Source organism: Brachybacterium sp. sponge (assembly GCF_001613775.1).
Classification (GTDB): Bacteria; Actinomycetota; Actinomycetes; order Actinomycetales; family Dermabacteraceae; genus Brachybacterium; species Brachybacterium conglomeratum.
Map to the genome: position 1 here is coordinate 57335 of NZ_LRMP01000003.1, position 112861 is coordinate 170195.

Here is a 112861-nt window from a genome sequence, read left to right on the forward strand (position 1 = left end):
TCGAGAAGCGATCGCCGATCGTCGCGGCGATCTCGGCCGCCGACAGATTCCGGGTGCGCTCGTCGACCGCCTGGACGGCGTCGGCGTAGAGCGCAGGGTCCTGTCGTCCGACGAGCTCCCCGATCGCCTCGTGCACGTACTCCCCCTGGCCCCCGGTAGCTCCCAGCACCACCGGTCGGCCCGCCACGATGGCTTCCGCGGCGGAGACGAAGAAGTTGTCCGCCCGAGTGGGCCCGAAGAAGATATCGGCCGCATCGAGACCTGCGATCACGCCGTCGCCGTCGACCGAGCCGGGCATCGCGAAGCGCTCGGTGACCCCGAGACGGGACGCCTCGGCCGCCGCCTCCGCGCGCAGGGGACCCTCGCCCAGCCAGACGAGATGCGCGTCCACGTCGCGTCGTACCAGCTCGGCGACTGTGCGCACCGCGACCAGCGGGTCCTTACGAGGGATCAGGCCGCCCGTGGAGACCAGCCGGAGCGTCCCGTCGCCGCGATTCCTGCGGGACGCGACGGGGTGCGGGTCGACGATGCAGGGGACGATGTCCACGGGCGCGTTGCCGCGCAGGGCACGGATCGGCTCCGCGAGGAACTCGCAGACGGAGGTCACCCGATCCGGGCCCCGCAGCAATCTGCTCAGCAACGGAAGTGCCGGACGCACCGTCGCCGAGAGGCTGCTCGGCGTGGACAGCGCCGACCAGTGCTCGGTGTGGACCCAGGGGACACCGGACGGGAGCGGGGAGAACCCCGGGACGGAGAACGGCAGGAGAGAGGGGAAGGCCATCGTGTGCACGAGGTCCGAGCCCTTCAGTGCCGGGCCCAGAGCGCGTGCCGCCCGGGCGGCGGTCCAGGGAGCGGAGGGGGTCATCGGGATCCGCAGGACCTCGATCCCGTCGACCTCGAGCTGACGCGTCCCGTCGTCGTCCTGCTCCGGGACGAGATGTACGAGACGTACGTCGTGATGTCGTGCGATCGCCTGGACGTCCCGGAGGACGAACGATCCACGGCTGGGAGCCTCGGCGGTCGGGAACCAGGCACTGACAGCGGTGATCCTCAAGGGGGTCCTCTCTTCGCAAAGCTCCTCGGCGACCTGCGACGCCTCGAGTGGTCCAGCGTAGCGCGTCGACGCCGCAACCCTCGTCGTGGCCGATACAGTGGCGGGCGCACCGGCCGCGGATCGGACCTCTACGGTCCCGGCCCGTCCGTCCAGACCAAGTGGAGACACTATGAAGATTCTGTCCGTCGTGGGCGCGCGCCCGCAGTTCGTCAAGCTCGCCGCGATCGCCGATGCCGCCGCGCAGCGGGACGACGTGGAGCACGTCATCGTCCACACCGGCCAGCACTACGACGCCGCGATGAGCGATGTCTTCTTCGCCGACCTGAGGATCCCCGCACCTGACGTGAACCTGGCCGTCGGGTCCGGATCCCACGGACGCCAGACCGGTGCGATGCTCGCCGGGATGGACGAGGTCCTCGAGGAGCACAGGCCGGACTGGACCCTCGTCTACGGCGACACCAACTCCACTCTCGCCGGCACCCTCTCCGCGGTGAAGATGCATCTCAAGGTCGCGCACCTCGAGGCGGGGCTGCGCTCCTTCAACCGCCGCATGCCCGAGGAGCACAACCGCGTCCTCACCGATCACGCCGCCGACCTGCTGCTCGCGCCGACCGAGGTCGCCCGAGGGCACCTCGCCGCCGAAGGGCTCGCCGAGCGCACGCTCGTCACCGGTGACGTGATGACCGACGTGTGCCTGCGAGTGGCGGAGTCCGTGAAGGACACCCCGGTCGCGCTGCCCGAGGGGATCGACCCCGGGGGCGACTACGCCGTGGCGACCATCCACCGCGCGGACAACACCGATGACCCCGAGCGCCTCGCCGCCATCATCACCTCCCTGCAGGCGCTGGACATGCCGCTCGCCCTGTTCGCGCACCCGCGCCTCGTCGCCAAGGCGAAGGACGCAGGGATCGAGCTGGCGGGAGGCGCTGTCCACGTCGGAGAGCCCGTCGCCTATCCGGACCTCATCAATGCAGTGCAGAATGCTGCAGCGGTCGTCACCGATTCCGGCGGACTGCAGAAGGAGGCCTACCTCCTCGGCACTCCCACCTCGACTGTGCGCACCGAGACCGAGTGGGTCGAGACCCTGCAGAACGACTGGAACCGACTGGTCGTCGAGCCGAGCGAGCTCACCGCCGCGGTGACGCGCCCCCGTCCCACCGAGGACCGACATGCTCACTACGGCGACGGGCAGGCATCCTTGCGCAGCGTGGATGCCCTGCGGGAGCGCGCCTGATGACGGGTCGCACCGACCGCCGCGGAATCCCGGGTCGCCGGCCCCGGGTCGTGATCGCCACCCGGCTCTTCACGCCGGAGGCCAGTGCCGCCGCCTTCCGGCTCGAAGCGCTCGCGCGTGCGCTCGAGGCCGCTGGAGCGGACGTCCATGTCCTCACGACCGCACCGCCTCGCGGGGTCGAGGGCGCCGCGCGTGCGGGGCGGCCCTCCCGCTGGCCGGTGCTGCGGGATGCGCAGGGTCAGGTGCGCGGCTATGCCTCCTACCTGAGCTTCGACATCCCGCTCGCACTCCGCCTCCTGTGCGAGCGCGACATGGACGCGCTGGTGCTGGAACCGCCTCCCACCACTGGCATCGTCGGAATGGTCGCGGCCGCGCTGCGCCGAGTGCCGTACACCTTCTATGCCGCCGATGTCTGGTCCGATGCGACGGATTCCGTCGACGGGGTGCCCGGTCCTGTCCGCCGAGCGGTGCGCTGGGCGGAGACCACCGTCTGGAGGCGGGCGGCGCGGGTGCTGACGATCTCGCCCGGTGTCCACCAACGGGTCACCGAGCTCATCGGGCCACGGGGCCAGGTGATGATCGGCAACGGCATCGACACCGAGACCTTCAGCGCTCAGGGCACCGACGGCGGTGAACGGGGCCCGTACTTCGTCTACGCGGGGACCGTCTCCGAATGGCAGGGCGCCGAGGTGTTCGTGGACGCCTTCGCCCGGGTGAAGGCCGACCACCCCGAGGCCAGGCTCCTCTTCTTCTCCGAGGGGTCGGGCCGGGATGCGCTCGAGGCGCGCGTGACCGACGGCGGGACGGATGGCATCGAGTTCCGCGACAAGATCCCGCCGTCCCGGGTGGCCGCGCACCTGCGTGGTGCGGTGGCCGGGCTCTCCTCGATCACCCCAGGGCAGGGCTATGACTTCGCGCTGCCGACGAAGATCTACGCGGCCACAGCGACCGGCACACCCGTCATCCACGCGGGGGAGGGCGCAGCCCACGACCGCATCCGCGACAACCACCTCGGGTGGGCGTGCGCCTACGACGTCGACGAGGTCGCAGACGCTATGGCCGCCGCGTTGAGCGGGCAGGGCGCACCGGCGCCCTCGGACCTCCGAGCGTGGACCGAGGAGCATGCGTCGCTGGAGGGGTGCGCGTCCAAGGCGGCCGCGGAGGTCCTGGACAGCCTGACGCGGGACTGACCGCGGTTCGGGCAATGTGGCGAGGGACCGCCGCGTCGCGCCGCCGAGGCGCGTCCCGCAGGGCCGAGACCCGTCGGAGGCCGATTTCTCAGAGCACCAGGCGGATACCGGGGACCCTCCGCCCGACGAGCGCAATGCAGAAGGAGAGCACGGTGATGCTGACGATCATGGCGAGGGCGGAGAGCGGCGTCTCACCATGGATCCCCAACTGCTGGAGAGGCGTGAGGAACGCGAGGTGCATGAGGTAGACGCCGAAAGTCGCATCTCCGGCGGCCCGCATCCGGCTCGCGGTGCGCGGGCTGACCGTCCAGCCGCGGGTCACTCCGATCACACCACAGGTCAGCGAGACGGAGAGCAGGGATACCAAGGGGGACTGATAGGTCGGCAGGAGCATCTGTCCGGGCGGCTGCTGTGTCCAGCCCGAGCCGTACGACCAGGTGGTTGCGGCGATGAGCAGCGGGGTCGCCATGATGAGGAGCAGCCAGGACGCACGGGGGCTCGGCGGAGCTATCCACATGGCGCGTCCCAGCACGTAGTAGCCGATGAAAGGCAGGAAATAGGTCAGGGCGCTGAGATCGATCATCCTGACGGCCTCCCCGAGGACACCCTGTGTCGCGAACGGGATCGCCATCACCACAAGGGTCCAGAGCAGAGCGACGGCGCCGACCCACCATGCACGGCGGCCGGAATCGTCAATGTAGGCGGACAGGATCGGTGTGATCACGGTGAGACCGATGATCAGGGGCAGGAAGTACAGGTGGGCGTAGGAGTCGGCCGAGAGGAGGTCCACCACGACGTCGCTCGCTCCGTACTCATTCGGCAGGATCAGAATCTTGATCACGACGATGTAGAAGGCCGTCCAGAAGATCGCGGCCGGGAGCAGCCGGCGCAGCCGGTGGTCGAGGAACCTCGCCGTGCCGTGGCGCATGGCACGTGGTGCGAGGTTGAGGGCACCAGAGATCATGATGAACGCCGGGACCGCCGTTGCAAGGAGGGCGCGCAGGCTGAGCAGGGCCGAAGGGCTCTCCGGCGTGAAGAGCGGCGCCAGCACATGCACCGCGACCACCGCGATCGTGGCCGTGAATCGGACCGCGTCAAGCGCTGGCGAGTAGCCGCTGGCCAGTCCGGCCATGGGCTCACGGGGTGCTGTCGCTCGGTTCTCAGCCATTCAGGTCATCCACTGTCGTGCATCGGATCTCTATCAGGCGCGAGTGGTCGGTCTCGAAGAGAACCTTGCCGAGTTCCGGACCGGCCTCGTCCAAAGGGGAGAAGGTGCTGTCGTACGCGTAGGGCGTGCGGTCCTGGTAGACGTACCCGATGCCATGGTCGACGACGAGGCTCTGGCAGTACACAGGGTCCTCTGCCGCCAGCGGGACGCTCCAGATGAGATTCCTGTCCACGTCCGAAACGGTCACCCCGGCCACGGGGAAGTGCACCTGCTGTCCCGCGAGCGCGTACATGTGTGACGCTCCGGTGAACGGGCTCGAGATCACGCGGAGGGAGGGATCCATCTCAGGGGCGACGCGCTTCCACGCGGCGAGCTCGTCCTCCTGGAGGAACCGGGGACGTCCGGGGTACTCGGAGTCAAGGTTCTTCGCCGCGTTGTCGGAGCGCGCGGGCAGGGAGCTCACTGTGATTGCGATGCACACGATGGTGAGCACCACGGCCCCTGCCGTACCCGGTGCGGTGACCCGGGCACCGCCCTCGCGCGGTGACCGTCGCTCGCGCCAGCGCGCGGGGAGCCTCCTCCACCACCACTGCAGCCCCGGCACGACGAGGACGGTCGTGACCATCGTCAAGGGGAGGGAGACACGATCCTGGCCGCGGTAGTAGAGGATCGAGAGGTTCAAGGGGGAATCGAGCGCCGCATCGATATAGATGGCGGCGAACAGAACCCAGGACCACCCGATCCACCTGTACGGGGAACGGAACGACGTGAGTAGCCCCGGCCACCAGAGGAAGGCGAGGAAGGTCCCAAGGACCATCGGCCAGACCGTGAGCAGGCCGAGAGCGACCTCTCCGAGCGCCGACCACCACGGCACCTGCAGACCGCCGCTGAACTCGGTCACTTTGTCTCCGAGCGGGGTGTAGATCAGGAGCGCCACCGGAGCCAGCGCCAGCAGCGGCACCGCGAGCGACCAGGGGTGCTCATTCAGCCCGCGGATCACCGTACTCGCGCTGAGCACGGCCAGGAGCAGCATCGCGGTCACCGCCACGTTGGGATGCAGGAAGCCGAGTCCGAGGACGGCCATCCCGACCGCGAGCATGCTCGCGGTCACAGTGCGTGCCGAGAAGGACCGCTGGCTGCCGGTGCGCTCGGCGCGGGTCAATTCTCCCCACAGCGCCGCTGCGGCCGCAATAGTGCCGGGGAGGACGGCGAAGCCGCTGAGGTTGGGGAGCGGGGAGAGATGGACCCCCAGGTTCAAGGGACTCGCCGGGACAAGAGCCGCCACGGTTGCGGCGGCGAAAGGGGCCCATGGCACCCGGGGGAAGAGTGCTCGGGCGAGGAGTGCGGTTCCTCCGATCCACGGAACGACGGCGAGTGCGAGCACAGCACCGTTGAGCATTATGGGGATGTCCACTCCGGGCACGACGGAAGCAAGGGCATGAAAACCCGCGGGGTACACCGTCGGCGTCCCCGCCGAATTGGAGACGGAACCCAGATCGAAACTCGACGCGGTGCCGCTCTCTCGCACTCTGGCGAGTGCCGAGAGATGGTAGAGGGTGTCCCATCGTTCGAGGACCGCGTCGGGTCGACCGGCGTGCAAGGCGATCGGAGCCACGGCGATGGTGACCGCCCCGATCAGCCACAAGCGCGCGCCGGGCACCGATCCACGCGGCGACAGCAGGCCGTCGAGGACAGCAGTCCGAGGAAGCGACACCCCGCATCGTCGTAGGCAGTAGGCGGCAGCGATCACGAGGAGCGCGCCGACGGTGAAAGGCATGAGCGACCAGCGAACGCCGACCATCGCCGCGACGACCGCGAAGCCCCCGGCGATCATGGCGCCCAGGGCGGGAGCGAGCGCGGCAGCCAAGAGCCGGGAACCTCCGAGGATCCGCACCGCGACGAAACCCGGGGCATACGCCGCGGTGAGAACCAGCAGGATGGTCAGCAGGAGCTGGAAGACGTCACCCATCACTCGGGGCCGGGCATGGACCGTTCGCGGAACCTGACGGGCTGCTCGGCCTCGTCGAGTGCCAGTCGCCTGGCGAGATACGTGGTCCGCTTCTCCGCCGCCTTCGTCCGCGCCTCCTGCAGGGCCAGGAAGCCCAGCAGCACGAGCACCGTCGCATAGAGCAGGAGGTCCGCGCCTCGGCCGACCCCCACGATATTGGCGACCCGCGTGAGCATTCCCGGGAACAGCACCGTCAGCACGGCGAACACGGCGAAGGCGATGATCAGCAGACGGCGCACCGCCAGCTGCTTCGCACCGCGCTTCATGAACAGCCACGCCACGATCACCACGATGCCCAATACGAGAGCGAGCTGGATGATGAAGGTGCGGCTGCCCACCCCGAGGGCGGGGCCCAGGGAGATCAACTGATCGAGACCGTGCATAGGCTCAGGCCTCCTCCGCCTGCTGGTGAGTGGCGGCGGAGCCGTCGCCGAGGACGAGGCGGGGCGTGCCGGACCAGTTCTCGGCGGTGGTGATGTTGCGTCCGTCCACGACGAGCTTCACGCCGGGCACGTCGCTCGCCGCGAGCTCGCGGTACTCGGGGTGGTTGGTCTGGACGATCACGAGGTCCGCGGCGTCGCCGATCGTGTAGGGATCCCAGCCGAAGCCGCGGATCTCCTCGTCGTCGTAGTAGGTGTCGTGCACCGCGACCTCGGCGCCGTGCTCGCGCAGCGCGTCGACCACCGGGAACACGCCGGAGAACGCGGTCTCCTTCACCCCGGTGCGGTAGGAGGCGCCGAGCACCACGGCCTTCAGGCCCTTCAGGGAGCCGAGCAGGCTCGCCGCGCGCTCCACGAGGAAGGCGGGAACCGATGCGTTCAGCTGGCGTGCGGTGCGCACCGTGGTCGCGTTCGGATCCCCCGAGAGGTACAGGCGCGGGTAGACGGGGATGCAGTGCCCGCCCACGGCGATGCCCGGCTGGTGGATGTGCGAGTAGGGCTGCGAGTTCGAGGCCTCGATCACCTTGTACACGTCGATGCCGTGATCCTGCGCGAACAGCGCGAACTCGTTCGCCAGCGCGATGTTCACGTCGCGATAGGTCGTCTCGGCGAGCTTCGCGAGCTCCGAGGCCTCAGGGGAGCCGAGGTCCCACACGCCGTTGGGCTGGTTCAGCTCAGGGCGCTCGTCGAACTCGAGGGCGGATTCGTAGAACTCGCGGGCGCGGCGGGTGCCCTCCTCGGTCAGCGCGCCGATGAGCTTGGGGTACTTGCGCAGGTCCTCGAAGACGCGACCGGTGAGTACGCGCTCGGGGGAGAAGACGGCGAAGAAGTCGTCCGACTCCTTCAGCCCGGAGATCTCCTCGATCATCGGCACGAAACGGGTGCGCAGAGTGCCCACGGGCAGGGTGGTCTCGTAGGAGACGAGGGTGCCGGGGGTGATGTGCTCGGCCAGCGAACGGGTCGCCGCGTCCATCCACGCGAAGTCCGGCTCCCACGTGGCATCGTTCACGAACAGCGGGACGACGATCACGATCGCGTCCGCGCCGGGGATCGCCTCGGCGTAGTCGGTGGTCGCCCGCAGCTTGCCGGCGGGGACCAGCTCGGAGAGCTTCTCCTGCAGGTGCGCCTCGCCGGGGAAGGGCTCGGTCCCCTGGTTGATCAGCTCGACCTGGCGCGGGTTCACGTCCACACCGATGACCTCGTGACCTGCGTCGGCGAACTGCACCGCGAGCGGGAGCCCGATCTTCCCCAGGGCGACAACTGCAGTCTTCACATTTCCTCCTCGTGAGGCACCTCGCGGGTGCCGCATGCGCGTCGATGACCACCAGGAGCGGTCCACCGTGACAGGGTATCGTCATCCGCCGTCCGGGAACCGCCTCCCGCGCCGCCGCGCGAAAGGCGCCCGTCCACCGTCCGGCACCCCAGAAGGAGAGCCCGTGAGCACGACCGAGCCCATCCCCGGCGAGGAGGCCTCCCCGGCGTCCCCCGGCGCCGACTCCACGTGGTTCGTCGTGCCGCTGTTCAACGAGGGTGAGGTCGTAGGGGATGTCATCCGGGATCTGCGTCAGCGGTATCCCCTGGTCGTCTGCGTGGACGACGGCAGCATGGACGACTCCGCGCGGATCGCCGCGGAGGCCGGGGCCGCCGTGGTGCGTCACCCCTACAACATGGGCCAGGGCGCCGCGCTCAAGACCGGAATCGACTACGCCCTCCGGGACCCTGCGATGCGTCAGGTGGTGACCTTCGACTCGGACGGCCAGCACCAGGTCGATGATGCCGCCGCCATGATCGCCAAGCGCGACGCGGAAGGCGTGGACATCGTGCTCGGCTCCCGGTTCCTTGACACCCGCACCAAGCCCGGCCTCCTCAAGCGCATGGTCCTGCGCGGAGCGGTCTGGTACACGAATCTCACCTCGGGCGTGAGGCTCACCGACGCCCACAACGGGCTTCGGGTCCTGGGCCGTGAGGCCTGCGAGAAGATCGCCATCGAGCAGAACCGGATGGCGCACGCCTCCGAGATCGTCGAGGAGATCGGCCGTCACAAGCTCACCGTCGCCGAGCACCCGGTGCACATCCTCTACACCGACTACTCCCGCTCGAAGGGGCAGTCGGTGCTCAACTCCGTGAACATCGTCATCGACATGTTCTTCCGCTGAGTCGGGCGCCCCACGAGGCGCGGCTCCGGCCCGCACGGACCCGCGACAGAGGAGCGGCCGACGTCCCCCGGGACCGTCGACCGCTCCTCGTCGTAAAGGGCGCTCCTCGGCGCCCCGCGCTCATCCCTCCGTCGGCGCGGGCTCGGCCGTGCCGTCGGCCACCGACTCGAAGAACGCCCTGATGTCCTCGTCGTCGGTGAGGATCGCGACGCCGGAGTTGTTGGTCTGGTACTCGGGATCCTCGATCGGGATCGACAGCGAGCCCGAGCCCATCGCGGAGCGGGCGGTCAGCGCCATCCGGGCCACGTCCACGATGCCGGTGCCGTCGCTGGTGGTCAGCGCGCCGGAGCCGGCGCCCGCGAGCCGCACCTGCGTGATCGGGTTCAGCAGCACGGCGGGGGAGGTGGCGCGGTCCATCAGCGCGGAGACGAACTGCTGCTGGCGGGCCTGGCGGCCGATGTCCGCGGTCGGGTCGAAGTAGCGGGCGCGCACGAAGGCGAGGGCCTGCTCGCCGCCCACGTCATGGCAGCCCTCCGTCATCTTCAGCCCCGACTTCTCGTCGTCCACGTCCTGGTCGATGCACAGGTTCACGTGGCCGACCGCGTCGACCACCTGCGAGACGCCGTCGAAGCCGATCTCGACGTAGTGGTCGATGGTCAGCCCCGTGAACTCCTCGACGGTCTCGACCAGCAGGGGAGCGCCGCCGAGGGAGTAGGCGGCGTTGAGCTTGTACCCGCCGTACCCGGGGATGTCCACGAGCGTGTCGCGGGGCAGCGAGATCAGGTAGCTCTTCCCGCCCCGCGCCTTGTGCAGGAGCATGATCGTGTCGGTGCGGGCGCCCTCGGTGCCGTCGGCGTTCACGGCCTCGCCGTCGCGCTTGTCGGAGCCGGCGATGAGATAGGTGGTCCCGGGCGTGTTCTCCGCCTCGGACAGCGCGTCGACGTGCTCGATCCGGCTGTTCGACCAGAGGGTGAGACCCGCGCCCCAGCCCAGCACGATCACCAGCAGCAGCACCGCGAGGGTCGCGCCGAGCCGCATCGGGCGCGGGATCCGGGCACGGCGACGCCGGGTGCGCGGCGGACCGCCGGGCCCGGCAGGGCCGCCGTGTCCGCGGCCGTCGTGCCCGGGCTGCGGCTCCTCGCCCCACGCTCCGGCGCGAGCGTCCTCGGGATGCTCCCCGGGACCGCCCGCACCCGTGGACGCCTCGACGCGCGGCAGGGGACGGGTGGGCGCCGGACCTGCGGCACCGCCACTGCGGCCCGGGCCGCCGGCCCGGTCTGCGTGTCCGGAGGTGCGGTAGGGCACCTGGCCCTCGCCGCGGGGGCGCGGAGCGGGGGCGCCTTCGGCGCGGCGCGGCACCGCACGGGCGCTGCCTCCGGCACGGGCCCGGTGCCCGCTGGGACGGCGGGGCCCGCCCGGACGCGGGGAGCGGGGCGGCTGCTGGTCGCTCACAGCGGTCTCCTTCCCGGCCGGGATCCTGTTCCCGGCGGTCTGCGGCAGATCGGATCCGGGCATGGGGAGAGTGCTCGGTGGGGTGCTCCGGGCCTGCGGCGCTCGCCAGAGTAGCGGGCGCGGCGGCCGACTCGCCCGAGGGGCGCGGGGGAGCGGGCCAGGATTCGGAGAACCTCCCGAGAACCTTCACAGCTCCGTCCCCCGCCCCGTCGCGGAGGGGAGGCGGCGCCTCCGTACACTGGGGTCGCGCCGCGCAGGCGGCACGGAACCCCCAGCAGGAGGCGCAGTGAGCGACACCGCACCCGCGGACGAGACCCGTTCGACCGTCGGCCGGCCCGGCCACGTCGAGGCCGCCGCCCACCCCGAGGCGCTCAGCGAGCGCGTCGTCGCCGTGGTCGTCACCTACAACCGCGAGCAGCTGCTCGCCCAGTGCCTCGACGGCCTCGCTGCGCAGGACCGCCGGCCCGATGCGGTCGTCGTGATCGACAACGCCTCCACCGACGCCAGCGGCCGCGTGGCCGACGAGCACCCGCTCGGCGCCGACGTGGTCCACCTGCACCGCAACGTCGGCGGAGCGGGCGGCTTCGCCGCCGGGATCGCCCGCGCGCTCGTGCGCCACGACGCGGACTGGGTGTGGGTGATGGACGACGACACGGTGCCGCGGCCGGGCGCGCTCGCCGCGCTGCTGGAGGCCCTCGGCAGCTCGCCGGTGCGGCTGAGCGTGCTGAGCTCCCGCGCGGTGTGGACCGACGGCCGCGATCACCCGATGAACACCCAGCGCACCCGCCTCGGCGCGAGCTCCCGCGAGAAGCGCGACGCCGCCCGCGCCGGCGGCCGCCCCATCCGCACCGCCAGCTACGTCTCCGCGCTGCTGAACGGTCAAGACGTGCGCCGTCTCGGCCTGCCCCACGCGGACTACTTCATCTGGTCCGACGACTTCGAGCACACCGGGCGCCTGCTGCGCCACGGCCGCGGGCTGCAGGTGCCGTCCTCCGTCGTCGAGCACCGCACCGCCCGCTTCGGCAACGCGCAGACGAGCCCCGGCAGCCGCTTCTACTACGACGTGCGCAACCGCCTGTGGGCGCTGCTGCGCACCGACTCCTTCACCCCGCTCGAGCGGGTGCTGCACGGCGGGCGCACCGCGCTCGGCTGGCTCGGCGTGCTCGCCCGCCACCGCGGCGACGTGGCCGGGGTGGGCCTGCGCGGCGTGCTCGCGGCGCTGCGTCGCGGCCCCCGCCCCTCCGCGGCGGTGCTCGCCGCGGACGGCGAGGCCGCCGCGGACGTGCGCGCGATCGAACGGGCGGCCGGCCGGTGACCGATCCCGCACGGTCCGCCCCGCCCGTCGGCGGCGGAGGAGGAGAGCCGTCCGCCCGCCGCCCCGAGGCCGAGGCACCCGCCCGCCCCGCGGGAGGGGTCGAGGGCGCCGAGCCCTTCGCGGTGCTCATGCCGCTGTGGGCGAAGGACCGGCCGGACCGGGTCCGACAGGCGATCGTCTCCGCCACCGAGTCGCAGCAGCTCCGCCCCGACCTGCTGATCCTCACGGTCGACGGGCCGCTGCCCGCCCCGCTGGAGGCGCTGGTGGAGCGCGTGGAGGCCGGGGCCCACGGCCCGGCGACCGTGCTGCGCCACAGCGCCCATCGCGGGGTCGCGGCCGCGCTCCAGGACGGTCTCGAGGCCTCCCCGTACGAGCTCGTCGCCCGGGCCGACGCCGACGACCTGTGCCGCCCCGAGCGCTTCGCCCTCCAGATCCCGCGGATGCGGCGCGACCGCCTCGACCTCCTGGGCGGGGCGATGCGCGAGTTCAGCGATCGCGTCGCCCCCGGGCAGGGACCGCTGCGCACACGGCCCCTGACCCACGCCGAGATCACCGCCTATCTCCCGCGCCACAGCCCCTTCCACCACCCCACGATGGTGCTGCGCCGCTCCACGGTGCTCGCCGTCGGCGGCTACCGCGACCTGCCGCTGCTGGAGGACTACTGGCTCTGGGAGCGGATGATGCTGGGCGGGGCGCGGATGGCGAACCTCCCGGACGTGCTCGTGGACTACCGCGTGGACGAGCACCTCTTCGCCCGTCGCGGCGGCTGGCGGCTCTTCGCGAGCGACCTGCGCCTGCAGCGCCGCTTCGTGATGGACCGCGTGACCACCCCCACCGGCTTCCTGCGCAACCTGGGGGAGCGGGGCGTCTACCGCCTCGCCCCGGGATGGGCGCGCCGCCTGGCCTACCGGCGCTTCGTCGAGCACGACGGCCGCGCCGCATGACCACTGCCACACGCTCCGGCGCGCCGAGGCGGGGAGCCGTCCCCCGGTCGCGCCTCCGCTACTGTGATCGAGTCCCCGGCGGAGAACCCGCCAGCATCGAAAGGACCCCCTGTGTCGACTCCTGACCTCCTGATCGTCGGCTCCGGCCTGTTCGGCCTGACCATCGCGGAGCGCGCGGTGGCCGAGCACGGCGCGAAGGTGACCATCATCGACCGCCGCTCCCACATCGGCGGCAACGCCTACTCCGAGGCCGACCCGCAGACCGGCATCGAGGTCCACAAGTACGGGGCCCACCTCTTCCACACCTCGAACGACCGGGTGTGGGAGTACGTCAACCGCTTCACGAGCTTCACCGGCTACCAGCACAAGGTGTACACGACCCACCAGGGCGTGGTGTACCCGATGCCGATCAACCTCGGCACCGTCAACCAGTTCTTCCAGGCCGCCTACACGCCCGACGAGGCGCGCGCCCTGATCGCGGAGCAGGCCGGGGAGCTCGCCGGCAAGGACCCCGAGAACCTCAACGACAAGGGCATCTCCCTGATCGGCCGCCCCCTGTACGAGGCGTTCATCAAGAACTACACCGGCAAGCAGTGGCAGACCGATCCCAAGGACCTGCCCGCCTCGATCATCTCCCGCCTCCCGGTGCGGTACACCTACGACAACCGCTACTTCAACGACACCCACGAGGGCCTGCCCACCGACGGCTACACCGCGTGGCTCGAGCGGATGGCGGACCACCCGGACATCGACGTGCGCCTGGACACCGACTACTTCGACACCTCCCAGCCGCTGAACCGCGATGCGGTGCGCGGGAACCTGCCGGTGGTCTACACCGGCCCGGTGGACCGGTACTTCGACCACGACCTGGGCGAGCTCGGCTGGCGCACCATCGACCTGGAGACCGAGCACCTGGAGGTCGGCGACTTCCAGGGCACCTCCGTCATGAACTACGCCGATGCTGAGGTGCCCTACACCCGCATCATCGAGCCGCGCCACTTCCACCCCGAGCGCGACTACACCAAGGACGCGACCGTCATCCAGCGCGAGTACTCCCGCTTCGCCGAGTCCGGCGACGAGCCGTACTACCCGATCAACTCCGGCGCCGACCGCGAGCGGCTGCTCGAGTACCGCAAGCGGGCCGAGGTCGAGCCCCGCACCCTGTTCGGCGGGCGCCTGGGCACCTACCAGTACCTCGACATGCACATGGCCATCGGCTCCGCCCTGTCCATGGCCGACAACAAGCTGCCCGACCTGCTGCGGGGCTGACCCGACCGCCCCGCAGCGCGGGGCCCGAGACGACCGCCGACGAGGAGCACCATGAACGCCACCCCTGCCGCCACGGCAACCCCCGAGAACGCCGCGCCCGAGACGACCGCGCCGCAGCGCGTGCTGCAGCGCCTGATCCTGCCCACCGAGGCGTCCCCCGACATCGCCCCGCTGTACATCGAGGCCTCCGACGCGCGCTCCGGCGCGAGCGGCAGCGCCTTCGGCCTCGGCGGCGGCGACTCGTCCGACTCCGGGGCCTCCGGACAGCCCGCCGCGAGCGCGGCCTCCGTCGACGTCAGCGAGCTCAGCGACCGGCACTCCGTGCGGATCCCCGCGCAGTCCATGCGGTCCTTCGGCACCTACTTCAACGCCTTCCCCGCCAGCTACTGGCGGCGCTGGACCCCGGTGCGCGCGCTGCGGCTCGTGGTGCGCACCGCCGGCTCCGGCACCCTGGTCGTCATGCGCTCCACGGCGCGCGGCAGCCTGCAGCGCCACGACTCGGTGAGCGTCACCGGCACCGGCGAGACCGTCTTCGAGCTGCCGCTGACCGCCTTCGGCGACGGCGGCTGGTACTGGTTCGACGCCTACGCCGGCGCCGAGGACCTCACCATCATCGGCGCCGAGTGGACGGCCGATGCGGACCTCGCCCGCACCGACGGCACCTTCTCCATCGCCATGACGACGATGAACAAGGTCGACTACGTGCTCGACAACATCGCCACCGTCGCGGAGAACCCCGACCTGCGCGAGAAGCTCGACGTGATGTACATCGTGGACCAGGGCGCGGACCGCCTCGGCGACCACCCCGAGGACCTCGCCCCGCTCCAGGCGGAGCTCGGCGAGCAGCTGCGCATCATCGAGCAGGGCAACATCGGCGGCTCCGGCGGCTTCTCCCGCGGCATGTACGAGGCGTCCACCAACGGCACCTCCACCTACGTGATCAACTGCGACGACGACATCGTGCTCGAGCCCGAGACGCTCGTGCGCCTGGTGACCTTCGCGGACTTCGCCACCCGGCCCACCCTCGTCGGCGCCCACATGTTCGACCTCAACAACCGCAGCGTGCTGCACACCTTCGGCGAGGTCGTGAACCCCTGGCGGATCCAGCCGGCGCTGGCGAACACCGAGGGCCAGCTGGGCCACGACTTCTCCGCCGAGCCGCTGCGCTCCACCCCGTGGCTCCACCGCCGCGCCGACGTGGACTACAACGGCTGGTGGTCCTGCCTGATCCCCACCGAGACGGTGCGCGCCATCGGGCTGAGCCTGCCGGTGTTCATCAAGTGGGACGACGCCGAGTACGGTCTGCGCGCCAAGAAGGCGGGCTACCCGACCGTGTCCCTGCCCGGCGCGGGCGTGTGGCACATGAGCTGGGTGGACAAGGACGACCTGGTGGGCTGGCAGGCCTACTTCCACGAGCGCAACCGCATCATCACCGCGCTGCTGCACTCGCCCTACCCCCGCGGCGGCCGCGTGGTGCGCGAGTCGCAGTTCATGGACGTCAAGCACCTCATCTCGATGCAGTACTACACCGAGGCGGGGCGCCTGATGGCCCAGCGCGACGTGCTCGAGGGCCCCGACGCGCTCCACCCCTCGATCGGCACGAAGCTGCCCGAGATCCGCGCCATGGCCTCCGACTTCGCCGACGCGAGCGCGAAGAAGGACCAGGACTCCTACCCGCCCGTCCACATGGACAAGCCGCCGCGCAAGGGCCGCCCCTTCACCCAGCCGCACCGCTACATGCTCCCGGTGTGGACGGCGAAGACGCTGGCCAAGCAGCTGCTGAAGCCCACCTCGCCCCGCGCGGACGAGAACCCGCAGGCGGTCGTGCCGCACCTGGACGCGAAGTGGTGGCGCCTGTCGGCCTACGACAGCGCGCTGGTCTCGAACGCCGAGGGCACCCAGGTCGCCTGGTACAAGCGCGATCCCAAGCAGGTGCGGGACAAGCTCGCCCAGGCCGTGACCGCGCACCTGGACCTCCACCGCCGCTGGAACGAGCTGGCCGCGCAGTACCGCGAGTCCGCCGGCCGGATCACCTCCTTCGAGGCGTGGGAGCGGACCTTCGCGGAGAACCCCGCCCCGGTGCGCGAGAAGGACCGCGCCGCGGGCACGGGCACGGCCGGCAGCGGCGCGAGCGGCGGGAGCACCTCGGCGTGAGCGAGGCCCCCCGCACGCGGGCGGGCCAGCTCCCCACCCGGGCCGAGGAGGCCGAGGGCTGGCGCGCGCCCGGACAGGACGCCGGCTGGCTGAACCCGGTCACGGAGCGGTTCCTGCTGCGCCTGCTGGTGCGCAAGGAGCTGCGCGTCCGCTACCGCGGCAGCGCGCTGGGGATGCTGTGGAGCTACGTGAAGCCCGCGGTCCAGTTCATCACCTTCTACATCGCCCTCGGCGTCTTCCTGCAGCTCCAGCGGGACACCCCGGCCTATGCGGTGTACCTGTTCAGCGGCATCGTCGTGGTGAACCTCTTCGGCGAGGTGTTCGGCAACGCCACCCGCTCGATCACGGGCAACCAGGCGCTGGTCTCGAAGATCTACCTGCCCAGCCAGCTGTTCCCCTGGTCGAGCATGATCGTGGCGCTGGTGCACTTCCTGCCGCAGCTGCTGGTGCTGATCGTGGGCGCGCTGCTGTTCGGCTGGCTGCCCTCGCCGACGGCGGCGCTCGCCTTCGTGCTCGGCATGGCGATCCTGCTGGTCTTCACGATGGGGCTGGGGATGATCACCGCGGCGCTGAACGCGGCCTTCCGCGACGTGGAGAACTTCGTGGACCTCATCGTCATGGTCGCCACCTGGCTCTCCCCGGTGCTGTACCGCGTCTCGATGGTGGAGGAGTCGATCGGCGGCACGATCTGGTTCTGGCTGTACCAGCTGAACCCGCTGACGATCGTGGTGGAGCTGTTCCACGTCGCGTTCTGGCGCTACAGCCCCGACGTCGTCGAGCGCGCGACCGTCGACCCCTCGCTGCTGTCCCCGCAGGAGCCCTACGGCCTGTGGTGGGCGGGACTGCTCATCGCCGTGGCCACCTTCGTGATCGGCACCGTGGTCTTCGAGCGCTCCAAGCGGCGCTTCGCCCAGGAACTGTGAGGGGAGGACAAGGATGAGCCCGAACATCGACGCCGTGCCCGAGTCCGCCGCACGCCCCACCGACCGCGAGATGGTGCGGATCGAGCACGTGACCAAGCAGTTCTCCCTGCGCCACGACCACTCCCTGAAAGAGCTGGTGTTCTCCGCGCTGCAGCGCAAGAAGCTCGCCGACACCTTCCTGGCCCTCGACGACGTGGACCTCACCGTCCACGCGGGGGAGACCGTGGGCCTGATCGGCTTCAACGGCTCCGGGAAGTCGACCCTGCTGAAGACGATCTCCGGGGTGCTCTTCCCCGACCGGGGACGGGTGCTGCTGCGCGGCCGGGTCGCCGGCCTGATCGAGGTGGGCGCCGGCTTTCACCCCGACCTCTCCGGGCGGGAGAACGTCTACCTCAACGGCGCGATCCTCGGCATGACCCGCGAGCAGATCGATGCGAAGTTCGACGAGATCGTCGCGTTCAGCGAGATCGAGGAGTTCATCGACACCGACGTGAAGTACTACAGCTCGGGCATGTTCCTGCGGCTGGCCTTCTCCGTCGCGGTGCACACCGAGCCGGACATCTTCCTGGTCGACGAGATCCTCTCCGTCGGCGACGAGCCCTTCCAGAAGAAGTGCCTGGAGCGGATCCGGGAGCTGCAGAAGGCCGGGCGCACCATGGTCGTGGTCTCCCACGAGCTGGAGATGCTCGAGAAGCTCTGCACCCGCATCGTCGTGCTGCGCAAGGGCCGCACCGTCTTCGACGGCGACCCCACCGAGGCCATCGCGACGCTCCGCGCGAGCTGAGCCCCGCCCGCCGCCGTGTCCCGACCGGGGCGGCGGCTCAGCTCCGGTCGGTGACGCCCTCGACCTCGGCGCGCTCCGGGGTGACCGCCTCCGCGGGGCCGACGATCCCGCCGCCCGCGAGGAAGGCGCCGAGCACACGGGACGCGGCCTCGAGCCCGTCTCCGGCCACGAGCAGCCGGGGTGCGCCGTCACCCGTTCCCGGGGCGGGGACGGGGCCGCTCCAGGCGGGCAGCACCACGCCGAGCCGGTCCGAGCTGCCCCGCACCTCGACCAGCCAGTCCCGCACCAGCGGCGGCAGCTCCCCGTCGTAGCGGGGCGCGAGGGAGACCCCCTGCACGGCGAGCACCTCGTCGGCCGTGTCCGCGAGCGCGGAGTCCGGACGGTCGGTGACCACCACGCGCGGGTCCTCGACGCCGCCCGGCAGCGCGGCCGCGGCGTCGTCGGCCCATGGATCCTCCGCCCCGGTCCGCGGCAGCAGCACGACTTCGCCCCCGAGGGACCAGGTCGCGAGCGCGAGGACCAGCCGCTTCCAGTGCGGGGCGAGGTCCAGGACCACCGTGTCGCCGCCCTCGAGCGCGACCTCGTCATGCAGATGCCCGATCGCCTTGATGACCCAGTTGGCGAGCACGTGCCCGGACAGCTCGATCCGGGACGCCTCGCCGTACCAGGCGAGCGCCGGCGTGGGGCCGAGCGCCTCGAGCGCCGCGAGCAGTGCACGGCCCGTCGTCGCGGGGTCGGGCGTCGGGGACGAGGTCATCGGGGGTCCTCCTCGGGATCGGGGACGATCAGCACGGGCACCTCGGGCAGCTCCTCGCCGAGGGACTCGGCGCCGAGCGCGGTGCGCACCCGCTCGGCCAGTGTCGCGGCGTCCGCGAGCGCGGCGGCGGAGGCATCCGCCCGCTCGACCACGATATGCGTCGACCCTGTGCGGTCCCGGACCGCGGCGGCCCGGGAGCGGAACGGGGCGGCGCCGGGGCGGGGGAGCGCGGCGACCTCGAGCGCCCGGGCGATCCGCTCCTCGGCCGGCTCCGGGGACATCCGCGCGATCGGCTCCTGCTCCGGGGCGAGGCCGAGGGCCACCCACACCGACTCCAGGCTCGGCCGGCGGAACCAGTCGTCGGTCCCGGTGCGCGAGAGCTCCCGGGCCGGGACGTCGACGCCGGTCGCCCCGGGGACCCCGCGCACGAGCGCGGCCGGGATCCCGCTCACCTTGCCCTTGACGAGGTCCGCGGCGGCGGCGAGCTCATCGGCGAGGTTCCGCACGGTGACGCTCAGCGGCCGCCCGTCGGCATCGACCCCGCCGCGCAGGTCCTCGAGCGAGGTCACCCCGGCTGCCCCGAGCGCGATGTCGGAGACCCCCACCCGCCAGATCCGCGAGGAGGTGTCGGTGAGCACCACCCCGATCGAGACCCCGAGATGGGCGACGAGGCCCTCGCGCAGCTCCCGGGCGCAGGCGTCGGGGTCCTCCGGCAGCAGCAGCGGACCGTCCGGCGCGTTCGAGCCGTCCACCCCGGCGGCGGCCATCACCGGGCCCGAGGGGATCTGGACCACCGAGGTCACCACCCGGGTGTGGAGGCGGCGGGCGACGGTGCGCACGGCGACGCGATCGATCGCCGCGTCCCGCTCCTCGGGGCTCACCCGCAGGCCGAGGGCCTTGGAGACGATCTTCGTCGAGACGCACAGCACGTCCCCCTCGCGCGGGGCGAGCGGGGCGAGCGCCCCGGCGAGCAGGGCGGCGAGGTCGGCGCCCTGGCGCACCTCGCCGAGGACGGTCAGCGGCAGCACTTTGACCTGCGGCGGGGGAGCGCTCGGGGCGTACGCGGCAGAGGGAGCGTCGGCGGGATCGGGCGGGGACGGGGTGGTGGTCACGGTGCCTCCCGGGGGCGGGCTCCTGCGGCGGGCGGGGAGCCGGGTCGAGGGATCGGAGGGGCGGCGTCGCCCCGGAATGTGCAACGGCGGCGCGGGATGCGGAGGGTCGCAGCGGCGGGCGACGACCGCCGTGTCGTGCACGGCCGTGCGCGCAGTGATGTGCTCCGCGACGCGCCGACGCCGCTTGACGCACCATAACTACACCGGTGTACTTTAGGGGCCGGAAGAGGCCTTCGCTGGTCATGACAGGTCAACACAGCAGTGGAAGGAGTGGTGGCCATGGACGAGGAACGAGTCGACGACGACGCGCGTGCAGAGCTGTCCCTGCTCGACCTCGCCGGGCAGGACTCCGACGATGCAGAGCTGAGCTGGCAGGAGCGCGCCCTGTGCGCGCAGACGGACCCGGAGGCGTTCTTCCCCGAGAAGGGTGGCTCGACCCGCGAGGCGAAGAAGGTGTGCGTCTCCTGCGAGGTGCGCGCCGAGTGCCTCGAGTACGCGCTCGAGAACGACGAGCGGTTCGGCATCTGGGGCGGTCTCTCCGAGCGCGAGCGACGCAAGCTCAAGCGCCGGGTGGTCTGACATCCTGACCCGGTGAACGAGCGCCATGTCACCGCGGTCGTCCTGCTGAGCGGGGCGACGACCGCGGGAACCCACGATGCGCTCCACGCAGCACTGATCGCCCAGACCCGACTCCCGGACCGGGTGGTGGTCGCCGCACCCTCCGATCTCGACGAGGACGTGCGCGCCGCGCTCGAGAGCCTGACCGCCTCGGGCGAGGTGGACCGTCTCGTCGACGTCCCCGCCCGCCCCGATCCCTCGCTCCCCGGCCGCGCGGCCGCCGTCGCGGAGGCCCTCGACGCTCTCGCCGCGCAGCACGAGCGCACCCTCGCCCCCGTCGGCGCCCCGGAGCCCGCCGCGCAGCCCTCCACGCGTCGGGCCGGCCGTCGCGCCCGCGCCGTCGACGTCGACGCCCTCGAGCGCGAGCGCACCCAGCGCGCGGAGGCGCTCGCCCTCGTGCCCGAGCGGCTGCGCGAGGAGGAGCCCCGCAGCGGCCGCCGCGCCGGCCTCGCCGAGGGCGCCCCCGCCGAGAGCTGGCTGTGGTTCCTCGAGGACCCCGAGATCCCCTCCCTCGACGCGCTCGAGCGCGAGCTCGAGAGCGTCCGGCAGGCCCCGACCACCGCGGTCGTCGGGGCGAAGCGGGTGCGCCATGCCGAGCCGGGCCCCGACCTCCCGCAGACCGCCGAGTCCGCGGACGCCATGGTCGACGTCGGCATCACCCTGACCCACGGCGGGCGCATCATCACCGGCGTGGACCCCGGCGAGATCGACCAGGGACAGGCCGACTGGCGCCAGGACGTCCTCGCCGTGCCGCTGCCGGGCATGCTGATCCGCGAGCAGACGCTGCGCGAGCTCGGGGGCCTGGACCCCGACCTCCCCGCCCCCTGGGCGGAGATCGACCTGTGCCAGCGCGTGTGGCGCTCCGGGGAGCGGGTCGCGGTGCAGTCCGCCGCCCGGATCCTGCACCCCCATCCCACCCGGCCCGTCCTCGAGCGCCTCCAGGACCAGCGCACCGGACGCCTGCTCACGGTGCTCAAGCACCGCCCGCTCCTGCACGCGCTGCTCACCCTCCTGCTCCTCCCGCTCGAGACGCTCCTGCGGATGGCGGGGGCGCTCGCGGCAACCGCGCCGCGCACCGCGCTGATGGAGCTGCGCGCCGTCCTCGCCGCCCTGCCGCGGATGCGGCGCGTCCTCGGCCGCGGCGCCCGCGACCGCCGGCGCGCCCGCGTGCCGCGGCGACGCCTCGCCCCGCTCTACCTCCCGCGCGGTGCGAGCCTGCGGCGCTGGATCGACGACGTCGGCACCCGTCTCTTCGCCGACGACGACCGTCGCCGCCAGATCCGCCGCACCACCTGGGGCATCGCCGGGACCCGGCACGGGCTGGACGACGCCGACTACGGCCGCCACATCGTGTGGACCGCGGTGGTGGTGCTCGGCGCCTCGATCCTGGGCCTGTTCTCGCTGCGGAACCTGTTCGGCCGCGGCGAGCTCGCCGGCGCGGGTCTGCGCGCCGTGCCGGAGGCCGCCGCCGATCGCTGGGCCGCCGCCTGGTCGACCTGGGTGCCGGGCGGACTCGGGGACCGCGGTCCCGGCGACCCGCTCGTGCGCCTGCTCGGGCACCTGCCCGGCAGCGGCTCCCTGCTCGTCGAGGTGCTGGTCTTCGCCGCGGTGCCCGCCGCGGCGGTCGCCGCCTGGTGGGCCTCCGGCGCGATCACCCGCGCCGTCGGCGCCCGCCTCGTGCTCGCCTGCGTGTGGGCGCTCGCCCCCTCGCTCCTGACCGCCCTCGCCGCCGGCGCGTGGCCGCTGCTGGCCGTGCACGTGCTGCTGCCGCTGCTGGCCCTCGCCGTCGGGCGGGCGATCGGCCTGCCCCACAAGGTCTCCCAGGCCTCCGTCTCCGCGGCCGCCGCGGGCGGTCTGCTGCTGCTGGTGATCGGGGCGGTGCAGCCGGTGCTGGTGCTGCTCGTCGCCCTGGCCCTCGCACTGGTCGCGATCGCCGCGCCCGGGCGGCGCCTGCGCCTGCTGTGGGTGCTCCTGCCCTCGCTCGCGCTCCACGCGCCCTACCTGCCCACCTACCTCGGCCACCCCCGCACCCTCCTGGCCGTCGCCGGCGTGCCCGCCTCGGCGGGCGAGGCGAGCGCCCGGGACCTGCTGGGACTGTGGCCGGTCGCCCCCGACCTCGCCGCGCCGCTCGCCGGGATGCTTGGCGAGGACGCCGCCGGGCTCCTGGTGCTGCTGCCCGTCGCGCCGGTGGTGCTCGGCGCCCTGGTCTCCCCGCTGCTGGCCGGTGCGGCCGGCCGGGCTGGCCGGATGAGCCTGCTCGCCGCCGCCGCCTGCGCGCTCGCCGTGCTGGCGGCCCGCTCCACCGGGACCTCCGTCGGCCAGGGGCAGGTGCTGACCCCGCCGCTGCACGCCTTGCTCAGCGCGGTCCTGCTCTGCCTCGCCCTCGGCGCCTCGGCGACCTTCGACACCCTCGCCCGCCGTCAGGAGCTCGACTCGCGTCTCAGGCGCCTGCTCACCTCTGCGATCGGCGCCGTCACCGCTGCGGCCTGCCTCCTCACCGTCGTCGGCGGGATGGCGCTGCTTCCCCGCGCGCTGCAGATCGGGCGCGTGGAGGGCGGGGAGGTGCCCGCGGCCGCCGCGGACCAGGGCCGCACCGAGGCCCGCTCCCGGGTGCTTGTGCTGGACCAGGCCGAGGACGGCGCGGTCGCCGCCCGCCTCGTGGTCCACGGCGAGGACACCGTGATCCAGCACTCCGCCCTCGTCGACGCCCGCCATGTCGAGTCGGCGCTGGCCGGCGCGCCCGTCGACGACGATCCCGCCTCCGCCGCGCTGCGCGAGGAGGTGGCGGCGATGCTCTCCGGCGGTTCCGAGGACGGCACGAATCTCGCCCATCCCGCGATCGCCTACGTGGTGGTCCACGGGGACCGCGAGAGCCGGCCCGAGCTGATGAGCACCCTGGACAGCTCCCCGCTGCTCGAGAAGGTCACCGAAGGCTCCGAGGGCGGGACCTGGCGTGTGATCGACGCCCTGCCGCGCGCGGTCGTCGCCGGCGGCGAGGAGCCGATCGCCCTGGACAGCGGGGTCGTGGACGCGCAGGGCGAGATCGCCCCCGCCGAGGAGGAGCGCACCGTCGTGCTCTCGGAGCGGCACGACACGGACTGGCGCGCGAGCCTCGACGGCACCGAGCTCGCCGCGGTCGAGGTCGACGGCTGGGCGCAGGGCTTCACCGTCCCGGCCGGGGCCGGAGGAGAGCTCGAGATCCACCGTCACCAGCCCGCCCGACCGCTCTGGCAGCTGCTGCTGTACGGCGCGACCGCGGCCACCGCGCTGATCGCGATTCCCTGGCGGGTCCGCACCCGCACCGCGGAGGAGATGTATGGCTGAGCACGCATCCGAGGCCGAGGCCGAGGACCGCACCGGGACCGCCCGCGGGGCGGGACGGGCCCGCGCCGCGCACGGACGGCCCGCCCGCCTGCTGCTGGGCGTCGCCGCGATCGTCCCCCTGCTGCTGGCCGGCGGGGCGCTCGCCGTCGCCCCGGACCGCGAGCCCGCCGCGGCCGAGCACGTCCGGGCCACGGCGAGCCCCGGCCCCCGCAGCCTCGCCTGCCACGGCCCGCTGCAGGTGCCCGACGAGGCGCTGCAGACGGGCGGCGACGCCGCGCTCGCGGTCACCCCGCCCACCCCGTCGGTCTCCCTGCGCACCGTCGCGGCCGAGCCCGCGTCCTCCGTCCTGTTCGGCGAGGTGAGCGGATCCAGCACCCGACAGGACGCCGAGGGCGCCGTGCCCGCCCCCGCGATCACGGCCGCGGACGCCGAGGGCGAGGAGCTGCCCGGCGATGCCGCCTCGACGGATCTCGGCATCGCCGTGCAGACCCTGCGGGACGTGCGCACCGCACCCCAGGCCACGGCGCAGACCTCCGAGGGCGGCCGTCCCGTCGCCGACGCCGTCCAGGGCACCTGGACCGCGTCCGGGGACTTCCGCTCCCTGTCCATGTCCCGCTGCGCGGAGCCGACCACCCAGGCGTCCTTCCTCGGCGTCTCCACGCAGACCGGGGACAGCTCCGTGCTCGTGCTCTCCAACCCCTCCGACCGCCCCGCCACCGCCTCGGTCCAGCTGCGCACCGCCGATGGGCCCGCGGCGATGGAGGGACGCAGCCAGGTCGTCGTCGCCCCGGGCGACGAGGAGCGGGTGCTGCTGGAGTCCGTGGTGCCGGGGGAGGAAGCGGTCGGCGTGGACGTCTCCGTGCTCGGCGCGCCCCTGTCCCTGCACGTCCAGACCACCGAGCGGGACGGGCTGACCCCCGGCGGCGCCGAGATCCTCGATTCGCTGCCCGCCCCCGCGCAGGAGCTGGTCATGCCGGGCGTGGACGTCGCCGGCACCGCGCCCACCCTCGTGCTCTCGAACCCCTCGGGCTCCACCGTCACCGCGGACGTCGAGGTCCAGGGCGCGGACGGCGCCGTCTCGGGCGCCTCGCCCGCGCAGATCGAGGTCCCCGCCGGCGCCGTGGTGCCCACCGCCTTCGAGGGGCTCGCCGACGGCACCTACGCGGTGCAGGTCTCCGCGGACGGACCGCTCGACGCCGTCACCCGCAGCGCCCGCACCGGCAAGGACCTGCCCGGCGACACCGTCGGCGCGCCGGTGGACTTCACGCTCGTCGCCCCCGCGCCGGCGCTCGGCACCCACGCGGTCAGCGCCCTGCCGGGGCAGGGCGCGACCGGTGCCCTCACCCTCACCGCGGACGAGGACACGGAGGCCTCCGTGATCCCGATCGGTGCCGATGGGGCGGCCGGGGAGCCGATCGCGGTGGACCTCGCCGCGGGCGCGACCAGCACCCTCACCCACGAGCAGCTCCGCCTCGGCGGGGAGGGCGCCGCGGCCCTGTCGATCGTGCCCGAGGTGCCGGGCGCGGTCCACGCGAGTTGGACGCAGCGCCAGTCCGACGGGGCGGGCGGCGTGCTGCTCTCCTCGCTGCCGGTCCTGCCCGACGCGGGCGACGGCGACAGCGTCCCGGTCGTCCTCACCGACTGAGGGGCGCTCCCGGTCCGGAGACAGCCGCTCCGCGACAGCCGCTCCGCGGCCGCCCGTCCGCGACAGCCGCGCGGAGCGCCCGGGCTGACTCCCCGTCGATCGGTGCGCGCGCCGCGCCGGTCCCGCGGCGGCTCAGAGGTCCCAGGCCTCCGGGTCGACGTCCTCCGGTGCGATCGAGAGCAGCGAGCCGATCTGCTCGGACAGCACCTGCCGCACCAGCATCTCCAGCTCCGTCGCGGTCACGCACCGCGTCTCCAGCGGCCGGCGGTAGACGATCACGCGCGGCGGGTGCTCGCGGGTGCCCGGCACCGCTCGGCCCAGCACCACCTGGGCCTCCTCCCAGGGTGCCGGATCCGCCGACGGCACCTCCTCGACGAGCAGCTGCAGGTGCGCGAGACGCCGGGGGAACCGCTCGGTGAGCGCGGCCCCCGCATCGGCGACGAGGTCGTCGAAGCGCTCCCGGCGCGTGCGATGGCCGGGCAGGTGCGGGGGGATGAGGTCCCAGCGCCGGCCGCGGCCGCGGCGGTCGCGGCGACGCGGGCCGAGCGGTCCTCGCGGGGCGGGGGCACGGCCGGGTTCGAGGTCCATGCCGTGCACTGTAGCCCCGCCTCCGCAGTGCCGGACCCCACCCTCGCCCCGGCGGGCGCGCCGCGCCCGCCGGGTCCGCGACCTGCGTACACTGCTGTGCGTGCCAGCTCGTGAATGCTCCCGGACCGCCTGCTCGCAGCCGGCAGTCAGCTCCCTGACCTTCGTGTACCAGGACTCGACCGCGGTGCTCGGCCCGCTCTCCCGCCTCAGCGAGCCCCATGCCTACGACCTCTGCCACGAGCACGCCGCCCGTATGACCCCGCCGCGCGGCTGGGAGCTGCTGCGGGTCGCCGGCGGCGAGGACGTCAGCGACGACCTCGTCGCCCTCGCCGATGCCGTGCGCCGCCCCGTCGCGCCCGCTCCCGGCCAGGGCCCGCACAGCCAGGTCGGCACCGCCGGCCCGGGCACCCCCGACGGCTCCCCCCGCGGCACCTCGCGCGCAGGAGGCCACGGCCCCCGCGGCGCAGGCGCCCGCCCCGCCGGTCGTCCCGCCGAGCGCGACCGCCACCTCCACGTGATCAGGAACAGCGATGACTGAGACGACCCACGACCTCTCCGCCATCGTCAAGGCGAACGACATCCGCGGCGTCGCCGGCGAGCAGCTCACGGCCGAGATCGCCCGCGCGCTCGGCGCCGCCTTCGCTGACGTCCTGGCCGAGCCCGAGCTGATCGTCGCCCACGACATGCGCCTGAGCTCCCCGGAGCTGTCCCGCGCCGTGATCGAGGGCGCCGTGCGTCGCGGCGCGATCGTCGCCGACGCCGGCCTGTCCTCCACCGACCAGCTGTACTGCGCCTCCGGCCTGCACCGCGCGGCGGGGCTCATGATCACCGCCTCCCACAACCCCGCCCGCGACAACGGGATGAAGCTGTGCCTGCCCGGTGCGCGGCCCGTCGGCCGGGACTCGGGGCTCGAGGACGTGCGCCGGGGCGCCGAGGCGTATCTCGCCGCCGGGGAGATCCCCGTGCGCGGCGAGGGCCGCTCCGAGCGGATCGACACCCTCGAGGACTACGCCCGCACCCTCCACGGCCTGGTCGACCTGCCCGCGGGCCGGCGACTGCGCGTGGTGGTCGACGCGGCCGACGCGATGGCCGGCCTCACCGCCCCCGCCGTGCTCGGCCCGCTTGAGCAGGTGGAGCTGATCGAGCTGCACTTCGGCCTCGACGGCACCTTCCCCCACCACCCGGCCGACCCGCTGCGGCCCGAGAACCTCCGCGATCTGCAGGAGGCGGTGCGCCGCGAGGGTGCGGACCTCGGCCTCGCCTTCGACGGCGACGCGGACCGCTGCGTCGTGCTGGACGAGACCGGCACCCCGGTCCCGCCCTCGGCGATCGGGGCGCTGATCGCCTCGCGCGAGATCGCCCGTGCCCGCGCCGCGGGGGAGGAGCGTCCCCGCGTGGCCGTCAACGCGGTCGCCTCCCGCCACGTGCACGAGGTCATCGCGGCGGCGGGCGGCGAGATGCTGCTGACCCCCGTGGGCCACGCCGGCATCAAGCGGATCATGGCCGAGCATGACGCGGTGGCCGGGGTGGAGCACTCCGCCCACTACTACTTCCGCGACTTCTTCTTCGCAGACTCCGGCATGCTCGCCGCGCTGCACGTCCTCGCCGCGCTCGCGGAGACCGACGGCACCGCCTCCGCGCTGGTGGCCGAGCACTCCCCGTACGCCGGCAGCGGCGAGCACAACTTCCCCGTCGACGACGCGGTCGCGGCCGCCGCCCGGGTGCGCGCCCACGCCGAGTCGCTGCCCGCCGCGCGGATCGACGAGCTCGACGGACTCTCCGTGCACCACTGGGGCGAGCACCTCGCCCCCGCCGAGCGCTGGTGGTTCTCGCTGCGCTCCTCGCAGACCGAGTCGCTGCTGCGCCTGAACGTCGAGGCGCAGGAGCGGGCGACGATGGAGCAGGTGCTGGAGCGTATCCGGACGCTCGTGCTCGGTGTGGCGGACGCCGCCGAGTCGACTCCCGGGCCGACCTCTGCCGAGCCGACCTCTGCCGAGCCGACCCCGGAGACCGTCCCCGCTGCTGTTCCCGCGACCGCTCCCGAGGTCGCTTCCGGGCAGCTGCCGGCCGGGGCGAGCGGCGCGGACGTGCCCGGCTGGGTGCGGGCGGCGCTGCGCTGCCCGGACTGCGGCGGGGAGCTGCACGACGTCGACGCCGCCCTCCAGTGCACGGACTGCGGACGCGTCCACGCGGTCGAGGGCGGGATCCCGGTGCTGATCGCCGGCCGCGCCGAGGCGCCGTCGGCCGACTGATCAGGCCGAGAAGGGCACCGCCCGCACCTCGGCGGCCAGCTCCTGCTGACGCTCCTGCGCCCTGCGCAGCCGCATCTCGTCCCGTCGCGAGCGCTCGGCGAGCACCGCGGCGAGGAACTCCTCCGGCGGCGTGCCCGGGGGCGGGGCGGGCGCGACATGCGGCAGCGTGCGGCGCAGCAGGTCCCGCGAGAGCTGATGGCGCGACTCGGCGTTGATCTGCCCGGCCCGGGGCAGGAAGGCGCGGATGTCCTGCAGCAGTGGCAGCGGGAGCCGGCCCACGTCGGCCGCCTGCGCCCAGTCGCGCAGCGAGAGCGGGACCTCGATGCGCTGCGGGGGATGAGTGCGCATGCGCTCCTGGATCACCATCGTCCCGGCCAGCAGGTCCCCGATCCGGCGCGAGCGGCGGTCGATCACGGAGCAGACCAGCGCCACGGCGCCGGTGGTCGACCAGATCTCGAACATCGCCATCACCGCGCGCAGCACGCTCTGGCGCACGTGCACCGGGCCGCCGTCGTCGCGCACCACCCGCGTGCCCATCACCAGCCGCCCCACGGAGCGGCCCCGCAGCAGCAGCTCGCTGAGCACCGGATAGCCGACATAGGCCAGCACCGAGGCGAGCAGGATGCCGGCGGCGAGGAAGCCGTCGTCCAGGGCGGTGCGGTCCGCGAACCATGCGACCGAAAGGATCCCCCCGATCAGCAGCGCCAGCTGCAGCACCCCGTCGATCACGGCGGAGACGATGCGGGTCGCGAACGAGGCGGTGCGCAGGTCGAGCAGGACCGCATCGCCGGTGATCAGCGCGTCGCGGCGACTCGAGGGGGAGACGGCCGCCGCAGTGCCCGAAAGTGCCATGGCCCCATCCTGGCAGGAGCGAGGAGGTGCCGTCAGCGTCGAGCGTCGGCTTCCGGCCGGGCCGCCCCCGACTTTCGTCGGCCGTGGACGGGGGAGGGCGCCGCCTACCCTGTCTGCGTGGACACCGACGCCTTCATCGCCGTGCACCGGCCGCAGTGGGACCGTCTCGAGGAGCTCACCCGCGCCCGCACCCTCGATGCGGGCGGCATCGACGAGCTGCTCGCGCTCTACCAGGAGGTCTCCACCCACCTCTCCACGGTCCGCTCCACCGTGCCGGATCCCGCGCTGATCTCCCGGCTCTCCCTCCTGGTCCACCGCGCCCGGCTGCGGATCACCGGGGCGCGGATCCCGCTGTGGAAGCACGCGCGCACCTTCTTCTGGGAGGACCTCCCCTCGGCGCTGTTCCAGGCCCGCTGGACGGTCGCGCTCGCGGCCTCGATCTTCCTGCTCTCCTCCCTCGTCTCCGGGCTGTACTTCGGCCTCGACGCGACCGCGCGCGAGCTCGTGGTGCCGGAGGCGCAGCAGCGCGCCCTCGCGCAGCGGGACTTCGTCGCCTACTACTTCGAGGGCGAGGCCTCGGGCTTCGCCGCCCGGGTGTGGACGAACAACGCGTGGATCGCAGTGCAGTCCGTGGTGCTGGGGGTGACCGGGTTCTGGCCCGTCTACATGCTGTTGCAGAACGGGCTGAACGTCGGCCTGTCCGCGGGGGTGCTGGGCGCCTACGGGGGACTGGACACCTTCTTCGTGTTCATCCTCCCGCACGGCCTGCTGGAGATCACCGCGATCGTCGTCGGCGCCGGCGCGGGTCTGCGCACCTTCTGGGCCTGGGTGCGCCCCGGCCCGCTGCCGCGCCTGTGGGCGCTCTCCCACGCCGCCCGCTCCCTGGTCACCGTCGCGATCGGGCTGGTGCCCGTGCTGCTGGTCGCCGGGTTCATCGAGGCCTTCGTGACGCCGAGCTCCCTGCCGCCGGCGCTCCGGATCGCGGTCGGCGCCTCGGCCTGGCTGGCGTTCCTCGCGTACATGCTCGTGCGGGGCCGCCAGGCGCATCGCGCCGGGATCACCGGCGACCTCTCCGAGGAGCTCGTCGGCTCCCGCGTCGCCACCGCCGCCTGAGCGCCGAGCCCGGTGATCGCCGCCTGAGGGCCGAGCCCTGTGACGGCGGCCAGGGCTGGGGGCCGAGCACCGACGGTGCGGCCTCGTGGCCGTGCGCCGCCCGCGCAGCCTGGTGGCCGTGCGCCGGTCACCGCCGCTCAGGCCTCGCGGCCGTGCGCGACGGGGCGAGACGGCACGTCCTCTAGCCTCGGGGGATGCAGCAGCGCAGCGCCGACCGTGACTTCGCGGCCTACAACGAGGCCCAGGACGGCCGGAAGGTGCGGCCTCTTGCAGTGCGCGCCGCGCAGCTCGTGCTCGAGGAGCCCCGGCGCTCGCTTCGGACGACGCCCGATGACCGGCTCGTCGCGGTCGAGCTCGGCAGCGGTGCCGGAATCGAGGCCCGCCATCTCGCCGACAGCGGCTTCCGCGTGCACACCTTCGACGCGGATGTCAGCGTCGAGGCGGGGATGGCCGGCATGGCACGGACGCTGGACATCACCCACACCACGACGGACCTCGCCGTCCCGCTCCCGCTCCCTCCCGCGGACCTCGTGCTGTCCTGCGCGACGCTGTCCTTCGTGCCCCGGGCGGCGTTCCCGCAGCTGTGGGGAGCCGTTCGCTCTGCGCTGAGGCCGCACGGCGTCCTGGCGGTGGACCTCTTCGGCGACCGGGACGACTGGGCGGGGACGGACGGCACCTTCCTGACCAGAGCGGATCTCGAGGAGCTGCTCACCGGGCTCGAGGTGCTCGCGCTCGACGAGGAGGAGCACGACGGGCGCTCCTTCGCCGGACCCAAGCACTGGCACACCTACCGGCTGATCGTCCGCGAGCCGCGGGACATCGCCGGGACGGTCTGAGCGGCTCACCCCGCCCCATCCTGTTCTCACACGGCAGCGGCATGGTCACGTAGTGGCGCTGGGCGTACCAGTACGACGATATAGGCGTACTAGTACGCCCAGCGCCCGTGGCTGACCATCCTCCTGGTGAGGGTGAGGTCGAAGTGGCCCCTGGAACGCGATGCGGGCCGGATCAGAGCCGGCCGGCGGCCTTGAGGGAGAGATACGCGTCGGCGAGGGCCTGCGGGGCCCGGTCCGGCGGGGCGTCGACGACGTGGGCGCCGACGCGCTCGAGGGCATGGGAGACCCCGGCGCGCTCGGAGCGGGCGCGCTCCGCGGCGGCGGCCCGGTACACGGCCTCGAGATCACCGCGCCCTCCGGCGAGCTCCTCGAGCGCGGGATCGGCGACCGAGGCGAGCACCAGGGGATGGTCCTTGGCAAGGCGCGCCGCGACCGGCAGCAGCCCGGAGTGCAGCACCTGCGCCTCCACCGGCGTGATCAGCACGACGAGGGAGCCGCGGCGGGTGCGGGACTCGATCGCGGCCGCGGCGCGCTCCCAGTCCGTCTCCACCAGCGCAGGCTCCACGGCCGCGGTCGCGGCGACCATGTCGTGGAGCACCTTGGTGCGGGTGGAGCCGAGCACCGAGACGTGCGGGATCCGGTCCACGCACAGCAGGTCCACCCGGTCGCCGGCCTGCCCGGCCAGCGCCGTCAGCAGCAGCGCCGCGTCGAAGGCGGAATCGAGCCGCGTCGCCTCGCCGAGCCGTCCGGCGGAGGTGCGGGAGGTGTCCACCACGATCAGCACGTGACGGTCCCGCTCGGGCCGCCAGGTGCGCACCACGACGCTGCGTCGGCGCGCGGTCGCCCGCCAGTCGATCGAGCGGACGTCGTCACCGTCCACGAAGTCGCGCAGGGAGTCGAACTCGGTGCCCTGTCCGCGCTGGTGGATCGCGGCGAGCCCCTCGATCTCCCGCAGCCGCTGCACGCGGGAGGGGAGATGCTTGCGGGAGCCGAAGGGGTGCAGGGCCAGCATCCGTCCGGGCGCAGCGACGCGGGCGCTGCGGCGGGCGAGGCCCAGCGGCCCGAGCGAGCCGATCAGCAGCTGCCGGGAGCTGTGCTCGCCGCGCCTCGTGGGGGTGAAGGACTGGGCGATCGCGCGCCGCTCCTGGGCAGGCAGGACGAGGCGGCTGTGGTGGGAGGCGAGGCCCGCGGTCGGGTTCCAGGCGTCGCGCACCTCGAGCCGTGCGCGGCGCGCGGTGGTGTTCGTCAGCAGCAGGCGCCCGGGGACGGTGCCGCCCAGACGCACCTGCGCCGGCGCCTCGCGACGCACCCGGATCCGCTGCGGGGCCGGGGCGGCCAGCGCATCGGCGAGGACCACGAGCGCCCACAGCGCGAGCAGGATCAGGACCACCCACCACAGCGGCCACAGCACGATCACGGGCAGCGCGAGCAGCGCGGCCAGGGCAGCGCGCGGGGTGAACGAGATCCTCATGAGGCGCTCAGCGGGGGACCGGCACGGAGGCGAGGGTCGCGGCGAGCACGGCCTCGACCTGGGTGCCCTCCAGCTCGGCCTCGGTGGTCAGCCGCACGCGGTGCGAGAGCGTCGCCGGGGCCATGGCCTTCACGTCGTCGGGGGTGATGAAGTCCCGGCCTGAGAGGTACGCCCAGGCGCGGGCGGTGCGCAGCAGCGCGATCGCGCCGCGCGGGGAGACGCCGAGGGTGAAGCTGGGGGAGCGGCGCGTCGCCCGGCACACGTCGACGATGTACTGCACGACAGGATCCTCCGCGGCGACGCGGGCGACGTCTCGCTGGGCGCGGTGCAGGGAGGGAACGTCCACGACGGCGCGCAGGCCCATGGCGGCGAGGTCGGTGGTGTCGAAGCCGTCGGCGTGGCGGCGCAGCACGTCCACCTCGACCTCCCGCTCGGGCAGCGGCATCACGGCCTTGAGCAGGAAGCGGTCCAGCTGCGCCTCGGGCAGGGTGTAGGTGCCGTCGAACTCGATCGGGTTCTGCGTGGCGACGACGAGGAAGGGATCGGGCAGGGGGCGGCTCGCCCCGTCGATCGTCACCTGCCGCTCCTCCATCGCCTCCAGCAGCGCGGACTGCGTCTTCGGCGGCGTGCGGTTGATCTCGTCGGCCAGCAGCAGGTTGGTGAACACCGGGCCCTCGCGGAAGACGAGGTCGCTGGTGGAGTTGTCGTAGACGAGGGAGCCGGTGATGTCGCCGGGCATCATGTCCGGGGTGAACTGCACGCGGCGCATCCGCACGTCGAGCGCCTCCGCGAGCGAACGCACGAGCAGGGTCTTCGCGACGCCCGGCACGCCCTCCAGCAGCACGTGCCCGCGGCACAGCAGGGCGACGACGAGGCTGGTGATCGCCGCGTCCTGGCCGACGACGCCCTTGTGGATCTCGGCGGCGAGCCCCTGCAGCTGCGCACGGGTGTCGACGTCGACCGCGGGGGCCGACGGGGCGGCGGCCGATGCATCGGGCAGGCCGCCTCCCTGCGGGGCGGGGGAGGGCTGGGGCGCGCCGGCGCCGGGGGCGTCGGGCCGCGGCGGGACGGGGTCGGTCATCGGTCGATCTCCTTCTCGAGACGGTCGAGGTCGTGGGCGAGGCGCACGAGGTCGTGGTCGGTGGTGACGGGGGCGGGGCCGAGGAGCGCGCGCAGCTGCTCCGGGGACTCCTCGACGTGCGGGGACAGCGCCGCCAGGAGCCCGTCGAGCGCGGACTCGTGGCGCAGCCCGAGCCGGTCGGCGAGGCGGGTCGCGGCGGCGGCGCGCAGGGCGGCGGCGGCCGCGTCGCGTGCCGAGGCCTGCTGCAGGAGCCGTGCCCGGCCGAGCACCAGCTCCTGGGGGCGGACGGTCACCGGCAGCGGCTCGACCACCACCGGGCCGGGGCGTCGGCCCAGCGCGATCAGCGCCAGCACCGCGGCCAGCACGAGCCAGGCCGCGACCGGGCCGATCCACCCGGGCAGGTGGTCGACGAGGGACGGCGAGGAGGTCCCCTGGGGATCCGTCGCCGAGGGGACGTACCAGGTCAGCTCCTCGGAAGCGGACAGGGCGTTGAGCGCGAGCGCGGAGTTGTCGGCCCGGCCCACGCCGTCGTTGGTGAGCAGGTCGGGGCTGCCGAGCACGAGGACCCCGTCGGACTCGGCGACGAGCGCGCCGCCCTCCGACTCGAAGCAGGCAGAGGTCCCCGCGCCGCTCGCGGTGTAGAGGGAGGCGGGTCCGTCCAGGGCGTCCTCGTCATCGGGCACCTCGAGCACGCGGGCGCCGTGGGAGAGGTCCCCGCAGGCGTCGCCCGCCTCGACCTGCGTTTGCTCGCGCAGCGCGCCGGAGGGGGTGATGCCGGAGGTGAGATACGAGAGGGCGACGAAGTCGGGCCGGAGCACGATCAGCCGGCCCCCGCCCTCCTCGCGCGCCTCCGCGAGCATCGTGAGCTGCTCGCCGCTGAGGCTCTTCGGCGCGGTCAGCAGCACGGTCCCGCCGGCGCGGAGGTCCTCGGCGGCGTCGGCCGTGTGCCGCCTCGTCTCGACCTCGACGCCGAGGTCGCCGAGCACCTGGACGACGGCCTTCGCGCCCTGACCGGTGGGCGCGTCGGGCTCGAGCGGGCCGTCGCGGTACAGGCCCCGCGCCACGGAGACGAGGACCGCGGCGATCACCGCGAGGACGACGGCGGCGACGAGCCAGGGGCGTCGCCGCTCCTGCGCGGCGCCGAGGGGAGCGCCCGCTCCCGGCGGGGCGGCGTCCGTCACCGCCGTGCCGCGGGCCGCGGCGGGCCCGGTGGGTGCGGGGGCGCTCATGCGCGGGCCCCTGTCTCGGCCTGCTCGAGCGCGGAGAGGTCGGGGGACGTCTCCGCGATGTACTCGGCCAGGCGCAGCATGTCCTCGGCCGGCTTCACCCCGACGCTCCGCACCGAGTAGGCGGCCGTGTCGAAGGCGTCCGCCCCGCGCTGGAGCCGTCCCCGCAGGTCGGGGAAGGTGAGCGATGCACGGGTCGCTGCCTCGTGGGCGGTCATGCCGGTCGCGACGTCCAGCAGGGTGCGCTCCTCGAGGTCGCGCACCAGCGCGCGCAGCGCGAGAACGGTCCCGTCGTCGGCGCGTCCCGCGTCGATCGCGTCGCGTGCGGCGCCGCGCAGCTCCTCCCCGCTGAGCACCGGCTCGGCGTCGAGCGCCGCGTCGACGGCGAGGGCGGGGCTGCGTCGAAGCAGGCCCGTGCGCCGCAGCACCAGCACCACGACCGCGGCGAGGACCAGCGCCAACAGCACCGCGATCACGGTCTGCGTGGCCGAGGACCCGTCGACGCCGTCGACCATGCTCGCCAGCCAGTCCTCGATCGCGCCGAGCAACCAGGCGACGAAGCCGGGGGAGTCGTCGTACTCGTCCTTCGCGAGCTCCTCGAGGATCCGCTCGCGCGCCTCGTCGGGGCCGAGCCGCGGCGCGGCCGGGATCATCGGGCCCCGTCCGCCGCCCAGGCGTCACGGGCCCGGCGGGTGAGCTCCACGTCCCAGGCCTCGTCGCGCATCCGCACATCGGCGTACAGCGCCGTGTACCCGGCGGAGAGGAACGGCGCCAGGAGGAAGGTCGCCAGATACGTGCCGAGCATCGAGAGGATGGTCAGCAGAGCCACGCCCAGCACCACCGCCTCCCCGGCGCTGACCAGCAGGATCGCAAAGTATGCGATGCCGGCGACCATGCTGAACACCCCGGAGACGGTGTACGTGACGACCATGTACAGCACGTACAGCAGCACCGCGATGCCGAGCACCCGCCACAGGCGCCTGCCGCGGGTGAGCGCGAAGCCGCGGCGGATCGCGCCGAGCACGCCCGTCTCCTCGAGGACCAGCGCCGGGATCGTCAGCACGGTCCGCGCCCACAGCCACAGCATCGCCAGCAGGCCCACGACCGTCCCGAGCAGGATCGGGAGGATCGTCAGCCAGCCCGGCTCCTGCACGATCAGGATCGGCGCCAGCCCGACCGCGAAGGGCACCGTGAACAGGATCGTCGACATCAGCGCGATGAGCAGGCTCACGCCGAGGGCGGGCAGGCCCCGGCGCCGCATCGTCGCCCACATCTCGGAGGTCGGGAGCGGCGTGCCGGTCGCCTCGCCGAGCGCGAGGCGGGTCAGGGCGACCGTGACCAGGGAGGCCGCGACCATCGTGACGAGGCCCGTGATCACGCTGGTGACCACGGTCAGGACGATGTCGCCGGCGGTGCCGGTGAAGGGGACCTCGCTCGAGCCTGTGGGGTCCTGCATCGCGGCCTGCATGTCGCCGATCATCGGCATCATCCCCGCCCCGGTGGACAGGGTGATGAGCACGAAGGCGACCCCGTACACCGCGGCGGAGACGCCGAGCACCGCACGGGTGCGCAGACGGTAGATACGCACGGCCGCGCCGAGGATCTCGCCGAGCCCCAGCGGCCGCAGCGGGAACAGCGGCACGGACTGCACCAGCTCGCGCTGCGGCGCGCCCGTCGGGGCCGGGCCTCCCGGCCCTGCGGTGCCGTCGGGTGCGGAGGGGGCCGGTTGCCCCCAGCTGCCGGGGCCGCCGGAGCCTCCCGGGCCTGTCGGCTCGCTCGGGACCTCCGCCCCGGGGGCGGTCCACGGACTGCTCATCGGTGCTCCTCCATCGGCTGGTGCTCGTCCCCGTCGCGGCGGGTCGAGCTGGACTGCTGGACCCGACCCTACGGAGTGGCGGCCCCGCCTCCGATACGACGAACGTCGACACCCCGGCGTCTTCCGGCGACGGGGCGTCGCGGGAGGGGAGGGCGCGGCGGTCGGGGCGACCGCGAGGCTACCGCCCGGACACCCCGTCGGCCGGGCTCCCCGGTGTCGGCCCCGCCCGATGGCACAATGACCCCCATGACGACGCCTTCACGGATCCTCGTGGTCGACGACGATCAGGCGATCGCCGAGATGGTCGGGATCGTCCTGCGCGGCAAGGGCTTCGAGGTCGCGACCTCGCCCGACGGCGCCTCCGCCCTGGAGGCGTTCCCGCGCCTGCGCCCCGACCTCGTGCTGCTGGACCTCATGCTCCCCGGGATGGACGGCATCGAGGTGTGCCGTCGGATTCGGCGCGAGTCGGGGGTCCCGATCATCATGCTCACCGCCCGCACCGACACCGCCGACGTGGTCGAGGGGCTCGAGGCGGGTGCCGACGACTATCTCACCAAGCCCTTCGAGCCGGAGGAGCTGGTGGCGCGGATCAAGGCGCGGGTGCGCCGCGTCGAGCCGCCCACCACCGAGCAGCTGACCGTCGGCGACCTGACGATCGACGTCGACGGTCACGAGGTGCGCCGGGACGGGGAGCTGATCTCCCTCACCCCGCTCGAGTTCGACCTCCTCACCCAGCTGGCCCGCAAGCCCTGGCAGGTCTTCACCCGCGACGTGCTGCTCCGCGACGTGTGGGGATACCGTCACAGCGCCGACACGCGCCTGGTCAACGTGCACGTGCAGCGACTGCGCTCGAAGATCGAGCAGGACCCGGAGAACCCCTCGATCGTGGTGACCGTGCGCGGGGTCGGCTACCGCGCGGGGAGCGGGTCCTGAGCGTGCCCGCGCCGCGGTGAGCGCTCCGGAGGGGAGCCGGCCCCCGGCGTCCCGGCGCGACCGTCTCCGGCAGGCCGCGGACCCGCGCAGCTGGTCCCTCGCGCTGCGGGTCGTGCTGGTGACGACGCTGCTGTCGACGCTGGCGCTGCTGGCCGTCGGCGCCTATCTCTCCACCGTCATCGCCGACGGGCTCTACGAGCAGCGCCGCGACCGGGTCCTCGAGGAGACGGTCGAGGTGCGCGACGAGCTGGGGGAGTCCCTCGCCCAGCTCTCCGGCGCGACCAGCACCCAGCAGCAGGACGCGGTCAGCGCGTTCGTGCAGTCCACGGGCGGGCAGGGCGGCGGCGACCGCCGCGAGGTCGCGCTCGTGCCCGTGGAGACGACGGGGACCGTCTTCCCGGTCGCCTCCTCCGACCGGACCCTCTTCGACGAGGTCGACGACGAGTTCGCGACCGCCGTCGCCGCACAGCCCGACGCCGTCTCCTGGCGCTCGATCGGGAGGGAGGACGAGACGGGGCGCACCGAGCCCGCGCTGCTCGTCGGCACCCGGGTGGTGGTGCCCGGAGCGGGCTCCTACGACCTGTACCTCATCTATTCCCTCCAGGAGGAGCAGGAGACCCTCGCCTTCGTCCAGCGCGTGATCCTCGGCGGAGGGCTCGTGCTGCTCAGCCTCATCCTCGGCATCGCGATCGCCATCGCGCGCATGGTCACCACCCCGCTCAAGCGCGCCGCGCACGCCGCCGGGCGGATGGCCGCCGGGGATCTCACCAGCCGTGTCGAGGTCGCGGGCGCCGACGAGCTCGCCAGGGTGGGGGAGTCCTTCAACGACATGGCCCGCAGCCTCGAGCAGAAGGTCGACGACCTCACCGAGCTCTCCCGCGTCCAGCAGCGCTTCGTCTCCGACGTCTCCCACGAGCTGCGCACCCCGCTGACCACGATCCGGATGGCCTCCTCGGTGCTGGACTCGCGCCGCAAGGAGCTGCCCGGGGAGCTGCAGCGCACCACCGAGCTGCTGGCCGCGCAGGTGCAGCGCTTCGAGGTGCTGCTGGCGGACCTGCTGGAGATCTCCCGCTTCGACGCGGGCGCTGCGCAGCTCGAGGCCCTGCGCGAGGACATGGACGCGCTGGTCATGCGCGCGGTCGAGGACGTGCGCCCGCTCGCCGGGGCACGCGGCTGCCTGCTGGACGTGCGCCTCGGCGAGGGAGCCTCCACTGCGGTCGTCGACGCGAGGAGGGTGGACCGGATCCTGCGGAACCTGCTGACCAACGCGATCGAGCACGGCGCGGGCAGCCCGGTGCTGGTCCAGACCGCGGGCGACGAGGACGCCGTCGCCGTGGTGGTGCAGGACTTCGGCCACGGCATCTCCCCGGAGGACGCCCGGCGCGTCTTCGACCGGTTCTGGCGCGCGGACCCCTCCCGCGCCCGCACCCTCGGCGGGACGGGGCTCGGCCTGTCGATCTCCGCCTCCGACGCCCATCTGCACGGCGGCTGGCTGCAGGCCTGGGGGCAGGAGGGCGAGGGCGCGGTCTTCCGGCTCACGCTCCCGCGACGCCCCGGCACCGAGCTGGTCCGCTCCCCGCTGCGGCTGGAGCGCCCCTTCGACCGCGCCCTCGCCGACGCCGCCGTCTCCCCGACGCCGACCGGCGAGATCCGCATCGGCCCCGACCTGCTGCCCGATCTCGACACCACCGACCTCGACCATCCCGCCGGCGAGGACGTCGCGGCCCGGCACCCCGAGGGGGAGGGACCGGCCGAGGACGCCGCGGCCGAGGAGAAGGACGCAGGAGCACGATGAGACCCGACCGCCGCACCGTGCTGCACGCCCTCGGCGCCGCCGCCCTGCTGGGCCTCGGCGCAGGCTGCGCCCGCATCCCCGTCGACTCCGGGATCGACAGCCGCACCCTGACCGGCAGCTCCCATCCCGGAGCGCCCTACGTGCGCGCCCTGCCCCCGGCCGACGGCGCGACCGCCCAGGAGGTCCTGGCGGGCTTCGTCCAGGCCGGCGTCGGCTCCGAGGACGACTTCGCCGTCGCCCGCGCCTATCTCACCGAGGAGGCGAGCGCCGGCTGGGACCCCGAGGCCCGGATCACCATCTACTCGGGCAGCCAGGAGCTGCAGGTGCGCGAGGAGAGCGAGGGACGCCTGGTGCTCGGCTTGCAGGTGGTCGCCGTGGTCGATGCCCGCGGAGTGCGCAGCGCGCTCGCCGGCCCCACCCCGCAGGAGCTCGCCGTCGCGGTGGAGGAGGTCGAGGACCAGTGGCGCCTGAGCGAGGTGCCCGACGGGATCTTCCTCTCCGAGGCGGCGTTCGAGACCCTCTACTCCCCGGCGCGCCTGTACTTCCTCGACGCCCGGGAGCGGCATCTCGTGCCCGACCACCGCTGGCTGCCGCTGCGGCGCGGCGCCACGGCGGTGCTCGAGGGCCTCGCCGCAGGGCCGGCGGGCTTCCTCGAGGGCGCCGTGGGCAGCCAGATCCCCCACGGCTCCGACCTCACGGACGCCGAGGTGGAGAGCGGGGCCGACGGCACCGCCCAGGTCGAGGTGCCCACCGCGATCACGGGACTGGCCGCGGAGCCGCGACGCCTGGCCCTGTCCCAGCTGGAGTCCTCGCTGCGCTCCCTGCGCAGCCTCTCGGTGGTGCGCCTCGTGCAGGACGGCAGGGAGCTGTCGCTCGAGGAGGACGGCCGGGTGGAGCGGGCTCTGCCGGGGCACCGGCCGATCGCCGCCGGACCCACCGGCGTGATCTCCCTGGCCGATCCCGGCAGCGCGGACCCGCCGCAGCTCGTCCCCGACCTTGCCGGACAGGAGATCGCCTCCCCGGCGATCGCCCCCGACGGTGGGCTCGCCGCCGCTCGCAGCCTCGACGGCGCGCAGGTGCTGATCGCCTCGACCGACGGCTCGGTCCCGCTGCGCGAGGCCGCGACGGGCACGGGATTCGTCCCTCCCCGCATCGACGGCGCCGGCTGGGTGTGGACCTCCGTCGGCTCGAGCGCGGGCGCGCTGCTGGCCCTGTCGGGCAAGGGCGCCGAGCACGACGCGAAGGTCGATGCGCCCTGGCTCGCCGGACGCGAGGTGCGCGCCCTGGACATCGCCGCCGACGACACGCGGATGCTGGTGCTCTCCGACGAGGCGGGCGAGGGCCGGCTCGAGCTGTGCGCGGTGGTGCGCGACGCCGAGGGCGTCCCCTCCGCCCTCACAGAGCCGATCCTGGTGCGCACCTTCTTCGCCGACGTGCGGCAGGTCAGCTGGTACGACGAGGGCACCGTCGTGGTGCTCGGGACCGATCCCGGCACCGGCGAGCTGCGCGCGCAGCTGCAGGACCTCTCCGGCACCATCGAGCCGCTGCCCACCCCGCCGCCCGGCACCGTGCGGCTGACGGGCTCCGTGGTGGCCGAGACGGTCTGGGCCGCCGACGCGGAGGGGAACCTGCGCCGCACCGACGGCGAGGGCTGGCGCGGCGTCGAGGTGTCCGGCCGCGATCCGGGGTTCTACTGACGTCGTGCGAGCCGATGACGTCATCCGAGCCGTTGACGTCGCCTGAGCCGCGCCCCCTCGCTGACCTCCCCTCCCCAGCACCGTCCTGTCCACCGCGCGGCCCCGCCGCTCGTGCCGGGACGCTCCCGGTGCTGGGATCGGCCCATGCACAGCGGAGCACCACGGCACGCCTCTCCTCGCACGCGGCCCGCCCAGGGGACCGGTCGGGCCGACCGCGCGCTCGCCCTGCTCGCGGAGGTCGCCGCGCAGACCTGCTCCCTCGTCGCGCCGCGCAGCTGCCCCTGCGGCCGGGACGGCACCCGGCTCTGCCCGGACTGCGCGGCGCTGCTGCAGGCCTCGCCGCTGCGGGTCGACGCCTGCTGCGATGCGCTCCAGGTGCTCAGCGCCGCCCGGGTGCGGGAGCAGAGCCGGGAGGGGCTGCTCCTGCCCGCGGGCGTGGACCACAGCCCGCTCCTGCCCGTGCTCGCGCTCGGCGAGTACGGGGGAGACCTGCAGCGGCTCGTGCTCGCCTGGAAGAACGGCGGGATGCTGCACCTGTGCGGGGCGCTGGCCGCAGGACTCGCCCCCGCGGTGCGGCGGCTCGCGGAGGGATCGGGCGTCGCCGAGCCCCTCCTCGTCCCGGTGCCCTCCCGGCCGGCGGCCCGGCTGCGCCGCGGGGAGGACCACACCGCCGAGCTCGTGCGGGCGCTCGCTCGGGAGGGCGCCGGGCGCGCACTCCTCCTGCGCGCCGCACCGACCACCGGGCAGGAGGGACGCGGAGCCCGGGCCAGGAGGCTGCGGCGGATCCGCCTGGACCCCGCGCAGGCGCGGCGCGCCCGCGCCCTGGACGCCCCGGTGATCGTCGTCGACGACGTCGTCACGACCGGCGCGACGCTGCGCGGCATGCACGAGGCGCTCGACGCGGAGGGGATCGAGGTGCTCGGCGCGGCCGTGATCGCCTCCGCGCGGGTGCCCGGGGTCGTCGCGTCCCCGGGACCGGGCGAAGCGCCCCCGGGGCCGGGCGAAGCGGACGAACCCGGGTGAACAGCACGCGCACGGACGGGAACCTCGGGACGGATGGCCAGGAAACGCTGAGGGAAACGTGGCATGCTTGGTGTTCCTCGCCACACATGGGCGAGCAGTCCTCGATCAGGAGGTGCGCACCCCGACCAAGAGCCATCGCGGCCGGGCTCCGAGCGGCCGCACCCGGACAGGAGGAGAAACCACTCATGGAGATCAATGTCGTCGGACGTCACATGGACGTCCCGGATCGTTTCCGCCGTCATCTCACCGAGAAGCTCGACAAGGTCACCCAGTTCGCTCCCGCGGCGCTCCGCGTCGACGTGGAGGTCTCGCAGGAGAAGAACCCCCGTCAGGCCGAGCTCAGCGACCGGGTCGAGCTCACCGTGCACGAGAACGGCGCGGTGATCCGCTCCGAGGCCCGTGCCGACGACCTCTACGGCGCGCTCGACATCGCCTACGGCAAGCTCCTCGAACGACTCCGCCGCGCCCGTGACCGGCGCAAGGACCATCGCCGCGGACGCGACCGCGCCCATCAGGGGACCGGCGCGAGCCTGCGCACCATGCCCGCGGACCAGGAGATGCCCGAGTCGCTGCGACCGGCCGAGGAACCGGCCGCCGAGAGCACCGAGGCCCCCGAGCCCGGCGAGACCCGCGAGGCCCGCGAGGCCGACCTGGCCGAGGCGGGCAGCCCCGTGATCATCCGCGAGAAGAAGCACACCGCCAAGCCCATGAGCGTCGACGACGCGCTCTACCACATGGAGCTCGTCGGCCACGACTTCTTCCTGTTCGTCGACGCCGAGTCCGGCAACCCCAAGGTGGTCTACCGCCGCAAGGGCTGGAGCTACGGCGTGATCGAGCTCGACGGGGAGCAGAAGGCGTCCTGATCCGGGACCTGCTCCAGAGGGCGGGAGGGCATCGCGAGATGTCCTCCCGCCCGTCCGTGCGCCCGGGACACCACCCACCGCCCTCGGGGCGATGCAGGGGCCGGCGAGTGCGGCGCGGCCGAGGACCGCATCGGGGGCATGGGGGACGGAGCGCGCCGTGGCCGACGCGCTGAGCTGGACCGCGGCCCGCCGGATCGCGCTGCGCGCCCAGGGGATGGGCGGCGCGCGCCGCGACGAGATGCCGTCGGCCGCCGGGAGCAGGCGCGCACTCGTCCGCACCCTGGAGCGCACCCACCTGCTGCAGATCGACTCCGTGAGCGTCTTCGCCCGCGCCCACCACCTGCCGGTCTTCACCCGCACCGGGATCTGGGACCCCGCCGCCCTCGACCGCGCCTCCCGGCCCGGCCGCTCCCGCCTGGTCCGCGAGACCCTCGCCCACGAGGCCGCGTTCACGACCGAGGAGGTCCACTCCCTGCTGGACTTCCGCCGCCGCGCCACCTCCGAGCGGGACTGGGGTGTGATCCGCGAGATCGCCACCACCTCCCCGCACCTGTTCCCCCAGGTCCGAGAGGCGCTTGCCGAGATCGGCCCCGCGAGCGCGGCCGCCCTCTCCCGCCACCTCGGCGACACCGAGCGGGGCGAGGGCTGGGGATGGCGGCGCACCCGCAGCCAGTGGGCCGTGGAGTACCTCTTCCGCAGCGGGGAGCTCGACTGCGTCGGCCGCAACTCCCAGTTCGAGCGGCTCTACACGCCGGCGCCCCCGCGCGAGGAGCCGCCCGTCCCCGAGGCGGAGGCGGTCGCCCGTCTGACGGCCCTCGCCACGCGCTCGCTCGGGGTCTCCGACCCGGGTGCGATCGCCGACTACTTCCGTCTCCGGATCGGCCAGGTGCGGCCCGCCATCGACGAGATGCTCGCGCGCGGCGAGCTGACCGAGGTCGAGGTCGCCCACCCCGCAGCGGCCCGCACCATGCTCCTCCACCGCGACGCGCCCGGCCCGAGCCCGCTGCGCACGACCGCCCTGGTCAGCCCCTTCGACCCGATCGTCTTCCACCGGCCCCGGCTCGAGCACCTCTTCGACGTCGAGTACCGCATCGGCATCTACACCCCCGCCCCGCAGCGCACCACCGGCTACTACTCCCTGCTCCTCCTGCTCGGGGACGTGATCCCGGCGCGCACCGACCTGCGCGCGGACCGCGAGCGCGGGGTGCTGGAGGTGCGCGGCGTCTTCGCCGAACCGCTCCCGCACCTTCCCGCCCGGCAGCGGCCGGGCGCGGACCGCGTCGTCGCCGCGCTCGCCGAGGAGCTGGACCGGGCCGCGCGCTGGCAGGGCCTCGAGGCCGTCGAGGTGCGCACCGGGGAGGGGACGGGGGAGCTCTCCCGCCCCCTCGCCGCCGTGATCGCGGCGAGCTGAACCCGCCGCGCGGAGCGGTGCAGGTCCCGCGCCGCGGCCCGGCCGACCCCGCCCGGGTGCGTGAGGAGACCCGCAGGTGCTCTCCTCCACGGGCGACGACGCTTACGATGGGTCGGGCATCAGCCGTCCATGGGGACGTCCCCACCATCTACGGGAGCACACGAGTGGCCAACCTCTTCGACAAGATCCTGCGCGCCGGTGAAGGCCGGGAGGTCCGCAGGCTCGAATCCATCGCGAAGCGCGTGGGCGAGGCGGAGGACGTCTTCTCGGAGCTCAGCGATGACGAGCTGCGCGCCGAGACCGACCACTTCAAGCAGCGCCTCGAGGACGGCGAGACCCTTGACGAAATCCAGGTCGAGGCGTTCGCGGCCGTCCGTGAGGCCGCGCACCGCACCCTCGGCCAGCGCCCTTACGACGTGCAGATCATGGGCGGCGCCGCCCTGCACCGCGGCCGCATCGCCGAGATGAAGACCGGTGAGGGCAAGACCCTCGTCGCGACCCTCCCCGCCTATCTCAACGCGCTCGCCGGCAAGGGCGTGCACGTCGTGACGGTCAACGACTACCTCGCCGGCTACCAGAGCGACCTGATGGGCCGCGTCTTCCGCACCCTGGGCCTGACCACCGGCGTGATCAAGTCCGGGATGACCCCGGCGGAGCGCCGCGAGCAGTACGCCGCCGACATCACCTATGGCACGAACAACGAGTTCGGCTTCGACTACCTGCGCGACAACATGACCCTCTCCCCGGAGGAGCGGGTCCAGCGCGGTCACTTCTTCGCGATCGTCGACGAGGTCGACTCGATCCTCATCGACGAGGCCCGCACCCCGCTGATCATCTCCGGCCCCGGCTCCGGTGACGCGAACAAGTGGTTCAGCGAGTTCGCGAAGGTCGTCACCCACCTGCGCCGCGACCGCGACTACGAGGTCGACGAGAAGAAGCGCACCGTCGGCGTGCTCGAGTCGGGGATCGACGAGGTCGAGGACCACCTCGGCATCGACAACCTCTACGAGTCGCTGAACACCCCGCTGATCGGGTTCCTGAACAACGCCATCAAGGCCAAGGAGCTGTTCAAGCGCGACAAGGACTACGTGGTCCTCAACGGCGAGGTGATGATCGTCGACGAGCACACCGGGCGCATCCTCGCCGGCCGCCGCTACAACGAGGGCATGCACCAGGCCATCGAGGCGAAGGAGGGGGTGAAGATCAAGGCGGAGAACCAGACCCTCGCCACGATCACCCTCCAGAACTACTTCAAGCTCTACGAGAAGCTCTCGGGCATGACCGGCACGGCCGAGACCGAGGCCGCCGAGTTCATGAACACCTACAAGCTCGGCGTGGTCCCGATCCCCACGCACCGCCCGATGCAGCGCGTGGACCAGGCCGACCGCATCTACCGCACCGAGAAGGCGAAGTTCGACGCGGTCGTCGAGGACATCGTCGAGCGGCACGAGAAGGGCCAGCCCGTCCTCGTGGGCACCACCAGCGTGGAGAAGTCCGAGTACCTCTCGAAGCTGCTGAACGCCCAGGGCGTCGCCCACGAGGTGCTCAACGCCAAGAACCACGCCGGCGAGGCGGCGATCGTCGCGATGGCCGGCGCCAAGGGCGCGGTCACCGTCGCGACCAACATGGCCGGCCGCGGCACCGACATCATGCTCGGCGGCAACGTCGAGTTCATGGCGCATGCAGAGCTCGAGAAGCGCGGCCTGGACGCCGAGGAGGACCCGGAGGCCTACGAGGCCGCCTGGGACGAGGAGATCGAGCGCGCGAAGCAGGCCGTGGCCGAGCAGCACGACGAGGTCGTCGAGCTCGGCGGCCTGTACGTGCTGGGCACCGAGCGGCACGAGTCGCGCCGCATCGACAACCAGCTGCGCGGCCGCTCCGGCCGACAGGGCGACCCGGGGGAGTCCCGCTTCTACCTCTCGCTCCAGGACGACCTGATGCGCCTGTTCAACTCGGGCGCCGCCGAGTCGCTGCTCGCCCGCGGCGGGGTGGACGAGTCGATCCCGCTGACGGGGCGGATGGTCTCCGGCGCGATCCAGCGCGCACAGAACTCGATCGAGTCCCGCAACGCCGAGATCCGCAAGAACGTCCTGAAGTACGACGACGTCCTGACCAAGCAGCGCCGGAAGTTCTACGAGGAGCGTGCGCGCATCCTCGAGGGCGAGGAGCTCGATGCGCACATCGAGCGCTTCATCGAGGAGGTCATCGGCGGCACCGTCGACGCGCACACCGCCGGCAAGCCCGGCGAGGACGTCGACCTCGAGGAGCTGTGGGGCGCGCTGCGTCCGGCCTATCCCGTCTCCCTCACCCCGCAGGACGTCATCGACGAGGTGGGCGGCAAGGAGAACCTCGAGGCGAGCGAGCTCAAGCAGGAGATCCTCGCCGACGCGAAGGTCGCCTACGAGAAGCGCGAGGAGGAGCTCGGCGAGGAGGGGCTGCACCAGCTCCAGCGCCGTGTGCTGCTGTCGGTGATGGACCGCCGCTGGCGCGAGCACCTCTACGAGATGGACTACCTCAAGGAGGGCATCGGACTGCGCGCCATGGCCCAGCGCGACCCGCTCATCGAGTACGAGCGCGAGGGCCACCTCATGTTCAACGACATGATGGCCGGGGTGAAGGAGGACGTGGTCGGCTACGTCTACAACCTCGAGGTTCAGGTCGAGCAGGCCAAGCCCGTCGTCCCCCAGGCCGTCTCGGATCTGCTGCGCCGGACAGGCGCCAAGGCCGCGGCCGCCGTCGAGGCCGGTGCCGGCGCGAAGGCCGGAGCGCAGCCTGCGACGACGGCGGAGGAGAAGGACGCGGACGTCGAGTCGAACGAGTCCGCACGGAGCGGCTCCGAGGACACCGGCTCCGCCGAGGCGGAGGCCGCGGAGGCCGAGGACCAGCTGAAGGCGGAGAGCTCCGTCGTGCTGCGCGCCAAGGGGCTCGACGACGGGCCGAACGAGCGCCAGCTGCGCTACAGCTCCGCCGAGGGCAGCGACGTCCAGGATTCCGGCACGCTCACCCGCGCCCAGCGCCGTCGCCGTGCGCGCGGCGAGGACGCGGCCGCCGCGAACACCGTCTCGGACAAGCCCGAGGGCGCTCCGCAGGGCGACGGCCTGAACCGGGCGCAGCGCCGCTCGGGCCGACGCCGCAAGGGCTGATCGCGCCGACGTCGTAGGGAAGAGCCCCGGGCCATGTGGCCCGGGGCTCTTCCCTCCGCTCTCGAGTGTCACCCCGTCTCGGGTCTCAGCCGATCTCGAGGACGGTCACCCTCCATCCGGAGTGCCGCAGCTCCCAGCGCATGGCGAGGAAGCGGGCACGATCCGGCTCGCGCAGCACGCAGCTGGCCTCGACCGTGCGCTCGTTGACCACGCAGGTGCGCACGCCCGTGACCTGCAGCTGCCGGGGCGGGGCGTATCCCGTCGAGGCCCGCAGGCGGCGGGTGAGCGCCGCCCGACGCGACATGACCTGCGCGATCTCGGGTGTGACCAGCCGCGACAGCGCGTTCGTCGGCCGCATGTCCCGGATGATCTCGACGGCCCGGCGAGCCACCGGTGCGACCATCTGCTCCACGATCAGAGGATCCTCGGGTGCTCGGGAGGCGGCCCGGAGCGCGGCGTCGGCGGGGCGCTGATCGGTAGTGCTCATGACCGGGCCTCCTCGTCGAGGGCGGCCGGCACGGTGAGCACCTGGCCGGGGACCAGCAGATCGGGATCCTCGCCGATCACGTCACGGTTCTCCTGGTGCAGCAGGGGCCAGGCCTCCGCCAGGAGCGCGGGGTCGTCCGGTCCGGGGCCGAGCACGTCGTCCGTCAGCGACCACAGCGTGTCGCCCTTCTGGACGACCACGGTCCTCGGCGGGGGAGCGCTCCCGTCGTCCCCGGCATCGCCCGCGTCCTCATCCGTGCCACCTGCACCGTCCCCGCCCTCGGACGGCTGCGCACTCCCGGTCACCGGCGAGGGCGAGCCCGCGGCGGATGGCGTCTCGGGGGAGTCCTGCGCCGGGGCCGCCGGGGTGTCCGATGCCTCCGAGGCGTCCGGGGCACCTGCCCCGTCGGGGGTCTCGGAGCTGTCCGGGGACGCCTCGTCGTCGGGGCTCTCGGGGCGCGGCGACTCCTGTGCCCCCTCCGGCGCACGGGTTCCCTCGGTGCCCGTCTCCTGCGGCGTGTCCTCGTCGGAGGGCCGCGCGGGCGCGGTCGTCGGGTGCTCGTCGCCCTGCTCGTCGGGGGCGGGGCTCGTCGCCGGCTCCTCGGCGGTCGGTGCGGGGTCTCCGCCCCATCCGAGCGAGGGGAGGGGCTCCCCGGCGCCGGACTCCTCGGGATCCTCGGGCTCCGGCGTCGCCGGGTCGTCAGCTGGGAGCTCCTGCGAGGTCTGGGACGTGGTCGGGGCGCTCTCCTCGAGCTGGAGCTGCTCGCTGGCCAGCGCCGGACCGAGCACCAGCCCGGTGGCGGCGGTGGCGACCGCGGCCCCCATGCTCAGGCGGCGGGCGAGGCGCGGGGCCAGCACCCGCAGGGCCGGCAAGAGCATCCGGCCGATCCGACCCGCGGGACCGGCCAGGAGGATCGCTGCGGCGAGCCCCCAGATCACGGCGAGGTACAGGCACAGCAGCGCCCCCGCGCCGGCCAGGCCCACGAGGACCCAGCCGATCAGCTGCTCCTCGCCGTGCGCGCTGCCCGCGCTGCCCCCGAGCATCCTCGCCGCCTGGGCCATCGCGACCGCACCTCCGGCGGCGGCGACGGCGCCCAGCGACGAGGCCCCCGCTCCCTGTGCTGCCTGCTCCCGTCCCCGGTCCCCCATGGCCTTCCCCTCGCCTCATGCTCCGCGGCGTCGGACTCCCCGATCGCCGTTCATCTCGATGGTGTCGTTTGATGCAGTTTGATGCGACTGGATCGCATATGAGGAAAGGTAGCCCGATGTGATGCAGGCCGCAACTGCTCGAGGTGACGCTGTTGATCCGGGCCGGCTGGGGAGGGGAGGTCGCCCCCTCCCAGGCGGACGGGACCTCGCCCCGTCGGACACGACCCCGTCCTGACGGACGCGACCCTGCCCTGACGGACGCGACCCGCTCCCGGCGGACCGGTCCGTGGCCCCGCTCGGACGTGTCCTCGTCCCCGATGTGCCGTCCAGGTCCGGCCGTCGCTCGGCGCGCCCTACAGTGGGCCCATGCGCTTCGAGAGGATCTTCGAGGACCTCGAGGGACGGTTCGAGCACCATGAGCAGGAGGAGCTGCGGGCCGTCTCCGAGGACCTCGCGCGTGCCGAGCGCGCTCAGCTGACCCTGGCCGACCGGCTCCGCGGTGCGGGCCGGCGCGAGCTCACCCTGCACGTCGGGGCGGGGCTGCGACTGGCGGGGACCGTGGAGGAGGTCGGCGCCGAGTGGGTCTCGCTGCGCGAGGTCCGCACTGCTCAGCGCGCCGTCGTGCCGCTCGCCGCGATCGGCATCGTGGAGGGCCTCTCCTCGCGGGCCCGACCGGCGGAGGAGTCGCTGCGCTCGCCGCTGGGGCTGGGGTCGGTGCTGCGCGAGATCGCGCGGGACCGGAGCGTCGTGCGCCTGGAGACGACCGCGGGCACCGTGCTCGGCAGGATCGCCGGTGTCGGTGCGGATGCGGTGGACGTGCTGTCGCTGCCGACGGGGGAGTCCAGCAGTGTGCCCGGCTCCGCCCGGCTCACGGTGACCATGTCGTCCCTGCTCGCGGTGCTGCCGCGCTGAAGGGAACCGGTGCGGCGCCGGCCCGGGCGGGCGGGTGCGGCGCGGGAGAGCCCTCGCTGACGGGGAGCGTTCTGAGCCAGCTCAGCAGCGGTCGTCGGAGATCGCCGGGACGGTCAGGAGCGCCCCTCGGCCGCGTCGCGCTCGAGCGCGCGCTCCTCCTCGAGCAGCGCCTCCGTGCGCCGGTAGCTCCGCTCGATGTAGGACTCGAGCTCGGTGACCTCGACCCGCCACTGGCCTCGGCCGCCCACCTTGATCGCGCGCAGCTCGCCCGAGCGCACGAGGGCGTACGCCTGCGAGGCCGAGATCGACAGCGTCTCCGCGACATCGGAGAGCGGGACGAAGCGTGGCGGCATCGACGATCCTTCCGGGCCGGGACGAGCGGGTCGACCCAGTCTCTCATCCCCGAGCTGACAGGCAGAGGGCGCTGTGGACGAACGCGCCGAGCCGGTTGTCCACAGTCGGGGCGGACCGCCCCCATCGAGGGCGCGACTGCCGTAATCTCCCGGGAGGCGCGCCGCGAGCGTGCCGACGACCAGGGGACGGACGAGGGGGACGGGGGACAGCTGTGGGGGCCACTGCACCGGTGATGAGGCTGCGCGCGCCGAGATGGAAGGATCCTCGGCTGATCGTCGGGATCGTGCTCGTGCTGGCGAGCGTGCTGATGGGGGCGCTGCTCGTCTCCCGGCTCTCCGCCACGACGTCCGTGCTCGTGGCGCGCGGTCCGATCGTGCCGGGCGATCCGCTGGAGAGCGCCGATCTCGCCACTGTCGAGCTCCGGCTCGGCGACCACCGTGAGCAGTACGTCGGGACCCTCGAGGCGATCCCCGAGGGCGCGGTCGCCACGCAGACCGTCCAGGCGGGGGAGCTGGTCCCCGTCTCCGCGGTGGGGCAGAGCCAGGACGTGCCGCTGCGGCCCGTGGTGATCCCGGTGGAGGCGACGGTCGCCGAGTCCGTGGTGCCGGGCTCCTCCGTCGAGCTGTGGCACACCTCGCCGTCGGTCGACGACGGCGGCACCGGAGAGGCCGAGCTGCTCGTGCCCGACGCCGTGGTGCGCCGCATCGACGAGGGGAGCTCGCTCGGCATGCGCTCGATGTCGGTGGAGGTCCTCGTGCCGGCCGACGACCTCGCCGCGGTGCTCGAGGTCCTCTCCCAGGACGAGCGCCTCGACGTGATCGGGGTGCCCGGCGCCCACGGGGTCACGCCGTGATCGACATCGTCCTGTGCGCCTCGGGCAGCGACGAGGTCCGCATCGTCCACGACCTCGCGATGGACCGCTCCCGCCCCGCGCGCGTCGTGCGCCGCTGTGCGGATCTCACCGAGACACTCGCGGTCGTCTCCGCGGGCATCGGGGACGTGGTCCTCGTGGACCTCTCCGTGCGAGGGCTCAGCCGCGACGCCGTCGCCACGATGCTCCGCGGCGCCGCGGTGATCGGGCTGCGCTCCCGCGAGGAGGCCGAGGCCACCACCGTGGGCCTGCGCCACGTGCTCAGCTCCGACGCCCCGATCGACGAGATCCTCGCCGCGGTCACCGCCGCGGTCTCCGGCGGGGAGGAGCACGATGACTGGGTGCAGGAGGCGGCCGCGGAGCCGGCGCAGGAGACGGGACGCCTGGTGGCAGTGTGGGGGCCGACCGGTGCCCCGGGGCGCTCGACCATTGCGGCGAACCTCGCCGCGGAGACCGCTCTGGCCGGGCACGGCACGGTGCTCGTGGACGCCGACACCTACGGCCCCTCCCTCAGCCAGCTCCTCGGCGTGCTCGACGAGGCGCCCGGACTGGTCGCCGCCGCCCGCGCCCACGACCGCGACACCCTCACCGAGGAGACGCTCGACGCGCTCCTGCCCGTCGTGCAGCCCCACCTGCGCCTGCTCTCCGGCATCGGCGTGCCCGGCCGGTGGGCGGAGCTGCGTCGCGGGGCGATGGACGGGGTGTGGAACGCGCTGCGACGCCGCGGCGAGACCGTCATCGCCGACATCGGCCCCGTGCTCGAGGAGGACGAGGAGCTCAGCTACGACACCGCCGCGCCGCAGCGGAACTCCGCCGCGCTCAGCACGCTCGAGGCCGCCGACGCCGTGATCGCCGTGGTCGGCGCCGATCCCGTGAGCATCACGCGGCTGCTGCGGGACCACAGCCGCCTCGAGGAGCTCGGGGTTGAGGAGCTGCACGTCATCGTCAACCGGGTCGGTGCGCCGGTCCCCGGCGACCGGCTGCGCGACCTGATCGCCTCCCGGATGCAGGTCAACTCCCTGCACCTGCTCCCCGACGACCCCGTCGCCTGCCGCACCGCCGTGTGGGACGGCGCGCTGCTCAGCGAGGCCGCGCCCCGCTCGCCCCTGCGCCGCGGGCTGCGCGACATCGCCGCCTCGATGCTCGTCCCCGCCGCCGCGGAGGACGGAGCCGGCGGAGAGCCGGAGGCGGGAGCGTCCCCGGCACCGGCGCGCGGCTGGAGGGAGCGCGTGCTTGAGCGCGCCCGCCGGTGAGAGGATGACGGCATGAGGATCTACCTGCCGCTGACCGCACCGGATCGCGCCTCCCTCGAGCTCGCGAGCACCCGCCTCGAGCTCACTGCGGGACGTGCGGCCTGGGCCGTCACCGCGTCGGCCGAGCGGGACTTCCCCGGCGAGGATCTCGAGGACCTCGAGTACGAGGCGCTGCAGGACGCCGTCCACGTCGCCTACGGCGCCGGATCCCCGACGCAGCGCGCGATGGTGATCGCCCTGGACGTGCCGGATGCGGCGATCGGCGACGCCGACGACGGAGGAGCCTTCGGCATCCTCCTGGGCGCCCCCGCCTCGGCGCGGATCGCGAGCTTCCACGTCACCGAGCTCGACGCCGCCGCGGCCGAGGCCGACGACACCGATCCCGCCCTGCTGTGGTTCGACGTCGCCGAGGCGCGCGAGGCCCTCGCCTATCTCGACGGGGCCGAGGCCGCCGGCTGACCGGCCCGGCCCGGACGAGCCCGGCTCAGTCGCCCGAGCGGTCCCGGTAGGCCGCGGCGGAGCGCTCCTCGGCCCGCAGCACCGTGGACACGTACGGCACGGCGGCCTTCTCGATCTTCGACCCCAGCAGCGGGACCTTCGCCACCAGGTCCCCATCGATCTCGACGTCGCTGCGAGCCTGGTCCAGGGCCGCGAGGCGCAGCGTCCCCGTCAGGCCGGCAGGGGTCCCCACCACGTCCAGGCGCATCGTGCCGGTGCGGGAGCCGTCGGGCTCGGGAGTGGACCAGGACTGGACCTCCTTCACCGTCACGGAGGCGCCCACGAAGGGGCGGACGATGTCCGGGACCCGGTCCGTGGGCAGCACCAGCTCGGTGGTGACCGTGAACGCCCCGGCGGGATCGCCCTCGACGTGCGAGGTCGCCTCGTTCGCACCGAGCGTCTCCCGACGGACCGTCGCGTACTCGGGATCGGCGTACATCGCGGCGGCCGAACGGGCCGGAAGGGGCAGGTGCAGGGTCTCGCGCAGCTTCATCGGGGTCCTTCCCTCGGGAGATGTCCGCGTCAGCCTAGAGCAGGCCGGGCGGGCGATTCGCGCTCACCCCGGGACCGACGCATATCCTGGCCCCATGCCGAGCCTGTCCAAGTTCCTCGCCGACAACCGTGCCCTCACCGAGAAGGAGGCGGACTGGCTCCAGCACCTCGTCGGGGACTGGAACCTCCTGTCCGATCTGCTGCGCTCCGATCTCGTGCTGTGGCTGGCGGAGGACGACGGCCCGCTCGCCGTCGCGCACTGCCGCCCGGCGACCGGATCGACCGTCTACTACGAGGATCCCGTCGGGACCGTGCGCACCGTCGGGGTCGACGGCGCGGAGGATGCCGAGGGCGCCGAGATCGCCCGGCTGCTGGCCGGGGGCGAGCCCTCCGAGGAGCCCACCCGGATCGAGCGCGAGGGCCGCAGCGCCACCGGCGTGATGGTCCCGGTCCGCAAGAACGGCCGCACCCTGGCCGTCCTCGCCGCCGAGGCGCCCGAGTCCGACAACGACCCGAGCGACAACGAGACCCACCAGCGCCGGCTCGGCGCGCGCCTGCTGACGATGCTCCAGCACGGGGCGTTCCCCATCGAGGGAGCCCCGATCCCGCCCCGCCGCGGCGCGCCCCGCGTGGGCGACGGGGTCGTCGAGCTCGACGAGGCGGGAGTGGTGCAGTGGACCTCCCCGAACGCCCGCTCCGCCTTCCACCGCTTCGGGATCGCCGGCGACATGACCGGGACCACCCTCGCGGAGCTGTCCACCGAGGTGCTGCAGTCCCGCAGCCCCGTGGACGAGTCGTTGCCGCTGGTGCTGATGGGGCGGGCGGCCTGGCGCTCGGACATGCAGGCCCGGGGCGGCACCCTGTCCCTGCGGGCCGTGCCGCTGACCGATGCCGGCAAGCGCACCGGCGCCGTGATCCTGGTGCGCGACGTGACCGAGCTGCGGCGTCGGGAGCGGGAGCTGATCACCAAGGACGCGACGATCCGCGAGGTCCACCACCGGGTGAAGAACAACCTTCAGACCGTCGCGGCGCTGCTGCGGATGCAGTCGCGGCGGATGAAGACCGACGAGGCGAGGGAGGCGCTCGCCGAGGCCATGCGGCGCGTCTCCACGATCGCGCTCGTGCACGAGTCGCTGCTGCAGGGCTCGGAGGAGGCGGTCCACTTCGACGAGGTGATCGACCGGTGCCTGCGCCTCGCCGTCGACGCGGCGAGCGCGACCGTGCACCGGGCGGGCAGCCCGCGTCTGACCGACGGGCAGGTCGAGGTGCGCACGGAGAAGATCGGGCGGGTCGGCACGATCCGCGCCGAGGAGGCGACGCCGCTCGCCCTGGTGGTGACCGAGCTGGCGACCAACGCGGTCGAGCACGGGCTCTCCGAGACCGGCGGGACGCTCACGATCCGCAGCGAGCGGACGGGCTCCCATCTCGTGATCTGCATCGAGGACGACGGCAACGGCATGGGAGCGGCGAAGCCGACCGGTCTCGGCACGAACATCGCCCTCACGCTGGTGCAGGGGCAGCTCGGCGGCACGCTCACCTGGGAGGACCGAGGCGAGGGCGGGACCCGCGCGATCGTGGACGTCTACCTCGACCCGCTCACGATCTGAGGGGGAGGTACGGAGCCCCGGGGTGCTCGGCGAGGGTCTCGGGGGAGGCCGACGGCACTGCCGCGGCGGTGGCCCGCGGCGCAGCCCCGGGAGCGGCTCGCGGCACGGCCCCGGGGGCGGCCTGCGACGCTGAGGAGGCGCGCCGCAGGCGAGGGGTCAGCTGGCGCGGCGGGCGCGCGCGTTGCGGCGCTTGAGGGAGCGGCGCTCGTCCTCGGACAGGCCGCCCCAGACGCCCGAGTCCTGACCGGACTCGAGGGCGAACTTGAGGCACGCCGTCATGACGTCGCACTTCTGGCACACCGCCTTCGCCTCCTGGATCTGCGTGATCGCCGGTCCGGTGTTCCCGATCGGGAAGAACAGCTCGGGATCATGGTTGAGGCACTCGGCACGGTGGCGCCAGTCCATCGTCACTCTCTCTTTCCAGGACGTCGCGCCCTGCCCCCGCAGGGGCGAGGCGCGGCGAGGGTCGCTCCCTGTGGGGCGTTCTCGGGTTCTGCGGCCGTCGACGCTCGGCCTGGTGCGCTGTGCACCGGACGGCCTCGGCGGGACGAGCCGTTCTCCATTCTCTGCGGCTCCTGACGACCTCGACAAGAGCCTGGACCGCCGGGCCTGGTGGCACTTCCCACACCGTCGCGAGAAGTCGCGATCGGGAGGTGATGCCGGGCACGAAGCCGTTGCCACCAGGTGCTCGAGATGTCACGGGCGCTCGAGATCGCACAGGGGTCGCGGCGGATACAGTGCCCCCATGCCCACCGCGCCCGACAGCACCCGTCCCGCCGACGCCGAGGACCCCGGTCCGCGCACCCGTCCGCGGGCCGCGCTGCTGCTCGGCGTCGAGACGCTCGTGCTGGTGGCCGCGGCCACCTTCTGCTTCGTGGCGGCCTCCGGCGGCGGGATGACCGCCCGGCTCGGGGTGGGGCTGGGGGTCTTCCTGCTGCTGTTCGCCGCGGGCACCGCCCTCGCCGCCCGCTCGGTGCTGGCCAAGGGCCGGTTCGGGATCGGCTTCGGGATCACCTGGCAGATGTTCCAGGCCCTGGTGGGGGCCAGCATGATCAGCTCCGGCATGGTCTGGCAGGGCATGATCGCGCTGGTCCTCGCGATCGCGACCTTCGTGGTCCTCGCTCGGCTGGTGCGCTCCACGCCCCTGCCCTCGCGCCTGGACTGAGTGCCGCCGGGCCGCTCCCGCTCCGCCGTTCCTCGTCCCGGACGCGCGGGCCCGTCCGAGGAGCAGCCGACTCGTGCCCGTCGAGCGCGCTGCGCGGGCGGATCCGCCTCCGACAGCGGTCGGGGCCCGTCGGACGACGGTCGTCCGACGGGCCCCGCGGCGCTGATCGCGTGCCCGCGCCGTCGGCCGTGTGCCCTCAGCGCCTCATTCCGCGGAGGCGAGGGCGGCGGCCGGGGCGGTGCGCGCGGCGGCGCGGCCCGGCAGGACCGACGCAAGCGCCCCGGCGGCGAGGGCCAGCACCAGCACGATCACGAGACGGTCCCAGGGGATCGTGATCGAGACCGGATAGGTCGAGCCCAGCAGCGCGGTGATCCCGAGCACGCCGTAGAGGGACCCGATCAGCAGCCCCAGCACGGCGCCGACCGCGGCGAGCAGCACGCCCTCCCAGCCGAGCATCGCCCGCATCTGCCGGCGCGTCGTGCCCAGGGCGCGCAGCAGCGCGTTCTCCCCGGTCCGCTCGACCACGCCGAGGCTGAGCGTGTTGGCGACCCCGACCAGGGCGACGAGCACCGCGACCGCGAGCAGCGCAACGGTGATGCCCAGCAGGATGTCGAGGATCTGCGCGTAGGACTCGCGCTCGGCGCCGCCGGGATCGCTGCTGGCCCCCTCGAAGCCCTCGGAGGCGGAGAGCTCGTCGACCGAGGAGATCAGCTCGAACACGTCGATCCCCTCGCGCTCGGCGGTGCCGGGATCGGCGAAGTCAGCGAGCACGACCGGGGTGGTCCCCTCCCCGAGGAGCTGCTCGAGCGTCGCCGGGGTCACCAGCGACATCTGCAGGTTCGCGTCCACCTGGACGCGCAGGTCGTGGCTCTGTCCGTCGGCCCCCTCGAGGGAGAGGACCTGGCCGTCGTGGACGCCGAAGCGCTCGGCCCGCTCCTGCCCGAGCAGCACGGTGCCGTCGGCGAGCTCGTCCGCCATCTCGGGACGGTGGGAGACCTCCCGAACCGTCTCGCGGGTGGCGGAGTACAGGGTCATCGGCTCGCCGGCGCCGACCTCGACGTCCCCGCGCTCGCCGGCGTGGGCGGCATCCATGCCCTCGATCGCGGCGACCTGCTCGGCGGCGTCCTCGGGCATCGCCTCCGCGGACAGGACCAGGTCGATCGGGCGCCGGGAGTCGAGCTCCGAGGTCAGGGTCGCCTCCGCGGTGCGGGCGCCGACGGTCATCATCGTCATGAGCGTGGTGCCGATCAGGAGGGCCGCGATCGTCGCCGCGCTGCGGCGCGGATTGCGGGCCACGTTCGCCCCGGCGATCCGGGCGGGCAGCCCGCCCAGCAGCGCCCCGAGCCGGGCGGCGAGGGCCGCGAGGGGCCGGGTGAGCGTGACGAGCACGAGCATCACGCCGGTGAAGCTCAGCACGCCTCCGCCGATCGCCGCGAGGATGCCGAGCGCGGCGACCCCGTTCATGGCCAGCGCGGTCCCGCCGACGAGCGCGGCCACGCCGAGCACCACGGCCACCAGGCCCAGCACGCCGCGCACACCGAGCCCGCGGGTGACGGCGGGCGGCTGCGGGCGCAGCGCCTGCAGCGGCGCGACCCGGGTGGCGGAGCGCATCGGGGCGAGACTCGCGAGCACGGTGATCGCGACGCCCGCCAGCAGCGGAAGCAGCACCGACCACAGGCTCACCGGCACCGGGGCGACGCCGTTCAGCCAGCCGAGCCCGGCGGCGCCCGCGAGCGCGGCCTGGACCAGCAGGTGCCCGGCGACCACGCCGACCGCCGCGCCGAGCAGCCCGACCAGCAGCGACTCGCGCAGCACCACGGAGCGGACCTGGGCGCGGGTCGCGCCGAGGGTGCGCAGCAGCGCGAGGGAGCGGGTGCGCTGCGCGAGCGTGACCGCGAAGGTGTTCGCGATGACGACGGCGCTGGTGAACAGGGCGATCACCACGAACACGCCGAGGATCATCCCGAGCGCTCCGAAGCCCTGCATGAAGGAGCCGGCGGCCTCCTCCTCGGCCTCCTCGACGCCGCGCACGGTGATGCCCTCGGCGGCGGAGGCCGAGGCGGCCTCGGCCACCGCGGCGGGGTCCTCGCCGTCGGGGACCGTGGCGAGCCAGGTGTCGGTGGTCGTCCCGGCGGTCGGCCCGAGCAGGGCGGCGGCGTTCACGTCCTGGAGCATCAGGCGCGGGGTGCCGCCGAAGACGGCGCCGGCGGGGTCGGCGGCGATGCCGGAGACGGTGAGGGTCCGCTGCGCCTCCTGCGCCGGGTCCCCGCCGGGGGCCGGGCCGGAGCCCTCCACGGTGATCGGGTCGCCGACCCCCGCCTCGAGGGCGTCGGCGGCGGAGCGGGAGAGCACGATCTCGGACTCGGTGCCGGCGGCGGAGCCCTCCTCGAGGGCGTCGTCCTCCCCGGGCGGGAGCATGGTGGCCTCGAAGAAGCCGCTGCCGGTGGTCGAGCTCGCCTCGAGATAACTGCGGGGCGCGGGCCACACGGCCTCGGCGCCCTCGACCTCGGGGGCCGGCAGCGGCTCCTCGGAGGCCCAGTCCTCGTCGGACAGCTCGCGCTGGATCTCCAGGTCCGCGCCCTCGTAGATCTGGGAGGCCTGGGAGCGCAGGGAGGCCTGCATCAGGTTCCCGGCCAGCACCATGATCGCGACGAAGGCGCAGGATAGGGCGATGGTGACGACCGCGGCGAGGTGGCGGCGCACCGGGGTCAGCTTCACGGTGGAGCGGGCCATCAGCGCTGCTCCTGCCCGTGAGGCACGGAGCGCGCGGTCCGCGTCGCGCGCAGGTCCTCGTCGGAGGCGATCCGGCCGTCGGCGAGGGTGAGGATCCGGTCGGCGCGCTCGGCGGCGTCGCGCTCGTGGGTGACCATCACGACGGTCTGGCCGAACTCGTCCACCGAGAGGCGCAGGAAGTCCAGCACCTCCTCGGTGGTGCGGGAGTCGAGGTTGCCGGTCGGCTCGTCGGCGAAGACCACGGCCGGGGAGGTGACCAGCGCGCGGGAGATCGCCACGCGCTGGATCTGTCCGCCGGAGAGCTGGGAGGGCAGATGGTCGAGCCGGTCCGCGATGCCGAAGGCGGAGGTGAGGGTGTCCAGCCAGGCGCGGTCCACGCGGGTACCGGCGAGCTCGAGGGGGAGCAGGATGTTCTGCTCCGCGGTCAGCATCGGCAGGAGGTTGAACGACTGGAACACGAAGCCGATCCGCTCGCGGCGCAGGCGGGTCAGGGCGTCGTCGCGCAGCGAGGTGATCTCGGTGCCCTCGAGCTCGATCGAGCCGGAGGTGACCTCGTCGAGGCCCGCGAGCACGTGCAGCAGCGTCGACTTGCCCGAGCCGGAGGGGCCCATGATCGCGGTGAAGGCGCCGCGGGCGATGTCGAGGTCCGCGGCGTCCAGAGCCGTGACTGTGCCAACGCCGCTGCCGTAGGTGCGGGTCACGGCGCGGGCGCGCAGCGCGACGCGGTCACCGGAGGTGTCGGCGGAGGGCGGGGGAGCGGCCTGGGCGGCGGTGGTCATCGGGAAGTCCTTCGCGACGGGGTCATGATGTCGATCCCGATGCTTCCCGAGCACGGGCCCCGCGGTCGTCAGCCCCCGGTCGCGGCCTCGCGGGCCGGAGAAGACCGAGGGAGGGGAGGCCGTCATACCCAGGGATGACGCGGCCGCGACAGCCGGCCGTGCGGCGCGCGAGGGAGGGCACCGCGAGCCGGGGCCCGGCGGTGCCTGCGGATCAGTGCTCGCCGGGGGTGACCAGCCCGGTCTCGAAGGCGATGATCACGGCCTGCACCCGGTCGCGGGCGCCGAGCTTGGCGAGCACCCGCCCCACATGGGTCTTCACCGTCGCCTCGGCGACGAACAGCTGCGCGCCGATCTCCCGGTTCGAGCGGCCCCGTCCCATCAGGGTGAGCACCTCGCGCTCGCGCTCGGTGAGGTCCGCGAGCACGGAGGTGTCCTGCTCGGCGGGCTCGGGGGTGGAGACCACCCGCTCCAGGAGCCGGCGGGTGGCCGACGGGGCGATCACCGCATCGCCGCGGTGGACCGTGCGGATCGCGCCGAGGAGGTCCTCGGGCTGGGCGTCCTTGAGCAGGAAGCCGCTGGCCCCGGCGCGGATCGCGGCGACCACGTACTCGTCGAGGTCGAAGGTGGTCAGCACGATGATCTTCGGGGCCCGCTCGACGGGCAGCCGCTCCAGCAGCGTCGAGGTCGCCTCGATCCCGTCCATCCTCGGCATCCGCACGTCCATCAGCACCACGTCGACGCTGCGGGCGGACAGCTCGCGCACGGCCTCGGCGCCGTCCGTGGCCTGCAGCACGACCTCCATGTCGTCCTGGGAGTCGATGACCATGGCGAAGCCGGTGCGCACCAGCGGCTGGTCGTCCACCAGGGCGACGCGCAGGGGACGGTCGGCGGTCTCGGTCATGGGGTCTCTCCTCGAGGGTCGTCGGCCGCAGGGCCGGGGGACGTGCCGGGGTCGGTGGTGGTGTAGGGGGAGGCGGGGTCGTCGGCGGCGGCGGAGGTGCCGTCGCCGGCGGGTAGCGGCACGGTCGCCCGCACACGGTAGCCGCGGGAGGGCAGCGGCCCGGCCTGCAGCGTCCCGCCGAGCACGCTCATCCGCTCCCGCATCCCGGTCAGGCCGTGGCCGAGTCCGTCGGAGGTCGGATCGGTGCCCTGGCCGTCGTCGACGACCTCGATTTGGAGGCCCTCGGCGCCGCGGACCAGGCGCAGGGAGGCGCTCGCGACGGGCCCGGCGTGCTTGAGCACGTTGGTCAGCGCCTCCTGCACCAGGCGGAACACGGACATGCCGACCGACGAGGGGAGCTGGTCGAGGGAGCCTTCGGACTCGAGGTCGACCTCGAGGCCCGCGGCGCGGACGCGCTCGAGCAGCTCGGGCAGCTGCTCGGGGCCCGGCTGCGGACCGAAGCTGGTCTCGTCCTCCTGACGCAGCACGCCCAGCAGGGAGCGCATGTCGGCGAGCGCGGCGCGGCCGGTCTCGCCGATGGTGCCGAGCACCTCGACGGCCTTCTCCGGCTTCTGGGAGGCGACGAAGCGCCCGCCGTCGGCCTGGGCGATGATGACGGAGAGGGAGTGGGCCACGACGTCGTGCATCTCGCGGGCGATGCGGGCGCGCTCGTCGGCAACCGCGAGCGCGGTGCGCTGCTCCCGCTCGCGCACCGCCTGCTCGGCCCGGTCGCGGGTCAGGGCGAGCTGACGCACCCGGGCCCGCTGCAGGTTGGCGAGGGCCCAGATCGCGATGATCGTGATCGTGCCGATGATGCCCAGACCCACAAAGGTGATCGCCCCCTGGCCGAGGCCGCCGTACTCGCCGAACGCCGCGACGATCCCGAACCAGGTCGCCTGGACGAACACCCCGAGCATCCCGGCGGCCACGCCGATGAGGTGCACCGCGGTGGTGCCGTAGGCGACGGCGCAGAACATGGCGTAGAAGGTCATCGCGTCGCCCGCGACGACGGGGATGCCGACCAGCACGTGGGAGACGGCGAGCACGCCGATCACGATCACGCCCAGCAGGGGGCGGGTGCGGCAGACCGCCCCCGCGAGCACCATCGGGATCGAGAACAGCATCCACCAGCCCGCACCCCCGGCGCCGACGCCGAAGAGCAGCATGAGCGCAGCGGCCGTGCCGAAGCCGATGAGGTCGACGGTGCCGGGGTTCTCGATGATCCATCGGAACGGGTCGCGCAGGCCTCCGCGCGCACCGGAGCTCGCCGCGGGGCCCGCAGCGACCGCCCGGTGGGCGGGCGCGGGCTCCGGGGACGGGACGGAGGGAGACGGACCGGTCATGTCCACGAGCGTACGGGCGGGGCGGTGCCGCGGCGTCAGACCGCAGTCGGACGGAAGGGCCGTGAGCCTGCGGGGCCCGTCACACGTCGGACCCTCGCTGTCGGGTGGTCCGGCCCCTGTGACGCCGCGGTCACAGCAGGGTCTGCGGTCCCTCGAGCAGCTCGGGGCCGTCGTTGCCGACCTTGCCGACGGCCGGATCGACCTCGCGCACCTCGAGCGTCGCGTCGTCCAGCAGGTGCGCGTCGTCGAGGATCCAGTCCTGGGCGGCGTGGCGGTCGTCCATCGCGGTGTCGAGCCAGGGATCGACCTCCTCGCGGCGCAGCATCACCGGGGTGCGGTCGTGGATGCCTGCGAGATCGCCGGTGGCCGCGCGGGTGATGATCGTGGTCGAGAGCAGGAAGGCGCCGTCCTCGCTCGCGGCCGGGCCCTCGTGGCCGCCCGGGCCCTTCCACCAGGAGACCAGCGCCGCCATGTACAGGGGAGAGCCGTCGGCCGGGGCGATGAAGTACGGCTGCTTGCGCTTGCCCTTCTCATCGCGCACCCACTCGTAGTAGCCGTCCATCGGGACGATCGCCCGGTAGCGGGAGAGGCTGCCGCGGAAGCTGGGCTTCTCGCCGAGGGTCTCGCGGCGGGCGTTGAAGGTGCGCGAGGAGAAGGACTCGTCCTTCGCGAAGGGCGGCAGCAGACCCCAGCGGGCGACCCGCAGCGCCCGGAGCACCTCGCCGGTCTCCTTGTCGATCGACTCGGTGACCACGTGGATCGGGGCGGTCGGCGGGATGTTCCAGCGCGAGCGCAGGCGCGGGTCCTCGAGATCGACGGCCCCCAGGTCGTCCAGCAGCGGATCGATCTCCTGGAAGAAGGCGAAGCGCCCGCACATCTCAGGAGTCCTTCCCGGAGGGCTTCCCCTCGGGCTCCGTCTCGTCGTCGACGACGGGCACGCCGTGGCGCGGGGTGAGGCGGGCGTCCTCGCCGGTGTAGGCGCCGGAGTCGTGGTGGAGGTTCCGCAGGCGGATGTCGCGGCCCTCGTCGACGATCGCCTCCCGCTTCTCCTCGGCCTTCTCCGCCCCGGCGCTCTCCCGCATCGGCAGCGCCAGGGAGTCCTCGGCGGGCTTGCCGGCCTCGAGCTCGCGAGCCCGCTCGTACTCGGCGTCGACCTCGGCGCCGAGGATGATCACGATGTTGATGATCCACAGCGCGAACAGCACGGCCATGATGCCGCCGATCGCGCCGTAGCTGGAGTAGCCGGCGACGGTGCCCATGTAGATCGACAGCGCCACGGCCGCGACGGCGATACCGAGGATCGCGAAGACGCCGCCGGGGGAGATGAAGCGGAAGGGCTTGTCGATGTTCGGCGCGCCCCAGTACAGCAGCGAGATCAGCGCGAAGGCGATCACGAGGATCACGGGCCACTTCACCCAGGCCCAGATCGGCAGGAAGGAGTCCAGCAGGAAGGTGAGCACGCCCTGGGCCCCGATGCTCGAGGCGATCGGGCCCAGCAGCCCCTCGACGAGGGACGCGTTCAGCAGCACCGAGATCATCACCAGCAGGATCCCGAGGATCATCGCGAGGGTCAGCAGCAGCATCGTGCCGTTCATGCGGATGGGGCCGCGGCCCTCGGGGACCTCGTAGATCTGGTTCGCGACCCGTCCGTAGGCCTTCACATAGGCCGAGGCCGACCACAGGGCCGTGCCGATACCGATGATCAGGGCGATCGTGCCGCCGGTCGCGGAGCCGAGGAGGGAGTCGACGGTGCTCTCGATCGCATCCTCCGCGCCGAGGCCGCTGCCGCCGGCTGCCTGGTTGATCAGGTCGACCAGGAGATCGGCGATCTGGTCCTTGATACCCGAGAGCAGCAGGGTCGCCAGCGAGAACAGCGCCAGCAGCGTCGGCGCGATGGAGAGGACCATGAAGTAGGTGAGCTTCGCGGCCTGGTCGGTGCCGCCGTCGTGCGTGAACTCGGCGATCACGCGCTTGGCCATGTACTTCAGGGTGGGGCGGGACAGCTTCGGGGCGTCCTGGCCCGTGCTGGTGGTCTCGGCCATGGGGAGCTCCTGCGTGAGAGTCGGCTCGTGGGCTGTTGTCATCCTGCCATGGGAGCGGGCGGGGAGAGTTGTCCACATTCCCTGGATAGGCCGCGCGGCATGCGGTGATCCGCCCTAGAGTGGCACGCGTGTCGCGAGCTGCGTCACAGTGCCGCACGGTGGAGGGACCGGGCGGTAGGGGCAGGGGAGGGGACACGTTGGACGCCGCCACCATCATCGAGGCCGAGTCGCGGGAGCTGATCAGGCGCCGCGGCCTGGACGTACACGCCGATCAGCTCGAGCCGCTGATCCGGGAGGTCGTCGCCGACTACGACCGTCGTTCGTCGTCGGGCGAGGTGCCTGTGCTGCACGACGACGACACCATGGTCGCGCAGGTCGCCGCGAGGATCGGCGGCTTCGGCCCGCTCCAGGAGATGCTGGATGACCCGGGCGTGGAGGAGATCTGGCTGAACTCGCCCTCCCAGGTGTTCGTCGCGAGGAACGGGCGCAGCGAGCTGACCACCATCGTGCTGACCGACGACGAGGTCCGCGGGATCGTCGAGCGGATGCTCGTCTCCAGCGGCCGCCGCCTGGACATGTCCAGCCCCTTCGTCGACGCGCTGCTGCCGGACGGGTCGCGCCTGCACGTCGTCATCCCCTCGGTGACCCGCACGCACTGGGCGATCAACATCCGCAAGTTCGTCGCCCGCGCGCACGACCTGCAGGGCATGGTCGCCCTCGGGTCCCTCACCCAGCAGGCCGCGGACTTCCTCGACGCCGCGATCGCCTCCGGGCTGAACGTCATCACGAGCGGTGCGACCGGTGCGGGGAAGACGACCTTCCTGCGCTGCCTGGCCCAGTCGATGGGCGCGCGCGAGCGCGTCGTGACCATCGAGGAGGTCTTCGAGCTGAACCTCGCCCTGCGGGACGTGGTCGCCATGCAGACCCGCCAGGCGAACCTCGAGGGGACCGGCGAGATCTCGATGCGCCGCCTCGTGAAGGAGGCGCTGCGGATGCGGCCGAGCCGCATCATCGTCGGCGAGGTGCGCGAGGCCGAGTCCCTGGACATGCTGATCGCGCTCAACAGCGGACTGCCGGGCCTGGCCAGCATCCATGCGAACTCCGCACGGGACGCGGTGACGAAGCTGTGCACTCTGCCGCTGCTGGCGGGGGAGAACGTCTCCAGCCGCTTCGTCGTCCCCACGGTCGCCAGCGCCATCGACCTCGTCGTCCACCTCGACATCCTCGCCGACGGGCGCCGACGGGCGCCGACGGGTGCGCGAGATCGTCGGTCTCAGCGGGCGGGTCGAGGAAGAGGTCATCGAGGTGACCGACGTGTTCTCTCTGCGCGGGGACCGGCTGGTCCGCGGGGACGGACATCCGCCTCATGCCGAGCGCTTCGCCCGTGCGGGCCACGATCTCGCCGAGCTGCTCGGCGGGAGGAGCGCGGCATGACCGACGGAGCGTTCCTCGGCCTGGTCGCCGGGCTCGGGCTGCTGTCGATCTGGTGGTCGCTGTGGGAGCAGGAGGGGACCGTCCCGCGCCCCGGCCGTCTCTCTCGAGGGATGGACCGCTTACGCGACGACCTCATCAAGGTGGGGCTGGACTCGGTGCCTCCCGCCGCCGTGCCGGCACTCAGCGTCGGGCTGGGACTCGTGGTCGCCGCCGCGCTGTGGGCGATCTCCAGCGCGCTCGTCCCGGCGCTGACGATCGGGCTGCTGTGCTCGGTCCTGCCGGTGATCGTGCTGCGCTCGGCGGCGCGACGGCGCACCACCGCGATGCGGGAGGTGTGGCCCGAGGCGGTCGACCACATCAACTCCGCCATCCGCGCCGGACTCTCCCTGCCCGAGGCGCTCGTGCAGCTGAGCCGGAAGGGCCCCGAGGAGCTGCGGCCCGCGTTCTCCGAGTTCGCCCTGGACTACCAGGCCAGCGGCGACTTCGCCGCCTGCCTCGACCGGCTCAAGGTGCGCCTCGCCGATCCCGTCGGCGACCGGATCGTGGAGGCGCTGCGGATCACCCGGGACGTCGGCGGCACGGACCTCGGCTCGCTCCTGCGCACCCTCTCGGCGTTCCTGCGGGAGGACTCCCGCACCCGCGCCGAGCTCGAGGCCCGCCAGTCCTGGACCGTGAACGCCGCCCGCCTCGCCCTCGTCGCACCGTGGATCGTGCTCGCGCTGATGTCGACGCGGCCCGAGGCCGCGCAGGCCTACGACTCCGCGGCCGGGATGGTCCTGGTGGTGGTCGGGGGCGTGGTCTCGCTGATCGCCTACCGGGTGATGCTGATAATCGCGCAGCTGCCGCAGGACGAGAGGGTGCTGCGATGAGCATGTCCCTGCTCGCCGGGATTCTGCTGGGCCTCATGCTCGGCACCGGCCTCTACCTCCTCGCCGCCCAGCTGCCCTGGCTGCGCACACGGGACCTCGGCCGGCGCGTGGACCCCTACCTCCGCCGCTCCCGGACCTCCTCGCTGTTCGCGGCGCCGACCAGCAGGAGCCGGGTCCGCATCGTCGTGGAGAACCTCTTCGGCCCGGTCGCGGCGCGCGGGCTGGGCCTGCTCGAACGGCTCACCGGCGGCGCCGACCAGCTTGAGCGGCGCCTGCGCCTTGCCGGCCGGCGCACCTCCGCCGACTCCTTCCGCATCGAGCAGGTCGTCTTCGGGGCCGTCGGCCTCGTGCTCGGGATCGTCCTTGCCGTCGCGGCGATCGTGCTGCGGGATGCGAGCGCGGTGCTGGGGCTGTTCATCGTCGCGCTCGGCGCGCTGCTCGGAGTGCTGCTGCGCGACTACCTGCTGGGCGTGGAGATCAAGCGTCGCGCCGCGCGGATGTCGCGCGAGTTCCCGACCGTCGCGGACCTGCTCGCCCTCGCCGTCGCCGCGGGCGAGAGCCCGATCGCGGCGATGGAGAGGGTGGCACGGACCTCCACGGGCGCGCTGCCCGACGAGTTCGCCGCCACAATCGCCGACATCCGGTCCGGATCGAGCGTCTCGCAGGCCCTCGCCTCGCTCGGGGCGCGCACCCCGCTGGAGTCCCTCAGCCGGTTCGGGGAGGGCGTCTCGATCGCGATCGAGCGCGGCACCCCGCTCGCCGAGGTGCTCCGCGCCCAGGCGCAGGACGCCCGCGAGAACGCCAAGCGCGACCTCATGGAGATGGCCGGGCAGCGGGAAATAGCAATGCTCGTGCCGGTGGTGTTCTTCGTGCTGCCACTGGTGATCCTCTTCGCCATCTTCCCCGGTCTCGCCGTGCTGGAGATCTCGCTGTGAGCGCGCACCCGGCCCCGCACCCGATGACGACATCGCCCGCGAAGGCGACGTCGTCGCGGTCCCCGACCCTGTCCGTCATCGCTCAGCCCTCCGTCCCTCCGACCCCGACCGCTCCGATCCGCACCCGCCCGGGCTCTGACCCGGACCCGTCCGCCGAGGAGGCCGACATGACTGTCCACCGCACCCGACTCCACACCCGCATGCGACCGCGCCACCGCCTCGCCCAGCCCGGCACGTCAGACCGCATCCGGCAGCGCGCCGGGCTGCGCAGCCGCCTCCTTGCCCGTCTGGCCTCGGAGCAGGGCGACGTCCCCGGCTGGGTGCTGATCACCCTCATGACCGCGGGGATCGTCGTCGCGCTCTGGGCCGTCGCCTCCGACCAGATCGTGCAGATCTTCGAGAACGCGATGGCGCCCTTCCTCGGCGGCAGCCTCTGACCGCTCCCGTCCCCTGCGAACCGCCCTGCTGATGCGCCGCCCGGCCCCACCCCGCCACTGCACTGCCGCGACCGCGGCGGTGCAGGCTCCCGGCCTGCCCGCCCGGGGCCCTGCAGAGCGGGGACGACGAGGGGAACGGCGGCTCGCGGCGGGGCTGCGGGAGGACGACGGGGCGGCCGTGGCCGAGTTCCCGATGGTCGCGGTGCTGATCGTGATGATCGCGCTGCTGGTCATCCAGGCGGCGCTGATCGTCCACACCCGCAACACTCTGGTCGACGCCGCCGTGCAGGGAGCGCACCATGCCGCGCTCGCCGGATCGACCCCGCAGGACGGCGCCCAGCGGGCGCAGCAGCTCGTCGACGAACGCTTCAGACGGGGACTCAAGGCCGAGGCCACTGCCGTGCAGGAGGACGACGGGACCATCCGTGTGCAGGTCGACGCGACCCTCCCGCTCGTGGGGCTGATCGGTCCCGCCGGCGCGCTGAGCGTCGAGGGCAGGGCCGTGGACGAGGAGGCATGGTGAGAGGGCTCCGTCGCCTCCTGCTCCCCGCCGCTCCGGGCGGGCTCCGGCACCGGCTCGAGGACGAGCAGGGCAATGCCCTGGTCGAGTTCGTGGTGCTGGCCGCGGCGCTGCTGATCCCGACCCTCTATCTCGTGCTCACCCTCGGCAACGTGCAGGCCGCCGCCTTCGCCGCCGACACGATCGCCCGCGACGCCGCGCGCATCCACGCGACCGAGCCCGACCCCGACCTCGCCGCCGCCCGCGCCTCCCGCCACATGGAGCTGGTCCTCGAGGACCATGGCCTCCCATCGGGAGACGTCGTCGAGCTCAGCTGCAGCGAGGACCCCTGCGCGACCGCGGGAGGAGTCGTCACCGCACGGGTGCGGATCCCCGTCCCCGTGCCGGGCCTGGGGCCGATCCTCGGGGAGACCGGACCCGTCGCGGTCGGCGCCTCCCACGCGGTGCCCGTCGACCAGTACCGGGCGGACCTGTGAGGTCCGGGCACGCGCAGGAGCGGCGCCGCCGCCCCAACCTGCTCCGCGCGGCCGCCACCCCGCTCGCCGCGGGCGTCGGTCGGCCGGTCGCGACCCTGCGAGAGCGGTGTACGGACGCGCGCGGCTCGATGACGATCCTGACCACCGGGGTGCTCGTCGTGATCCTCATGGTGATCGCCGTCGGCACCTCGATCACCGGAGTGCAGCTGGAGCGCAACGGCCTCCAGCACGCCGCCGACAGCGCCGCGCTCGCCGCCTCCCAGGCCGTGGATCCCGCCCGGATCTACTCCGACGGGGACGGCCCCGCGATCCACACCGGCTCCGCCCGCGACGCCGCCGAGGAGCACCTGCGCACCTATCCCTACGACACCACCAGCACCGAGGACATCCACATCCAGGAGGTCACGGTCGACGCCGACGGAACTGCCCACGTCATCCTCGCCGCCCGCACGAACCCTCCGCTGGTCGGCTGGTTCACCCGCGGCACCGGCACCCAGATCCCGCTGACCGTGCTCGGCGAGGCCCGGGCGCGGTGACAGCCGCCGCCGTCCGGTCCGTGCCGGTGCCTCCACCGCGCCGCCTGGTCGGCCATGCCATCGGCTCGACCGCGTCATCGGGGGTCCGAGTCGCGGGCAGGGGAGCAGACACCACTCCACATCCGTAGGATCCAGGCCAGCGCCATGACGTCCGCCACCGCCGCACGAGCCGTCGCCATGTCCCACCCGTCGCTCACCGTCGAGCAGATCGCGAGCACCGCATGACCCGCCTCCTCCTCGCCCCCGACAAGTTCAAGGGCTCCCTCACCGCCGCCGAGGTCGTCGCCGCCCTGACCCGCGGAATCACCGCCACGGCCCCGGACGCCGAGATCACCGCCTGCCCTATCGCCGACGGCGGCGACGGCACGGTCGATGCGGCCCTCGCCGCCGGCGCCACGGCGCAGCCCGCCACGGTCACCGGCCCGACGGGCGAGCCGCGCGAGACGGTCTGGGCGCTCGAGGGCAGCACTGCCGTGCTCGAGCTCGCCGACGCCGTCGGCCTGAAGGCGCTGCCCGGCGAGGAGCTCGCCCCGCGCGATGCCTCCTCCCGCGGCCTCGGCGAGCTCATCCTCGCCGCGGTCCGCGCCGGAGCCCGCGAGATCGTCGTCGGCCTCGGCGGCAGCGCCTCCACCGACGCCGGCGCCGGACTCCTGCAGGCCCTCGGCGCGCGCCTGCTCACCGCCGACGGCGAGGACATCGCCCCCGGCCTCGCCGGTCTGGAGGCCCTGGCGAGCGTCGACCTCGCTCCGGCCCTCGCCGCCCTCGAGGGCGCCTCGCTGACCGCCGCGAACGACGTCGCCAACCCCCTGCTCGGCGCCGACGGGGCGGCCGCCGTCTACGGCCCGCAGAAGGGCCTCGGACCGGAGGCCGTGACCGCCGCCGACCGGACCCTCGCCGCCGCCGCGGCCCTGCTTGACCCCAGCGGTCAGGCGGCCCGCGCCGAGGGCGCCGGTGCCGCCGGCGGCGTCGGCTACGCCCTGCTCCTGCTCGGCGCGACCCAGCGCTCCGGCGCCGACGTCGTCCTCGAGCTCGCCGATTTCGACGCCCGCCTCGCCGCCACGAACCTCGTGGTGACGGGGGAGGGGAAGCTCGACGTCCAGACCCTCCAGGGCAAGGGCCCCGCCGAGGTCGCCCGCCGCGCCGCCGCAGCCGGACTGCCCGTCCTCGCCGTCGCCGGCGCCGTCACCCTCGATCAGCAGGAGCTCGCCTCCGCCGGGATCGACCAGGCCTTCGACCTCGTCTCCCGCGCCGCCGACGTGCCCGACGCGATCTCGCGCGGCGAGGCGCTGCTGGAGGAGGTGGGTCGTGAGATGGGACGCGCCCTGCCCGCTCTCCTCGGCGACTCCCGGGCCGCATCGAGCCCTCTGCCGTAGACTCCCGGATCGTGGCTTCCATCGACTTCTCCGAAGAGATCCCCCGGCTCCGCTCGACCCTGTCCTCGATCGAGCAGGTGACGGACGTCGACGCCCTCGACGCGAAGATCGCGGACCTGGAGAAGCAGGCCTCCGCCCAGGACCTCTGGGACGACGTCGAGAACGCCCAGAAGGTCTCCTCCGCGCTTTCCCACGCCCAGTCCGAGCGGCGCCGCATCTCCGAGCTCGCCTCCCGGATCGAGGACCTCGAGGTGATGGTCGAGCTCGCCGCCGAGGAGGACGACCCCGACACCCTCGCCGAGGCCGAGGCGGAGGTGGTCAGCATCCACAAGACCCTCGACGAGCTCGAGGTGCGCACCCTCCTCTCGGGCGAGTACGACGAGCGCGACGCCGTGATCACGATCCGCGCCGGCGCCGGCGGCGTGGACGCGGCGGACTTCGCCGAGATGCTCATGCGCATGTACCTGCGCTGGGCCGAGAACAACGGCTACACCACCAAGGTCATGGACACCTCCTACGCCGAGGAGGCGGGGCTGAAGTCGGTGACCTTCGAGGTCGCCGGCCCCTTCGCCTACGGCACCCTCTCCGTCGAGGGCGGCACCCACCGCCTGGTGCGCATCAGCCCCTTCGACAACCAGGGCCGCCGCCAGACCTCCTTCGCCGCGGTCGAGGTGATCCCGCTGATCGAGTCGACCGACCACATCGAGATCCCCGAGAACGACCTGAAGATCGACGTCTTCCGCTCCTCCGGCCCGGGCGGCCAGTCGGTGAACACCACCGACTCGGCGGTGCGCATGACCCACCTGCCCACCGGCACCGTCGTGTCGATGCAGGACGAGAAGTCCCAGATCCAGAACCGCGCCGCGGCGCTGCGCGTCATGCAGTCCCGTCTGCTGCTGCTGAAGAAGGCCGAGGAGGCCGCTGAGCGCAAGGAGCTCGCCGGCGACGTCAAGGCGTCCTGGGGCGACCAGATGCGCTCCTACGTGCTGAACCCGTACCAGATGGTGAAGGACCTGCGCACCGAGTACCAGGAGGGCAATCCCTCCTCCGTCTTCGACGGCGAGATCAGCGGCTTCATCGACGCGGGCATCCGCTGGCGCGCCGAGCAGGGCAAGTCGCAGGACTGATCGACGTGCTGGCGAGGGATGAGCCGGTAGGAGATCAGTCAGGACGGCGCAGTACTGAGTGACCTGATCCACCCCGGGTTTGACCAGGTTTTGACCCGACCCCTGTCCACAGCGCCGTGGAAACACGACCGTGCGCCCCTACGCTGGGAGCGCCAGACTTTCCCCCTGATGTGACAGGCAGCAGTGATCCGTTTCGACGACGTCACCAAGACGTACATGCGTGGCCAGCACCCCGCGGTGGAGAACCTCGACATCGAGTTCACCCGCGGGGAGTTCGTGTTCCTGGTCGGTGCCTCCGGCTCGGGCAAGTCGACCCTGATGAGGATGGTGCTCAAGGAGGTCGCCCCCACCCGCGGCACCGTCTACGTCGCCGGCAAGGACCTCTCCCGGATCCCGTCCTGGAAGGTGCCGGCGCTGCGCCGCGACATCGGCATGGTGTTCCAGGACTTCCGGCTGCTGCCCTCGAAGACCGCCTACCAGAACATCGAGTTCGCGCTCGCTGTGATCGGCACGCCCCGCAAGGTGGTGCGCCGCCTGGTCCCCGAGATGCTGGAGATGGTGGGCCTGGAGGACAAGGGCAAGCGGCTCCCGCACGAGCTCTCCGGCGGCGAGCAGCAGCGCGTCGCGATCGCGCGCGCCTACGTCAACCGCCCCTCGATCCTGCTGGCCGACGAGCCCACCGGCAACCTCGACCCCGCCACCGCCGAGGGCATCCTGGACCTGCTCGCCGAGATCAACGAGCGCGGCACCACCGTCGTGATGGCCACCCATGACCGCGCCGCCGTGGACCGCATGCGCCGCCGCGTCGTGGAGATGGTCGGCGGCAAGGTGGTGCGCGACGAGGAGCAGGGCGGCTACGAGACCCCCGCCCCGGTCAGCGTGATCTCCGGGAACCTGCCCGATGACTCCACCCACCGCGAGGAGCACCCCCTGGACGACGAGGAGCTCATCGCCGACTGGGACGGGGCGCCCGAGTCGCCCGCCGCCGAGCTCGAGAGCACCGAGGAGCATGGTGGAGCCGCCGCAGCCGACCGCTCCGTCGAGGTCGACGGTCGCGGCACCGCCGACGCCGAAACCGACCCGTCGGCCGAGGAGCGACCTGCCCCGCGGGACGTGCTGGAGGAGGACCTGATCGACGAGCGCGAGGCCCGCCGGGTGCGCGAGTCCGAGGACTTCACCGGCGACTTCGACCAGGACCAGGAGGAGCTGCGATGAGGGCCCGCTACATCCTCGGCGAGATCCTCACCGGCCTGTGGCGCAACATCGCCATGGTCGTCTCCGTCGTGATCGTCACCGCCGTGTCGCTGACCTTCGTGGGCACCGGCGTGCTGATGCAGAAGCAGATCATGGACATGAAGTCCACCCTGGTCGAGCAGTCCCAGGTGACGATCTTCCTGTGCTCCCCGCACTCGACGGCCTCCTCCTGCGCCGGCGGCGCCGCGACCGACGCCCAGATCGACTCGGTCCGCGAGGCGCTCGAGGGCGAGGTCCTCTCCCCGTACATCGCCTCCGTCGAGGAGCGCGACCAGGAGGAGGCGCTCGCGATCTACCAGGAGCAGTTCGCCGGCGAGTCCTTCGTCTCGAACTTCACCGCCGAGGACATGCCGGTCTCCTTCCACATCACCCTCAGCGACGCCGACGACTCCGCCGCCGTGGTCGAGTTCTTCCAGGGCCGCGACGGCGTGGACGAGGTCACGGACCTGCTCAGCACCTTCGCCCCCTTCATCGACGTGCTGAACCAGTCCACGCTCTTCGCGCTCGGGCTCGCGGTGCTGATGCTCGTGGCCGCGGTGCTGCTGGTCGCCACCACGATCCGCATGTCGGTCGCCGGCCGGCGCCGCGAGATCGCGATCATGCGACTGGTGGGCGCCTCGAATCTCTTCATCCGTCTGCCCTTCCTGCTCGAAGGAGCGGTCGCTGCGATCATCGGCGGCCTGATCGCCTCGGGGATGCTGTGGCTGGGCCTGAACCATCTCGTCCAGGGCTGGCTCGCACCGACCCTCGGCGAGCAGCTGATCACGGTCTCCACCGCGGATCTCGTCTGGGCCGCACCCCTGCTGGTCGTGCTCGGCGCCGTGCTGTCGATCGCCTCGTCGGTGGTCTCCCTCAACCGCTACCTGAAGGTGTGAGCATGTCCTCCAGAAGTCTGCGCCGCCCCCTGAGCCTCCTCGCCGCCGCCGCGATCCTGGCCGCGGGCATGCTCACCGGCCCCGTCTCCCCGGCCTCCGCCGAGGGCAGCAAGGACGACAAGATCGCCGAGCGCGCGGAGGTCGACCAGCAGCTCGAGGACCTCCGCATCGAGCTCAACGACGTCAACGACGATCTCGCCGACACCTATCTCGCGCTCGCGGAGACCGAGCTGCTGATCCCGCAGGCCCAGCAGGACCTCGAGGACGCACGGGTCGCGCTCGGCGAGGCGCAGGAGGAGGACCGGAAGGTCGGCGAGCGCCTCACCGAGGCCGAGGAGGAGGAGCGCCGCCTCTCGGGCGAGGTCGAGACCGGCCAGGAGGAGGTCGACCGCAGCGACGACGAGCTCGCCACGGTCGCGCTGTCCGCCTACAAGGGCGGCGGGATGCCCAGCCCCTCGTCGGTGTACGTCGGCAACAGCTCCCCGCAGGACGCGGTGGACCGCTCGATGAACTACCGCCTGACGATGGCCTCCCAGGGCACCCGCCTGGACTCGCTGCGCACGGACCAGTCCGTCACCGAGAACTCCGCCGAGCGCCTGACGGCCGTGCGCGAGGAGATCAAGCAGCTCAAGATCGATGCGGAGGAAGCGCTCGAGCGCACCCGTGTCGCCGAGGAGGAGGCGACCGAGGCGAAGAACGAGCTCGACGCCCTGTACGAGACGCAGAAGACCCAGCGCGACGACCTCGAGGCGAAGAAGACGAAGTACGAGGGCGACCAGAAGACCCTCGAGACCCGCAGCACCACCCTCGACGACGAGATCGAGGAGCTCGCCAAGCAGGAGCGCGAGCGCGAGGAGAAGCTGAAGGCCCAGCAGCAGCAGAAGAGCAGCGGCGGCAGCGCCCCGGTGGCAGGCTCCGCGAACACCGGCGGCGGCTGGGTCTACCCCGTCAACGCGCGCCTGAACTCGAACTTCGGCTGGCGGGTGCACCCCATCTACGGCACGAAGAAGCTGCACGCCGGGGTGGACTTCCCCGTCGCCTGCGGCGTGCCCGTCGGTGCCGCGCATTCCGGTCGCGTCATCGCCCGCACCTACAACAGCGGCGCGGGCAACAAGCTCATCGTCAGCCACGGCATCATGAACGGCCGCCTGGTCACGACTTCCTACCACCACCTGCAGGGCTTCGCGAAGCCGGTCGGGGCGCAGGTCTCGGCGGGGGAGACCGTCGGCTACGTGGGCACCACCGGGTCCTCCACGGGCTGCCACCTCCACTTCGAGACACACGAGGACGGCAACGCGGTCAACCCCGCGAAGTTCCTCTGACCCGCACCTGTCCGGGAGTGCGCCCGCGGAGAAACCGGTCGCGATCCTGCGCGGCCACGGCGTACGCTGGGACGTCCGATCGCGGCCGCGATCACCAGTGCAGCATCCGGAGACGGAGAGAAGGAGGACCCATGTCCGCGAAGAAGGCCGACAAGAAGAAGGCCGCCGCGAACGAGGGACCCCAGAAGAAGCTCATCGCCTCGAACAAGCGGGCGCTGCACGACTACTTCATCGACCAGACCTGGGAGGCCGGCATCGTCCTGACCGGCACCGAGGTGAAGTCGCTGCGTGACCGGGGAGCGTCCCTGATCGACGGCTACTGCTACGTCGACGCCGGCGAGGTGTGGATGGACAACGCCCACATCGCCCCGTACGTCAAGGGCACCTGGACCAATCACGCCGCCCGCCGCAAGCGCAAGCTGCTCATGCACAAGCAGGAGATCGAGAAGCTCGCCAGCAAGTCCCGCGAGAAGGGCTTCACGATCGTGCCGCTGGAGATGTACTTCCTCGGCTCCCACGCCAAGGTCAAGATCGGCCTGGCCCGCGGCAAGAAGGAATGGGACAAGCGCCAGACCCTGCGCGAGAAGCAGGATCTGCGCGAGGCGCAGCGCGCCATGCGCCACCGCGAGCTCGCCTGAGCCCCGCGCTCACCCACTGAACGGCCGACGTCTCCGCGATGCGGACGGGTCGATCGATCGGTCGGTCGGTCCGTCAGCCGGCGGCCGGTCAGCCGTCCAGGTCGCGCCGCTCCAGGCGGCGCACCGTCTGCCGGCTGGACTCGATGACGTCCTCGGCGGCGACGCCGAGCCGCTCCCTCATGTACAGCGCCCGCTGCGCATCCTCGAGCGCCGCCTCCCACAGCCTCCCCGCCGCCCGCGGTCGCTGGTCGCGCTGCTCGGCGAGGGCGTGCTCGAACCGACACTTCGCCCGGTGCTGGAACACGGAGGCGAGCGCCGAGAGGGACGAGGGGGAGGTGGGATCCTCCAGCCCCGTCTCCTCGGCGGCGAGGTCCAGCTGCTCCTCCGCCGCGACGAAGGCGCCCTGCCACTGCAGCACGTGCGCGTACCGGGTGCGACGGACGGCCCGCATCACGGGGGAGAGCCCCGGCGCCTCGAGCGCCTGCCTGCCCGCGATCGCCGCCTCGTCCAGCCTCCCCAGCATCCGCAGGAACGCCACGGCTCGCGGATCGGTGGGGTGCTCCGCGCACCACTCGGCCAGCGCCGCAGGGTCCAGCACGATCTCGCGCAGCGTCTCGGGATCGATGCTGATGCGCGTGCCGGCGGCCTCGAAGCTGCTCATCGTCCCATCCTCCCCGCCGGCGCGGCCCATGGTCCAGGCTCCGTGGCGCACGCGCCATGAAGCGGGCGAAGCGATCCTGGCGAGGAGCGGACTTCGCCGTGAGCTGAGAGATACCCGCTTCAGATCGTCGCGCGCTCGCGGTAGACTCGATCCACAGCGTTCCTCCCGAGGGGCGCACGTGGGTGTTTGACAACCGAAGAGTGAGTGCGACGACGGCCAGAGCGCCGTCACGATAGTCATGCCTTCCCACGCCAGGGGCCGATCGGTTTCGACGGTAGTTGTCCAGCAAGGGGAAGCGGGCCGAGAATCCAGAGTCATCTCGTTAACGTCCTCTGGAAACCAATAAGTGCCGAACCCAAGCGCACTGACTTCGCTCTCGCTGCCTGATCAGCGTTAGCAGTCTGGAACCCCGGGGGTGCTCCTGACCCGGATCGTTCCATCATCTAAGGAGCCACTGCTGCCGACCCTGGTCACCGGGGAAGGATGAACACCTCAGAGTGACTGAGTCCGTCGACGACGCGTCCGTGGGATCGTCGGGACTGAGAAAACGCCAACACGGACTGCGCCCGGAGAAGCCCTGGCTCCGCACTATCGGACGCGGGTTCGATTCCCGCCGGCTCCACGATCGCACTCACCGACGAAGGCCCCCTCACCTGCGCAGAAGCGCGGGGGAGGGGGCCTTCGTCATGTCCGGGGTCCTCGATCGGCGGCGCCCCGCCGACCGCGGACCCGCAACGGACCTCAGGCGAGGCGCCGAGCGAGGCATCGGCGCAGCGCCGGGGCGGCGGCGCGGCTCTCCCGCACCGCCCCCGCTCGGCTCACCAGCTCAGGCCGTGCCCCAGCTGATAGCGGTTCCCGTCGGCGTCGACGTACACGTACGCCCGGCCGTCCATGTGCCGCTCCTTCGCGAAGCCGGGCACGTCGTTCGGGGAGGCGCAGCGGCCGTCCTCGTCGACCGCGATCGCGTCGGCGTCGGCCGGGAAGGTGATCGGCAGCTTCCCCGTCGGCGCGAACTCGCCGAGCGCCGCGTCGACCAGCACGTCACGGTCGGTGTCGAAGCCGACCAGGAGCGCATCGGCCAGCGGCTCCACCTCGTCCAGCAGCCAGGGGAACTTCGCATCCAGCGCCACGACCATCGTGCCGACGCTCTCGCGGATCTCCTTCACCTTGGCGAGGTCGACATGGGAGTGGTCGTCGATCGCGAGGTCCCCGATGCCGACGAACTCGAAGTAGCTGCCGATGAACGGCGCGAGGATCACGATCGCGACGTCCGCACCGCGGTGGTCGGTGGTGAAGTCGATGCCCGGATGCGACTCGGCGATCCGTCGACGCAGCGCATCGAGGTCCTTGACCAGCAGGTCCTTCGCGAACAGCTCGAGATACACGCGCTTGCCCGCGAGGGACTCGGCGGTCAGGGGGAGCACGGAGTCGTGGTTCTTCGCGAGCACCACCGAGCGGCGGTGCGCGTCCAGAGCCGCGGCCGCCGCCTCCGGGTTCGCCACCACGCGGTCGGCCTCCTCCGGATCGGCGTAGGGGTTCTCGAACAGCCCCAGCGCGAACAGCTCCTCGAGCAGCAGGCTCGCCGCCTCGTCGAGCCGCTCCGAGGTGAACAGGCCCTTCACGTACGCCTCGCGCACGGAGTCCACGTCGTTGGTGTCGGCGAACATGTCGGTGCCGGCCATGACGGCCGCGCCCACGCGCTCCGCGGTGGTCAGCTCCTCGACGCCCCAGGCCATCTTCGAGAGCACACCGGAGTCGGAGTTGATGTAGCCGCGGTGGCCCATCTGCCGCAGGAGGCCGAGGATCTCGCGGTTGAAGGCGAAGCCGACCTGCTCGAACTCGCTGACCCGGCCCTGCGGGGTGGAGGACTTCTCGTCCGAGGGGATCGCGTAGTACGGCATCACCGAAGAGGTGCCAGCATCGATCGCGGCCTGGAAGGGCGGGAGGTGGTAGTCCTCCAGCGATCCGGGGGTGGGGTAGATGTTGAAGCGGCCCTCGGCGTAGTGGGGGTCGGTGCCGTTCTCGCGCGCGCCGCCGCCGGGGAAGTGCTTCGTGGTCAGCGCGACGCCGTCCTTCTCGAGCCCGTCCTCGCCCTGGAAGCCGCGCACCAGCGCGCCGATCGCGCGGGAGACGAACTCGGGGTCCTCGCCGAGGGTGCCCTGACCGCGGAACCATCGCGGGTCGGTGAGCACGTCGGCCATGTACATGTACCCCTTGCGCAGGCCCGAGGCGACCCATTCGCGGCGCGAGTGCGCGGCGAAGGACTCGATCACCTCGAGCGAGCCCGTCGCGGCCAGGCCCAGCGTGCCCGGCCACTGCGCGAACGGCTGGTCCTCGGGGGTGCCGCCCATCTTGAAGCCGCCGGCCTCGTTCTTCGAGTTCGCGGCGACGATCACCGGGATGCCCCAGCGGGTGTCCTCGGCGACCTCGTTCATCGCGTTGATCCAGGTGGCGATCCGGGAGCCGGTGGGCTCCTCGCGCATGATGAAGTGCCGCATGTGCATGCCGCGGATCATCTCGGTGGTGCCCTGGAAGGGGATGCCGGCGCTGGTGTGCGGGTCGACCTTGATCGGCAGGTGCTGCTCGTCCAGTACGCCGTCGTGGCTGGTGAGCTCCTTGTTGTGCTGCGAGATGCCCATCGGGCGGGAGCTGATGACCATCAGCCCGAGCTTCTCGTCCGGGGACATGCGTGCGACGAGGTCCGCGGCGCGCTCGGCGGGGGAGAGGCGCCAGTCCTCGAACGGGGTGAGCTGCCCGTCGCCGTCGAGGTCGCGGAACTCCAGCCCGTCGACCTCGATGATCTTCTTGACCCTGCTGGAGAGGGGCACCTGCTGCGTCATCGACGACCTCCTGTGGTGATCATTCCTTCGTAGCCGAGCGCCACCAGATGGGCGCGGCTGGCTGCCAGGGACTCCCAGATGTCCCGGCCGTAGTTGCGGTCCTGCTCGATGAGCAGGTGATGGGCGCCCGAGGCGAGGGCCTGCTCGATCACGGGACGCCAGTCGAGGGTCCCCTCGCCCACCTCGGCGAACTGGACGATGTCCCCGCCCCAGTAGCGGTCCCAGGTCTCGCGGTCCCCGGCGTCGCGGGCATCGAGCACCTCCGCGCTCGGCAGCGCGATCCGATGCTCCTTGAGCATCATGAGCTGGATGCCGATGCGGGCCACGGGAACCTCCTGGGGTCGGTCATGGCCGCGGGGCCGACGGGGCGTCCCCTGCCCTGCGACGGGGCGCGCGGCCGAGGCGATGGGGCGCCGCGGACGCACCGCAGGGGCCGTGGAGCCTCGATGCTCGCTCCAGCTCACACCGTACTCACCCCCGGCAAGGACCTGCGCGGATTCCCTCCGGTTGCCGTCGCAGGACGGGGCGGGCGCCGCGCGGGCCCAGGGATGCAGGGGCAGGGACGAAGGGGAGCGCCGGTCTGACGCGCGGCCTCCGGGCCCCGGGGCGTGGGCGGCGTCGGAAAACGCCCGTCCGGGCGGGCCCTTGCCCGGTACGGTGGGCGAATGACCGGCACGCCGGATATCGCCCCCGTCCTCCCCCCTGCCGACCTGCCCGTGGATCTGCGTCGCGTGGAACTGCTCTGCGCGTGGCTGCGGCCCGAGGAGGGCGTCGAGCTCGAGCGGATCAGCTGGGCGATCGGGAAGCGGCCCCGCGGCGAGGGCTGGGACAACGTGCTGTGGCCGATCGGCACGCTCGACGGCGCCCCGCTGGTGCTGCGGATCGCCCGCCGCCGCAGCTCGCGAGCGCTGCTGGGCCGGGAGGTGACGGTGCTGCGCCGTCTGCGGGGGCTCGGCACCACGCTCCCGATGGACCTGCCGCGTGTGATCGCGACCGCCGAGGACGCCGTCGTGGTCGAGTGGATCGACGGGGTGACGGCCGCGGAGTCCGACGCCGTGACGCAGGAGAAGGTCGCCGAGGACCTCGCCCGAATGCTGGCGACGATTCACTCCGGCCCCGCCCCCGAGGTGGGACGGAACCCGGTGCGCGGGGTGCCGCTCGCGACCCGCGCCGAGCATTTCGCGGCCGATCTCGACCGGGCAGGGCTCGACGAGGACGCCGCGCGCCGCGTCGCCGAGATCTGGCGGGCGGGCATCGACGCCGACGAATGGCAGGGCCGCGAGCTGCTGCTCCACGGCGACCCGCACCCCGGCAACATCGTCGTCCCACCGCCGACCTCCCCGGGCGCGGTGACCCTCATCGACTGGGGCGACACCACCCGCGGCGACCCGGCGAGCGATCTCGGCGCCCTTCTTCTCCACCCCTCCTCGTCCTGGGCCGGGCTGCTCGACGTCTATCGGGCCTCCGCGGCCTGGACCGGGATCGAGGACGACGCGATCTGGGAGGCGCTGCAGGCGCGCGCCCGGGCCTGGTCCGTGCGCATGGCGCTCGCGCTCGTGCTCGTCTATCCCGAGGGGCACTCGCTCGGACGCATCGGCCGGCGGCTGCTGGCGGGCTGACCAGGGCGGCGCGCACCGGCTGGACCGATCGGGGCATCCGGGCGCTGGCCGACGCCGTTCAGGGACTGTCCTCTCCCGTCCCGGCCAGCACATGGGCTGAAGGAGTGAGGCCGAGCCTCTCCCGGGCGATCTCCGGCCCGCGGCAGGCGAAGGCCTCGGGCTCGTCCCAGCTGCCGCCGAGTGGGCCAGTGATCCAGGGCCCGTCCTCCCATTCCACGACGTCCTCGAGACGCAGCAGGCGATGGGCGGCGAGGTCGAAGGCCTGCAGGCCGTGCTCGTGCGCGAGCTGGGTCAGCCGCCCGATCACCTTCCGGTCCGGCCCGAACAGGACCGGGGCGAAGGTCTGCCCGTGCGCGGCCTCCGCGGTGTCCTCGTCCCGCCACGGGGACCGGGGGTCCGCGAGGTCTGCCGGGAACTCGTCGAGGACGACCGCGGTGAAGCGCGCGATCCGAGGGGTGGGCGGCAGGGGAGGCGTGGGTGAGCCGACGAACTGCCCAGCGGTGTGCAGGTGCATGTGCAGGTCCGCGCACGCCGACTCGTCGTCGACGGGGGCGGGCCCGATCCAGAAGCCGATCCGATATCTCATGCCCCGGATCCTGCCCGGACGGTGACGACGCGCTCCGGGTGGTGCACAACTCCCAGGTCAGTGCTCCGAGCGACGGCTCCTCCTCAGCCGGGCGGCGTGGCCGGAGGCACGCAGGGACCCGACCAGGGTCACGTTTATGTCACGAAAGTCCTGCATGTCCGAATTGCCTGGCTTCTCCCGGTACTGCCGAGTAATGTCCGGTTCAACCGATTGGGGCGAAATGGGAAGTATGCCGGTTTCGACGTGGAGGGGTGGGCCCCTGCGCGGATCGGGGGAGGGAGCCGGGAGTCCGGCACGTTCGAAGGAGCATCATTGAGCCGCACCGCATCCGTCACCACGCGACGTGCGCTGATGAAGGGGGTGGCCTGGGCCGCGCCCGTCGCAGCGGTCGCCATCACCGCGCCCGCGCTCGCCGCCTCGCCGCTGCCGATCGAGGCCGTCCTCGACGCTGGAAAGAGCTGCAAACTGCCCAGAACCAAGCAGTACCGCTTGTCCTTCACCTTCGTGAACACGGGAGCGAAGGTGACCGTCAAGCTCAGGTCGATAACGGTGAGCCCCAACTCGAACACTCACGTGTCGTTCCCACTGGACTCGTCGAACGACACGTTCGAGATCGCCGCCGGCGGTACGCACAGCGTCGACTACGTCTCCCACGTGAGCGGGAATGCCGCCGACGGTCAGGCGAGCGCGACCTTCACCCTCGAGGACGGGAGCGGTGAACGAGAGGTCACTCAGAACTTCGGGTTCCAGAGCTTCTCGAACTGCAAGGACTGACGGCGCCGAGCGGCGCGAGCTCGTCCCCTGGGGCCATCGGGGCATCCGCCCTTTCGGCGCATGACCCGGTGCCGCTCCTCGACCCGCTGTGGGCCCCGTCGCCGCGGCCCGGAATCTGCACGACGGCGGCGGGGCCGCCCACGTAGAGTGGCCCCGCCATGACCACGCCCTCCTCGAGCCCCGATCCGTCCGCGCCGCTCCCTGCTGAGCAGGCCCCTGCGCCCGGACCGCGGATCACCTATCCGGGAGACCTGCCCGTCTCGCAGCGCCGCGAGGACATCCAGAAGGCGATCTCCGAGAACCAGGTCGTGGTCATCGCCGGCGCCACCGGCTCCGGCAAGACCACTCAGATCCCGAAGATGCTCCTGGAGCTCGGCTACGGGCAGGACGGCCGGCTCATCGGCCACACCCAGCCTCGCCGCATCGCCGCCCGCTCCGTCGCGCAGCGCATCGCGAGCGAGCTGGGGGAGAAGCTCGGCGAGGGGACCGTCGGCTACCAGGTCCGCTTCACCAGGGAGACCTCCCGCGGCACCCGGCTGAAGCTCATGACCGACGGCATCCTGCTGGCCGAGATCGGCCGGGACCGCCTCCTGAAGCGCTACGACGCGATCATCATCGACGAGGCCCACGAGCGCTCTCTGAACATCGACGTGATCCTCGGCTACCTCCGCCAGATCCTCCCGCAGCGCCCCGACCTGAAGGTCATCATCACCTCCGCCACGATCGACCCCGAGCGCTTCGCCGAGCACTTCGCCGCGACCCTGCCCTCGGGGGAGAAGGAGCCCGCCCCGATCATCGAGGTCTCCGGGCGCACCTATCCCGTGGAGATCCGCTACCGCCCCCTCGTGCTCGAGGCCGACGTCGACGAGGACGACGAGCTCGAGGACATCCACTCCATCGAGCGGGACCTCACCGAGGCCATCACCGACGCGGTCGACGAGCTCGCCGCCGAGGGCCCCGGCGACATGCTCGTCTTCCTCCCGGGCGAGCGCGAGATCCGCGAGATCTCCGACTCCCTCGAGAAGCACCTCGCCCGCGGCACCCGCGGCCGCTCCGCCCTGCCCGTCGAGGTGCTGCCGCTGTTCGGACGGCTCTCCGCCCAGGACCAGCAGAAGATCTTCTCCCCGCCGAAGGCCGGCACCTACCGCCGCATCATCCTGTCGACCAACGTCGCCGAGACCTCCCTGACCGTCCCCGGCATCACCTACGTCATCGACTCCGGGCTCGCGCGCATCTCCCGCTACTCCCAGCGCACCAAGGTGCAGCGCCTCCCGATCGAGCCGATCTCCCAGGCCAGCGCGAACCAGCGCTCCGGCCGCTCGGGCCGCACCGCCCCCGGCATCGCGATCCGCCTCTTCTCCGAGGAGGACTTCGAAGGCCGGCCCGAGTTCACCGAGCCGGAGATCCTGCGCACCTCCCTCGCCTCCGTCGTGCTTCTCATGACGAGTCTGGGCCTCGGCGACGTGGAGTCCTTCCCCTTCGTCGAGCCGCCCGCCTCCCGCGCGATCACCGACGGCGTGCGCCTGCTCGAGGAGCTCGGCGCGATCGAGCCCGACGAGCGCGCACCGGGCGGTCGCCGGCTGACCCGCGTCGGCCGCACCCTGGCCCGCTTCCCGCTGGACCCGCGCATGGCGCGGATGCTGATCGAGGCCGGGCGACTCGGCGCGCTGCGCGAGGTGCTGATCATCGTCGCGGCCCTGTCGATCCAGGATCCGCGCGAGAGGCCGCTCGGCCAGGAGCAGCAGGCCAGGGAGAAGCACAAGCGCTTCGAGGACGAGACCAGCGACTTCCTCTCCTTCCTGAACCTGTGGAACCACCTGCAGGAGCGGCGCGACGCGCTCTCCTCCAGCGCCTTCCGCCGCGAGGTGCGCTCCGAGCACCTCCACTACCTCCGCATCCGCGAGTGGTGGGACCTGCACGCCCAGCTGCGGGACATGGCCAAGGACGCAGGGCTCTCCCGCAACGACAACGACGCGAGCCCGCAGGCGATCCACCAGGCGCTGCTGGCGGGGCTGCTCAGCCACGTCGGCCTGCTGGACGACCGCACCCGCGAGTACTCCGGCGCCCGCGGCGCCCGCTTCGCGCTGTGGCCCGGCTCGACGCTGGCGAAGAAGCGACCTGACTACGTCATGGTCGCCGAGCTCGTGGAGACCAGCCGACTGTGGGGCCGCACCGCCGCCCGCATCGACCCCGCCTGGGCGGAGGAGACCGGCGCGCACGTCGTCAAGCGCTCCCACTCCGCCCCGCACTGGTCCTCCAAGCGCGCCTCCGCCATGGCGCACGAGAAGGTCACGCTCTACGGGGTGCCGCTGATCGCCGACCGCGTCGTCGGCTACGGCCGCATCGACCCCGAGGCCGCGCGCGACATCTTCCTGCAGAACGCGCTGATCGAGGGGGACTGGCGCACCCGCCACCATTTCTTCCGCGACAACCGCGCCCTGATCGCCCGGCTCGAGGAGCTCGAGGCGAAGACCCGCCGCCGCGACCTGCTGATCTCCGACGAGCAGCTCTTCTCCTTCTACGACGCGAGGATCCCGAAGGACGTCGTCTCCGGCCGACACTTCGACACCTGGTGGAAGAAGGCCCGCCACGAGACCCCGGACCTGCTCACCCTCACCGAGCAGGACCTGCTGGCCGCCGACGAGGAGGTCACCGAGGCGATCCGCTCCGACTTCCCCGACACCTGGGTGCAGGGCGACATCACCCTGCCGCTGAGCTACTCCTTCGGCGAGGTCGGGGCGAAGGGCGCCGACGGCGTGACCGCCACGATCCCCCTCGCGGTGCTGAACCGCCTGGCACCGCGCGGCTTCGACTGGCTCGTGCCCGGCATGCGCGAGGAGCTGGTCACCGAGCTGATCCGCTCCCTCCCCAAGCCCGTCCGCCGCCACCTGGTCCCCGCCCCCGAACGGGCCAAGGCCGTCGCCGGGACCCTGCACGACGACGACCCCGACGGCGGCGAGGCGTTCGTCGAGGCGGTCGCCGACGAGCTCGTGGCCCTGCCCGGCGTGCCCGAGGACCTGCCGCTGTACGGCCCCGAGTTCGACCTGTCGAAGCTGCCCGCACACCTGCGGATGCACTTCCGGGTCGTGGACGGCAAGGGCCGTCAGGTCGGCACCGGCGATGACCTCGAGGCGCTGAAGCAGCGGCTCAAGACGCGCGTGGACACCACGGTCTCCAGCCAGTCCACCGAGATCGCGCGCACCGACCTGCCCACCTTCCCCGCAGGCGGCGTGCCGGCCGTCCACGAGTCCACCGTCGGCGGCCTGAAGGTCACCGGCTACCCCTCCCTCGTCGCCCGGCGCGGCAAGGACGGACGGCTCGAGCGGGTCGACCTCGCCGTCCTCGCCACGGCCGACGAGCAGGCCCTCGCCCACCGCGAGGGCGTCATCGCGCTCATCGACCGGGAGATCGGCGCCGACCTCTCCCGCGTGCTGAACGCCCTGCCCAACCCCACCAAGCTCGCCGTCTCGGGCTCCGACTACGCCTCCACCGCCGCGCTCCTGGCCGACGCCTCCCGCGCCGCGACCGTGCACCTGGCGGGGCAGGCCCAGGTGCGCACCCGCGCGGAGTACGAGCAGCTGCTGGAGACCGTGCGGCAGCGGCACGACGAGCTCGCCGCCGACGCCGTGAAGGACGCCGCCGCCGCGCTCGCCGTCAACGCGAAGCTGCAGCGCGAGCTGGGCCGGGCCACCTCCCTCGCGGTCCTCTCCCATCTCACGCAGATCCGCGAGCACGCCGCCTCCCTGCTCGGCGACGGGTTCATCTCCCGCACCGGGATCGCGCACCTCGGGGACCTCTCTCGCTACCTGCAGGCCGATCTGCACCGCCTGGAGAAGCTGCCGGAGAACCCGCGCAGGGACGAGCAGCTCGCCTGGCAGATCGGGGACCTCGAGCAGTACTGGGCCGCACAGAAGCAGAAGCTCTCCGCCCGTCGCCGCGCCGAGCCCGACGTGCAGGAGATCGACTGGCTGCTCGAGGAGTTGCGGGTGAGCCTGTTCGCGCAGACCCTCGGCACGGCGCAGACCGTCTCGGACAAGCGGATCCGCAGGGCGATCGCCGAGCTCTCCGCCTGAGCGGCACCGAGGTGACGGGCACCTCCGCGCCGTGACCTGCGCGTGACCCATGCCCCTCCCAGCCGGTCCCCAGGACGTCCTACGAAAGCTTTACCGAAGTCGTCCGACAGGCCGACGAGCCGGCTCCTCGCGCCGCGCCGAGGCCCCGCGACAGGCGTCCAGGAGAGGGCACGACCGGGGGCGACGCCGCGCCGAGCTCCGTGCCACGGACTTCCATGGCGAGGTCATGCGAAGATCAAACCGCAGGTCGCAGCGCTGTCCGGGAGCTTCTGGTGCCCTTCACAGGATCCGGGATGCCTCGTTACGTTGTCAGCGCCCCGCCCCGAGAGCTCGACGAGCCCGGAGCCCTCCGCACCGAAGGAACCCCGATGCCCGTCTCCCCGTCCGCCGCGCTCTCCCGTCGTCACCTCTTCCTCGCCGGTGCCGTGGGCCTCACCTCCCTGGCTGCGCTCGGCACCGTCGCGCCCGCCCGCGCCGAGGAGGCCTGGACCGAGGAGTTCATGACCCGTCCCGAGACCCGCGAGGGCTTCCTCCTGGATGCGATGGACGAGTGGCAGATCGAGAACGCGAAGTTCATCATCGCGGTGATCAAGGGGCACGGCCTCGACGAGCAGGCCGCGACGATCACCCTCGCGACCGCGATCGTGGAGTCCTGGCTGCGCAACTACGAGCCCGCCGTCGACCTCGACTCCGGCGGCCTGTTCCAGCAGCGCCCCTCGATGGGCTGGGGCACCTACGACGAGGTGCGTCACAAGAAGCGCGCGATCGACGCCTTCCTGGGCCTGGGCGACCACTCCGAGGCCCCCGGCCTGCTGGACCTCGCCCCCGACTACCACGAGTGGGCGCCGGGCGAGGCCGCGCAGGCCGTGCAGATCTCCGCCCACCCCGAGCGCTACGCCGAGCAGATCCCCGCCGCGCAGACCCTCTGGGCCCGCTACGCCGGGGACGTCGCCGCGTACACCGACTGAGGCCCGTTCCGACCGGCGGTCCTGCACCGGGAGCCGCCGGGACGTGAGGGTCAGAGCCCGAGGGCGGAGTCCTCGCACGGCTCGGCGTCCACGCGGATGTCCGTGATCCGCAGCTCGCCCTGGGCGTTCAGCCGCACCCGCGCACCGTGCTCGCCGTCGGCCTCCAGCCTGGTGACGGCGCCGCTGCGTCGTTCGCGGCCCAGCGACGAGAAGCCGTGCTCCTCGAGGACGGGGTCGAGCGCCTCCCGCCAGGGAGCCCAGTCCATGCCCTGTCCGGGCATGGGGTAGAGGTTGCCGTCGGCCTGCCAGATCCCCGCCTGGTAGCGGCAGTCCTCGGCGCCGGGCTCGAGGATCTCCTGCCCGCGCCGCTCCCAGCTCATCGCACGCACCGAGGTCGTGGCGGCGAGGAGGTCCTCGGCCACCGCCTCGTAGGTCGCGACCGCCTCCGACGGGGGAAGGGGAGCGCCGCTGCCGCAGCCGGCCAGCAGGACGGTCGCGAGAGCGAGGGTCGCCGATCGTCGGGGAGCCGCGAGGACGCCGAGCCGTGAGCTGCGCATGACGCGTTCACGCATCGGCATCTGCCATCGTCTGTGTCCCCCTCGATCGCCGGCGTGAGCCCCAGAATTCCATGCCGCACCTTCCCGTGGTCGATGTGACGTGGGCAGCTCGATGCAGGGCGGGCAGGATCCGGCTCTCGGCGCGCTCCGCCGCACCCTCCGGGCAGCCGTCCTGACCTGCAGGTCGCGCGGTCGATCCGAGCAGGTCGAGCGCGTTAGGCTGTGCTCCATGTCACCGATGCCATCCGTCAGCTATTCCATCACCGTCCGTCTGGAGTTCGCGGCACGCTCCGCAGCGGTCAGCGACATCACCGGCCGCATCGAGCAGCACGGGGCGACGGTCACCGCGCTCGACGTCTCCGCCTCCGGGCCCGAGCGCATGCGGGCGGACATCACGGTGCTCACCAGCGGCCACGATCACGCGATGGAGGTCGTCGAGTCGCTCAAGGAGCTCGAGGGCGTCGAGCTCGGCAAGGTCTCGGACCGCACCTTCCTCGCCCACCTGGGCGGCAAGCTGACGGTCGAGTCGAAGCTCCCGATCCGCCACCGCGACGACCTCTCGATGATCTACACCCCGGGCGTGGCCCGCGTGGTCAAGGCGATCGCCGAGAACCCCGAGGACGCGCGCCGCCTGACCATCAAGCGCAACACCGTCGCCGTCGTCTCCGACGGCTCCGCGATCCTGGGCCTGGGCGACCTCGGGCCGCTCGCCGCGATGCCGGTGATGGAGGGCAAGGCCGCCCTGTTCAAGCGCTTCGCCAATATCGACGCGTTCCCGATCTGCCTGGACGCCCACTCGGTCGACGACATCGTCGCCCACGTCAAGGCGATCGCGCCCGTCTTCGCCGGCATCAACCTCGAGGACATCTCCGCCCCGCGCTGCTTCGAGATCGAGGACCGTCTGCGCGCCGAGCTCGACATCCCCGTCTTCCACGACGACCAGCACGGCACCGCGATCGTGGTCGTCGCCGCGCTGCGCAACGCCCTGCGCGTGGTGGAGAAGGACATCTCCACCGCCCGCATCGTGCTCTCCGGCGCCGGCGCCGCGGGCACCGCGATCCTGCGCCTGCTGCGCGCGGCCGGTGCGCGCGACATCATCGTCACCGACATCGACGGCATCATCCACGAGAACCGCGAGAAGCTCGAGGGGCGTCTGCCCTGGATCGCCGAGGTCACGAATCCGCGCCAGCTCACCGGCACCCTGCAGGACGCGGTCGCGGGCGCCGACGTGTTCATCGGCGTCAGCGCAGGGAACATCCTCTCCGCCGAGGACGTCGCGACGATGGCGGACCGCGCCGTCGTCTTCGCGATGGCGAACCCGACCCCGGAGATCGACCCGGCCGAGGCGGTCAAGCACGCCGAGGTCGTCGCCACCGGGCGCAGCGACTTCGCCAACCAGATCAACAACGTCCTCGCCTTCCCCGGCGTGTTCCGCGGGCTGCTCGACGCCCACGCCACCCGGGTCAGCGACCGGATGCTGCTGGCCGCGGCGAACGCCCTGGCCGACGTGGTCAGCGCCGAGGAGCTCAACCCCACCTACATCGTCCCCAGCGTCTTCCACGACGGGGTGACCAAGGCGGTCGCGAGCGCGGTCGAGCAGGTCGCCCGCGAGGAGGCCGGCACCATCGACACGATCACCGGGACGATGACGGCGGTCTACGCCGACGAGATCACGCTGAACGGCTGACCCCGCCGCGCCGCCGGGGTCGTCGCGGCCCCGGCGACGTCGGATCCGTGCGCTCAGGGGCCGGGCGCGATCCGTCGGCCGAGTGCTCGGTGCTGCGGACGCTCGGATTCATGGCCGCGCAGAGCTGCGGCAGCTCAGCGCTGCGCCAGCTCGACGCCGCGGCTGCTCAGCGCTGCGGCTGCTCAGCGCTGCGGCTGCTCGAGCGGCGGGGCCGACGGCTCCACCTCGCGCTCGGCGGCGGCCCGGCGCAGCATTCGCTCCCCGGCCCACAGCCCGAGGCCGAGCGCGATGCCGACCACGTCGAAGAGGACGTCGACCGGGTCGCCGGAGCGGCCCGGGATCGCGGTGTGCTGCACCAGCTCGACCACCAGGGCGTGGATCAGCGCGGCCACCACGACCCAGCCGATCGGGAAGCGCCGCGCGGGGGCGAGGACCCGTCCGGCGGTGAACACGGTGGCCGCGAAGAGGAGCAGGTGCACGGCCTTGTCCAGCCCCGGCAGGCCGATCCCGCCCGGGGACAGCGGCAGGAAGAAACCGATGTTGAGCAAGAGCGCGAGGCCGAGCAGGCCGGTCCGCCACGGCACGGAGCCGCCGACACGCACGATCTCGACGGGGATCCTCCGGAAGAACTCGGCCACGCCATCCATGGACGCAGTCTCCCAGGCCCATGTCCTGTCCTCGCGGAGGCGGGGCCGCTAGGCTTCGACGAGCACGCCCGCGACCGAGGCAGAAAGCGAGGGAGGCTGTCATGACCTCCATGTCCTCCACGTCCGATCCGTCCCGCATGGACCCCTACTCCGATGACCCGGGGGCCGCGCCCACCGCCGTCCTGGACCGTCAGGTGCAGGAGCAGGAGCAGACCACCGACGACGGCGACCACGACCGGTTCGCGCACTACGTGCGCAAGGACAAGATCACCCAGGCCGCGCTCGGCGGCACGCCCGTGATCGCGCTGTGCGGCAAGGTGTGGGTGCCCGGCCGCGACCCCGAGAAGTACCCGGTGTGCCCGGAGTGCAAGGAGATCTACGAGGGGATCCGCGAGCCGAACGACGGCGGCGACGGCACAGGAGGCAAGGGAGGCTCCGGCCGCGGCGGAGGTGGCTTCCGCGGCTTCTTCGGCGGTCGCCGCTGAGCCCCTGCCCTGCAGGAACCCGCCGCGAGGGCGGTGCCGCCGAGAGGCGGCGCCGCCCTCGCGTCGCCCCCGCGGACTTCCTCACATCGGGCAGGTGGGCGGGTCGTCGGTCCCCGGCGGTACGGTGGTTCACGCCGTGAACACCACTCCCTCCCTCTTCTCCCAGAGCGACCCCCGCCAGCCCTCCGAGGCGGCGGCGAGGACGCTCCCCGTCGCCTACCCCGAGCGCGCCGCCTGGGGCACCGTCCCCAAGCTGCGCGCCTGGCAGGCCGAGGCCCTCGAGATGTACCGCACCCGGGCGCCGAAGGACTTCCTGGCCGTCGCGACCCCGGGCGCGGGCAAGACGACCTTCGCGCTGCAGATCGCGGCGGGTCTGCTCTCCGAGGGGACTGTCCGACGGGTCACAGTCGTCGCCCCGACGGAGCACCTGAAGACCCAGTGGGCCGACGCCGCCGCGCGCGTGGGCATCTCCCTGGACCCGAACTTCTCCAACTCCCAGGGCGCGCACGGCAGCCACTACCAGGGCGTCGCGGTGACCTACGCCCAGATCGGCATGCACCCGGCGCTGCACCGCGCCCGCACCGAGGCGGACCGCACCCTGGTGATCCTCGACGAGATCCACCACGCCGGCGACTCCCGGACCTGGGGCGACGGGGTGCGCGAGGCCTTCGACCCCGCCACACGGCGCCTGGCCCTGACCGGCACGCCGTTCCGCTCGGACGACTCCGAGATCCCCTTCGTCACCTACGAGGAGGACGCGGAGGGCTTCGCCCGCTCGAAGGCGGACTACACCTACGGCTACGGCGAGGCGCTGCGCGACCACGTCGTGCGCCCCGTGCTGTTCATGACCTACTCCGGGCGCATGCACTGGCGCACCAAGACGGGCGACGAGGTCTCCGCCCAGCTCGGCGCGCTGGAGACCAAGGACATCACCCAGCAGGCCTGGCGCACCGCCCTGGACCCCAAGGGGGAGTGGATCCAGTCCGTGCTCTCGGCCGCGGACCGGCGCCTGACCGAGGTGCGCCGCCATGTGCCCGACGCGGGCGGGCTCGTCATCGCCACCGACCAGAAGGCCGCCCGCGCCTACGCCGCTACCCTCCACGACCTCACCGGGCAGGCACCCACCGTGGTGCTCTCGGACGACGAGGGCGCCGGCAAGCGCATCGAGGACTTCTCCGCCTCCGACGACCGCTGGATGGTCGCGGTGCGCATGGTGTCCGAGGGCGTGGACGTGCCGCGCCTGTCCGTCGGCGTCTACGCCACCTCGACCTCCACCCCGATGTTCTTCGCCCAGGCCGTGGGCCGCTTCGTGCGCTCGCGGACCCGCGGCGAGACCGCGAGCGTCTTCCTGCCCACCGTCCCGATCCTGATGGCGCACGCCGCCGCGATGGAGGAGGAGCGCGACCACGTCCTGGACCGTCGGCCGAAGACGGGCGACGAGGAGACCGGGCTCGACGAGTCGCTGATCGAGCAGGCCAACCGGCCCGAGCAGGCCAGCGACCAGCTCGAGATGAGCTTCGAGGCGCTCGAGTCGGAGGCCTCCTTCGACCGGGTCCTGTTCGACGGCGGCGAGTACGGCGCCGGCGGCATGATCGGCTCGGAGGACGAGCAGGAGTTCCTCGGCATCCCCGGGCTGCTGGACGCCGACCAGATGCGCGTCGTACTCCAGCAGCAGCAGGCCCAGCAGCAGGCCCGACGCCAGAAGAGCGGCGCGGACCAGCAGCCGACGACCCCCGGCGTGGTCGACCACCGCCGCCTCATGGACCTGCGCAAGGAGCTCAGCTCCCTGGTCTCGGCGTGGGCGAAGAAGTCCGGCACCCCGCACGGCTCGGTCCACAACACGCTGCGCTCGCGCAGCGGCGGGCCCGCCGTCGCGCAGGCCAGCGCCGAGCAGATCGAGGAGCGGATCTCGATCGTGCGCGGCTGGTTCGTCGGCCGCCGCTGACCCCTGCTGACTCCCGACCCTGCCCGCGCGCTCAGCGCAGGACGCGGGCGGCCTCCGCGCCGTCGGTGAGGGTCGGGATCGCGATCTCGCCGTCGGGCCCGTCGTCAGCCGCGAGGCCGAGCTCCGCGAGGGAGGCGGCGTGGCGCTCGCGGGCGGCCTCGAGCCGTGCGGGGGCGCGCTTCGGGGCGACGTCCTCGCCGGCCTCGATCAGCGGCACCTGCAGCGGACGCAGCGAGGTGCGGGCCCAGTCGGGGTTGGACGTGCCGGAGATCAGCTCCGCCGTCAGCTCCCGCTCGAACTCCGCGACCTCCGCCTCGCCCGGGAGCACCAGCTCCGCCCGGGCCTGCCCGCCGACGACCATCCGGTACGCGGCCTTGCCCGCCCCGAGGGTCGCCTTGTCCGTCGACCACTTGCCGACCGGGTGCATCTGCCCGTCGGCGCCCTCGCGCTCGACGAGCTTGTACACGAAGCCCGGAGCGGGGTGCCCGCCGCCGGTGACCAGGCGGGTGCCGATCCCGTAGCCGTCCAGCGGCTCGTCCCTGAGCTCCTCGACCCGGTATTCGTCGAGGTCGCCGGTGGCGGTGATGCGCGTGGAGGTCGCGCCGAGCGAGTCCAGCAGCTCCCGCACGCGTCCGGCCTGCGCGGCCAGGTCGCCGGAGTCCAGCCGCACCGCCCCGAGCCCGGGGCCGGCGATCTCCACCGCGGTGCGCACCGCGGACTCCACGTCGTAGGTGTCCACCAGCACGGTGGTGCCGGCGCCCTGGGCGGTGAGCTGGGCGCGGAAGGCGTCCTCCTCGCTGTCGAACAGCAGCGTGAAGGCGTGCGCGGAGGTGCCCGCGGCGGGGATGCGGTAGTGCGCGCCCGCGGCGAGGTTCGAGGTGGAGGCGAAGCCGACCAGGTACGCGGCGCGGGCCGCGGCGATCGCGGCGTCCTCGTGCACGCGCCGCCCGCCCATCTCGATCAGGGGACGGCCCCGCGCGGCGGTGACCATGCGCGAGCCGACGGAGGCGACGCCGCTGTCGTGGTTCAGGATCGAGAGCACGACCGTCTCCAGCATCACCGCGTTCTCGAAGGTCCCCTCGATCCGCAGCACGGGCGAGTTCGGGAAGAACAGCTCGCCCTCCTGGTACCCGAAGACGTCGCCCGTGAACTCGTACTGCGCGAGATGGTCGAGGGTGTCCTCCCGCAGCGCGCCGGTGGAGGCGAGATAGCGCAGGTCCGCGTCGTCGAAGCGGAAGTCCGCGATCGCGTCGAGCACGCGGCCGGTGCCGGCGAGCACGCCGTAGCGGCGCCCGGCGGGCAGGGAGCGGGTGAACACCTCGAAGACGCAGCGGCGGGAGGCGGTCCCCGCATCCCGGGCCGCCTCCAGCATCGTCAGCTCGTAGAGGTCGGTGAGCAGGGCGGAAGTCACGATGTCCACCGTAGTGCGTGGCGGGCGGGCAGGGGAGGCGGCGCGCCCCGTAGACTCGGTGCGCCGCTCACCCGGCGCCCCGGGCAGCGGCGAGACTCAGGAGGGATGTGCATGCCGGTCGATCTGCCGCGGGCGGAACCGCGGACGCGGACCCGCACCGATGCCGCGTCGGAGGAGCGCACGACGCTCGAGACCGAGGGCCCCTGGTGCACCGTGGTCTGGAACGACCCGGTGAACCTCATGAGCTACGTCGTGTTCGTCTTCCGCCGCTACTTCGGGTACTCCCGCGTGGTCGCCGAGCAGCTGATGATGCAGGTCCATGAGGAGGGCCGCGCGATCGTCTCCCGCGGCTCGCGCGAGAAGGCGGAGACCGACGTGCAGGCCATGCACTCCTTCGGACTGCAGTCCACGATCGAGAGGGCGGGGGAGGGCTGATGGCGCATGCGTTCCGACGTCGACCCGACGGCTCCCTCGCCTGCCGCCTCGACGGCGAGGAGAAGGCGATCATCGCCCAGGTCGCCCAGGAGACCGCGGACCTGATTTGCGGGGACCTCGGCATCGACCAGGGCGGGGACGCGCTGCGGCGCGCCGCCGAGAGCGAGGACCCGCTGCGCCGGCTCGAGGCCGAGTTCGCCGGCCGCGAGGCCCGCACCCCCTCGGACTCCGCCGTGCGGCGCCTGTTCCCCGCCGCGTCGGAGGACCCGGCGCTCGCCGAGGAGTACCGACGCCTGGGCCAGCGCGATCTGGCCGACGCGAAGCTCGCCGACCTCCGCCGCGTGATGAGGATCCTCGACGCGGCCGGGGGAGGGCACAGCGAGGTGGTCCTGGACGAGGACGAGGCGATGTCGATGCTGCGCGCCCTGAACGACGTGCGGATCGTGCTCGCCGACCGGCTCGGCCTGCAGCGCGACGGCGACTTCGACACCGTCCGGATGCTCCAGCAGATCGGCGAGCGGGTCGAGGGCGCGGACTCCACCGGCGACGAGGAGCACGTCGGCTCCGACATCGTCATCGCCGTGTACGAGCTGCTGAGCTGGCTCCAGGAGAGCCTGCTGCGAGCCCTGGACTGACGGGTCGTCCGGTCGCGTGGCGGGTGTGGACGAACTGTGAAACGGCACGCAGTGAGCGCGCCGTCACTGCCCTGGACACCTGTCCGCACTAGCCTTGCCGGGATGAACAACGCGCCGATCGGGATCTTCGACTCCGGGGTGGGCGGCCTGACGGTCGCCCGCGCCGTGCTGGATCAGCTGCCGCAGGAGGAGCTGCTCTACATCGGCGACACCGAGCACGGGCCCTACGGCCCCCGCCCGATCGCCGAGGTGCGCTCCCTCGCGCTGGAGATCATGGACCATCTCGTCGAGCACGGCGTGAAGATGCTCGTGATCGCCTGCAACACCGCGTCGGCCGCCGTGCTGCGCGATGCGCGCGAACGCTACGACGTGCCGGTCATCGAGGTGATCCAGCCGGCCGTGCGCCGCGCCGTCGCCGCGACTCGCAACGGGAGGGTCGGAGTGATCGCCACCCAGGGCACCGTCACCTCCCGCGCCTACGAGGACGCCTTCGCCGCGGCCCCGCAGCTCGACCTGATCACCCAGGCCTGCCCCCGCTTCGTCGAGTTCGTCGAGAACGGCGTGGTCAGCGGGCGCGAGGTGCTCGAGGTGGCCGAGGAGTACCTCGCCCCGGTGCGCGAGGCGGGCGTGGACACGCTCGTGCTCGGCTGCACCCACTACCCGATGCTCGCCGGTCCCATCAGCTACCTGATGGGTCCGGACGTCACCCTCGTCTCCTCCGCGGAGGAGACGGCGCTGGACGTGTTCCGCCAGCTGCACGCCGCGGACGCCCTGCGCGAGACCGATCGCTCCCCGCGGCACGTCTTCTCCCAGACCGCCGAGGGCCGCGGCAGCGAGCAGTTCGCGCTGCTCTCGCGCCGCTTCCTCGGCCCCACCCTGGACATGACCGGGTCGCTGCCGGTGGTGAGCGCATGAGGGTCCACGTCATCGGCTGCTCCGGCAGCTTCGCCGGCCCCGAGGGCGCCGCCTCCAGCTACCTCCTCGAGCACGAGGACGAGGCGGGGCGCACCTGGCGGGTGCTGATGGACCTCGGCTCCGGCGCCTTCGGGCCGCTGCAGAGCGTGATCGACCCCGCCGATCTCGACGCGGTGATCATCTCCCACCTCCACCCCGACCACTACCTCGATCTCACCGGTCTCGAGGTGTTCTGGGCCTACCACTCCCGCACGGACCTGGGCCAGCTGTCGATCCACGCCCCGGCCCCGCTGCCGGACCGGCTCTCCGCGGTGCTCAGCCGCGAGGGGAACGTGCCCGACGGCGTGACCTGCTCCCCGTTCGAGCACCACCCGCTCTCCGACGGGCACCGCTTCACGATCGGGCCCTTCTCGATCGAGACCCGCGCCGTGCTGCACCCGGTGGAGGCCTACGGCTTCCGCATCACCGCGGGTGACGCCGTCCTCGCCTACTCCGGCGACACCGACGAGTGCGAGGCGCTGGACGACCTGGCACGCCGCGCGGACCTGTTCCTGTGCGAGGCCGGCTACATCGAGGGCCGCGACGACCGCTTCACCGGCGTGCACCTGACCGGGCGCCGCGCCGGGGAGGCCGCCGCCCGCGCCGGGGTGGGCCATCTCGCGCTCACCCACATCCCGGCCTGGACCGATCCGGCGATCCCGCTCGCGGAGGCGCAGGAGGTCCACTCGGGCCCGATCACGATGGTCCGCCCGGCCGATATCCTCGAGGTGACCGCCTGACCCACCCCTGAGGAGGCAGCTCCCGTGAGCCCCCAGACCGAGACCTTCGTCGGCGACCGCGTCGACGGCCGCACCCCCGACCAGCTGCGGGAGGTGCGCATCACCCGGGGCTGGCAGGACCAGGCCGAGGGCAGCGCGCTGATCGAGTTCGGCCGCACCCGTGTGCTGTGCACCGCGTCCTTCACCGAGGGCGTGCCGCGGTGGAAGAAGGGATCCGGCTCCGGCTGGGTCACCGCCGAGTACGCGATGCTGCCGCGGGCCACGAACACCCGCTCCCCGCGCGAGAGCGTGAAGGGGAAGATCGGCGGGCGCACCCACGAGATCTCCCGCCTCATCGGCCGCTCCCTGCGCGCCGTGATCGACCTCGACGCCCTCGGCGAGAACACCATCCAGCTGGACTGCGACGTGCTCCAGGCCGACGGCGGCACCCGCACGGCCGCGATCACCGGCGCCTACGTGGCGCTGGCCGACGCGGTCTCCTGGGCGAAGCGCCACACCGATCTGCCGGCCGCGTCCGAGGTGCTCACCGACACGGTCAGTGCCATCAGCGTCGGCATCGTCGAGGGACGGCCGCTGCTGGATCTCGAGTACCGCGAGGACGTCACCGCCGACACCGACATGAACGTCGTGGTCACCGGCACCGGCGGCTTCGTCGAGGTGCAGGGCACCGCCGAGGGCACCCCCTTCGACCGCGCCGAGCTCGGCACCCTGCTGGACCTCGCGACCACCGGCTGCGCCCAGCTCGCCGAGATCCAGCGCGACGTCCTGGCCGCGCAGGCATGAGCGCCGCGTCCGATCCCGCGGCTGACGGGGGATCCGGCCCGGCCGACAGTGCCGTGCTCGGCGGTGACGCCCCGTCGGCAGGCGAGGCCGCGCCCGGTGGCGCCGGCCCGTCGGCCGACGGCGCCGCCGCAGGCTCCGTCCCCGCCGGGGCGCGGGTCATCCTTGCCTCCCACAACGCGAAGAAGCTGCGCGAGCTGCAGCGGATCCTCGCCGCGGCCGTGCCCGGCCTCGCTCCCGAGCAGGTGATCTCTTCCGCCGGGATCGCGCTGCCCGATGTGGTCGAGGACGAGGTGAGCTTCGAGGGGAACGCCCTGCTGAAGGCCCGCTCCGCCGCGTCGGCGACCGGGCTGCTCGCCGTCGCCGACGACTCCGGCCTGGCCGTGGACGTGCTCGGCGGCGCCCCGGGGATCTTCTCGGCCCGCTGGTCGGGCCGTCACGGCGACGACGAGGCGAACAACGACCTGCTGCTCGCCCAGCTCTCCGACGTGCCCGACGCGCATCGCGGCGCGCGCTTCGTGTGCGCGGCGGCGCTCGTCGGCCCGGACGGCGTCGAGCACGTCGAGCGCGGCGAGATGACCGGTGTGCTGCTGCGGGAGCGACGGGGCGAGGGCGGCTTCGGCTACGACCCGCTGTTCCTGCCCGACGGGGAGGAGCTCACCTCCGCCGAGCTCACCGCCGAGGCGAAGGACGCGATCTCCCACCGCGGGAAGGCGTTCCGCGCCATCGCACCGCACGTCGCCGGCCTGCTCGGCTGAGCTACCGACCCCCGTCCCCACCCAGCACCGGATGCTGCATCCTGACCGTCGCACCGGTCCGCCGGGTGCCGGTCCCGAGGCGGCACTCGGCGGCGGGTCGACGGCCCGGGGCGGCCGTGCGGGTCCCCGACGGAATCGAGTGGCAGGTTTCGACCGGTATCAATGAGGTGAAGCGGTCGAAACCTTCCACTCGAATTCGTTCGCGCCGCGCCCGTTCGCGGCCGGCCTGCGGCGCGGAGGGGAGCACAGGCGCGCGGGACAGGGCACGGGCGCCGGAGCCCGTCGGGCCAGGGCACGAGCTGAGGGTCACGAGCGCCGGTGACCGTGCAGCGGCGCCTTCAGACGATGCCGCTCAGGCGGCGCCCATGTAGGCGAGCGCCCGGCGCACCAGCAGGTCGCGCCCGCCGTCCATCTCATGGAGCGGGGAGGACTCGCCGAGCAGCTCGTCCACCCCGAACCAGGACAGCTCCAGGGCATCCTCCTGCGGGGCGGTCTCCCCGTCTATCGGGACCACGTAGGCCAGCGAGATCGCGTGCTGGCGAGGGTCGTGGAAGGGGGAGACGCCGGGCGTGGGGAAGTACTCCGCGACCGTGAACGGGACGGGGGAGACGGGGACGCGCGGCATCGCCATCGGCCCGAGGTCCTTCTCGACGTGCCGGGCGATCGCCTCGCGCAGCGTCTCGTGGATCAGCACCCGTCCGGAGACGATCGCGCGCACGATCTGACCGGCGCCGGAGGCGCGCAGCAGCAGCCCCACCTCGGCCACGGCCCCGTCCACGTCGGTGCGCACGGGCACCACGTCGACGTAGGTGATCGGCAGGTGACGGCGCAGGTCGGAGACGCGCTCGGGATCGAACCAGGAGCCCTCGGAGTCCACGGCGGTACGGCTGCTCATGCGTTCCCTCCCGGGATCGGTGCGGTGGTGGCGGCGGCGCCCGTGGCGTCGGCGGTGGTGTGGGGCGCGAGCTGCGCCTTGTCGACGATGAAGCGGGGATTCTGCGCCCGGGTGGGCACCTCGACGGCGTGGTCGACCTGTTCGCCGGCGATCGTCCGCACCCGCCAGGTGGTGCCCTCGAGCTCGATCAGCGACAGCGTCGCGTTCGGGATGGAGGGCAGGGGGCGCTCGATGATGCCCGAGAGCAGGAAGCGGATCAGGGTGCCGTGCGCGACCAGCAGCACCTTCTGACCGGGGTAGCGCGTCTCGAGGTCCTCGAGCGCGTCGTAGCCGCGGTCGGCGACGGCCTGATGGTCCTCGCGGCCCGGGAACGAGCGGCCCGGATAGCGGGCCTCCATCTCCTCGACGGGCTGTCCCTCCGCCTCGCCCCAGTCGATCTCGACCAGACGCGGCTCTGTGCCGCCGAAGGGGATTCCGTGGTCCTCGCCGATGATGCGGCCGGTCTGCTCGGCGCGCTGCAGCGGGGAGGTGATGACAACGTCCCAGTCCACGGCGGGCAGCTGGTCGAAGGCGGCGTGGGCCTGCGCGATCCCGGTGTCGTTCAGCGGGATGTCCGAGGACCCCTGGAAGAGGTTCTGCAGGTTGAAGTCCGTCTGTCCGTGGCGGACGAGCCCGAACAGGGTCATGGGGCGCTCTCCTCGTTCTCGAGCCGTGTGCGGTCGCAGGCCGAGGCTATCGCGTGGGGCTCCGAGGACGTGCACGACGATCCGGGCGGCCCGTTGGTCAGAGGGCGGCGAGCGCCTCCGCGACGGCCTCGTACCCGGCTCCGGTGAGGTGCACGCCGTCGTCGGCGAGCTGCCCGTCGAGAGCGGGGGTGACGTCGACCCAGGTCGCTCCGGCCCTCTCGGCGGCGGCCCCGAGCGCGATGTTCGTCGCGGTGACGTCGCCCCACTCCAGCGGCGGCAGGGAGAGGACGACCAGCTCGGCGCCCGGGGCGGCGTCCTCGACGGCCGCGAGGAGCTCGCCCATGTCCCGCCCGGCGTCGTCCGGCGTCCGCTCGTGCAGGACGTCGTTCGATCCCGCCCAGACGATCACCCGCTCCGCATCGCCGTGGACGGTCTCGGGCACCGTGGCGGTGACCTCGTCGAGGAGCATGCCGCCTTGGCCCCGCACGGCGACCGGGGCATCGAGCACCTCGGACCAGGGCCCGCGTTCGATCTGGGAATCACCGATCAGCACCGTGGCCTCGCCCTCGAGCCCGGCGAACCGCTCGTCGGCGTAGACCTCGTATGCCGGTCGGCGCTCGTCGACGATCCCCAGGTCTTCCGCGATCGGTCGGGCTCCGCATTCGGCGAGGTACCAGCCACCGGCCGCGAGCAGGGCGAGGTTCAGCAGCAGGGAGAGCGCAAGCACCACGGAACGGTTCACGCTCGGATCGTAGCCGCCAGGACATGCCTCCGCCGAGATGCCGGCCACAGCCGGAGAAACGCGTGCGCGAGAAGGGACTCGAACCCTCACGCCCTCGGGCACTGGAACCTAAATCCAGCGCGTCTGCCAATTCCGCCACTCGCGCGCCGGGCCAGCCTAGCGGGCGCGTCGCGGTGCGCCCGAACCGCCTCGTCGACGTGCTCCGGTAGGCTCGGACGGCCGGAGGCGCACGACCGGACCGGTCCCGGCCGGCACAGCGCGCCCCACCCGTCACGGACACCGATCCCCGACCTCTCAGGAGTTCCCCATGAGCGCCCTCGCAGGCAAGACCGCCGTCGTCACCGGATCCTCGCGCGGGGTCGGTGCGGCCACCGCGAAGCTGCTCGCCGCCGAGGGCGCGAACGTCGTCATCAACTACCGCCAGAAGGCGCCCCGGGCGAACAAGGTCGTCGCCGAGATCGAGGCCGCCGGCGGGAAGGCCGTCGCCGTCGGCGCGGACCTCACCACGGCCGAGGGCCTCGAGGCGCTCATGTCCGCCGCGGTCGAGAGCTTCGGCGGGCTCGACCTGCTGGTGCTGAACGCGTCCGGCGGCATGGAGAAGGACCTCGGCGAGGACTACGCCATGCGCCTGAACCGCGACGCGCAGGTCGCCGCGCTCGAGGCCGGCCTCGCACACCTGCCCGCCGGCGGTCGCGTCGTGTTCGTGACCAGCCACCAGGCGCACTTCATCGACGACGTCGAGACCATGCCCGAGTACGAGCAGGTCGCCCGCTCCAAGCGCGCCGGCGAGACCGCCCTGACCGAGCGCCTCCCGGAGATGCGCGACAAGGGCGTCACCTTCGTCGTCGTCTCGGGCGACATGATCGAGGGCACCGTCACCGCGACGCTGCTGGACCGCGCGCGTCCGGGCGCCCTCGAGCAGCGCCGCGAGGCGGCCGGGAAGCTCTACTCGGTCGAGGAGTTCGCGGCCGAGGTCGCGAAGATGGCGACGGCCGACGTGGAGACCGGGCACGTGGAGCTCGTCGGCGGCGCCGACGACTTCCTGGCGCGCACCCAGGGCTGATCGTCCGACCCGTACCCTCGATCACGATACGATCTGCACAGCAGACCCTGATCAACCCGGAGGCAGTGGTGGCAGACAAGAAGAGCCTGGATGACATGCGCGACGAGGCCTATCGGCGTCAGGACAACCTCGCGTCCGACATCGATGAGCTGATCGACCGCGTCAACCCGAAGAACGCCGTGACCCGCTGGAAGAACGAGCTCGTCGGCTCGGTCAAGGGTTTTTCGGCCGCCGGTGACGGGAAGTCCGACTCGACCCTTCCTGTGGTCGTGGGCGGCGTCATCGGCGCGGTCGTGCTCGGCGCGGGCATCGCGGTGCTGGTCGCCCGCTCGCGTCGCGAGCCGACGCGGGGCGAGAAGGTCGCCGCGGCCATGAAAGAGGCGCGACGCAGCACCGAGCGCTCCGCGAAGAAGGCCGCGAAGTCCGTGAAGAAGTCCTCGCTGCCCCGCGCGAAGCAGGCGGAGAAGCAGGCCGCCGAGCTCGGCGCGATCCTGCAGGAGGCCGCGAAGCGGGCCGAGAAGAAGGTCGCCGCCGCCGGCAGCTGACCTCCGGCCGAGAGGCATCCACGGTGCCCTGGACCCCCGAACGGGTCCGGGGCGCCGTCGCGTCCGGGGGCATGAGCACGTGGCCGACGGGCTGGCACACGGCCAGCATGCGGCCGACGAGCCGATACACCGCCGACGGCCCCGCGCCGCCCCGCTGCGGACCGGCCGGTCGGGACTCAGTCCACCCGACCGTCGAGGTAGAGCCACATCCCGTCCTCGCGCACGAAGCGGGAGAGCTCGTGCTGGACAGCACGGCCGTGCGGCCCCTTCGAGATCGCGGTGAACTCCACGGTGCCTGCGTCGTCGAACGGGCCGCCGGCTGTCGTCGAATGGATCTCGAGCCGGAGCCAGCGCACCTCCTCGGCGAGCGAGGCGGCGAGATCCTCCCGTGAGGGGGCGGTGGTGGGGTGCCAGCTGCGCAGCAGGTGCTCGAGGTCCCGCACGGCGAAGGCGGTGTACCGCGAGCGCATCAGAGCCTCGGCGGTCGGGGCACGACGCTCGCGGCGCAGCACGGGCCCGCAGCAGGCTCCGAGCACGTCACCGCTCCCGCAGGGGCAGCGGGCGTCGTCGGGAAGGGGAGCGGGGGAGTCGACCATGGCCCCAGTATCGCGCTCGGACCTGGCAGGATCGCCCCATGACCGATCGCGACCCCGACAGCCCCGCCCGCGGCGCCGACGACGGGCCCGGCGCCGCCGGCCCGGCCGCACTCCCAGACGGCTACCGCCTGGAGCACGCCGCACCGAGGAACGAGGAGTACGTCCGTCTGCGCGAGATCGCGGGGCTCAGCCCCCGCACCCCGGAGCAGGCGGTCGGCGCGCTCGAGAACAGCTGGGCCTGGACCACGATCCGCACCGCCGACGGCGGCCTCGCCGCGATGGGCCGCACCCTCGGCGACGGCACCTGGTACTTCCATCTCGCCGACATCGCCACCGACCCCGACCATCAGCGCGGCGGCCTCGGACGCGCCGTGATGGAGGACCTCATCGACCGGATCGAGCGGGCCGCGCCCCCGCACCCGTACATCACCCTGCTCGCCGATCCGCCGGGACAGCACCTCTACCGCTCCCTCGGCTTCATCGACTCGGACCCCAGCCTCGGCATGCGCCTGCCCCGCTGAGCGCCGCGCAGGTTCCCTATCCTGGGACGATGAAGTCCTTCGAGATCGACGAGAACGACCCCCACACCCCGCTCGAGCGGATGCTCGCGGGGGACTGGTACCGCGCCGACGACCCCGAGATCCAGGCCGCCTTCCGCCACGCGCTGGAGGAGTCCGACCGCTTCTGCCGCGAGTACCCCGCCGACCCCGACGGGGCGCAGGAGATCCTCCGCGGGCTGCTGGGCACCTTCGGGGCGGGCGCGCACGTGCGCGCTCCGCTGCAGGTGGACTACGGCAGCCGTCTCCACATCGGAGAGGGCACTTTCGTGAACTTCGGGCTGACGGCCCTGGACGTCGTGGACATCCGCATCGGCCGCAGCTGCCAGCTCGGCCCGAACATCCAGCTGCTCACCCCGATCCACCCGCTGGAGCCTGGGCCGCGCCGGGACGGCTGGGAGGCGGCGGAGCCGATCAACATCGGCGACAACGTCTGGATCGGCGGGGGAGCGATCATCATGCCGGGCGTGACCATCGGCGAGGACTCCGTGATCGGGGCGGGGTCCGTGGTCACCCGCGACATCCCGGCGCGCAGCCTCGCCGTCGGCAGCCCCGCGAAGGTGATCCGCGAGCTCTGAGCGGTCGGTCCGGTCGGCGTCGGCGAAGGCGCGATCAGGCGCTGGTCGGCGGGAGGATCAGGCGTTGGTCGGCAGCGCGATCGCACTCCTGCCCACGCGCTCCTGCCGACGACCGCGCAGCTCAGCGGCGCGACCAGCCCTTCGTGGACGGGCCCACCGTCGGCCGCCATCCGGTCTCGGACATGAACCGCACCGAGGAGACGCGCAGCGAGCGCCGCTGCACCTCGAGCCGGGTGCCGACGATCGCCTGCGTGATCTCGGGGTAGAACTTCGCCGGCGTTTCGACCCCGGCCTCCATCGCGAGGTCCTTCGCCCAGCGGCCGCGGGTGATCGGCTCACCGCCGACGTTGTAGAAGCCGCTGTCGGCGCGCAGCGCGGCGACGAAGGCGAGGCCCGCATCGCTGTGGTGGAGCAGGGTGATGTAGTTCTCCGGCTTGCCCAGCAGGATCGGGTCGCCCTCGCGGGTGGCCTTCAGCGCATGGGTGGTCTGCGGGTCGCGGCCGAACAGCTGTCCGAGGCGCAGGACCACCGCGCTGCGGCCGGAGGTCGCGAAGTCCACCGCCGCCCGCATCTCCCGCACGCGGGGGCGGAACGCCTGGTTGCGCACGGACAGCGGCTGGTCCTCGGTGATCCAGTCGGTGCCGTTGTCCGGGTAGAGGAAGACGGAGGACTCCTGGATCAGCTTGCGCACCCCGGCCTCGGCGGCGGCCTTCGCGATCGCGACCGAGGCCTCGAGATGGAGGCGGTCGTCCTCGCGCCAGGCGAGCGGGCGCAGGCCAGACATGCCGACCGGGACGTGGGCGAGGGTGTTGATCACGACGTCATGGCCGCGGAAGGCGCGGGCGAGGTCGGTCGCGTCGAAGACGTCGGCGACCACGGCGGCACCGCCGCGGCCCTCGACGATCGGTACACCGGAATCGCGGCGGGTGATGCCTGTGACCTCGTGCCCGGCGGCGACGAGCGCCTCGACGGCCTCCTGACCGAGCACTCCGGTGGCACCGGTGACCGCGATCCTCACACTGACCTCCTCCGCTGAGGGTCCTTCCGGACCCTCGCCGACTCCCTGGGAGGTATGAGTCTAGGGGACCGGCGCTGGTCCCCGCGTCGCCGATGGTCTCTGTGGCTCGGGCGGCACCATCGGTCCGACGGTCTCACCTTTCACCGCATGATCGACCTGGAGCTGTTCCCGTTCCGTGCGGAGGGAGGGCTGTGGGTGGACGGTGCTGGCATCCGAGAGGTCATCGACGCGTGAAGGCGTGCGAAGGTCGCGTGACGCCGCATGGAGCAGGCGCTCTGCCGCTCGCCCTTCCATTCGGTTCACGGCCTGGGCATCGTCCGCCGGTCGGCCTACGGTCGAAGGAGAGCACAAGGCTGAGCCGGCCCGAACGCTCTCGCTGCCGACGTGATGCGCGTTGCGACACTGCTCGCGGACAGTGCCTCTCCCGGACGTCGGCTCGTCACATGTCCGGCGGCCCCACGCCTCCTCGTCTCACGTGCCCACCGCGTGAAGGCCATCGTCCGGAGGCAGGTCGATCACGTCGCAGAGAGCCGACAGAACGGAGAGTTCGACGATGCCGCAGAAACGCCGCCCCTTCGACGCCACATGGCTGCCCTTCGGAATGATCATCGGCTTCGCGCTGTCCATCGGCATCCTGCTGCCCCTCACCGGCAGTGTGGTGATCACCGCCGGAGCAGGCCTCCTGCTCGGTGCCGCCCTCGGCATCGTGCTTGGCCTTCGGCCTTGACGTCGCCCGGTCTCGGGCTCGCAGGGTCGCACGTCCCGGCCGCTGAGGGAGGGCCGACCAGATCAGCCGCGCCTGATCATGACGTGTCCGTGAGGGACCTCCTCGACGGCCTCGGACTGTTCCGGGACACGGAGAAGCCCCACCGGGTGACCGGTGGGGCTTCTTCCTCGGGTGCGCCATCAGGGACTCGAACCCCGGACCCGCTGATTAAGAGTCAGCTGCTCTAACCAACTGAGCTAATGGCGCCGACAGAGAAGAACTTTACCCCCGCGACGCCCGCTGTCCAACTCGAGAGGCCGTTCTGTGAGCGAGGGAACAGCGAGGGGCGTCGAGGAGGGCCAGCGAGCAGGGGCATGGGGGCCGGCGACGCCGCGCTCAGGCGAAGCGCTGCACGGCCACGGGATGGGCCGCGACGAGTTCGCGGATCTCCTCGTCCTCGGGCTCGGCGAGGACCTCGGCCAGCGGTCCGCGGGCGAGGATCCGGCCCCGGCCGAGCACGGCGATCTCGGGGCACAGCCGCTGCAGCAGCTCGATGTCGTGGGAGGCGATGAGCGCGCCGATGCCGAGGCGCTCGATGGTCGCGCCGAGGGAGCGGGCGAGGCGGGCGCGGGTGTTGGGGTCCACGGCGGTCAGCGGCTCGTCCAGGACGAGCAGCTCGGGCCGGGTCGACAGCGCGGTCGCGAGGGCGACGCGCTGGATCTCGCCGCCGGAGAGGGTGCGCATGGTGCGCGGGAGGAACCGCTCCTCGAGCCCGACGCTCTCCAGCATCTCGGCGGGGGAGACGGAGTGGGTGCGGCCGCCCTTGCGGGCCTCCTTCGCGGCGAGCTGGAGGCGGGAGCCGACGGTCTCGCGCGGATCGGTGATCGTCATCGCGTACTGGGAGACGAAGCGGACGGCGGCGCGGAAGCGGCGCTTGTCCTTGCCGCGCAGCCGGGAGACGTCCCGGCCCTCCCACTGGACACGGCCGGAGCTGGGGCGGTGCTCCCCGGCGAGGGTGGCCAGCAGTGTGGTCTTGCCCGCGCCGGAGGCCCCCAGCAGACCCAGCGGCCCCTGCCCGGCGCGCAGCTCGAGGTCCACTCCTTCGAGCACGACCTCGCCGGGGTAGCCGGCGTGCAGGGCGGTGGCGGTGAGAGCGGTGGGTGCAGGCATCGGTGACTTTCTCGCGGAGTGAGCGGCCTCGGTCACTCTAGTCACGGCCCCTGGGCCGCCCCTGCGAGTGCCCGAGGAGCGGTCCGGCCCCGCCGCCGATGTCAGCGGCGGGGCCGGGGCGGGGGAGGGCGCGGTCACGCACGCGGGGAAAGGCAGGGACAGGGCGGGCGACCCTCGACGGCTGGGCCGGACGTCAGCCCACGACGTCCTTCGAGAGGAACGAGCGCATCATCCGGGCGAGCTCCTGGACGGGACCGTCGTCATGGGTCGGACCCTGCATCGCCCGCACCGTCTTCTCGCGGACGGCCAGGTTCAGCACGAGCCCGAGCAGCGCCCTGCCGGCGAAGCCGGGATCGACGCCCCTGCGCAGCATCCCCTGCTCGCCGTAGGCGGTGAAGCACTGCTCGAAGATGTTCTCGTGCACGCGTCGCAGCCGCGCCATGCGGAAGCGTCCCGGGTGATCGCCGCTGACCGCTTCGGCGGCGAGCGTGGCCAGCAGCCGCACGTGCAGGGCCCCCGGGTGCCAGGTCTCCGCGAGCTCCTGCATGAGCGCCTCCGGCTCGACGCTCAGCCGCTCGACGTCCTCGAGGGTCCGCTGCGTGCGGTCCTCGAGGGAGTCGATGACCGTGTGGAGCAGGCTGTCCTTCGAGGGGAAGTGGTGCATGAGCCCCGGATGGGAGATCCCGATGTGGCCGGCGATGTCGCGCAGGCTCGCGCCGTGATAGCCGTGCTCGGCGAACATCTCGGCGGCCCCGGCGAGGATCTCCTCCCGCCTGCTGCGCGGTGCGATGCCCCGACGGGAGCGCTCGGTGAGGATCGTCGGGCTCGACGCGGCGGACGGGAGCCGTCGGGGATCGTCGGATCCAGCGGTCGCCGGGGCACCGGCCCGCTGGTGGAGCTGCAGCGACGGCGAATCCGAGCCGTCGGCCCTCGGGGCGGCGGAGCTGAGCGGGCACGACGGGAGCGTCTCGGGTGCCTTGATGCTCAGTGGCACCGCCTGCTCGGGATCGGCGAGGTCGATCGCCTGACGCAGGGGGAGGAGCCCATCGACGTCGATGTGCTGCATGTCCAGGAGGTCCAGGGTGAGGCGCGGAGCGGGTTCGAGACCCCGGGCCTGGGCCACGACGGGGAGCACGGAGGCGTAGGTCCGGGCGGTGAGGCATCCGGCGATGGAGAGGACGACCTCGTGGAGGTCCAGATCGACATGGACCGTCACGGAGAGGGAGTGGGGCATGAGAGGAGGCCGTTTCGTGCACGCTGGCGGAGAGGCCTCCTGCTAGACCTCACCCGGAGCCTAGCCCACCCGGGGACGAACCGCTCCTACGTCTCGAACGACGTCGTCGGGGGTGCGGAGCTGACGGAGGCGATGAGATCCGTCGCCAGGTCGCGCAGCTTGACGTTGCGGTGGTTCGAGGCCGTCTTCAGGATCTCGACGGCCTCCTCCTGGCTGCACCGGTTGCGGCCCATGAGGATCCCCACCGCGAGGTCGATCTCCGTGCGCGACTCCATCGCCGCGCGCAGGTCCCGGGCCGCATCGGAGTGCAGGGCCTGATGCACCGCGAGCCGCAGCGCGCTCGAGGCCTGCTCGACGTGGAGCATGATCGACTCGATCGTGGCCGGATCGAAGTCGTGCGGCGTGGCCGAGTACACGTTCAGGCCAGCCTTCGCCTCGTCGCCGAGGTGGAAGGGGAGGCCGAGCACGGCTCTGACCCCTTGCTCGAGCGCTGCGGCGGCGTAGGCGGGCCAGCGGTCGTCGTCGCGCAGGTCGCCCGCCCGGATCACGGCGTTCTCGCGGATCGCGGTGATGCACGGCCCGTCGGTGAAGCTGTTCTGCAGCTCGTCGAGCGCGAGGGCCTGAGGGCTCGAGGACGCCGCGGTGGCGGCCTTGCGATCCCTCAGCAGGCTCACCGCGCACCAGCGCTCGGGACCGCCCAGCGAGAGCTGCCGTGCGAGCAGATCGGTGAAGTCCTGGAGGAAACCCTGGATGTCGTCGCTCTCGAGCAGGAGCGTCTGCATCGTGCTCAGGGAGAGGTCGTCCTCGGCGTGATCGAGCATGGCTCCTCCTTCCGGAGGGTGCGGCGGGCCGCGCCGCGGGTGGGTGGGTCAGCGGGCGCCGAGACGCCGTGCCAGCAGGCCCTCGGCGAGCTCCGCACCCTTCGTGCTGTCGCTCTGCGCCTTGCCGAAAAGGTCGGCGAGCTCGGTGTCGCCGACCTCCTCCGCGTCGGTGCGGTAGGTCTCCAGCCGCAGGGCGTTGGAGGGGCACTGCTCCGCGAACCAGATCGGGTCGTCGTTCTCGTCCTTCGTCCCGGTGATCCGTCCACCGCCCTCGGCGTGGTGCATCATCGTCCCTCTCTCCGGTCGTCCGTCGAACGGTCGTGCGGCACCGTCGTCAGGACGGCACCTGCGTGTCCCACCCCATGCCCCGTCGCCATGAGGGTCAACCGGTCACGGCGCCCCTGCAGGCCGGAGGCGTGGACCGATCGGACGGCCCGGCGCGGACCGCGCTGAGTAGGGTCGAGCTCATCGAGTCGCGCCCTGGGACAGGACAGCGGTGCGGAGACGAGCGGTGCGCGGCGACGCGCACGGAGGGCATGAGGAGACGGAGGCGCGGGCATGACCATTCCCCGACGGCCCACGGCGCTGCTGCTCGTCGCGGCGGCGACGGCGCTCCTGGGCGGTTGCCAGGGCGGCTTCCCCGCGGATCCCCAGGGCACCCTCGACCGGGCCCGGGACGGTGTGCTCCGGGTGGGTGTCAGCGAGAACCCGCCCTGGACCGACGTGGCCCACGACGGCACCGTCGGCGGCTCCGAGGTCGAGCTGCTCACCGACTACGCCGAGACGATCGACGCGGAGGTCGAATGGGTGCCGGCGGGGGAGAACACCCTGGCGGCGATGATGGGGGAGGGACGGCTCGACGTGGTCGTCGGCGGGCTCGCCTCCGACGTCCCCTGGACCTCCGAGATCGCCACGACCCGCCCCTACACCACGACGACGGGGCCCGACGGCGCCGAGGTGAAGATCGTCGTCGGGGTGCAGCCGGGGGAGAACGCCCTGATGACCGACATCGAGCGGTTCCTCGCCGAGCGCGGGGGCGAGCTGTGAACGACTCCGAGGGCGAGGGCGGCGAGGAGGCGACGGGGTCGGGGCACGACGCCTTCGGCGAGGAGCAGCGCGAGACGCTGCGCCGGGCTCGACGCCTCGAGTGGATCACGCTCGCCTGGATGTCGGCGACCGTCGCGCTGGTCGCGCTCGTCGCGGGGCAGTCCCAGGCGATGCGGGCCGCCTGGGCGGAGGACATGCTCTCGCTGCTGCCCCCGATCGCCTTCCTCGTCGCGGCGCGCCGGATCCGCAAGAGGCCCGACCGCCTGCACCCCTACGGCTTCCACCGCTCGATCGGGGTCGCCCATCTGGTCGCCGCGATCGCGCTGCTCACGATGGGCGGCTATCTCGCGATCGACTCGGTGATGACCCTGGTGACCGTCGAACGGCCGCCGATCGGGCTCACCGTCCTCTTCGGCCACGCGATCTGGTCCGGCTGGCTGATGGTCGCCGTGATGGTAGTGACCAGCATCGGCCCGGTGATCTTGGGATACAAGAAGCTCGCGCTCTCCGAGACGCTGCACGACAAGGTGCTGTTCGCCGATGCCGACATGAGCAAGGCCGACTGGTCCACCGCGGTCGCCACCATCGCCGGTGTGCTCGGGGTGGGGCTCGGACTCTGGTGGGCGGATGCGACCGCGGCGCTGCTGGTCTCCGTCTCGATCCTCCGCGACGGAGTGAAGAACCTCCGCGGCTCGATCGGCGGGCTCACCGATGCCGAGGCACGGACCTACGACGACTCCGCACCGCATCCGCTGACGCGCCGGATCGAGGAGCGGGCGGAGGAGGAGTTCTGGGTGGGGGAGGCCTCGGCCCGGGTCCGCGACGAGGGGCACGTCTTCCATGCCGAGGTGTTCGTGGTCCCCGCCGCGGGGACCGAGCCGAGCCTCGACCGGATCGCCGCGCTGCGCGATCGGATCGAGGAGCTCGACTGGAAGGTGCACGACGTCGTCATCGCCCCCGTTCCCGAGCTGCCGCCTGCGCAGACCTTTCGGTCGACACTGCGGACGGGGCCGACGGCGCCCCCTAGCGTGGAATGAGAACCCCGAGATCACCACCGGAAGGCGGGACCATGAGAGCAGTGACCTGGCAGGGCAATGAGCACGTGAGCGTCGAGACCGTGCCCGACCCGATCCTCCAGCAGCCCACCGACGCGATCGTCCGCATCACCTCCACCGCGATCTGCGGCTCCGACCTCCACCTGTACTCGGTGCTCGGACCGTTCATGACACCCGGCGACATCATCGGCCACGAGCCGATGGGAATCGTCGAGGAGGTCGGCTCCGAGGTGACCGGGGTGCGCCCCGGGGACCGGGTCGTGGTCCCCTTCACGATCTCCTGCGGGCACTGCGCCATGTGCGGGCAGGGGCTCCCCTCCCAGTGCGAGACCACCCAGGTGACCGAGCGCGGCACGGGAGCCGCGCTGCTGGGCTACTCGAAGCTCTACGGCCAGGTCCCCGGCGGTCAGGCCGAGCACCTCCGGGTGCCGCACGCCGACTACGGTCTGATGAAGGTCGGCACCGAGCTGCCCGACGACAACTACCTCTTCCTCAGCGACATCCTCCCCACCGCGTGGCAGGCCGTGCAGTACGCCGGTGTTCCGGCGCACCGCACCCTCGCGGTGATCGGCCTGGGACCTGTCGGCCAGCTGTCGGCCCGGATCGGGCGTCACCTGGGGGCCCGCGTGTTCGGCATCGATCCCGTCCCCGAGCGCCGGGCCATGGCCGAGCGTCACGGCATCGAGGTGCTGGACCTGAACGAGGACGCCGTGGGCGAGATCCGCGAGCGCACCCAGGGACGAGGGCCCGACGCCGTCGTCGACGCCGTGGGCATGGAGGCCGAGGGCAGTCCGGTCGCCGGTCTCGCCCAGACCCTCGCCGGCAAGCTTCCCGACGCGGTCGCGCAGCCGCTCATGGAGCGCGCCGGGGTGGACCGGCTCGCTGCCCTGCACACCGCCATCGACCTCGTGCGCCGCGGAGGGACCGTTTCCCTCTCGGGCGTCTACGGCGGCGCGGCCAGCCCCATGCCGCTGCTGACGATGTTCGACAAGCAGCTCCAGCTGCGCATGGGCCAGTGCAACGTGCGGGTCTGGACCGACACGCTGCTGCCGCTGGTCGAGGACCCCGAGGATCCCCTGGGCGTCGGCGACCTGGTCACCCACCGGCTTCCTCTGGAGGAGGCGGCCGTGGGCTACGACCTCTTCCAGCGCAAGCACGACGGCTGCATCAAGGTCGTCCTCGACCCGACGATCGCCTCCGCCCCGACGACGACCCCCTGAACCGCTCCCGGCGCACCGCCGCGGAGACCCGCCACCTCTACCGAGGAGAACCCATGGCCGACCAGCTCACCTTCACGAATCCCGTCACGCGCTTCCCCGACATCACCCCGCCGAAGCAGGACCAGCCCGAGCCCGGACTGGATGCCGAGCTCATCCCCGGCACCGACCGGGGCGAGGAGTCCTATCGCGGCACCGGCCGCCTCGAGGGCCGTCGCGCGCTGATCACCGGCGCCGACTCCGGCATCGGCGCAGCGGTCGCGATCGCCTTCGCCCGGGAGGGTGCCGACGTCGCCCTGAACTACCTCC

General features: G+C 72.8%; 105 protein-coding genes, 2 tRNA genes, 1 other RNA gene and 1 pseudogene (2 of these 109 cut by a window edge). 65 read left to right on the forward strand and 44 right to left on the reverse strand.

From position 1 onward, the window contains the following. Positions 1 to 1054 carry the 5' portion of a glycosyltransferase gene (locus tag A4A78_RS13070; RefSeq protein ID WP_062949999.1) on the reverse strand. 65 nt of this gene lie to the left of the window's left edge, so the window shows 1054 of its 1119 coding nt (coding positions 1-1054); the start codon lies at positions 1052 to 1054; its stop codon lies beyond the left edge, outside the window. Between the two features lie 169 nt (positions 1055 to 1223). On the opposite strand from A4A78_RS13070, the gene wecB reads away from it, so the two are divergent. Together wecB and A4A78_RS13080 are read left to right on the forward strand one after the other, a co-directional pair. Continuing rightward, positions 1224 to 2288 carry a non-hydrolyzing UDP-N-acetylglucosamine 2-epimerase gene (wecB, locus tag A4A78_RS13075; RefSeq protein ID WP_062950001.1) on the forward strand — a complete coding sequence of 355 codons (1065 nt, stop codon included), beginning with the start codon at positions 1224 to 1226 and terminating at the stop codon, positions 2286 to 2288. Next, entirely contained in the window at positions 2288 to 3478 is a 1191-nt protein-coding gene (locus A4A78_RS13080) for a glycosyltransferase (protein ID WP_062950003.1), read from the forward strand. Before wecB ends, A4A78_RS13080 begins: the two co-directional genes overlap by 1 nt. Positions 3479 to 3566: 88 nt before the next feature. On the opposite strand, the gene A4A78_RS13085 is transcribed toward A4A78_RS13080, so the two are convergent. From A4A78_RS13085 to A4A78_RS13100, 4 genes are read right to left on the reverse strand one after another with little or no spacing between them, the layout of a single operon-like run. Next, positions 3567 to 4610, reverse strand: coding sequence for an acyltransferase (locus A4A78_RS13085; RefSeq protein ID WP_062950005.1), 1044 nt, complete (start codon positions 4608 to 4610; stop codon positions 3567 to 3569). Positions 4611 to 4638: 28 nt separating this feature from the next. After that, entirely contained in the window at positions 4639 to 6615 is a 1977-nt protein-coding gene (locus tag A4A78_RS13090) for a DUF6541 family protein (protein WP_062950007.1), read from the reverse strand. Further along, entirely contained in the window at positions 6615 to 7037 is a 423-nt protein-coding gene (locus A4A78_RS13095) for a DUF2304 domain-containing protein (protein ID WP_062950009.1), read from the reverse strand. Before A4A78_RS13095 ends, A4A78_RS13090 begins: the two co-directional genes overlap by 1 nt. Before the next feature lie 4 nt (positions 7038 to 7041). Continuing rightward, positions 7042 to 8367, reverse strand: coding sequence for a nucleotide sugar dehydrogenase (locus A4A78_RS13100; RefSeq protein ID WP_062950011.1), 1326 nt, complete (start codon positions 8365 to 8367; stop codon positions 7042 to 7044). A 163-nt stretch (positions 8368 to 8530) separates the two neighbouring features. Between A4A78_RS13100 and A4A78_RS13105 the strand changes: the two genes are divergently transcribed. After that, entirely contained in the window at positions 8531 to 9250 is a 720-nt protein-coding gene (locus A4A78_RS13105; RefSeq protein WP_082835336.1) for a glycosyltransferase family 2 protein, read from the forward strand. Positions 9251 to 9370: 120 nt separating this feature from the next. Here the strand turns inward: A4A78_RS13105 and A4A78_RS13110 are convergent, their stop codons facing one another. After that, a complete protein-coding gene (locus tag A4A78_RS13110; RefSeq protein WP_231881049.1) occupies positions 9371 to 10702 on the reverse strand; it encodes an LCP family protein in 1332 nt (443 codons plus the stop codon). A gap of 286 nt (positions 10703 to 10988) precedes the next feature. Here A4A78_RS13110 and A4A78_RS13115 point away from each other — a divergent pair, with 286 nt between their 5' ends. The 6 genes from A4A78_RS13115 (at position 10989) to A4A78_RS13140 (ending at position 18091) form a co-directional block, all read left to right on the forward strand. Further along, on the forward strand, positions 10989 to 12017 hold the full coding sequence (locus A4A78_RS13115; RefSeq protein WP_062950013.1) for a glycosyltransferase: 1029 nt from the start codon (positions 10989 to 10991) through the stop codon (positions 12015 to 12017). Next, positions 12014 to 12961, forward strand: a complete 948-nt coding sequence (locus tag A4A78_RS13120) for a glycosyltransferase (protein WP_062950015.1) — start codon at positions 12014 to 12016, stop codon at positions 12959 to 12961. Before A4A78_RS13115 ends, A4A78_RS13120 begins: the two co-directional genes overlap by 4 nt. A gap of 111 nt (positions 12962 to 13072) precedes the next feature. Beyond that, entirely contained in the window at positions 13073 to 14230 is a 1158-nt protein-coding gene (glf, locus tag A4A78_RS13125) for a UDP-galactopyranose mutase (RefSeq protein ID WP_062950017.1), read from the forward strand. A gap of 51 nt (positions 14231 to 14281) precedes the next feature. Continuing rightward, the gene (locus tag A4A78_RS13130; protein WP_062950019.1) at positions 14282 to 16384 is read left to right on the forward strand and encodes a glycosyltransferase; all 2103 of its coding nucleotides are present in this window, start codon (positions 14282 to 14284) and stop codon (positions 16382 to 16384) included. Further along, positions 16381 to 17307: an ABC transporter permease gene (locus A4A78_RS13135; protein WP_062950021.1), complete on the forward strand. Its 927-nt coding sequence runs from the start codon at positions 16381 to 16383 to the stop codon at positions 17305 to 17307. Before A4A78_RS13130 ends, A4A78_RS13135 begins: the two co-directional genes overlap by 4 nt. A gap of 13 nt (positions 17308 to 17320) precedes the next feature. Continuing rightward, positions 17321 to 18091 (forward strand): ABC transporter ATP-binding protein, encoded by a 771-nt coding sequence (locus tag A4A78_RS13140; RefSeq protein WP_082835337.1) that lies wholly within the window; start codon positions 17321 to 17323, stop codon positions 18089 to 18091. A 37-nt stretch (positions 18092 to 18128) separates the two neighbouring features. Here the strand turns inward: A4A78_RS13140 and A4A78_RS13145 are convergent, their stop codons facing one another. Beyond that, positions 18129 to 18848: a TIGR03089 family protein gene (locus tag A4A78_RS13145; protein WP_062950023.1), complete on the reverse strand. Its 720-nt coding sequence runs from the start codon at positions 18846 to 18848 to the stop codon at positions 18129 to 18131. Next, positions 18845 to 19960: a coenzyme F420-0:L-glutamate ligase gene (locus tag A4A78_RS13150; RefSeq protein WP_062950025.1), complete on the reverse strand. Its 1116-nt coding sequence runs from the start codon at positions 19958 to 19960 to the stop codon at positions 18845 to 18847. Before A4A78_RS13150 ends, A4A78_RS13145 begins: the two co-directional genes overlap by 4 nt. A 279-nt stretch (positions 19961 to 20239) precedes the next feature. Here A4A78_RS13150 and A4A78_RS13155 point away from each other — a divergent pair, with 279 nt between their 5' ends. Genes A4A78_RS13155 through A4A78_RS13165 form a run of 3 tightly spaced genes read left to right on the forward strand, consistent with a single transcriptional unit; the run spans position 20240 to position 25547 of the window. Further along, positions 20240 to 20539: a WhiB family transcriptional regulator gene (locus A4A78_RS13155; RefSeq protein ID WP_010549808.1), complete on the forward strand. Its 300-nt coding sequence runs from the start codon at positions 20240 to 20242 to the stop codon at positions 20537 to 20539. A gap of 12 nt (positions 20540 to 20551) precedes the next feature. Then, positions 20552 to 23902 (forward strand): hypothetical protein, encoded by a 3351-nt coding sequence (locus A4A78_RS13160; RefSeq protein ID WP_062950027.1) that lies wholly within the window; start codon positions 20552 to 20554, stop codon positions 23900 to 23902. Next, a complete protein-coding gene (locus tag A4A78_RS13165; protein ID WP_062950029.1) occupies positions 23895 to 25547 on the forward strand; it encodes a DUF5719 family protein in 1653 nt (550 codons plus the stop codon). Before A4A78_RS13160 ends, A4A78_RS13165 begins: the two co-directional genes overlap by 8 nt. Before the next feature lie 132 nt (positions 25548 to 25679). Here A4A78_RS13165 and A4A78_RS13170 read toward each other — a convergent pair whose 3' ends face one another. Then, a complete protein-coding gene (locus A4A78_RS13170; protein WP_062950031.1) occupies positions 25680 to 26135 on the reverse strand; it encodes a metallopeptidase family protein in 456 nt (151 codons plus the stop codon). Between the two features lie 100 nt (positions 26136 to 26235). Between A4A78_RS13170 and A4A78_RS13175 the strand changes: the two genes are divergently transcribed. Both A4A78_RS13175 and A4A78_RS13180 read left to right on the forward strand, forming a co-directional pair. Continuing rightward, on the forward strand, positions 26236 to 26673 hold the full coding sequence (locus tag A4A78_RS13175) for a DUF3499 domain-containing protein (protein WP_082835338.1): 438 nt from the start codon (positions 26236 to 26238) through the stop codon (positions 26671 to 26673). After that, complete coding sequence (locus tag A4A78_RS13180; RefSeq protein ID WP_062950036.1) at positions 26666 to 28387, forward strand: hypothetical protein; 1722 nt, start codon at positions 26666 to 26668, stop codon at positions 28385 to 28387. The genes A4A78_RS13175 and A4A78_RS13180 overlap by 8 nt, the downstream gene beginning before the upstream one ends. Here A4A78_RS13180 and A4A78_RS13185 read toward each other — a convergent pair whose 3' ends face one another. Further along, the gene (locus tag A4A78_RS13185) at positions 28388 to 29239 is read right to left on the reverse strand and encodes an RDD family protein (protein ID WP_062950038.1); all 852 of its coding nucleotides are present in this window, start codon (positions 29237 to 29239) and stop codon (positions 28388 to 28390) included. It abuts the gene before it with no gap. Between the two features lie 117 nt (positions 29240 to 29356). Between A4A78_RS13185 and A4A78_RS13190 the strand changes: the two genes are divergently transcribed. Next, positions 29357 to 30352, forward strand: coding sequence for a stage II sporulation protein M (locus A4A78_RS13190; protein WP_062950040.1), 996 nt, complete (start codon positions 29357 to 29359; stop codon positions 30350 to 30352). Between the two features lie 194 nt (positions 30353 to 30546). Further along, on the forward strand, positions 30547 to 31188 hold the full coding sequence (locus tag A4A78_RS13195; RefSeq protein WP_062950042.1) for a trans-aconitate 2-methyltransferase: 642 nt from the start codon (positions 30547 to 30549) through the stop codon (positions 31186 to 31188). A gap of 172 nt (positions 31189 to 31360) precedes the next feature. Here A4A78_RS13195 and A4A78_RS13200 read toward each other — a convergent pair whose 3' ends face one another. From A4A78_RS13200 to A4A78_RS13220, 5 genes are read right to left on the reverse strand one after another with little or no spacing between them, the layout of a single operon-like run. Beyond that, positions 31361 to 32659, reverse strand: coding sequence for a DUF58 domain-containing protein (locus A4A78_RS13200; protein ID WP_062950044.1), 1299 nt, complete (start codon positions 32657 to 32659; stop codon positions 31361 to 31363). A 7-nt stretch (positions 32660 to 32666) separates the two neighbouring features. Further along, the gene (locus tag A4A78_RS13205; protein ID WP_062950046.1) at positions 32667 to 33740 is read right to left on the reverse strand and encodes a MoxR family ATPase; all 1074 of its coding nucleotides are present in this window, start codon (positions 33738 to 33740) and stop codon (positions 32667 to 32669) included. Continuing rightward, positions 33737 to 34969: a DUF4350 domain-containing protein gene (locus A4A78_RS13210; RefSeq protein WP_062950048.1), complete on the reverse strand. Its 1233-nt coding sequence runs from the start codon at positions 34967 to 34969 to the stop codon at positions 33737 to 33739. Before A4A78_RS13210 ends, A4A78_RS13205 begins: the two co-directional genes overlap by 4 nt. Further along, positions 34966 to 35619: a DUF4129 domain-containing protein gene (locus A4A78_RS13215; protein ID WP_062950050.1), complete on the reverse strand. Its 654-nt coding sequence runs from the start codon at positions 35617 to 35619 to the stop codon at positions 34966 to 34968. Before A4A78_RS13215 ends, A4A78_RS13210 begins: the two co-directional genes overlap by 4 nt. Beyond that, entirely contained in the window at positions 35616 to 36782 is a 1167-nt protein-coding gene (locus A4A78_RS13220; RefSeq protein ID WP_062950052.1) for a glycerophosphoryl diester phosphodiesterase membrane domain-containing protein, read from the reverse strand. Before A4A78_RS13220 ends, A4A78_RS13215 begins: the two co-directional genes overlap by 4 nt. Positions 36783 to 37019: 237 nt before the next feature. On the opposite strand from A4A78_RS13220, the gene mtrA reads away from it, so the two are divergent. From mtrA to secA, 7 genes are all read left to right on the forward strand, one after another. Further along, positions 37020 to 37715, forward strand: a complete 696-nt coding sequence (mtrA, locus tag A4A78_RS13225) for an MtrAB system response regulator MtrA (protein WP_304438555.1) — start codon at positions 37020 to 37022, stop codon at positions 37713 to 37715. Positions 37716 to 37731: 16 nt separating this feature from the next. Further along, positions 37732 to 39510, forward strand: a complete 1779-nt coding sequence (mtrB, locus tag A4A78_RS13230) for an MtrAB system histidine kinase MtrB (RefSeq protein WP_062950056.1) — start codon at positions 37732 to 37734, stop codon at positions 39508 to 39510. After that, a complete protein-coding gene (locus tag A4A78_RS13235) occupies positions 39507 to 41207 on the forward strand; it encodes an LpqB family beta-propeller domain-containing protein (protein ID WP_062950058.1) in 1701 nt (566 codons plus the stop codon). Before mtrB ends, A4A78_RS13235 begins: the two co-directional genes overlap by 4 nt. Positions 41208 to 41351: 144 nt before the next feature. Next, on the forward strand, positions 41352 to 42230 hold the full coding sequence (locus A4A78_RS13240) for a phosphoribosyltransferase family protein (protein ID WP_062950060.1): 879 nt from the start codon (positions 41352 to 41354) through the stop codon (positions 42228 to 42230). Between the two features lie 185 nt (positions 42231 to 42415). After that, positions 42416 to 43093: a ribosome hibernation-promoting factor, HPF/YfiA family gene (hpf, locus tag A4A78_RS13245; protein WP_062950062.1), complete on the forward strand. Its 678-nt coding sequence runs from the start codon at positions 42416 to 42418 to the stop codon at positions 43091 to 43093. Between the two features lie 157 nt (positions 43094 to 43250). Next, a complete protein-coding gene (locus A4A78_RS13250; RefSeq protein ID WP_062950064.1) occupies positions 43251 to 44504 on the forward strand; it encodes a winged helix-turn-helix domain-containing protein in 1254 nt (417 codons plus the stop codon). Positions 44505 to 44668: 164 nt separating this feature from the next. Further along, positions 44669 to 47647: a preprotein translocase subunit SecA gene (gene secA, locus A4A78_RS13255; protein ID WP_062950066.1), complete on the forward strand. Its 2979-nt coding sequence runs from the start codon at positions 44669 to 44671 to the stop codon at positions 47645 to 47647. Positions 47648 to 47732: 85 nt separating this feature from the next. On the opposite strand, the gene A4A78_RS13260 is transcribed toward secA, so the two are convergent. Both A4A78_RS13260 and A4A78_RS13265 read right to left on the reverse strand, forming a co-directional pair. After that, positions 47733 to 48134 carry an Rv3235 family protein gene (locus tag A4A78_RS13260; RefSeq protein WP_062950068.1) on the reverse strand — a complete coding sequence of 134 codons (402 nt, stop codon included), beginning with the start codon at positions 48132 to 48134 and terminating at the stop codon, positions 47733 to 47735. Continuing rightward, the gene (locus tag A4A78_RS13265; protein WP_156488629.1) at positions 48131 to 49282 is read right to left on the reverse strand and encodes a hypothetical protein; all 1152 of its coding nucleotides are present in this window, start codon (positions 49280 to 49282) and stop codon (positions 48131 to 48133) included. The genes A4A78_RS13260 and A4A78_RS13265 overlap by 4 nt, the downstream gene beginning before the upstream one ends. A gap of 366 nt (positions 49283 to 49648) precedes the next feature. Between A4A78_RS13265 and A4A78_RS13270 the strand changes: the two genes are divergently transcribed. Continuing rightward, complete coding sequence (locus A4A78_RS13270; RefSeq protein WP_062950083.1) at positions 49649 to 50194, forward strand: hypothetical protein; 546 nt, start codon at positions 49649 to 49651, stop codon at positions 50192 to 50194. Positions 50195 to 50307: 113 nt separating this feature from the next. On the opposite strand, the gene A4A78_RS13275 is transcribed toward A4A78_RS13270, so the two are convergent. Further along, positions 50308 to 50547, reverse strand: a complete 240-nt coding sequence (locus tag A4A78_RS13275) for a helix-turn-helix domain-containing protein (protein ID WP_062950085.1) — start codon at positions 50545 to 50547, stop codon at positions 50308 to 50310. 233 nt (positions 50548 to 50780) lie between these two features. On the opposite strand from A4A78_RS13275, the gene A4A78_RS13280 reads away from it, so the two are divergent. The 3 genes from A4A78_RS13280 to A4A78_RS13290 are packed head-to-tail and all read left to right on the forward strand — an operon-like array spanning position 50781 to position 53131. After that, entirely contained in the window at positions 50781 to 51401 is a 621-nt protein-coding gene (locus A4A78_RS13280; protein WP_224765239.1) for an SAF domain-containing protein, read from the forward strand. Further along, entirely contained in the window at positions 51398 to 52672 is a 1275-nt protein-coding gene (locus A4A78_RS13285) for a P-loop NTPase (protein ID WP_062950087.1), read from the forward strand. Before A4A78_RS13280 ends, A4A78_RS13285 begins: the two co-directional genes overlap by 4 nt. 12 nt (positions 52673 to 52684) lie before the next feature. Then, positions 52685 to 53131, forward strand: a complete 447-nt coding sequence (locus tag A4A78_RS13290) for a hypothetical protein (RefSeq protein ID WP_062950089.1) — start codon at positions 52685 to 52687, stop codon at positions 53129 to 53131. Between the two features lie 25 nt (positions 53132 to 53156). On the opposite strand, the gene A4A78_RS13295 is transcribed toward A4A78_RS13290, so the two are convergent. Next, complete coding sequence (locus tag A4A78_RS13295; RefSeq protein ID WP_062950091.1) at positions 53157 to 53663, reverse strand: DUF2505 domain-containing protein; 507 nt, start codon at positions 53661 to 53663, stop codon at positions 53157 to 53159. 94 nt (positions 53664 to 53757) lie between these two features. Here A4A78_RS13295 and A4A78_RS13300 point away from each other — a divergent pair, with 94 nt between their 5' ends. Further along, positions 53758 to 55269, forward strand: coding sequence for a sensor histidine kinase (locus A4A78_RS13300; protein ID WP_062950093.1), 1512 nt, complete (start codon positions 53758 to 53760; stop codon positions 55267 to 55269). Positions 55270 to 55425: 156 nt separating this feature from the next. Here the strand turns inward: A4A78_RS13300 and A4A78_RS13305 are convergent, their stop codons facing one another. Next, complete coding sequence (locus tag A4A78_RS13305; protein ID WP_010549779.1) at positions 55426 to 55674, reverse strand: WhiB family transcriptional regulator; 249 nt, start codon at positions 55672 to 55674, stop codon at positions 55426 to 55428. Between the two features lie 340 nt (positions 55675 to 56014). On the opposite strand from A4A78_RS13305, the gene A4A78_RS13310 reads away from it, so the two are divergent. Beyond that, complete coding sequence (locus tag A4A78_RS13310; RefSeq protein ID WP_062950095.1) at positions 56015 to 56434, forward strand: hypothetical protein; 420 nt, start codon at positions 56015 to 56017, stop codon at positions 56432 to 56434. A 204-nt stretch (positions 56435 to 56638) separates the two neighbouring features. Here the strand turns inward: A4A78_RS13310 and A4A78_RS13315 are convergent, their stop codons facing one another. From A4A78_RS13315 to A4A78_RS13340, 6 genes are all read right to left on the reverse strand, one after another. Beyond that, positions 56639 to 59167 carry an ABC transporter permease gene (locus A4A78_RS13315; protein ID WP_062950097.1) on the reverse strand — a complete coding sequence of 843 codons (2529 nt, stop codon included), beginning with the start codon at positions 59165 to 59167 and terminating at the stop codon, positions 56639 to 56641. Then, complete coding sequence (locus tag A4A78_RS13320) at positions 59167 to 59946, reverse strand: ABC transporter ATP-binding protein (protein ID WP_062950099.1); 780 nt, start codon at positions 59944 to 59946, stop codon at positions 59167 to 59169. Before A4A78_RS13320 ends, A4A78_RS13315 begins: the two co-directional genes overlap by 1 nt. A gap of 211 nt (positions 59947 to 60157) precedes the next feature. Then, positions 60158 to 60847 carry a response regulator transcription factor gene (locus tag A4A78_RS13325; protein WP_062950101.1) on the reverse strand — a complete coding sequence of 230 codons (690 nt, stop codon included), beginning with the start codon at positions 60845 to 60847 and terminating at the stop codon, positions 60158 to 60160. Beyond that, the gene (locus A4A78_RS13330) at positions 60844 to 62229 is read right to left on the reverse strand and encodes a sensor histidine kinase (protein WP_062950103.1); all 1386 of its coding nucleotides are present in this window, start codon (positions 62227 to 62229) and stop codon (positions 60844 to 60846) included. The genes A4A78_RS13325 and A4A78_RS13330 overlap by 4 nt, the downstream gene beginning before the upstream one ends. Positions 62230 to 62359: 130 nt before the next feature. Beyond that, positions 62360 to 63106, reverse strand: coding sequence for an SOS response-associated peptidase (locus A4A78_RS13335; protein WP_062950105.1), 747 nt, complete (start codon positions 63104 to 63106; stop codon positions 62360 to 62362). Between the two features lies 1 nt (position 63107). Then, positions 63108 to 64271 carry a YihY/virulence factor BrkB family protein gene (locus A4A78_RS13340; RefSeq protein ID WP_062950107.1) on the reverse strand — a complete coding sequence of 388 codons (1164 nt, stop codon included), beginning with the start codon at positions 64269 to 64271 and terminating at the stop codon, positions 63108 to 63110. Positions 64272 to 64468: 197 nt separating this feature from the next. On the opposite strand from A4A78_RS13340, the pseudogene A4A78_RS13345 reads away from it, so the two are divergent. The 13 genes and pseudogenes from A4A78_RS13345 to smpB all read left to right on the forward strand — a co-directional run bounded on the left by A4A78_RS13345 (position 64469) and on the right by smpB (position 76067). After that, a pseudogene (locus tag A4A78_RS13345) lies at positions 64469 to 65705 on the forward strand (CpaF family protein). Positions 65706 to 66028: 323 nt separating this feature from the next. Then, positions 66029 to 66574 carry a type II secretion system F family protein gene (locus A4A78_RS18185; protein ID WP_231881062.1) on the forward strand — a complete coding sequence of 182 codons (546 nt, stop codon included), beginning with the start codon at positions 66029 to 66031 and terminating at the stop codon, positions 66572 to 66574. Then, complete coding sequence (locus A4A78_RS13355; protein ID WP_062950110.1) at positions 66571 to 67509, forward strand: type II secretion system F family protein; 939 nt, start codon at positions 66571 to 66573, stop codon at positions 67507 to 67509. Before A4A78_RS18185 ends, A4A78_RS13355 begins: the two co-directional genes overlap by 4 nt. 167 nt (positions 67510 to 67676) lie before the next feature. Beyond that, entirely contained in the window at positions 67677 to 67946 is a 270-nt protein-coding gene (locus A4A78_RS13360; protein ID WP_010549768.1) for a hypothetical protein, read from the forward strand. Positions 67947 to 68124: 178 nt separating this feature from the next. Then, on the forward strand, positions 68125 to 68469 hold the full coding sequence (locus tag A4A78_RS13365; protein WP_082835339.1) for a TadE/TadG family type IV pilus assembly protein: 345 nt from the start codon (positions 68125 to 68127) through the stop codon (positions 68467 to 68469). Next, positions 68463 to 68942 carry a TadE/TadG family type IV pilus assembly protein gene (locus A4A78_RS13370; RefSeq protein ID WP_062950111.1) on the forward strand — a complete coding sequence of 160 codons (480 nt, stop codon included), beginning with the start codon at positions 68463 to 68465 and terminating at the stop codon, positions 68940 to 68942. Before A4A78_RS13365 ends, A4A78_RS13370 begins: the two co-directional genes overlap by 7 nt. 128 nt (positions 68943 to 69070) lie before the next feature. Continuing rightward, positions 69071 to 69478: a pilus assembly protein TadG-related protein gene (locus A4A78_RS13375; RefSeq protein ID WP_231881050.1), complete on the forward strand. Its 408-nt coding sequence runs from the start codon at positions 69071 to 69073 to the stop codon at positions 69476 to 69478. A gap of 221 nt (positions 69479 to 69699) precedes the next feature. Next, a complete protein-coding gene (locus tag A4A78_RS13380; RefSeq protein WP_062950115.1) occupies positions 69700 to 70851 on the forward strand; it encodes a glycerate kinase in 1152 nt (383 codons plus the stop codon). Positions 70852 to 70862: 11 nt separating this feature from the next. Beyond that, a complete protein-coding gene (gene prfB, locus A4A78_RS13385; RefSeq protein ID WP_062950117.1) occupies positions 70863 to 71978 on the forward strand; it encodes a peptide chain release factor 2 in 1116 nt (371 codons plus the stop codon). A 183-nt stretch (positions 71979 to 72161) separates the two neighbouring features. Continuing rightward, positions 72162 to 73193, forward strand: a complete 1032-nt coding sequence (ftsE, locus tag A4A78_RS13390; RefSeq protein WP_062950119.1) for a cell division ATP-binding protein FtsE — start codon at positions 72162 to 72164, stop codon at positions 73191 to 73193. Continuing rightward, positions 73190 to 74107, forward strand: a complete 918-nt coding sequence (gene ftsX / locus A4A78_RS13395) for a permease-like cell division protein FtsX (RefSeq protein WP_062950121.1) — start codon at positions 73190 to 73192, stop codon at positions 74105 to 74107. The genes ftsE and ftsX overlap by 4 nt, the downstream gene beginning before the upstream one ends. Before the next feature lie 2 nt (positions 74108 to 74109). After that, the gene (locus A4A78_RS13400; RefSeq protein ID WP_062950123.1) at positions 74110 to 75429 is read left to right on the forward strand and encodes a murein hydrolase activator EnvC; all 1320 of its coding nucleotides are present in this window, start codon (positions 74110 to 74112) and stop codon (positions 75427 to 75429) included. Between the two features lie 131 nt (positions 75430 to 75560). After that, positions 75561 to 76067: an SsrA-binding protein SmpB gene (smpB, locus tag A4A78_RS13405; RefSeq protein WP_053917651.1), complete on the forward strand. Its 507-nt coding sequence runs from the start codon at positions 75561 to 75563 to the stop codon at positions 76065 to 76067. 88 nt (positions 76068 to 76155) lie between these two features. On the opposite strand, the gene A4A78_RS13410 is transcribed toward smpB, so the two are convergent. Beyond that, positions 76156 to 76728: a hypothetical protein gene (locus A4A78_RS13410; RefSeq protein WP_062950125.1), complete on the reverse strand. Its 573-nt coding sequence runs from the start codon at positions 76726 to 76728 to the stop codon at positions 76156 to 76158. A 254-nt stretch (positions 76729 to 76982) separates the two neighbouring features. On the opposite strand from A4A78_RS13410, the gene ssrA reads away from it, so the two are divergent. Then, positions 76983 to 77353, forward strand: a transfer-messenger RNA (tmRNA) gene (gene ssrA / locus A4A78_RS13415). 193 nt (positions 77354 to 77546) lie between these two features. Here ssrA and A4A78_RS13420 read toward each other — a convergent pair. Beyond that, on the reverse strand, positions 77547 to 79568 hold the full coding sequence (locus tag A4A78_RS13420; RefSeq protein ID WP_062950127.1) for a glycoside hydrolase family 3 protein: 2022 nt from the start codon (positions 79566 to 79568) through the stop codon (positions 77547 to 77549). Continuing rightward, on the reverse strand, positions 79565 to 79894 hold the full coding sequence (locus tag A4A78_RS13425; RefSeq protein ID WP_062950129.1) for a hypothetical protein: 330 nt from the start codon (positions 79892 to 79894) through the stop codon (positions 79565 to 79567). The genes A4A78_RS13420 and A4A78_RS13425 overlap by 4 nt, the downstream gene beginning before the upstream one ends. Before the next feature lie 339 nt (positions 79895 to 80233). Here A4A78_RS13425 and A4A78_RS13430 point away from each other — a divergent pair, with 339 nt between their 5' ends. Beyond that, a complete protein-coding gene (locus tag A4A78_RS13430) occupies positions 80234 to 81187 on the forward strand; it encodes a phosphotransferase (protein ID WP_062950131.1) in 954 nt (317 codons plus the stop codon). A 58-nt stretch (positions 81188 to 81245) separates the two neighbouring features. Here A4A78_RS13430 and A4A78_RS13435 read toward each other — a convergent pair whose 3' ends face one another. Then, positions 81246 to 81773 (reverse strand): hypothetical protein, encoded by a 528-nt coding sequence (locus tag A4A78_RS13435; protein WP_062950138.1) that lies wholly within the window; start codon positions 81771 to 81773, stop codon positions 81246 to 81248. Positions 81774 to 82085: 312 nt separating this feature from the next. Here A4A78_RS13435 and A4A78_RS13440 point away from each other — a divergent pair, with 312 nt between their 5' ends. From A4A78_RS13440 to A4A78_RS13450, 3 genes are all read left to right on the forward strand, one after another. Continuing rightward, positions 82086 to 82547, forward strand: coding sequence for a hypothetical protein (locus A4A78_RS13440; protein ID WP_156488630.1), 462 nt, complete (start codon positions 82086 to 82088; stop codon positions 82545 to 82547). Positions 82548 to 82705: 158 nt separating this feature from the next. Continuing rightward, positions 82706 to 86620 (forward strand): ATP-dependent RNA helicase HrpA, encoded by a 3915-nt coding sequence (gene hrpA / locus A4A78_RS13445; protein WP_062950143.1) that lies wholly within the window; start codon positions 82706 to 82708, stop codon positions 86618 to 86620. Between the two features lie 293 nt (positions 86621 to 86913). Next, positions 86914 to 87588 carry a hypothetical protein gene (locus A4A78_RS13450; protein ID WP_231881051.1) on the forward strand — a complete coding sequence of 225 codons (675 nt, stop codon included), beginning with the start codon at positions 86914 to 86916 and terminating at the stop codon, positions 87586 to 87588. Positions 87589 to 87638: 50 nt separating this feature from the next. On the opposite strand, the gene A4A78_RS13455 is transcribed toward A4A78_RS13450, so the two are convergent. Then, positions 87639 to 88166 (reverse strand): hypothetical protein, encoded by a 528-nt coding sequence (locus A4A78_RS13455; protein ID WP_062950147.1) that lies wholly within the window; start codon positions 88164 to 88166, stop codon positions 87639 to 87641. Positions 88167 to 88374: 208 nt separating this feature from the next. On the opposite strand from A4A78_RS13455, the gene A4A78_RS13460 reads away from it, so the two are divergent. Next, complete coding sequence (locus tag A4A78_RS13460; protein ID WP_062950153.1) at positions 88375 to 89832, forward strand: NAD-dependent malic enzyme; 1458 nt, start codon at positions 88375 to 88377, stop codon at positions 89830 to 89832. A gap of 182 nt (positions 89833 to 90014) precedes the next feature. On the opposite strand, the gene A4A78_RS13465 is transcribed toward A4A78_RS13460, so the two are convergent. Further along, positions 90015 to 90479: a VanZ family protein gene (locus A4A78_RS13465; RefSeq protein WP_062950155.1), complete on the reverse strand. Its 465-nt coding sequence runs from the start codon at positions 90477 to 90479 to the stop codon at positions 90015 to 90017. A gap of 110 nt (positions 90480 to 90589) precedes the next feature. On the opposite strand from A4A78_RS13465, the gene A4A78_RS13470 reads away from it, so the two are divergent. Together A4A78_RS13470 and A4A78_RS13475 are read left to right on the forward strand one after the other, a co-directional pair. Next, a complete protein-coding gene (locus A4A78_RS13470; protein ID WP_040366846.1) occupies positions 90590 to 90964 on the forward strand; it encodes a DUF3039 domain-containing protein in 375 nt (124 codons plus the stop codon). Positions 90965 to 91100: 136 nt separating this feature from the next. Continuing rightward, positions 91101 to 92909, forward strand: a complete 1809-nt coding sequence (locus A4A78_RS13475) for a DEAD/DEAH box helicase (RefSeq protein WP_231881052.1) — start codon at positions 91101 to 91103, stop codon at positions 92907 to 92909. 31 nt (positions 92910 to 92940) lie between these two features. Here A4A78_RS13475 and A4A78_RS13480 read toward each other — a convergent pair whose 3' ends face one another. Beyond that, entirely contained in the window at positions 92941 to 94320 is a 1380-nt protein-coding gene (locus A4A78_RS13480; protein ID WP_082835340.1) for a nicotinate phosphoribosyltransferase, read from the reverse strand. A gap of 111 nt (positions 94321 to 94431) precedes the next feature. Between A4A78_RS13480 and clpS the strand changes: the two genes are divergently transcribed. From clpS to rdgB, 6 genes are all read left to right on the forward strand, one after another. Then, the gene (gene clpS, locus A4A78_RS13485) at positions 94432 to 94755 is read left to right on the forward strand and encodes an ATP-dependent Clp protease adapter ClpS (protein WP_062950161.1); all 324 of its coding nucleotides are present in this window, start codon (positions 94432 to 94434) and stop codon (positions 94753 to 94755) included. After that, a complete protein-coding gene (locus A4A78_RS13490; protein WP_062950166.1) occupies positions 94755 to 95390 on the forward strand; it encodes a DUF2017 domain-containing protein in 636 nt (211 codons plus the stop codon). The genes clpS and A4A78_RS13490 overlap by 1 nt, the downstream gene beginning before the upstream one ends. Positions 95391 to 95492: 102 nt before the next feature. Beyond that, entirely contained in the window at positions 95493 to 96305 is an 813-nt protein-coding gene (gene murI, locus A4A78_RS13495; RefSeq protein WP_010549739.1) for a glutamate racemase, read from the forward strand. Then, positions 96302 to 97084, forward strand: coding sequence for an MBL fold metallo-hydrolase (locus A4A78_RS13500; protein ID WP_062950168.1), 783 nt, complete (start codon positions 96302 to 96304; stop codon positions 97082 to 97084). The genes murI and A4A78_RS13500 overlap by 4 nt, the downstream gene beginning before the upstream one ends. 24 nt (positions 97085 to 97108) lie before the next feature. Further along, positions 97109 to 97867 (forward strand): ribonuclease PH, encoded by a 759-nt coding sequence (rph, locus tag A4A78_RS13505; protein ID WP_062950170.1) that lies wholly within the window; start codon positions 97109 to 97111, stop codon positions 97865 to 97867. Between the two features lie 158 nt (positions 97868 to 98025). Beyond that, complete coding sequence (gene rdgB, locus A4A78_RS13510) at positions 98026 to 98622, forward strand: RdgB/HAM1 family non-canonical purine NTP pyrophosphatase (protein WP_062950506.1); 597 nt, start codon at positions 98026 to 98028, stop codon at positions 98620 to 98622. A 352-nt stretch (positions 98623 to 98974) separates the two neighbouring features. Here rdgB and A4A78_RS13515 read toward each other — a convergent pair whose 3' ends face one another. From A4A78_RS13515 to A4A78_RS13530, 4 genes are all read right to left on the reverse strand, one after another. Continuing rightward, positions 98975 to 99517: a DUF4916 domain-containing protein gene (locus tag A4A78_RS13515; protein ID WP_062950175.1), complete on the reverse strand. Its 543-nt coding sequence runs from the start codon at positions 99515 to 99517 to the stop codon at positions 98975 to 98977. Continuing rightward, positions 99514 to 100203 (reverse strand): histidine phosphatase family protein, encoded by a 690-nt coding sequence (locus tag A4A78_RS13520; protein WP_062950177.1) that lies wholly within the window; start codon positions 100201 to 100203, stop codon positions 99514 to 99516. Before A4A78_RS13520 ends, A4A78_RS13515 begins: the two co-directional genes overlap by 4 nt. A gap of 97 nt (positions 100204 to 100300) precedes the next feature. Continuing rightward, entirely contained in the window at positions 100301 to 100945 is a 645-nt protein-coding gene (locus A4A78_RS13525; protein ID WP_062950178.1) for a GDSL-type esterase/lipase family protein, read from the reverse strand. 63 nt (positions 100946 to 101008) lie between these two features. Further along, positions 101009 to 101090, reverse strand: a tRNA-Leu gene (locus tag A4A78_RS13530). Positions 101091 to 101252: 162 nt separating this feature from the next. Between A4A78_RS13530 and A4A78_RS13535 the strand changes: the two genes are divergently transcribed. Both A4A78_RS13535 and A4A78_RS13540 read left to right on the forward strand, forming a co-directional pair. Continuing rightward, positions 101253 to 102008 (forward strand): SDR family oxidoreductase, encoded by a 756-nt coding sequence (locus A4A78_RS13535; RefSeq protein ID WP_062950179.1) that lies wholly within the window; start codon positions 101253 to 101255, stop codon positions 102006 to 102008. Between the two features lie 68 nt (positions 102009 to 102076). Beyond that, a complete protein-coding gene (locus tag A4A78_RS13540; RefSeq protein ID WP_062950181.1) occupies positions 102077 to 102553 on the forward strand; it encodes a hypothetical protein in 477 nt (158 codons plus the stop codon). A 176-nt stretch (positions 102554 to 102729) separates the two neighbouring features. On the opposite strand, the gene A4A78_RS13545 is transcribed toward A4A78_RS13540, so the two are convergent. Next, complete coding sequence (locus A4A78_RS13545) at positions 102730 to 103149, reverse strand: YchJ family protein (protein ID WP_062950183.1); 420 nt, start codon at positions 103147 to 103149, stop codon at positions 102730 to 102732. Positions 103150 to 103187: 38 nt separating this feature from the next. Between A4A78_RS13545 and A4A78_RS13550 the strand changes: the two genes are divergently transcribed. Next, a complete protein-coding gene (locus A4A78_RS13550) occupies positions 103188 to 103670 on the forward strand; it encodes a GNAT family N-acetyltransferase (RefSeq protein WP_082835341.1) in 483 nt (160 codons plus the stop codon). A gap of 29 nt (positions 103671 to 103699) precedes the next feature. Then, complete coding sequence (locus tag A4A78_RS13555) at positions 103700 to 104284, forward strand: sugar O-acetyltransferase (RefSeq protein WP_062950185.1); 585 nt, start codon at positions 103700 to 103702, stop codon at positions 104282 to 104284. A 121-nt stretch (positions 104285 to 104405) separates the two neighbouring features. Here the strand turns inward: A4A78_RS13555 and A4A78_RS13560 are convergent, their stop codons facing one another. After that, the gene (locus tag A4A78_RS13560) at positions 104406 to 105302 is read right to left on the reverse strand and encodes an NAD(P)-dependent oxidoreductase (protein ID WP_062950187.1); all 897 of its coding nucleotides are present in this window, start codon (positions 105300 to 105302) and stop codon (positions 104406 to 104408) included. Positions 105303 to 105855: 553 nt separating this feature from the next. Here A4A78_RS13560 and A4A78_RS17840 point away from each other — a divergent pair. Then, entirely contained in the window at positions 105856 to 106029 is a 174-nt protein-coding gene (locus A4A78_RS17840; protein WP_156488631.1) for a hypothetical protein, read from the forward strand. 172 nt (positions 106030 to 106201) lie between these two features. Here A4A78_RS17840 and A4A78_RS13565 read toward each other — a convergent pair. From A4A78_RS13565 to A4A78_RS13585, 5 genes are all read right to left on the reverse strand, one after another. Next, positions 106202 to 106275: transfer RNA gene (locus tag A4A78_RS13565), tRNA-Lys, on the reverse strand. Positions 106276 to 106404: 129 nt separating this feature from the next. Then, the gene (locus tag A4A78_RS13570) at positions 106405 to 107178 is read right to left on the reverse strand and encodes an ABC transporter ATP-binding protein (RefSeq protein WP_062950189.1); all 774 of its coding nucleotides are present in this window, start codon (positions 107176 to 107178) and stop codon (positions 106405 to 106407) included. Between the two features lie 193 nt (positions 107179 to 107371). Beyond that, a complete protein-coding gene (locus tag A4A78_RS13575; protein WP_062950190.1) occupies positions 107372 to 108412 on the reverse strand; it encodes a TetR/AcrR family transcriptional regulator in 1041 nt (346 codons plus the stop codon). Positions 108413 to 108498: 86 nt separating this feature from the next. Beyond that, positions 108499 to 109233 (reverse strand): GAF and ANTAR domain-containing protein, encoded by a 735-nt coding sequence (locus A4A78_RS13580; protein WP_062950191.1) that lies wholly within the window; start codon positions 109231 to 109233, stop codon positions 108499 to 108501. Between the two features lie 48 nt (positions 109234 to 109281). Next, positions 109282 to 109521: a hypothetical protein gene (locus A4A78_RS13585; protein ID WP_062950193.1), complete on the reverse strand. Its 240-nt coding sequence runs from the start codon at positions 109519 to 109521 to the stop codon at positions 109282 to 109284. A gap of 270 nt (positions 109522 to 109791) precedes the next feature. Between A4A78_RS13585 and A4A78_RS13590 the strand changes: the two genes are divergently transcribed. The 4 genes in view from A4A78_RS13590 to A4A78_RS13605 are tightly spaced (at most 53 nt apart) and all read left to right on the forward strand, a layout consistent with a single transcriptional unit that may run on beyond the window. Next, positions 109792 to 110280, forward strand: a complete 489-nt coding sequence (locus A4A78_RS13590; RefSeq protein WP_062950195.1) for a transporter substrate-binding domain-containing protein — start codon at positions 109792 to 109794, stop codon at positions 110278 to 110280. Further along, positions 110277 to 111317, forward strand: a complete 1041-nt coding sequence (locus A4A78_RS13595) for a cation diffusion facilitator family transporter (RefSeq protein ID WP_062950197.1) — start codon at positions 110277 to 110279, stop codon at positions 111315 to 111317. The genes A4A78_RS13590 and A4A78_RS13595 overlap by 4 nt, the downstream gene beginning before the upstream one ends. 32 nt (positions 111318 to 111349) lie before the next feature. Then, positions 111350 to 112555 carry a zinc-dependent alcohol dehydrogenase gene (locus tag A4A78_RS13600; protein WP_062950200.1) on the forward strand — a complete coding sequence of 402 codons (1206 nt, stop codon included), beginning with the start codon at positions 111350 to 111352 and terminating at the stop codon, positions 112553 to 112555. Between the two features lie 53 nt (positions 112556 to 112608). Then, on the forward strand, positions 112609 to 112861 hold the 5' end (the start) of the coding sequence (locus tag A4A78_RS13605) for an SDR family oxidoreductase (protein ID WP_062950202.1). 641 nt of this gene lie beyond the right edge of the window; only the first 253 of its 894 coding nucleotides appear in the window; its start codon is at positions 112609 to 112611; its stop codon lies beyond the right edge, outside the window.

Bases quoted from the DNA above. Each gene is read 5' to 3' on its own strand.
- wecB (WP_062950001.1), top strand. From the start codon at position 1,224: ATGAAGATTCTGTCCGTCGTGGGCGCGCGCCCGCAGTTCGTCAAGCTC.
- A4A78_RS13080 (WP_062950003.1), top strand. From the start codon at position 2,288: ATGACGGGTCGCACCGACCGCCGCGGAATCCCGGGTCGCCGGCCCCGG.
- A4A78_RS13085 (WP_062950005.1), bottom strand. From the start codon at position 4,610: ATGGCCGGACTGGCCAGCGGCTACTCGCCAGCGCTTGACGCGGTCCGA.
- A4A78_RS13090 (WP_062950007.1), bottom strand. From the start codon at position 6,615: ATGGGTGACGTCTTCCAGCTCCTGCTGACCATCCTGCTGGTTCTCACC.
- A4A78_RS13095 (WP_062950009.1), bottom strand. From the start codon at position 7,037: ATGCACGGTCTCGATCAGTTGATCTCCCTGGGCCCCGCCCTCGGGGTG.
- A4A78_RS13130 (WP_062950019.1), top strand. From the start codon at position 14,282: ATGAACGCCACCCCTGCCGCCACGGCAACCCCCGAGAACGCCGCGCCC.
- A4A78_RS13140 (WP_082835337.1), top strand. From the start codon at position 17,321: ATGAGCCCGAACATCGACGCCGTGCCCGAGTCCGCCGCACGCCCCACC.
- A4A78_RS13145 (WP_062950023.1), bottom strand. From the start codon at position 18,848: ATGACCTCGTCCCCGACGCCCGACCCCGCGACGACGGGCCGTGCACTG.
- A4A78_RS13155 (WP_010549808.1), top strand. From the start codon at position 20,240: ATGGACGAGGAACGAGTCGACGACGACGCGCGTGCAGAGCTGTCCCTG.
- A4A78_RS13165 (WP_062950029.1), top strand. From the start codon at position 23,895: ATGGCTGAGCACGCATCCGAGGCCGAGGCCGAGGACCGCACCGGGACC.
- A4A78_RS13170 (WP_062950031.1), bottom strand. From the start codon at position 26,135: ATGGACCTCGAACCCGGCCGTGCCCCCGCCCCGCGAGGACCGCTCGGC.
- A4A78_RS13180 (WP_062950036.1), top strand. From the start codon at position 26,666: ATGACTGAGACGACCCACGACCTCTCCGCCATCGTCAAGGCGAACGAC.
- A4A78_RS13185 (WP_062950038.1), bottom strand. From the start codon at position 29,239: ATGGCACTTTCGGGCACTGCGGCGGCCGTCTCCCCCTCGAGTCGCCGC.
- A4A78_RS13195 (WP_062950042.1), top strand. From the start codon at position 30,547: ATGCAGCAGCGCAGCGCCGACCGTGACTTCGCGGCCTACAACGAGGCC.
- A4A78_RS13200 (WP_062950044.1), bottom strand. From the start codon at position 32,659: ATGAGGATCTCGTTCACCCCGCGCGCTGCCCTGGCCGCGCTGCTCGCG.
- A4A78_RS13205 (WP_062950046.1), bottom strand. From the start codon at position 33,740: ATGACCGACCCCGTCCCGCCGCGGCCCGACGCCCCCGGCGCCGGCGCG.
- A4A78_RS13210 (WP_062950048.1), bottom strand. From the start codon at position 34,969: ATGAGCGCCCCCGCACCCACCGGGCCCGCCGCGGCCCGCGGCACGGCG.
- A4A78_RS13215 (WP_062950050.1), bottom strand. From the start codon at position 35,619: ATGATCCCGGCCGCGCCGCGGCTCGGCCCCGACGAGGCGCGCGAGCGG.
- A4A78_RS13220 (WP_062950052.1), bottom strand. From the start codon at position 36,782: ATGAGCAGTCCGTGGACCGCCCCCGGGGCGGAGGTCCCGAGCGAGCCG.
- mtrA (WP_304438555.1), top strand. From the start codon at position 37,020: ATGACCCCCATGACGACGCCTTCACGGATCCTCGTGGTCGACGACGAT.
- A4A78_RS13235 (WP_062950058.1), top strand. From the start codon at position 39,507: ATGAGACCCGACCGCCGCACCGTGCTGCACGCCCTCGGCGCCGCCGCC.
- A4A78_RS13240 (WP_062950060.1), top strand. From the start codon at position 41,352: ATGCACAGCGGAGCACCACGGCACGCCTCTCCTCGCACGCGGCCCGCC.
- hpf (WP_062950062.1), top strand. From the start codon at position 42,416: ATGGAGATCAATGTCGTCGGACGTCACATGGACGTCCCGGATCGTTTC.
- A4A78_RS13260 (WP_062950068.1), bottom strand. From the start codon at position 48,134: ATGAGCACTACCGATCAGCGCCCCGCCGACGCCGCGCTCCGGGCCGCC.
- A4A78_RS13265 (WP_156488629.1), bottom strand. From the start codon at position 49,282: ATGGGGGACCGGGGACGGGAGCAGGCAGCACAGGGAGCGGGGGCCTCG.
- A4A78_RS13270 (WP_062950083.1), top strand. From the start codon at position 49,649: ATGCGCTTCGAGAGGATCTTCGAGGACCTCGAGGGACGGTTCGAGCAC.
- A4A78_RS13275 (WP_062950085.1), bottom strand. From the start codon at position 50,547: ATGCCGCCACGCTTCGTCCCGCTCTCCGATGTCGCGGAGACGCTGTCG.
- A4A78_RS13280 (WP_224765239.1), top strand. From the start codon at position 50,781: ATGAGGCTGCGCGCGCCGAGATGGAAGGATCCTCGGCTGATCGTCGGG.
- A4A78_RS13290 (WP_062950089.1), top strand. From the start codon at position 52,685: ATGAGGATCTACCTGCCGCTGACCGCACCGGATCGCGCCTCCCTCGAG.
- A4A78_RS13295 (WP_062950091.1), bottom strand. From the start codon at position 53,663: ATGAAGCTGCGCGAGACCCTGCACCTGCCCCTTCCGGCCCGTTCGGCC.
- A4A78_RS13300 (WP_062950093.1), top strand. From the start codon at position 53,758: ATGCCGAGCCTGTCCAAGTTCCTCGCCGACAACCGTGCCCTCACCGAG.
- A4A78_RS13305 (WP_010549779.1), bottom strand. From the start codon at position 55,674: ATGGACTGGCGCCACCGTGCCGAGTGCCTCAACCATGATCCCGAGCTG.
- A4A78_RS13310 (WP_062950095.1), top strand. From the start codon at position 56,015: ATGCCCACCGCGCCCGACAGCACCCGTCCCGCCGACGCCGAGGACCCC.
- A4A78_RS13315 (WP_062950097.1), bottom strand. From the start codon at position 59,167: ATGGCCCGCTCCACCGTGAAGCTGACCCCGGTGCGCCGCCACCTCGCC.
- A4A78_RS13320 (WP_062950099.1), bottom strand. From the start codon at position 59,946: ATGACCACCGCCGCCCAGGCCGCTCCCCCGCCCTCCGCCGACACCTCC.
- A4A78_RS13325 (WP_062950101.1), bottom strand. From the start codon at position 60,847: ATGACCGAGACCGCCGACCGTCCCCTGCGCGTCGCCCTGGTGGACGAC.
- A4A78_RS13330 (WP_062950103.1), bottom strand. From the start codon at position 62,229: ATGACCGGTCCGTCTCCCTCCGTCCCGTCCCCGGAGCCCGCGCCCGCC.
- A4A78_RS13335 (WP_062950105.1), bottom strand. From the start codon at position 63,106: ATGTGCGGGCGCTTCGCCTTCTTCCAGGAGATCGATCCGCTGCTGGAC.
- A4A78_RS13340 (WP_062950107.1), bottom strand. From the start codon at position 64,271: ATGGCCGAGACCACCAGCACGGGCCAGGACGCCCCGAAGCTGTCCCGC.
- A4A78_RS18185 (WP_231881062.1), top strand. From the start codon at position 66,029: ATGCGGGAGGTGTGGCCCGAGGCGGTCGACCACATCAACTCCGCCATC.
- A4A78_RS13355 (WP_062950110.1), top strand. From the start codon at position 66,571: ATGAGCATGTCCCTGCTCGCCGGGATTCTGCTGGGCCTCATGCTCGGC.
- A4A78_RS13360 (WP_010549768.1), top strand. From the start codon at position 67,677: ATGACTGTCCACCGCACCCGACTCCACACCCGCATGCGACCGCGCCAC.
- A4A78_RS13370 (WP_062950111.1), top strand. From the start codon at position 68,463: ATGGTGAGAGGGCTCCGTCGCCTCCTGCTCCCCGCCGCTCCGGGCGGG.
- A4A78_RS13375 (WP_231881050.1), top strand. From the start codon at position 69,071: ATGACGATCCTGACCACCGGGGTGCTCGTCGTGATCCTCATGGTGATC.
- A4A78_RS13380 (WP_062950115.1), top strand. From the start codon at position 69,700: ATGACCCGCCTCCTCCTCGCCCCCGACAAGTTCAAGGGCTCCCTCACC.
- ftsX (WP_062950121.1), top strand. From the start codon at position 73,190: ATGAGGGCCCGCTACATCCTCGGCGAGATCCTCACCGGCCTGTGGCGC.
- A4A78_RS13400 (WP_062950123.1), top strand. From the start codon at position 74,110: ATGTCCTCCAGAAGTCTGCGCCGCCCCCTGAGCCTCCTCGCCGCCGCC.
- smpB (WP_053917651.1), top strand. From the start codon at position 75,561: ATGTCCGCGAAGAAGGCCGACAAGAAGAAGGCCGCCGCGAACGAGGGA.
- A4A78_RS13410 (WP_062950125.1), bottom strand. From the start codon at position 76,728: ATGAGCAGCTTCGAGGCCGCCGGCACGCGCATCAGCATCGATCCCGAG.
- A4A78_RS13420 (WP_062950127.1), bottom strand. From the start codon at position 79,568: ATGACGCAGCAGGTGCCCCTCTCCAGCAGGGTCAAGAAGATCATCGAG.
- A4A78_RS13430 (WP_062950131.1), top strand. From the start codon at position 80,234: ATGACCGGCACGCCGGATATCGCCCCCGTCCTCCCCCCTGCCGACCTG.
- A4A78_RS13435 (WP_062950138.1), bottom strand. From the start codon at position 81,773: ATGAGATATCGGATCGGCTTCTGGATCGGGCCCGCCCCCGTCGACGAC.
- hrpA (WP_062950143.1), top strand. From the start codon at position 82,706: ATGACCACGCCCTCCTCGAGCCCCGATCCGTCCGCGCCGCTCCCTGCT.
- A4A78_RS13450 (WP_231881051.1), top strand. From the start codon at position 86,914: ATGCCTCGTTACGTTGTCAGCGCCCCGCCCCGAGAGCTCGACGAGCCC.
- A4A78_RS13455 (WP_062950147.1), bottom strand. From the start codon at position 88,166: ATGCCGATGCGTGAACGCGTCATGCGCAGCTCACGGCTCGGCGTCCTC.
- A4A78_RS13460 (WP_062950153.1), top strand. From the start codon at position 88,375: ATGTCACCGATGCCATCCGTCAGCTATTCCATCACCGTCCGTCTGGAG.
- A4A78_RS13465 (WP_062950155.1), bottom strand. From the start codon at position 90,479: ATGGATGGCGTGGCCGAGTTCTTCCGGAGGATCCCCGTCGAGATCGTG.
- A4A78_RS13470 (WP_040366846.1), top strand. From the start codon at position 90,590: ATGTCCTCCACGTCCGATCCGTCCCGCATGGACCCCTACTCCGATGAC.
- clpS (WP_062950161.1), top strand. From the start codon at position 94,432: ATGCCGGTCGATCTGCCGCGGGCGGAACCGCGGACGCGGACCCGCACC.
- A4A78_RS13490 (WP_062950166.1), top strand. From the start codon at position 94,755: ATGGCGCATGCGTTCCGACGTCGACCCGACGGCTCCCTCGCCTGCCGC.
- murI (WP_010549739.1), top strand. From the start codon at position 95,493: ATGAACAACGCGCCGATCGGGATCTTCGACTCCGGGGTGGGCGGCCTG.
- A4A78_RS13500 (WP_062950168.1), top strand. From the start codon at position 96,302: ATGAGGGTCCACGTCATCGGCTGCTCCGGCAGCTTCGCCGGCCCCGAG.
- A4A78_RS13515 (WP_062950175.1), bottom strand. From the start codon at position 99,517: ATGAGCAGCCGTACCGCCGTGGACTCCGAGGGCTCCTGGTTCGATCCC.
- A4A78_RS13520 (WP_062950177.1), bottom strand. From the start codon at position 100,203: ATGACCCTGTTCGGGCTCGTCCGCCACGGACAGACGGACTTCAACCTG.
- A4A78_RS13535 (WP_062950179.1), top strand. From the start codon at position 101,253: ATGAGCGCCCTCGCAGGCAAGACCGCCGTCGTCACCGGATCCTCGCGC.
- A4A78_RS13545 (WP_062950183.1), bottom strand. From the start codon at position 103,149: ATGGTCGACTCCCCCGCTCCCCTTCCCGACGACGCCCGCTGCCCCTGC.
- A4A78_RS13550 (WP_082835341.1), top strand. From the start codon at position 103,188: ATGACCGATCGCGACCCCGACAGCCCCGCCCGCGGCGCCGACGACGGG.
- A4A78_RS13555 (WP_062950185.1), top strand. From the start codon at position 103,700: ATGAAGTCCTTCGAGATCGACGAGAACGACCCCCACACCCCGCTCGAG.
- A4A78_RS17840 (WP_156488631.1), top strand. From the start codon at position 105,856: ATGCCGCAGAAACGCCGCCCCTTCGACGCCACATGGCTGCCCTTCGGA.
- A4A78_RS13570 (WP_062950189.1), bottom strand. From the start codon at position 107,178: ATGCCTGCACCCACCGCTCTCACCGCCACCGCCCTGCACGCCGGCTAC.
- A4A78_RS13575 (WP_062950190.1), bottom strand. From the start codon at position 108,412: ATGCCCCACTCCCTCTCCGTGACGGTCCATGTCGATCTGGACCTCCAC.
- A4A78_RS13580 (WP_062950191.1), bottom strand. From the start codon at position 109,233: ATGCTCGATCACGCCGAGGACGACCTCTCCCTGAGCACGATGCAGACG.
- A4A78_RS13585 (WP_062950193.1), bottom strand. From the start codon at position 109,521: ATGATGCACCACGCCGAGGGCGGTGGACGGATCACCGGGACGAAGGAC.
- A4A78_RS13590 (WP_062950195.1), top strand. From the start codon at position 109,792: ATGACCATTCCCCGACGGCCCACGGCGCTGCTGCTCGTCGCGGCGGCG.
- A4A78_RS13600 (WP_062950200.1), top strand. From the start codon at position 111,350: ATGAGAGCAGTGACCTGGCAGGGCAATGAGCACGTGAGCGTCGAGACC.